Here is a 115343-nt window from a genome sequence, read left to right as displayed (position 1 = left end):
CTGAAAGCTTCATCATGTTGTTATCATTCCTGTTGATTTGTTTGAGTTTTATACTCAGTAAACCATTTTGATCAACAACCGCATCGAGCTCAGTCCCACCTAATAATGCCTCTAGAACATCTAGCTGAGTGTAAAATCCATAAACTGAATTTGCGTCATACTGCTTTGCCAACTCATAAGAAAACACCACGGTTTGCTCTGTTTGTCTAGCATATTCAATTAAGGCTTTGTCTGCTCGCTGCGCTTTTATATCAAATTGCACCATTTGCCCAGTGGTTTGAGTTGCTGCTTGTACACTTAAACTAAAAATAGCCGGTGCAAGCACACTAAATCCACTCAATAAATGCGTTTGGTTACTGCGCAACTTATATAAACAGCTGACAAACAAAAATCCTCTATGGTTTTGTTTCTTTTTTTTAATGTTTTTTTTACGTTCAATCTCTATTGATGCAACTTTACCTAACATTAGTTTGATTTGCATAACGTCTACTTATGATTCTGTATGGTGTTTTAGCGTTACTACATGCTCACCTAAACGCTCATGATCAATCGAAAAGTTAGTTTGTAAACTTTCTAGTAAACCTTCAACGTCACCGGCTTTGAATACTCCAGCCACTTTAATACTGGCAAGCTCAGCTGATGAAAGCTCAAAACGTGTGGCTGTATAGCGGCTTACTTCATTTAAAGCATCGCTTAGCTCTTCTCCATTAAAAATAAGCATCCCGTTTTGCCATGCCAAATCGCGTTGTACGTCGTTCATTGAAAGCTGCGTAATTGGCTTTGTAACACTTTGCTCAATAACTGCTTTTTCGCCTGAGGTAACAATATTGGCATTAATTTGACGAATTTTTTTCGTGCTATTATCTGCAAGTTGATAATCTTTAAAGTCATTTGCATCAACCGCTACACTTGGATCGGTGATCATCACTTTGCCTTCAGTAACCACCAGTTCTAAATCTGATGATGTATTGCGTTGTACATTAAATACCGTGCCTAACGCGGTAAAACTTTTATCACCAGCCATAACACTAAACGGACGCGTGGCATCTTTTGCTACATTAAAGCGCCCTTCCCCACGACTAAGTAATAACTGTCTGCGACCTTTGCTATAAGCAACTTCTAGTAAGCTATTAGTATTAAGCTGCATTATGGTGCCGTCTGGCAGCACATACGTTGCTTGCTCGCCTACTTTTGTTTTGTAAATTTTAGTGTAATTAACTTTTGCAAGCTCTTGGTTGTAGCCATTTTCTAAGTTAATTAATAAGTAGCTGCATACCATTAACGCTGCAAACAAACTCGCTGCAATTGAGTAAGAAAACATCCACTTGTTTTTTGATGTTTTAGTATTGTTGCGCTGAGGAAATAAATGACTTAATTCGTTTAATACTGAAAGCTCATCCCAAAGCTGAGCAAGCTCGTATATAGAGTCTTGATGTGCAGTGCTTTGCATCATCCATAATTTAAATTGCTCTTTTTCATCATCAGTTAAACCACGATCAATCGCGCTTATCCAATCACATGACTTTTCTAAGATTAAATCTTTTGAATTAAATTGATGAACATTACTCATTCTGCGACCCTCTTAACTGATATAGGATGTGCCTGAGCTTTAGGGTTCGTTTGAGGGCTTTGCTCATGTTCACGCATGTATAACATGGTTTGTAACAATCCTTTGGCAATGTGTTTTTCAACAGTGCTTTGGCTTAACTGCATTTGGTCTGCTATCTCTTTTTGGCTCATACCGTAAACTTTTTTTAATATAAAGCATTTACGAATCGATGAGCTTAGTTGCTCAGTAGCTCTACAAAAGAGCAAAAAACGCTCTTTAGATGTGTATTCGTCTTCGAGCTTCATTGATTTGAGTAATACGGGCAATTCGTTATCGTTTTCTAACGAATCATTAAATTTATTGTCCCACTTAGCTATATGGTTGAGTGCTAGATGTTTTGCTGTTTTTAGCATATAACTGCGGGTAAACTGGATGTCTTGTTTTAAATCAGCTTCATAGCTTTTTACAAAAGTTTCTTGCACAATATCTTCTACATCGTCGGGTTGAACAATGCGCGATACAAAACGTTTGAGCTGTTTAGAAATATCAACAAATGTTGACGTGAACTTTACTTTTTTCGTCATCCTTAACATCCACCTGTTGTTATTTTTATTATTAGGGCGTGTTGGCCTTTCGTGGTTGAATTTACAGCAGTACGTTTGGTATTTAGGCAAGGCAGAGCCTGTGTAGTGTGGTTATTCCCCATAAATAGGTACATAACGCAGCATAAATGCCAAACATGCGCTGCCCTTTGAGCTCGATCTAGGGACGATTAACTCTTTGTTGCTCGGTTTTGACTTAGCCCGCTAGGTTACAAACCTCGCGCCGCGATTAAATCGTACCTAGATTGAACAAATTTCAATCCACAAAGGTTAACACGCCCCAATAGATTACGAGTTTTTGACATAAAAACAAGCTCAAATGTTAATTCTGGGTTATTTAAATGCATAGGAAGATAAATGAGTAAACTTTTAGATTATATACGACTTAGTTTCTTTGCATTCGGTTTACTACTTGGAGTGCAAATACCTGCATTTGTAAGCGATTTTGGCCAAGCACTATCAGCCCAGTTAATTGAAGCTAATAATGCCGTTGCGCCTTTTAAAAGCGATGCAGCTAAGTATTTCAATAATGATTTAAATAAGCTAATAAAACACTATCAAAATATTGGTGATGAAATTGTGAACAAAGGGGCAAGTAATATCAGTACTCTTTACGAGCGACAGCAAGATTTACAGATAGCCGTAAATAGGTTTGAGAAATCTCCGTATATATTTACTATGATCAGTGGCATGAGCGATATAAAGCAACAAGTATGGCAACGCTTTGAAGGTCAAATCATTTTGAAAAAAGACTCTATTATAGCCGCCATTGTTGCAGCCATAATTGTTGCCTTGCTTGCAGAGCTTACTGGTTATTTGTTTTTAACTGGAGTAAAACGCTCATTTAAACGCTTATTCGCAGCTCAAAAATAATGATTTCATAAAATCATAAAATACATCGGTTTTGCGGGTTGTTAAACTATTTTGCGGACGTAAAAACCAAACCGGTGCATCATCTTGTGCCATTACCCCTGGCATAACTTCAACCAAAATACCGTTTTTAAGATCTTCATTAATCGCTATTTTTGACTTAATAGCGATACCATGACCTGCAATAGCAGCTTGTGTCATATTATCGGAGTTTGAAATAGTAAAACGAGTTTTAGCATTAAAGGTATGTATTTTTTTGTGTTCGTCAAAAAGCTTTAACTGGCGTTGCCACGGCAGGCAAACCCAATAATGCTCACTCAATTGCGTTAAATTTTCAGGCATGCCGTACTTTTCTATGTAGCTAGGGGCTGCACACAGTATGCGACTATTGTTTACGATTTTACGAGAAAGTAATCCTGAGTCATTTAATTTTCCCACCCTAATTGCAACATCTTGGGCGTCATCAACCACATTTACAAAATGATCCGTTATTAAAAAATCAAGCTTTAGTTCAGGGTAAGCTTGCTCAAACTCATTGAGTTTAGGCATTACGTATTTTGAAAAAACCCAAGGCGGCATGGTCACGCGTAGTAAACCACTCACCGATGAGCTACGCGCGCCAATACTATGTTCAGCATCGTGTAGAGCTTCTATTATAGCCCCCACACGCGTATAAAATATTTCACCTGCGGGAGATAACCGTACTCGCCTGCTATCTCTAAAAACAAGTACTGTAGCAAGCTCACGCTCTAGTTTACTTAAGCGATGGCTCACCGTTGCAGGCGATAAATGCTGCTCGCGGGCAGCAGCAAGCACGCCCTTATTTTCAACTACAGCTATAAATGTTTCTAGGTCGCTTAAATTATACATAAAGATGCCATTGTGCACTTTTCAATGTTTAATATTTTCGAATGAAGCTTTCAGTATTGCAATGTTTATTTAAATATCTAAAACACTATAATTGCAAATAGTCTAATTATTGAGGTTCAATCATGAGTTTAAAAGCACAAATAGATGCCTATAATGTACAAAAAGATGCCAAATTACCGGCTGACGTTTTGGCACTAATGAACACTACAAATGAAGAGCTAATTGCACAGCATATTAGAGACAATGCATTGCAAATTGGTAAAAAAGTAGAAAACTTTAGCTTAGCCAACCATAACGGCGAAAACATTGAGCTTGCAGATTTATTAAAAAAAGGCCCGGTAATCATTAGCTTTTACCGTGGTGGCTGGTGCCCATATTGTAATTTAGAACTAAAAGCACTTAACGACTACTTACCACAATTTAAAACTCAAAGTGCTCAGTTAATCGCAATATCACCACAACTACCTGATGAAACTCTCTCAACTGCACAAAAAAACGACCTTGAATTTGACGTGCTTTCAGATGTGAGCAATAAAGTAGCTGAGCAATTTGGTTTGTTGTTTACACTTGATGAGCGTATTCAAGCGTTATATACACAATTTGGTATTGATTTTGAACACTACTACGGCGATAAAAGCTTTAAATTACCGCTACCGGCCACCTATGTGATAAACCAAGAAGGTGTTATTACATACGCATTTTTAAGCGAAGATTACACCCTACGCGCAGAACCTATTGATGTTATGACAGCACTTGAATCGGAGAATAATTAATGTCTATTTTAAAATCGTTAAAAACACTTACTCTTTCACTACTTGTGGGCACAAGCCTTGTATCTGGTTATGCAGTCGCTGATGAACCAAAAGAACAAGCAAAACCTAAAGTGCTTATTTTTGATGTAAACGAAACCCTACTTGATTTAACGTCAATGCGTACCTCTATTGGTAAAGCTCTAGGCGGACGTGAAGATTTATTACCACTGTGGTTTTCAACTATGCTGCATCATTCATTAGTAGATACTGTAAGCGGTAGTTATCACGACTTTGGGCAAATCGGTGTGGCGTCACTTCTTATGGTTGCTCAAAATAACAACATTGATATTACAAGTGAACAAGCTAAAACAGCTATTGTTACGCCTCTTTTAACGCTTCCTCCCCACAGCGATGTTAAAGAAGGACTGGCAAAACTCAAAGCACAGGGCTATAAGTTAGTAAGCCTTACAAATTCTTCAAACAAAGGTGTAAAGGCACAGTTTGAAAGCGCTGGTTTAATGTCTTACTTTGATGCGCGTTACAGCATTGAAGATATTAAAATTTACAAACCAGACTTACGTGTGTATGAGTGGGTACTTAAAAAGCTAAACGTAGCACCAAATGAAGCAATGATGGTTGCAGCCCATGGCTGGGATGTTGCTGGTGCAAAAGAAGCTGGCTTACAAACCACTTTTATAGCACGCCCAGGTAAAGCACTTTACCCATTAGCTAAAAAACCAGATCACGTTGTGAAAGATTTACATGAATTAGCCGCTCTACTTAAATAAGTACACGCTGATGAATCAATACCCAAGCGGCCAATGTTAGGATGACATTGGCCGCTTTTTTGTAACTCCCCCTAAATATGTCTTAGTGTATTTATTTTCATAATCTGTATGTTAAAAATTGAATGTAAACAAAGCATTTAGCCCGCTACGCGTTATTTTATCTGCTAGCAATTTAGTACTCACAACGCTACTATTAAATAAATACGTGGTGGAGAACATAATGAATAGTGAAAGATTAGGTGAGTTTGAGCAGTACTTTCAAATTAATGAAAGTATAAGAGTAAATTTATTCCCCGTATCAAACGGACAAGTTCCTAAATCGCAGCTTGAGCTTGAAGACGACATTCCCCCACTATTTAGATTAGCAAATGAAGTAAGTGAGCTTGAGCAAAGCTCGTTACGCCCACTGCGTAACTTAGGCGATATGGCACAAGAGCTAGCTACTTTTTTACAAGCGCAGTCACGTAAAATAGATTTAATAATGAGCCATATTTTGGCCTCAGAACAAGCCCAAGATAACGCAATACAATGTGATAGCTACGGCGGTGGCGGTATTCGTTTTACATCACCTGAAGTACACTCAATTGGCCAAGCATTTAGAACCAAACTGTTTTTGCACCACGAGGCCTCTGCGGTTTATTGTTACACCGAAGTTGTGGCAGTAGAAAAACAAGATAGCGAACACTACCAATACACTATGCTCTTTACCGCAATTAGAACCACTGACCAAGAACTTATTGTTAGAGCGAGTTTACATGCTCAAACCCGCCAACTTAAAAAACGTCAAGAACTTGATCAAAACCAAGGCGACCTAAACAGTGATAATTAGCTGACATCTTTATGTAAAATGCTAAACTAGCGCCATCTTAATTAGTATATAAAATTCATGAACTTTAGACTTTTACCAGAATGGGCCGAGCAAGACGCTGTCATGCTTACATGGCCTCACAAAGACACCGATTGGGCCGACAACTTAGCGCGTGTAGAACCTGTATATATTGAACTTGCTAAACACATAACAACGCAGCAACAGCTTGTTATTGTGGCGCATAACAGTGCCTTAAAAGTGCATATTACAGCATTACTAAATAGTGCTAACGTCTCTCTTAATCGTGTCCATTTTGTAGTAACGCCTACTAACGATACCTGGGCGCGCGATCATGGTCCGCTTACTTGCGCCGCAATTGACTCACCAGAGCAACTAAAAGTATATGATTTTACTTTTAATGGTTGGGGCAATAAGTTTGAAAGCGCATTAGACAATCAAATTAATCGTACTTTGGTAAAAGAGCTAAGTAGCACAAACAACCAATATCAAGCGCTTGATATGGTACTTGAAGGTGGCGGTATTGAAATAAACGAGCACGGTGTGTTGCTAACAACCAGCGAATGTTTGCTTAATAAAAACCGTAACCCTGATTTAAACCTAAATGATATTGAAGCTCTTTTAAAAGAGTACTTAGGCGCGACGAGTTTTTTATGGGTTGAACATGGCTATTTAGCGGGCGATGACACCGACAGCCACATTGATACTTTAGTGCGCTTTGCACCAAATAATACCCTTGTATATGTGCAGTGTGACGATAAAACTGATGAGCACTTTAGCGCACTTGATGCGATGGAAAAACAACTAAAAACCTTTAAAACTGCCGATAACACCCCATATAACTTAATTGAGTTACCGTGGCCAAAAGCCGCTTATGACGATGAGCAAACACGCTTACCGGCTACCTACGCTAACTACTTAATTATTAATAATGCTGTGCTTGTGCCAACGTATAATGATGCCAATGATGAGCGTGCTCTTGCGCAAGTTCAAAAAGCATACCCACAACACACTATTATTGGCGTTAATTGCCAACCAATAATTGAACAATTTGGCAGCCTGCACTGTATTACAATGCAATTACCTCGTGGATTTTTAGCTGGAGCAGCACAATGACAAGCCCTGCAAAATTAACCGTTGCGTTAGTGCAACAAAGCAATACCGATAACGCTCAGGACAATATGGCAAAATCAATGAGTGCCATTCGTGAAGCAGCTCAAAAAGGTGCAAAACTGGTTGTACTTCAAGAGCTACACCGAAGCCTCTATTTTTGCCAAACCGAAAATGTTGACGTATTTGATTTAGCCGAAACCATTCCAGGCCCTAGCAGTAATGCCTTAGGTGAGCTTGCTAAAGAGCTAAGCATTGTTATTGTGGCCTCTTTATTTGAAAAACGCGCTACGGGCCTTTATCACAATACTGCGGTTGTATTAGAGCAAGACGGCAGCATTGCGGGTAAATACCGTAAAATGCATATTCCTGATGACCCAGGTTTTTACGAAAAATTTTACTTTACCCCAGGTGATATCGGTTTTGAGCCTATTCAAACCTCGGTGGGTAAATTAGGCGTGCTAGTATGTTGGGATCAATGGTTTCCTGAAGCTGCACGTTTAATGGCAATGGCTGGCGCTGAGGTATTAATTTACCCAACCGCTATCGGTTGGGATCCTAACGACGACATTGCTGAGCAAACTCGTCAAAAAGATGCGTGGGTTATTAGCCAGCGTGCCCATGCTGTTGCCAATGGCGTGCCGGTAATTAGCTGTAACCGCGTTGGCCATGAAAGTGACCCAAGCGGACAAAGTGATGGTATTTCATTTTGGGGAAATTCGTTCATTGCAGGCCCACAAGGTGAGTTACTAGCCGAGGCTAATAATACTGATGAGCAAATTTTAGTGGTAGAAATTGATCAAAAACGCTCAGAAAACGTAAGACGTATTTGGCCGTTCTTACGTGACCGTAGAATTGATCACTATAAAGACCTAACAAAAATATACCGAGACTAAGTAAACTTAACTCAAGATGGCTCTTACTTGCTAAGAGCCAACTATAAATGGAGTAATAAATGGCGTTTGAGCAATGGGCAGCCTTGCCTTGGGTAAAATCTCAAAAAGATAAAATTCAATGGGGCCAGCTAAGCGGAAGTGGTTTAAGTATTGCCATTGCAGAAGGCGTTAAACAACAAGACAACTTAGTCTTGATTGTTACGCCTGATACACCAAGCGCACTACGCCTTGAAACAGAATTAGAATATTTATTACCCGATAACCCAGTCATGGTATTTCCTGATTGGGAAACTCTGCCATACGATCACTTTTCTCCCCATCAAGATATTATTTCAGCCCGTTTAGCCACTTTAAATACCTTAAAAAAAGAACAACAAAGTGTGTTAATTGTGCCTGTATCTACTCTAATGTTGCGCACAGCCCCAGCCTCGTTTATTTACGGTTCAACAATAAACTTTAAAGTGGGCGACAAGCTAGACACACATAACTTTCGTGACAATTTAGAGCAAGCTGGTTATTTAAATGTTCAACAAGTAATGGAGCACGGCGAATACGCTATACGCGGCTCTATCGTTGACTTATACCCAATGGGTAGCCCGCATCCATTTAGACTCGACTTTTTTGATGACGAACTCGACACAATTCGCTTATTTGATGTAGAAACACAGCGCTCTGATGAAAAAGTAGATAAAATTGAGCTACTTCCAGCGCATGAATTTCCTACTAACGACGCTGATATTGAACGTTTTAGAATAAGCTATCGCGAAAAATTTGGTGCAAGCTCGCAGCAAGACTCTGTATACATGCAAGTAAGCAAAGGTAACTGGCCTGCAGGTATTGAATACTACATGCCGTTGTTTTTTGAAAAGCTAGCGACTATTTTTGACTACTTGCCAGATACAACAACTGTTATGCAGCTAGGTGATTTAGAGCTCGCGGCAGATAACTTTTGGCACGATATAAATGTACGCTATGAAAACCGCAGAGTTGACCCACTTCGTCCATTACTTGAACCTAATGTACTTTATCAGCCTATTGAAGAGCTGTTTTCTAATTTAGGCAATTTTGCACGTATTAGATTATCCCTTGCAAAGCTTGGCACTAAAGCAGGTAATAAAAACTTAAGCGTTAGCGAGCTGCCAGCCATTCGAATTGATCATAAACAGCATGAACCTTATGGCGAGTTTATAAATTATGTAGCAGAGCAAAAAAAGAAAAAAGGCCGCATATTACTCAGTGTTGAATCGGACGGTCGTCGCGAATCATTGCTGAGCATTTTAAAACCAAGCGGTTTAAAATTTAAAGAATTTGAAACACTCGAACAATTTATAAAAAGTGCAAGTGATGTAGGCTTAGTAGTAAGCCCGCTCGAGCAAAGTGTAGTACTTGGCACTAAACCAAGCCTTTCTATTATTACCGAGCAAGAACTACTTGGCATAAAAGTATCTCAGCGCAGACGCCGCAAGCACAAGTACGAAGCCAGCCAAGATGCGCTAATTCGTAATTTAGCCGAGCTTAAAGAAGGTCAACCTGTTGTGCATCTTGATCATGGTGTTGGCCGTTACCAAGGTTTGCAAACAATTGATGCTGCAGGTGTAGTTACTGAGTTTGTTACGATTACTTACGCAAGTGAAGCTAAATTGTACGTGCCAGTATCTGCACTGCATATGCTTAGTCGTTACTCTGGTGGTGAAGAAGCCAGCGCCCCACTGCATAAGCTTGGCTCAGATGCATGGGAAAAAGCAAAAAAACGTGCTGCTGAAAAAGTTCGCGATGTCGCCGCTGAATTACTCGACATTTATGCTCAGCGCCAAGCAAAGCCTGGTAATAAATTTACTCTAGATGCCCCCGCATATCGTCAATTTAGCGATAGCTTTCCGTTTGAAGAAACTGACGATCAGCGCAACGCCATAGAAGCGGTATTAGGTGATATGCAATCAAAGCAAGCCATGGACCGCTTAGTATGTGGTGACGTAGGCTTTGGTAAAACAGAAGTGGCCATGCGCGCTGCTTTTGTAGCGGTTAACGATGATAAACAAGTGGCAATTTTAGTGCCTACCACCTTGCTGGCTCAGCAGCACTATGAAAACTTTAAAGACCGTTTTGCTGATTTTCCTATTGAAGTAGGTGTACTTTCGCGCTTTAACTCCACTAAAGAGCAAAAAGATACGCTTGAAAAAATGGCAAACGGTAAGCTCGATATAGTTATTGGTACACATAAACTTATTCAGCAAGATATTAAGTTTAACGATTTAGGCTTACTCATTGTCGATGAAGAACATCGCTTTGGTGTTCGCCAAAAAGAGAAAATTAAAGCTCTGCGTGCCGATGTAGACATACTCACACTAACTGCAACGCCAATACCGCGTACACTTAACATGGCCATGAGCGGCATGCGCGATTTATCAATTATTGCAACGCCACCGGCTAAACGTTTAGCGGTTAAAACCTTTGTACGGCAACGCGATGTAGAACTAATACGCGAAGCCGTACTGCGAGAAATTAAACGCGGTGGCCAAGTTTACTTTTTGCATAACAATGTAGAAACTATTGAGCGTGTTGCACAAGAAATTAGTGAATGGGTGCCTGAAGCAAGCGTAACCTCAGCCCATGGTCAAATGCGCGAGCAAGAGCTTGAGCAAATAATGACTGACTTTTATCATCAAAAATACAACGTACTGGTGTGTACCACGATCATAGAAACGGGTATCGATGTGCCTACCGCAAATACCATTATTATGGACAGAGCTGATAAACTTGGCCTTGCGCAATTACACCAATTACGTGGACGAGTTGGCCGAAGCCATCACCAAGCGTATGCCTATTTACTCACAGGTGACCCCAAAGCACTTTCTAAAGACGCGAGTAAACGCTTACAAGCAATCGAATCGTTGGAAGATTTAGGCGCGGGTTTTGCCCTCGCTACACACGATTTAGAAATTCGTGGCGCCGGTGAGTTACTTGGCGACGATCAATCAGGTCAAATGCAAACTATAGGCTTTAGTTTGTATATGGAAATGCTCGAGCAGGCCGTAAATGCACTACGTGAAGGTAAAGAGCCAACGCTTGAAAACCTACTTCAAAAACAAACCGAAGTAGATTTAAAACTAGCTGCCCTATTACCTGATGACTACATACACGATGTAAATGCACGTTTAGGCATGTACAAGCGCGTTGCAAGTTGTGCTAACCTTGACGACATGGACGAATTACAGGTAGAACTTATAGACCGTTTTGGTTTACTGCCAGATGCAGCCAAAAACTTGTTCAGCTTGCAGCAGCTTAAAATGCAGGCCAGTAATTTGGGTATAACAAAAATTGAGGCAAACCCAAAAGGTGGTTATTTTGAATTTAGCCAAGATACCAAGGTTAACCCTAGCTTCATCATTGGTTTGATACAAAGTGCGCCTAAGGTGTACAAAATGGATGGCGCAAATAAATTGCGCTTTGCAATTAGTGAAGCTAACGCTCGCGAACGCTTAAAAATGGTCACTGCAATGATTGCAGATTTCGAAAAAAAGGTTAGCCATTAATGTTGCTAAAAAAATCGCTGGTTATTTTATGCTGCTTGTTTAGCAGCACTGCATTTGCAGAACGCTGGTTTGAGGTTGAGGTGCTTGTATTTAAACAGCGCCCGGCTCCGTATTTGCAAGAAGATTTTACACTTAAGCACAAAGCTATTGAGGATAAAAACTCTCTAGATTTAATGACCCCTCTTTATACAGAGCAAGCAATGCAAGCCTGTATAGATGGTGATGAGCGTTTTCAAAAACGCTCTTTTACAGATTCATTAGTTAATTCAAACCCGCAATCGGGTGTATGTGGTGACAGTACAAACTACCTACAAAGCTATGATGAGCTACCTGTTACGCCTCTAGCGCCCGCTAAAGATGATATGCAGCAAACTTATTTATTAGCGCCAGAACAGCTGCAATTTAAAGCGCAGTACAGGCAGCTAGATCGCAAAGGATTAACACCTATTCTACATACAGGCTGGCGCTTTGAAGGCGCAAGTAAGTCGCGTGCACCAAGCATGCATTTAATCGCAGGTAAACACCTTAAAAGTGACTCTAACGTAACCCCTAGCTATTCAAACCCTGATTTTGTAAGTTTATTAAATTCACAACCTGAACTATTTAACGACCCGGATCAATCAAAAGCAGAATGGGAACTAGACGGTTTATTTAAAATACACTTACGACATTATTTATACATTACAGCTAATTTTGATATTAGCCAAAAGCTAGAAAATGGCGATATAGAGTCAGCCCGCTTTTCTCAGTTTAGACGTGTAATAAGTGGTGAAGTACATTACTTTGACCACCCACGAATGGGCATGATTGTCCAAATCAGAAAATTCAAACATTAATACTAAGTAGGATATAACAATGAAAAAACTCCTTATCATCGCAGCTACATTAAGCCTTGCGGCTTGTTCTAAGGTAAGTCTTGAGAGTTACGAAAAAATCAAAGTAGGTATGGATAAGACTGAAGTTGAAACCATTTTAGGCACTGCGGACAACTGTGTTGAAAAAACACTGCATACTAATTGTGTGTGGGGCGACGAAGCAAAAAATATCGAGATCACGCTAGTATCAAACAAAGTAACTTTATATAGTAAACATGGTTTAGCTAATAAATAAATTAAAAAAAGGGACTGATTTTATCAGTCCCTTTTTTAATTACTAAAATTCATTTTTTGGAGTAGATAAGTTCAATATTAACGATTTTACTTCGATTTAACGTTATTTTATAGCGTTGATAAAGTGTTCTATCTTCCTCGGTTAGCACAAGCACCATGTTAAGTTGGTAGCGCCGTTCAACCGCCTGCTTAGAAATTTTATTACTGTCTAAATGATATAACTTCCCTTCACCACGTTTTAAATAACGCGCAAATGGCGCAAGACTAAATTGTAGCGTTTGTTGCAAGGTATCGTAACCAGGTAAAAATTCTTTCGCGCTTACCCGTGTCTCACTTGCAAAGTGTAACCACTGCGCAGCTTGTTTATTTTGTTGACGACGTTTTGAAAATATAGATTTTACTTCTTTAGGGATTTTTTTAAAGCGTGTGTATTCAAGCCAAATTAGCTGACTCGCTATTTTGTCTTTAGTAATACTATTTTTAAAACTAAATCTCCACTTAGGTCGCCCTTGTACAATAGCTCGCCAAATCATACGCGTAATATCTTCTTTAAATATTTCACGTAGCCCGTAAATAACCCCTAAAATTAAAATAAGCGTCGCGGTGACTTCAGTAAACGTTGAGCGGGCATTAAGTATAACAACCATCACGAATGCCATGATAACTGCCGTTACAGTGCCTTTAACTAATCGTTTAAGATAGCTGTTAAGAAACCGTGTTTGGCGCTGTAATATAACGCCATGCTCAATTAAGCGTTGTAGCAAGCGCATTTTATTTGTTATTCGATTAGCGTCTTGCATTGTGGTTTCAGAATTATAGTTTTTGTCAGCCCGGTACGCATTTTCGTTTTTACAAAACTGCATTAAATCGTTACGCTCTTTTGCATAATCGCTACTACGTGGGCCTTCATCTAAAAGCTTTAAAAATGATTGCTCAACATGCCAACTTAAATAGTTATCAGCATTGGTAAAAAATGGCAGTAGTTTTTCATCATCTGGCGTATAGCGACGCAGCTTTTTTAGAAGTCCTTCACTTTGTTCATATACTTCGTTAGCGCGTTTATAAAAGTCTTCTGCTTCATCAATTTTTAACGCATCTTTAATGTCGGCATCAAGGGCTAAACGTACTTGGTAACAAAATAAATTAAGGTTTTGACGATAATCTTGCTGCTCACCTTTGTTTTTACTAACAAAGCGGCTTCGTACTAAAGGCAAGTGTATGTTGTTAGCGTTGTAGGCTAAATGTGATTTAAAGTGGTTATTAAAGTAAGATTCTTCGGTGAGCGTTTGCGGATTAATCCCCATTTCATTAGGGATAGAAAAATACAGATCTATGCGCTGTTCAGAACGAGGAGTAAGCTCTGGTTCAATGACAAAAGATAAGTTTTCATCTTGTTTTAACAATCAGTTCTCCTTCTAAAATATCGTTTTAGTGTACTTGTCTCCTTTGTTTTGTTCAATAAAAAAGGCTCAGTAAATACTGAGCCTTAATACGATTAATGTGCTAGTTAAAATTTAACGTTTACACCAGCAAATACACGACGGCCAAGTACATCATATGTGTACGGGTCAGTATTAGAATCGTTGTTACCTGAGTAGTATGGTGGTTGCTTATCAAATAAGTTATTTACACCAGCAGTTAACGAAACCATTTCACTGATAAAGTAAGAACCGCTCACATCATGGTAAACAACAGATGGTGTTGTTGGTGCATAACATGTAGATTCTTTACCTAAACAGCTGTAGCTATCCATTCCTGCAATGTAACGTGCTTTGTAGTTAGCAGACCAAGCATCACCTTTAACATCTAGCTCAAAGTTTGCTTTTACGTCAGCATAACCACCGATACCAGAAGTAATTAAACCAGCGTAATCAATACTTGATTCAATAACATCAACAGTGTACTCGTCAAGGTAAGTAACATCTAATGACGTATTCCAAGCAAGACCAGCTAAATCAAATTTGTAATTTAAGTTTAAGTCATAACCTTTTGTTTGCTCATAACCTACGTTTTGTAGTTGGTTATTAAACGCGATACGACCTGTGCTTTGGTTAAAATCGATATTTGCTGAACTACAAAGTGCTGTTGATTGATTCGCTAAAGAACCATCTGATGCAAGACATGAATCAACAATGTATTGGTTGTTTACTGTAGCAATAGCGTTTTCGATTTCAATGTCGTAGTAATCTAACGTCATTGAGAAACCTTCAAACCATTCTGGTTCGTAAACTACACCAACGGTAACTGTATCAGCTAATTCAGGTGTTAATTCATCATTACCACCAACGGTTACTTCAGCCTGATCTTGTGCGCCTGTAAAGCTAACTTGCTCATAAGATGGAGAATCACCTGAGTATAACTCAGCAACTGTAGGAGCACGGAAAGCTGTAGAGCGAACACCACGGAACATTAGTTCGTCGTTTACACGCCAAGTTAAACCTAGTTTCCACGTTTCATCAGAACCAAATGTGCTGTAATCAAAAGCACGAATCGCAGCGCTTAATTCTACATTTTGTGCTAAGTAAGCATCTGCTACTAAAGGAATAGCAAGCTCAAGGTATGCTTCGTTTACATCAAAACGACCGCTTGTTGCATCAACACGTGGGTCATTTGCAAGACCTTGTGAAGTGATCGAATCTGGTGTGTACCACGCTTTTTCTTCACGGCGTTCAAGACCTGCAGCAAAACCTACAAAGCCCGCAGGTACTTCCATTAACTCACCAGAAAGCGCAGCTGTAATCATAAATAATTGACTGCCGCCTGAGTTTTGCTCAGTGTAAACATAGTCACTAAAGCTACTGCTTGACCATGAAGCTTGTGAAAGTGGGTTAAAGTTACCAGCTTCAATTTCGCTTTGAATTGAACCCATATTGTGAAGGTTGCTTAAGCGATCTACTGAGTCATTACGACCAAAAATAACTGATGTATCCCACTCTAAGCCATTATCTAAATAACCTGCAGCACCGATAACAGAACGAACTGTATCAACTACTTGAGATGAGTCACGTGTACCAGTGTCAACCATACGGCGACCGTAAGAAACTTCATCACCGTAGTTAATATTTTGGTCAATTAAAGAATCGCCCATCCAGTCTGCGTAGTCAAAGTCGAACCATACTGGTTGTGGCGCTAATTGCTGCTCTGACCAACGTTTTGAGTATGTAAACTCAGAGTATAAACGCGTGTCATCAGTTAAATCAAAGCTACCAATACCAGTAAGGTTTAAACGACGCATTGGCGTGTATAAGTAGCTAGATTGAGAATAGTTGTAGGCATCACTAGTACCAAAGTCGTGCCAACCATTATCAGCCTGACCTTGCAAAGATTCATCACCTGACCAAACATGGCCATTAGGAGTGTAAGAAGAACCAGAACAGTATGGAGCACTGCCATCGCCATCTTCAGTTAATGGACAATCAGAAAAGCTACGATCAGCCTGAGAAGCATCGCCACGGTCTGTGTACTGTAAACCTATTACAACGTTACCACGACCGAAGTTTCCACCCATTGTAATATCAAAAGACGTTTCATCTGCATCACCTTCAGTAGTGATTGCTGATTTAACATTAAGGTCTAAACCTTCAAAGTTATCTTTTAAGATAATATTTACAACACCCGCAACAGCATCAGTACCATAAACAGCAGATGCACCATCTTTAAGTACTTCAATATGCTTGATCATAGATACCGGTATAGTATTCAAATCAACTGTAGAAGCAGCGCCTGTACCTGAGTTAATCATACGGCGGCCGTTTACAAGTACTAAAGTACGTTGTGAACCTAAACCACGCAAATCAATAGATGCATTACCACCAGAACCATTATTGATACCTGGGTTTGTCATTGCGCCGCCTGTAGCGGTCATTTTTTGTAGTACAGAATCTACTGATACAGCGCCTGAAGCAGCGATATCGTCGGCACCGATTATAGTAACTGGGCTAGCGGTTTCCATATCTGCGCGCTTAATGCGAGAACCCGTTACTTGAATTTTTTCGATTGCTTGTGCTGAGTCTTCAGCAGCTAGAACTTGCACACTTGAGAACATTGGAAATGCTGCAATTACAGCTAAACCAAGAGTTGATTTTTTCATGAAAGAACCCTACTTGTTGGAAATTTACCTTTATTGGTAATGCTCACTTTTTATTAAAATAGTGAGTCAGGTGGGCAACTTAGGCGTCTTTAACTGAACGAAAACTTAACGACAGCTCAATTTATATCAAGAAATAAAATAGAATAACTATAGTAGGTACATAGGTTACATTATGTTTCATTGTTAATTAATAAATACACTTTAAAAACAATACCTTGAAAAAACAATGAAACATTAGAAACACACCTGAAACCAAAGTGATTCACTTTGTAATCAAAGGTAATTAACTGAGCTATGTACCAAAAACAGACAAATTAACAACTTAATCACAGCACATTATTAAAACCGCAAAACTAAATGTTAATTAATAACCATATTTATGCATGCTTGGTGCTTAAATAGTCTTATTTAGCCTCTTTGGAAGGTTTTTTGATTAGATTTTTTATTCAGTCGTAATTAAAGTTGAACTTTTTGAGAGCACTTATTCACTATTGAAGTTTTGTCAGTATTAAAACCTAAAAAGGCAATTTTATTGATCTTGTCACTCAAATAATCGTATGTATAAGAAAACGAACTCACATCAAAAATGTAAGCTGTATACAAGAGTTTGTAGTCGCAACTTTAATAAGTTACGTAAAAAGAATAATTGAGAGTTTGTACTACAGAAGTGGCATTATCTTTAACGGTTAGCTCTAAATTCCAGAGCATATTTTGCTCAGAACAAATGCCAACCATGGTATTGCTCTGCCACAGACCATTATGTTTATTAAATTGCTGAGGAATGTAACCCATATACATAGTAATGCCTTTGAGCTTGGCATCTTCAATTGTAATATTTGTTGGTAAATCACTAAAAATAGTAAATGGGGTTTCGGGAGAAATAGTTTTCTCGCTTAACCATACTTTAACATCATTTGAAAAAGTACAAGGCAAATTGGCTGTGCATGTGGCATTTTTTAGAAATTTTTCATCTGTATTTTTGGAAAAATCACACGCTGTTAATAAAAGAAATACCGCGGTGAATAAACTTAACCTATATATAAGCATAACAATTTCGCACTAAAGAAAAGCAAATACTAATAATCGCGACTGCAAATAACAAGTGCGGGTGTTACTATTAAGCCAAATTAGGCACAAACTGTATCAAAAAATAAACAACAAGCTCACAAACATTGATTGATGTCATAATTTTATGTAATTGACCTATCTTTTTTAGGCCAAAAAATTTATCATTTCACCCGCAAAAAATAAGGGTTTCTCAAGTTTTTTTTCTGAAGCTTTCATGTATTGAAAGTTTTAGATAACACGCTTGAGAAAATAGTAGGCCCCACTTTTAAAGGTGGGTAATTCATTTCTAAACGCATTTATTGCAGCGGAAGCCAGAAAATGAGCCAAACAGTAGCATCACAAACTGAGTATAACTATAAGGTTGTACGCCAATTCGCTATTATGACAGTGATTTGGGGCATCGTTGGCATGAGTATTGGGGTTCTGATTGCTGCCCAATTAGCTTGGCCAGCACTTAACTTTGATACACCATGGTTAACTTACTCTCGACTACGTCCGTTACACACGAACGCAGTAATTTTCGCATTTGGTACCAGTGCACTTTTTGCGACGTCTTATTACGTCGTACAACGTACTTGTCAAACGCGTCTTTTCTCAGACAAACTCGCCGCCTTTTCTTTTTGGGGCTGGCAGCTCGTTATTGTATTAGCAGTAATTACATTACCACTTGGTATTACTAGCTCAAAAGAATATGCAGAACTTGAATGGCCAATCGATATTTTAATCGCTGTGGTTTGGATTGTTTACGCTATTGTATTCTTTGGTACTTTAATTAAGCGTAAAGTGTCGCATATTTATGTTGCTAACTGGTTCTACGCTGGCTTTATTATCACTGTTGCAGTGCTTCATATTGTAAACAGCATGGCAGTGCCTGTGTCGTTAACTAAATCATACTCAATCTACGCAGGTGCGGTAGATGCTATGGTTCAGTGGTGGTACGGTCACAACGCTGTAGGTTTCCTATTAACTGCTGGTTTCTTGGGTATGATGTATTACTTTGTACCAAAACAAGCAGGTCGCCCAGTTTACTCATACCGTTTATCGGTAGTTCACTTTTGGGCTCTAATTTCATTATATATCTGGGCTGGTCCTCATCACCTTCACTACACTGCGCTTCCTGATTGGACGCAAAGTTTAGGTATGGTTATGTCTATTATCCTATTCGTACCGTCTTGGGGTGGTATGATCAACGGTATTATGACGCTATCTGGCGCGTGGCATAAACTACGTACCGATCCAGTACTTCGTTTCTTAGTTGTTTCATTATCTTTCTACGGTATGTCTACGTTTGAAGGTCCTATGATGGCAATTAAATCTGTAAATGCGTTATCTCACTATACAGATTGGACAATCGGCCACGTACACTCAGGTGCACTAGGTTGGGTTGCTATGATTTCAATTGGTGCTATCTACCACTTAATTCCTGCGTTATTCGCGCAAGGTCGTATGTACAGCGTTAAATTGGTTAATACCCACTTCTGGTTACACACTGTAGGTGTTGTTTTATACATTGTTGCAATGTGGATCTCTGGTGTAATGCAAGGTCTAATGTGGCGTGCAGTGAATGCTGACGGTACATTAATGTACAGCTTTGTGCAGTCTTTAGAAGCGTCGCATCCTTTCTATATCATGCGCTTTGTAGGCGGTGTATTCATCGTAACAGGTATGTTAGTTATGGCTTATAACGTTTACCGCACTATTTCAGCTGAGAAAGAATCTCTGAAATTAGACGCGCAAGCACAATTAGCATAACGGAGTGAGATGATGAGCAAGAAAAATTCGCAAAACAAACATGAAATAGTAGAAAAGAACGTTGGCCTTATGGCTATTCTGACTGTTTTTGCTATTAGCTTTGGCGCACTAGTTGAGATCACTCCGCTAATGTTCCAAGACGATACAACTAAACCAGTAGAAGGCCTACGCCCTCTTAATGCTTTAGAAATGGAAGGCCGTGATCTTTACGTGCGTGAAGGTTGTTCTAACTGTCACTCACAAATGATTCGTCCTTTTCGTGATGAAGTTGAGCGTTATGGTCATTACTCTGTAGCCGGTGAATCTGTTTGGGATCACCCGTTCTTATGGGGTTCTAAACGTACTGGTCCTGATTTGGCTCGTGTTGGTAAGCGCTACTCGGACGACTGGCACTATGCTCACTTAGTTGACCCACGCGCTGTGGTTCCTGAGTCAAACATGCCAGGCTTTCCTTGGTTAGCAGAGAATACGGTTGATACCAGCCTTACTCTGAAAAAACTACAAATTTTCCGTGATACTTTTGCTATTAACCCAGAAAACCCAAAACATCCGGGTTTAGGTTATGGCAGCGACGAAGAGCTTCAAGCTGATGTTGATAAAGTTAATGCTATGAATGACGGCAAAGGCGCAACAGAAATACAAGCTCTAATCGCGTATTTACAGCAACTTGGCACCCACTTGAAGTAAAAATTATGGATTACGGAACATACAGAGGCATTTTGACTCTGGTAATTTTAGTATTGTTTATTGTGATTGTTGCATGGGCATATAGTAAGCGAAGCAAAACCCGTTTTGATAGCGCAGCTAATGCCATTTTCGAAGATGAAAAAAAACATGACAACACACTCTCTAACGAGGAAAAGGAGTCTGAAAAATGACTAGCTTTTGGAGTATTTGGGTTATTGTATTAACCCTTGCATGCTTATGCATCATCTTTGGCCTATTAGTTTGGAACTTAAAAAACTATGCTGGCGTAAAAGAAGGTGAAAGCTGTGGACATGAATTTGACGGCATTGAAGAGCTAAATAATCCACTACCAAAATGGTGGACTTACATGTTTTTCGCAACTTTTATTTGGTCAGTATATTACCTTGCAGCTTACCCAGGTTTAGGCAACTGGGAAGGTTTAGGTAAATGGACTAGTTCTAACCAAGGTATTACGTCTTTAGCTGAATCTAAAAAAGCAGTTGCAGAGGCCAAAGCAGAAGGTCGCTTTGTTAAACTTGATAAAGAGTATGAAGCTGCAGAAGAACGCTTCGGTCCTATTTTTAATAAGTTGGCACAGGTACCGGTTTTAGATTTAGTTAATTCTAAGTTTGAAGGTGATGCAGCGCAGCAAGTTGCTCTAGAAAATGGCGACAAACACGAGCAAACAGATGGTCAATTAGCCATCGAAATTGGTCAGCGTTTGTTCTCACAAAACTGTGCGCAATGTCATGGCTCTGATGCGCGTGGTGGTACCGGCTTTCCTAACCTAACTGATAAAGATTGGTTATATGGCGGAACACCAGACAAAATTAGAGAAACACTCCTTAATGGTCGTATAGCTGCAATGCCAGCTTGGGGCGATGCTCTTGGTGAGCAAGGCGTTAAAGAAATGACAGCACATGTGCTGAGTCTTTCTGGTCGTACTGTTAACCAAAAAGATGCAGCAGCAGGTGCAGCTAAGTTTGCAATGTGTGCCGCATGTCACGGTGCTGACGGTAAAGGGTCGGTTGCACACAACCTACCATTTGGCGCGCCTAACCTGACAGATAACATTTGGTTATACAATGGCTCCAAACGTGCAGTTGAAGAAACACTTAACCATGGTCGTGCTGGTGTAATGCCTGCATGGAAAGACATTTTAGGTGAAGAAAAAATTCACTTATTAACAGCCTATGTTTACAGTTTATCGCAAGATAAATAAGCATGCGGTTAATAAAATGTTTATAAATTAATTTATTTAATTCAATAGATTAATCCAGATCAAAAAAGCCTCCACTGTGAGGCTTTTTTTTAGTCTTTTACGTATAAATCCTATAAAATAAACCTCCCTAAACTAATTTAGAGCAACTATGCAACCTACTCCGTGGTATAAGAATTTTTGGCCTTGGTTTTTAATCTTTTTTCCGTTAGTAGCCATTATTGGCTGTATTAGCCTATTTATTACGGCAATAGGTAACGGTCCAGATATGGTTGTTGACGACTACTACAAAAAAGGTAAAGCAATCAACTTAGAACTTACTAAGTTTGAAAAAGCAAAAGCGCTTTATCTGCATGGCGGATTAAATGTAACCAATGAGCGCGTAAGCTTTAAATTTACAAAAGGCGACAGCAGCAATGTGCATGTATTAAAACTCTCTTTTTACCACCGCACAATTAAAGCACATGACTTTACCGCTACTCTAACCCCTAATGCCAATCAAGAGTTTACAGCACTACTTGATATGTACACACCAGGTGCCTACTCAGTATTTATTGAGCCTATAGATGGCAGTTGGAAAATGAAAGAAAATATAACGTTACCAACTGTACAAACTGTTTTAGTTACTCCTAATTATAAGTAGTATAACTATGTCTAACTCTTGTTTTCATTGCCTTGAAAATGTGCCAAACGGATTTAGTGCAAGCGTTATAATTGACGATAAAGCCCAGCCAATGTGTTGCATTGGCTGCCAAGCTGTTGCACAAAACATCGTTGACCAAGGTATGACCGATTACTACAAATATCGGACCGTACGTGCAGGTAAAGTGGAACAATTGGTACCCGAGCAACTCGCATTTATAAAAAGTTATGACAACGAAGACATTCAAGACGAATTTATAGCCACTAACGATAATATCTCAGAAGTATTACTGAGTGTCGAAGGTATAACCTGCGCCGCTTGTGCGTGGCTTATCGAAAAACAACTATTAAATTTAACCTCAGTAAAACGTGTTGATGTAAACACATCCACTAACCGCGCTATGATCCAATGGGATAAAACCAGCACCCCATTAAGCGAAGTAATTACTGCGCTTGCTAAGATTGGTTATAAAGCCTACCCGTTTCAAGCCGATACTGAATCCCAACAAAAGCAACAAACAGCAAAAGCCTATATTCGCCGTTTAGGTGTTGCCGGTTTAATGACCATGCAAGTAATGATGTTTGCATTTGCCATGTACTTTGGCATGTTTTCAGGCATGGACAGTAATTTTGAGCAGTATTTTAGATGGATCAGCTTAGTACTGGCCTCACCAGTTATTTTATATAGTGCTCTGCCCTTTTTAACCAACGCTATAAATGGCTTAAAAGCAAAACAGCTCAATATGGATTTACCTGTATCACTGGCCATTTTTGGCGCATTTGGTGCAAGTTGTTACGCCACATTTATGCAAGTCGGCGAAGTGTATTTTGAATCTGTGTGCATGTTTACCTTTTTACTGTTGTTAGGTAAATATCTTGAATTTAGAGCGCGTTTAAAAGCGAGTGAGTTTACTGCCAACTTACAAAAACTATTGCCATTAACAGCCCGCACCATTAACGAAAGTGGCGAAGAGCTTATAATTGCAGCCAAAAAACTAAAACTTAATGACGTAGTACTTATTAAAGCGGGTGAAACGATTCCTGCCGATGGCGAACTAATTAAAGGTAAAACCACCGTTGATGAGTCAATGATGACGGGGGAGCATCAACCTGTAACTAAATTTATTGGTCACAATGTTTATGCCGGTTGCGTTAACCACGACGGCGTTATTGAAATAAAAATTAATAAAATTGGCCAAAATACACTTTTAAATCAAATAATACGCCTGCAACATAACGCATTAACCAAGCGCCCTAAACTAGTTGAAATTACTGATAAAGTCGCACAGTGGTTCATAGCTTGTTTGCTTGTATTTGCTTCACTTACAGCGATCGGCTGGTACCAAATTGATCCTGAGCACGCATTTTGGATCACCATTTCGGTTTTAGTTGCTACCTGCCCGTGTGCGCTGAGTTTAGCTATACCCACCGCGCTTACATGTGCAGTGGCAACACTTACTCGAAAAGGCGTATTAATAAAACAAGCACATGTGCTCGAAACACTCTCACAAATCACTTTATTTGCATTTGATAAAACAGGCACACTTACGCAAGGTAAATTTAGCCTTGATGAAGTAGATATAATCGATAAACAATATACAAAAACGCAAGTGCTAGATATGGCAGCCATGCTAGAGCGTTATTCTGAGCATCCTATTGCCAGCGCATTTGATGAAATCACGCCCGTACATAACACTCTTGATAACGTTGAAGTACATCCAGGGCTAGGAATTAGCGCACAAGATGCAACTCATCATTACGCAATTGGTAAAAGTGGCTGGTTTGATAGCAAAAAATCGAATGCACAAGCAAGCTTATATATAAATAAACAAGTTGTTGCACGTTTTTACTTTGTTGATAAAGTAAAAAACGATGCGAAAAAGCTTATAGAGTCTCTTCAATCGCAAAACTTAACGTGTCATATGTTAACCGGTGACGCGTCAGATGCAGGGCAAAAAGTAGCTAAACAGCTTAAACTTGAAAGCGTACAATCAGGATGTTCCCCACAGGATAAACAAACCGCAGTTGAGCAATGGTCTTCACAAAACGAAGTGGTTGCTATGGTCGGTGATGGCATAAACGACAGCCCAGTATTTGCCAGCGCGCATTTATCAATTGCTATGGAAACCGGTGCTGACATATCAAAAAATAGTGCTGATGTAGTGCTTCTTAATAGCGATTTAGCCTCCATTGGTCATTTACTTAATGTTGCCAAACAAACCAGACGTATTATTAAACAAAATCTTGCGCTGTCTTTATTGTATAATGCTTCCATATTACCATTGGCAGCGCTGGGCTTAGTAGCCCCATGGATGGCTGTTATTGGCATGTCTGCCAGCTCAATTATTGTGATTAGTAATTCACTAAGGCTATTAAAGTTATGAGCATAATTTACATTTTGATCCCTATTGCCATTTTATTTGTCATTATTGCTATTGGCGTATTTTTTTGGGCAGTAAAAAGTGAGCAGTTTTCAGATTTAAACAAGCAAGGTCATAGTATTTTGTTTGAAGACGACAAAGAGCAACATAATAAAAGTAATGATTGACCCTCTTTATACCAGCGCATTTTTAATGGGCCTAATCGGTAGCGGTCATTGCATTGCTATGTGTGGCGGTATTGCAAGCTCATTACAACTGGCTAGTGACAAACGCAAAACATTTACCTATTCATTTGCCTATAATGTTGGACGTGCCCTGAGCTACATAGCAGCAGGCGCACTTGTTGCAGGAATTAGTAGCCAATTTGCAAGGCAAAATACGTCCTTTTCTTTAGCCCTTTCATTCATTGCTGCTATTTTTATGCTCCTCGTTGGCGTGTATATAATGCGCTTGGGCCCTACTTTGCAGTGGTTAGAAAGAATTGGCAAAACTTTAGTGTGGCAACACATTGTTAAACTAAATAAATATTTAATGCCTATCAACTCTCCTTTTAAAGCCTTAGGTTACGGTGCTTTGTGGGGCTGGCTGCCTTGTGGTTTAGTATATTCAGCGCTTACATGGGCGATGACTAGTCCTAGTGCTTTAGATGGTGCTTTAGTTATGCTTTGCTTTGCTCTGGGTACTTTTCCCGCGATGTTCACGTTAGGCGTTGCAGCGCAAAAACTAAATACTATTATTAACCATCCATGGACCCGAATTGTATTAGGCAGTGTTATAATTTGGTATGGTATCTACTTATTGATTATTGCAACCGACAAGTTGGTACATTAATCTACACAATGTCGTGAATAAAAATTTAAACGGATTAAATTATGGATTTCTCTCAAAGCCGTACTAAAGGTAATTGTGCTATTAGCTGTAATAACTGCAGTATTAGTCAATTGTGTTTGCCATTTTCACTTAATGGCCAAGAAATGGACAAGCTAGACGAAATTATTGAGCGAAAAAAACCTCTCCATAAAGGCGACTACTTATTTGAATCAGGCGCACCTTTACAGGCTATTTATGCAGTACGTTCAGGCTCATTTAAATCGTACACATTATCAGAGCGAGGTGATGAGCAAATTACTGGCTTTCATTTAGCTGGCGATCTAGTTGGTTTTGATGCGATAAATAAAATGACTCATCCAAGTTTCTCACAAGCACTTGAAACGTCAATGGTTTGCGAAATCCCATTCGATACTCTTGACGAACTATCAGGGAAATTACCTAAACTTCGCCAACAAATAATGCGTTTAATGAGTAGCGAAATTACTTACGATCAAGAAATGCTGTTACTACTCAATAAAAAATCAGCAGAAGAGCGCCTAGCTAGTTTTATTTATAACTTATCTGAGCGCTTTGGTGAGCGCGGTTTTTCGCGTAAGGAATTTAGATTTACGATGACTCGCGGTGAAATAGGCAACTATCTAGGCCTTACTGTAGAAACTATTAGTCGTTTATTAAGTCGTTTTCAAAAAGCAGACTTAATTAAAGTAGAAGGTAAATTTATTACAATTTTAGATAATGATGCCTTGGCTAAAACAGCGGCAATTGTTAAGCCTCGTCAAATTAAATAGTTTGATTTAGAACAACAATTTATATGCTACCCCTTTAACTGTTTTATATTTACGTTACACTAAATGTACACCCGTTATGTAAATGGAGTAGCATATGAACACTATTAAACGCATTATTGCGGTTATTGACCCTACCAAAGACGATCAACACGGCTTAGCACGTTCAATAGATTTAGCTAAAAAGTCTGGCGCAAGTATTACCGCTTTTATGACGGTTTACGACTTCTCTTACGAAATGACAACCATGCTATCAGGCGATGAACGCGAAGCAATGCGTGACGCTGTACTAAAAGATCGTGAGCTATGGCTAAACGATTTAGTCTCTCCTTACAAAGATATAAATATTGAAACCCAAGTGGTTTGGCATAATCGCCCTTACGAAGCCATAATCGATACTGTAATTGATGAAAAGTACGATCTAGTAATTAAAGGCACACATCAACATGGTGCACTTAAATCCGTTATTTTTACCCCGACCGATTGGCACTTAGTACGCAAATGCCCAGCTCCGGTTTTATTTGTAAAAGAAATGGCGTGGCCTGCTCACGGTAATATTTTAGCTGCTGTAAATGCAGTTAGCGAAAATGAAGAGCATGTAGCACTTAATAAACGCGTTATTAAAGACGCACAATTTTTATGTGAACTTGCCAACGCAAAACTTAATTTAGTTAATGCTTATCCTGCAACGCCCATAAATATCGCAATCGAAATTCCTGAGTTTAACCCGGGGCTTTATAACGAATCAGTTAAAAAACATCATCATGAATCAACCAATGCACTTGCTGCAGAGTTTAATTTAAACCCAGAGCAATGTTTTATTGAAGAAGGCCTGCCAGAGGATGTAATCCCTGATGTAGCGAAGCGGTTAAATAGCGAATTAGTTGTTATTGGTACCGTTGGGCGTACCGGCTTAAGTGCTGCTCTTGTAGGTAACACAGCAGAGCATGTAATTGATAGCCTAGACTGTGATGTACTGGCACTCAAACCCGATGGTTACGTGAGCCCACTTGCAAAAAACTAGATTAACCAAAAGATTTTTAGCAAGTAACAGCTCATATACTACTTGCTAAAAATACCGTGTTTAAATTGCTTTTAATTACATCCTAAACTCGCATATTCAGGTGGTTTGGGTATAATACGCCCCTTTATTTTTAGCAAATAACTTTGCTGTATTGTTTTACTAGGGGGCGTAATTGTCACACTCAGATCAAGCTAAAGCTCAATTTAACTTAAATAAGCTGCAAAAGCGTTTACGTCGCCAAACTGGTCAAGCTGTTATGGACTTCAATATGATTGAAGAAGGCGACCGTATTATGGTGTGTTTATCAGGCGGCAAAGATAGCTACACCATGCTTGAAATGCTTCAACATTTAAAACGTGTAGCACCTATAAAGTTTGACCTAGTTGTTGTAAATCTTGATCAAAAACAACCAGGTTTCCCTGAACATGTACTACCCCAGTACCTTGATAAACTAAATGTTGAGTACAAAATTGTAGAAGAAGATACCTACAGCATTGTTACCGATATTATCCCTGAAGGTAAAACAACGTGTTCACTTTGCTCACGCTTACGTCGTGGTATTTTATACCGCACAGCAAATGAGATAGGCGCTACTAAAATAGCCCTTGGGCATCACCGTGATGACATGATTGAAACCTTATTTTTGAACATGTTTTATGGCGGTAAACTAAAAAGTATGCCGGCTAAATTAATGAGTGATAATGGCGAGCACATGGTTATTCGCCCACTTGCATACTGTAAAGAAATCGATATAAGCCAATACGCATTTGCACAAGGTTATCCAATTATTCCGTGTAACCTGTGTGGTTCGCAAGAAAACCTACAGCGTAAACATACAAAAGCAATGCTCGCTAAATGGGATGCTGAGCACCCAGGCCGTATTGAGAGTATTTTTACAGCAATGCAAAACGTCGTGCCTTCACACTTAGCTGATGCTGATTTGTTTGATTTTAAAAACTTACAAACAGGTGAAATCATTGATGGTGGCGATATAGCTCTTGATAAGCCAGATATTCCTAAAGTGCCTGTTACTAATGAGCTTGATGAACAAGAAGCGCCAAGTGTAGTTACTATAAACCTAAGCTAACAAATTTAAGGGGGTTGTATTTATGTACAACCCCCTTAAATTTACCAATTCAGCATTGCGTTCTATTTTTAACTCTCAGCTAAACCTTGTAAAAACTCTAAACTTAACTTTTCTTGTGCATTGGCCTGGTATGGCAACTGTTGCAAGCTATCGTACGAGAAATCGTTTATATCAAAATGGCTTATTTCACTATTCCCAAAGCTGTTACGCTCACCTGGGCTTGGCGACATTCTTTCTATTACAAAATCACTTAAGCGCATATCGGTAACGCCCTTAGGTAATACTGACCAATGAGCTTTTAAGTCTACGGTTTGTCTCCCTTGTGTTAAGCGTTCCTTAGATACCAAATGGGCAAGTGGTGTATCACCACTATATAAATTCGCCCTAACACGATACAAACCACTTTTTATCACCGTTAAATTAGCTGGCATAACCATGTTTTCATTTTGAGCATAAGCAATTTCAAAACCTGTTAAAGTAGCACTTGGCGGCATATATTGAATTTGCGCAACTACGGGTACTTTTTTACCGTCAACATCGCCCTGTACATACACTTGCAAACTACAAGGGTAATCATCCTCTCCTTTAAAGGTGATAGTTGCCTCACCTTCACGTGCATTGCCCGTATGGGTATTTAATACTTCCTTTGTATCTATATTGGCAAGCTCAACGACTACTTTACCAAGTCCTTGAGCACTTACTCTTATTATTATTTCTTCTGGGTATACAAAACGATACTGCTTAATACTTAACGTTAAAGCATCACCACTTTCGTCAATAGGGCTTGACACAGGGTAAAACTGGTTTGGTTTTAATCGGTCTTCATCTAGTGGGCTTAATGGTTGAGAATAAGGAGGAAATTTGAGTGCGCTTTGGTATTGCATAACCACTTGCTGCGCCGCTTTTGTTAAGTCTTCATTAAACGCGACTTGCTTTTTTGATTGTGTTTTATTTTTTTTAGGTACATCTATGGGAATCACTTTTACAGGTGATAAATCAGCTGCGTTCGCACTGTGTTTAATCTGTGGTTTTATTGGCTCAGCAGCTTTATGAGCATCATTTTTACCAGTAAACCATAGCGAAAATAAAATAGTGCTAATAATTAAAGCAACGACATAAAATTTTTTCATTAGTTAATTTAATCCTTTATAAGGCGTATAGCTTTGAGCTACACACCTTGCATGTTATGGGATCACATTATAAATAAGTGCTGATGCGCTTAAATTATTTGAATCCTTAATATAACGATATTGTTTTTTCCAAAACCAACTACCTGTAGTTTTATCAAACGTATTAAACCCTACCGTGTCACCTTCAACATTTACGTTATTCATGGCGATTGTTACATTACCTTTGCGCTGGGCATTATGTATTTCGTTATGGCTATAACTGTCACTCATCATCATTGGATAATGGTTTGGCATAAAGCTATTTACCGCATCACCTTGCGATTTTAAACGGCCATCAGTATCAATACTTTGACTACAACTTCCAAATGAACGAGCTGAACTTGCACCACATGAAGAGTGCGATGCAACCACCGAGTCATCATTGCCTTTTAAAAATCCACCTGTTAATCCTAAGTATGCATTACCATCTGCCACAAAGCGTAAACGAGGTGTACGTGCATCAGGAAATGGTGATATTTTACGGGCGTTATTCACTTTTAAATCGTGTAATACGCCAACGGCCTCGGTTACATCACTTCCTAGCCACCATTTGAGTGCAGCATCGACCGCAAAGTTCCATGATGCGCCAGTTAAAGCACTAACAGCGACGTCAGCAAGCTCACTTCCACCGCCCGCGCCTGCTAAATCAAACGTAGCCACGATATTAAGCGGCTGTAATCCTTCGTTTTCTAACCAGTTTTCTTGATTATCAATAATATGGCGTGCAACTAAGTCACCTGTTGAATGTGTTACAAATACACAGCCATCACTGCATAAATTAGAGCGTGAAATTTGCTTTAATTTAGGCCATACCCAATCGGTAGCAATCTTACCTTCAACGCGTTCATAAGCAGGCCAGTCAATTCGCTCATCCGCACGATTATTCCAGTACGATTGCCAATATGTTTCACCATCATTAATTACATCACTTCCCGATTTATTGGTTATTTGCGAGGTTTGTAAACCATGAATTAATATAATTTTGTAGTCTTTACTCGCTGCAGAAAAGCTCATTAACATAGCAAGTCCCGCACCGATTAGGTGGCTTGGCTTAATTAATTTGTGTGTGTATTTGTTGTTCATACAATTCCTTAATGTTGTGTACTTAATATTTTATTGTCATTTAAGGTATTCATGTTGGTCTGCGTAAGCTTGTCAGCCTAAGCGCTCACTAGTATTAGGAACAACGAACAAAAATGCAACAACTTATTATCATTTAGGAAGGGTGGGAATTTATTTCAAACTGATTAATGAGTTAACAAAGGGATAGTTGTTAAATATGAAATTATTAAATGAGTTTCAGGGGGATATTGAGGTATAAGATTAAAACGAGCACCATTAAAAGTGCCCGCTATAGAATAAGGACAAAGCTAATCTAACCGTTGGCTTTAAGCTCACTGGTAAATTGCCCAATCGCATTCACAACTTCTTGCGCGCCTTGTTGGATCTCTTGCATCACGTCACCAGATTCTTTAGATAAGGCTAAGCCTTGCTCTGCTTTTTCTTTACCTTTTTCTATTACAGCAACCGTATTTTGGGTTTGTGATTGATTGCGCTGTACCACTTCTACAATTTCTTCTGTTGCTTTTGATGTACGCGATGCAAGCAGCCTAACTTCATCAGCAACAACGGCAAAGCCTCGACCTTGCTCACCAGCTCTAGCCGCTTCAATTGCGGCATTTAATGCTAATAAATTTGTTTGTTCAGCAATGCTACTAATGCTTTGTACAATACTTGATATTTGCTGCGACTGCTGATCAAGCGCTGAAATCTCATTCGCAGCTTGCTCCATGTTAATAGCCAGCTCAGTCATTACTGCAACAGTGTCTTGTATAACGCTCGCGCCCTGTTCTGCTTTTTTATCCGTTTGGGTTGAGGTGCTATAAGCAATCTCGGCCGCTTGTGAGATTGCAATTTCTTGATTTACTTGTTCAGTAATAACTGTGGCAAACTTCATCACTTTATAAAGCTCATTTGCGTCATTTGAGATTGGGTTATATGACGCTTCTAGCCAAACAATATTGCCGTGTTTATCTACGCGTTTAAAGCGCTCAGCAATAAATTGACCATCTCTTAATTTATCCCAAAATTGCAGGTATTCTTGGGAGTTGTACTCTGAAGCCTCACAAAATGTGCGATGGTGTTTTCCTATTAATTCACTTTCTTGATAACCCATTGCAGCTAAAAACTGTTCATTTGCTTTTAAAACATGGCCCTCTAAATCAAATTCAATTACCGCCATAGAGCGATATATCGCTTTGATAGTGTCGCTTTGCTCGCGAGAAGCTGTAATTGTTTTTGTAAGTACACTCCCGAATATAGAAAAATAGAGCAACTGATCTTGCTCACCTTTTACAGGATGTACTATTAAACGTAACCATTCAGCTTTGCCATCGCTGCGCATAACCTGTAATGCACCGCCCCAATGCCCTTCTTTTTTAATAGCTTGTTGCAAGCTTTTAAATTCGACAGATTGTCGAGACGAATCTGTAATAAAATTATCAAAAGAGTTATTAGTTAGCTCATCTTCGCTATAGCCTAGGTTTTCTAAAAATTTATCGTTGGCGTGCGAAATCCTGCCATCATAAAGAATGTTCAGTACTAACATCTCTCGGTAAAGCCCTTCCCACACTTGTTGTAATGGATAGAGCTCTGCTTTTAAAGAGGCTATTTCATTTTGTTTATTTTTAGAAAAAAACATTAATGTCCTTACTAATACAATTAATATAAAATTAATTTTAGTATAGAAGGTAACTTTCATAACGCGATAAATAATAAGAGCTTTAATCACTAAAGCCGGAGACTAAGTAAGCCATCATTATATATACCGCTGCAAAACAAATATTCAAATTCTAAAATGTTAATCTTTCATATAAGCCCGACGCTCTTGATACACTTTTACTCATAGCAAGTTGCAGTACTTTTTTATCTGCCACCAGCTCAAAGGTATTTTTAGCGCGGGTTATCCCCGTATACACTAATTGCCTGTTTATACCCATGTGCGCTTGTTTTAGCGGTGGCAATACCATGGCGGTGTAGTTAAACTCTGAGCCTTGTGATTTATGAATAGTCATTACATAGACTTTATCGTGCGCAGGGAGTCGTGCTGGCGAAAATGCTCGTTGGTTACCTTGCTCATCAATAAATATGGCTTTGAGTTGATTACTTTCATCGGGCATTAAAATACCAATATCGCCGTTAAATAACTTAAGCTGGTAATCGTTTTGACTCACCATAATAGGCATACCCGTATAGTGGTGAGTATTAGGACTAACGGTAATTAAACCTTGCTGTTGCAACACGCGCTCTATTCGTTGATTTAAGCTATGCACTCCGTAATCGCCCTCTCGTACCGCAGCTAAAAGCTGATAACTAGCAAAAGCAGCATGCACTTGTGCAACACCTGTACCTTGGGCAATTAAGTTAAGGTATTTTGCATAATGACTTGCTGCACTTTTAACGAGTTTTTCAATCGGTTTTGCTACAAAGTCGTAATCTAAAATTACATCGTTAAAGCGCCCTTCAGTACTTTCTTGCTCTACGTAATTTAAAATACCGGTGTTATTAGTGTTTACCGCAAGTGCAAGTTGACCAATACCGCTTTGTGCGTCAAATCGATAACTGTGTTGTAAAAAGGCAATGCAATCTGCGAGTTTAAATTCACTCGCACTTTGCGCTGCAAGTTTAGCCTCGTTATTAAAGCATAAATTATTTAACTCATCACAACGTGCTTGCGAATAGCGTGGCGTTTGCCCAAGTGTTAAACCTTGGCATAAATCGCTCATTACGCTGCCGGTATCTACCGAGGCAAGCTGATCTTTATCACCTAAGAGTATTAACCGCGCGTGCGCGGGCAGTGCTTCTATTAATTTAGCCATCAGCGATAAATCGACCATGCTGGCTTCGTCAATAATCAGCACATCTAAATGCAGCGGATTGCTTTTGTTATGTCTAAATTTATTAGTAAACGGTTTTACGCCCAGTAAGCGATGAATCGTTTGAGCGCTTTGCGGTATCAGCGTTTTTATATCATCAGGAATCGTTGTGAGCTTATTTTTGGCGCCCAAAATAGACTCACTTAAACGTGCAGCTGCTTTACCTGTAGGGGCCACCAGCTTAATACTAAGGGGTGCTGTTTCATAAAGTGACTGCAAAATAGCCAGCAACGTAGTCACTGTGGTAGTTTTACCTGTGCCAGGACCGCCCGTGATCACACTAAAGCCTTTGGTGGCCGCAATCGCGCACGCCACTTTTTGCCAATCAGTTTCAACAGTTGAATCAGCAGGAAAATAGGTATTTAAAAGCCCTGCTAATACTTCATTATTAATATTGAGCTTTCGCTCGCTCATGCTTAATAGTCTATCAGCAAGTGTTTGCTCATAACCTGCAAGGCGCGCAAAATAAAGTCGCTCGTTAAATAATTGCAATGGCTTACTCTCGCCAACGCTTTCATGGTTTTGTAAATAACTAACCGCTGTGTGTACATCAAAGTCATCACTAAACGGGCTTAGCGTACTGGGAACATTGCCATCGAGTTTATTAAAGTCACCTTTGCGCAAGTTAAAAGGATTGCTCCAATCAACTTCATTTAAGGTTAAACAACTGTGCTGACTTTGCTGCGATAAGCACAGTAATAAAACAATATAAAATAGTTCATTATGTGTTTGCTCTATGCCATTAGTACTCAGTAATTCAGCGAGCTTAACATCAACTACACGTAATCGTTTTTCAACTAATAAATACTCAAGTAACGGGACTTCAGTAATTGAATATTTTACAGCCACCTCATTTTGTGATTTAAGAATATTTAGAGGCTCATCGCTAGGCGCTTGATCAATATCGTCAAACAAGCCAGGTTGTTCATTTAAATCGCTCATAGCATGGCTCCTTGGCTAAATAAGCCATCTAAAATAATCACTTGTTCTACAGTTAGCTTTTTAAAGTACACGCCTTGCCCTGCTGGCATTCCACGTAAAAAAGTGTAATACACGCCGCCTAAATGGGTTTCAATTGAATAATCAGCTATACGTTGTTTTAATAAACGATGCAGCGCTACCGTGTAGATTAAATACTGTAAATGATATTGATGACTGCTCATCGCTTGCTCAAGCATATCGCCTTCGTAATCAGCTGGCGTACTGCCTAAATAATTAGACTTATAATCTAAAATATAATACTTACCTTGGTAGCAAAATATTAAATCGACAAAGCCTTTTAACAAGCCTTTTACTTGCGAAAACTCAAGCTTACTTTGCGTAAAACCAAAATGTTTAACCAACATTTCGTTTAGCTTAGGTGCACTTAAGCTCTCAAGTGGTAAATTAAACTCCATTTCGACTAGGCAGTCGCTTGGTGTAAGTACACCCAATGAAAGAAGGCTCTTATCTAGAGAGCTGTTATCTAGGGGGCACGCAAGAACATCGAGCACCCACTTTTCAGCCACTTCTCGCCATTGCTCACCTATGTGGTATTTTTCAAGGCAGCGCTTAACAACTTCCGATAAGTTTTGCTCAGTATTAGTTGGGTGGACTATTGGGCTAGTAAAATCTATTTGTTCAAATATTTCGTGCAAACAGCTACCCGGCTTTGGCCCTTTAGGAAAGCTATAAGGTGATGGTAGTTCGTCCTCTTGCACTGCAAACTCGTCTTTTTCGTGATCTTCATCACTTCGCCCTGGGGCTAATTGGTCGCTGTGCTTTTTAAAGCTCAACGCGCTAAAGCTGGTTGCTCGCCAGTTACGCTCTATACTTGCCGTTACTTTATTAACACTTAATGTTTGCTGCGCAATTTTACTATTATTAAAACTAAGTGTTCCCTGCTCTAATAACGTTTGTGAGGTAAATTGCTGATAGCTCATCGCGCTATTAGCGTCGCAAAACTCACTTAAATGCGTACGCCATGTTTGGCTACTGGCAAGTTCAAGCCCTGCAAATAACACATGCCCTAGTGCACTACTTTGCATAGCTAAGCGGCTACTTTGCCCTTGCCCAATATTATAAACACCCAGCGCACAAAAATGCACGGCGCGAGTAAGTGCTACATACAGCAGGCGTAAATCTTCAGCTAGACGCTCTTGCTCTGCTTTTTGCAGGGCATCTTCGTCTTTACTTAAATCGTAAATCAGCTTGCCATTATTATGATAAAGCGCTTCTTTAGTTTCGCGATAGCCACTGGCAAATGGCATAAATACCAGTGGGTATTCTAGCCCTTTTGAGGCATGCATAGTAACAATTTTAACTAAGTTGGCGTCACTTTCTAGGCGTACTTGTACTGTTTCACCATCTTGTTGGCTTACCTTTTGTGCAAACCAGCGCAGTAAACGCAGCGTGCCTTCAAGCTCTATTTGTTTTTGTTGAAGTATTTCGCCCAAATGCCTAAAGTCAGTCAGCCAACGCTCAACGTTATACCCTAAACCTTGCCATTTAGCGCTAAGCTGATTATGGCTCATTAAACGCTCAAGCATTGCCATAGCGCCTTGCTTGTTCCAAATGTGGCTAAGTTGTGCAAAAAAGTTTAAGTAGTCTTGCCATTTATTTTCATCATCGGCGAGTGCGTGTATTTCGTTATAACTTAAACAAAATAGTGGACCAGCTAATACACCGCGCAGCAATGACTCGTCATATTGACCATGCAGCGCTGTTAAAAAGTTAAGTAGGTGATGGCTAAGCTCTTGGCTAAAAACGCTCTCGCGCGATAAATACACGCTGGCTATTTTGGCATCACCTAGTGCTTTTTTCATTATTTGCGCTTCAACACGGTCGCGCACTAATATACAAATATCGGCAGCGCTTACAGGAGTACTGCCAATACAGGCATTACCTTGTTTTGCTTTTTCAAGCAGGGTCACTATTTTATTAGCAAAATGAGTGGCTAAATGTGCTTGCCCTACACCTTTGTTAGTTGGTTTGTTTTTTTCATCTGCGGCTTCATCTACAAATACGTTAAATTCGAATGCGGTCGCGGGTTTGCCATCAATTAAAAAAGAGTCTTCCGCTTTTTTACCTTTAGCAGCCACTGCGTTAAACGGTATGGCGTCGTTATAAATAAAGCTGTTAGCGTGTTTTCCAAATAAACTATTAACGCTATTTACTATATCGGTGCTTGAGCGAAAGTTAGTACCCAGCGTAAATTGCTGATCAGTCTGTACAGCTTCTTTTGCGCCAATATACGTAAAAATATCTGCGCCCCTAAAGCCATAAATAGCCTGTTTGGGGTCGCCTATCATGGCAAGCGTGGTATTTTGTTGCCCATAAATTTTACTAAAAATACCGTACTGAATGGGATCGGTATCTTGGAATTCATCTATCATGGCAACCGGAAACAACTGCGCAATTTTTTGTGCTAGTACGTCGCCTTGCTCGTTATTAAGCGCACTGTGTAAATTGGTCAGTAAATCATCTGGGGTGATAACGCTTTGCTCTTGCTTGCGCTTAACTATGGCGGCTTTTACCCAGCGTGCTGCATGTTGTATAACTGCTATTTTGAGCCCTTGGTTTATGGTGTTATTAAGGGCGGCAAGCTCGTCAAACTGACTCAGTAATGGATGCACAAATAATGGCTGATTTTTTTTATAATTACTCACATCGCTTAAGTTTTCTGTACTCCACACTTCAAACGAATACTTGTAAGTGCCAAATTCAAAAAACAAATCGCCGCCTAAACAAAATGCTTCAAGCGCACCAAGGCTGCCTTTTCGTGCTGGCGTTTTAGAACCACTTAAACCCGAGCCTTTAATAGCACCTATAAACTCTTGCTCTAACACCGCTTTTTTAAATGCAGGTACACGGGTTATGTACTCGTCACGGGCTTTCCATACATCATCTAAATTTATTTGTGGTGTAATGTGCGCATTAGCTTTGTTTAAAATGCTCGCCACTTGAGCGAATAAAGCCTCGGGTGCGGCAAATACATCTAAAATAGCATCGGTGCGTTCTTTATTAAGTGGGTATACAAACGCACGCCAAAAATCTTTAATGGTTTCGAGCAGTATGTCGCGTTCATCTAAAATAAATTCGAGATTAAACGCCACTCCCGACTCAAACGCATGTTGTTTTAGCATCCGCTGACAAAAGCCATGAATGGTAAAAATAGCGGCTTCGTCCATTGATTTAGCAGCTGCATCGAGTAAATCAAACGCGCGGTGTTTATCATCAATTTTGGCAATTACGCCTTCAATGAGTTCGTCATCTGGGTTTTGCCCAAGTAGTGCATCGCGCGCAGCAATAATTCGGCTGCGTACGCGGTCTTTAATTTCTTGTGTGGCGGCGTCGGTAAAGGTTACTACCAAAATTTGCTCAACACTGAGCGGCGTATTTAACTCACCTTCTATTTGCATGCCTAGTAAGTAGCGTAAATACAGCCCCGTAATCGTATAAGTTTTGCCGGTACCCGCACTGGCTTCTATTAAACTTTGACCAATGAGCGGCATAGTAAGAGGATTAAGCGCTTGCATGGTCACTCTCCTTTACGTGTTCAAATAAAGGCGTGAGCAATTTATCACTCCATTTTATAAATTCGTCTTGGCAGTCGTTTAGCGATTGCACCGTTAAGCGAATATACGGGTTTTCGCCCTCGCCTCGCCCTATGTATTGCGGGCTAAATTTGCTCATTGCTTTTGTTATATCGCCGCCGCTTTTAACGTATTCATAACCACTTACCGGAAAAAACGGCACAGGCTCTGCGCGCAGCGCTTTGTATAACTCAAACCAATCGGCTAATAGTGCATCCGCATCGGCTTTGTTTATGGGCGCAAAGGTAATTTGCTTATCGAGCCCAAGTAACAATGTTTCTACTTGTTGATCCATACTTTGCGCTGCAAGGTGATAAATAAAGCCTTTAATTAAATCTTTCGCTTTAATACTCGCACTGCGGTAAAACACTTGTTTTTGCAAATAAACATGATTGAGCCAGCCTTCTATTTTGGTACCTTCAATGGTAAGCAAAACTTCTATTGGCTCACTTTTCCCGTCTTTAATGTGCTCTTTAACCTGCCCTGCAAGCGCGTCAACTCGGTGCTCCATACTCTCAAATATAAGGCTGCCTACATTAGCTTGAGGTAACTCACCCCGCTGCAGTATTTGCTCGGTACTTAGTGGTTGCTCGTTTATATTGGCTTTAAGTATTTCATCAAGATAAAAATAACGGCGCAGTGCATCTAGGCTAAATGGTTCTTCGTCTTTTGCTACTTCGTTAAATTGTGGCAGGCGTAAACCTAATGTTTGCTGATAAAAGCTCTCTTGTGCGCTACATACACTTCTAATAAACACATCAAGATCTAACTGTTCTGGTACACTCACATCAAGCGCAATAACCGGCTGTGGTTTAATAGACTCACTTGGCAGCCAAATTGGATTGTAGCTGTGGTTACTCAGCACAGTATTGGTTTGCTCATCGGCTAAATAATAATGGCTATTAAAGGGCTGTAAATGCTGCTGATTGATTAGACATTCTGGCAGCGTTTTTTCGCTTTTCTCGCTTAATACAAAACTACGCCCAATATATTCTAACAGCTCGCTTACAAGCGTTGATGGCATGCGCGGTTGGTTATCAAAACACGAGCGACCAATGTAACTCATGTATAAGTTGTCGCGGGCACTCAGTAGTGCTTCTAAAAATAAGTAACGGTCATCTAATTTACGTGATCGGTCACCTTTTTGCTTTTTAGAATAAGGCACTAAGTCAAAACCAATGGGTTGTACGTTACGCGGGTAGTCGGCATCGTTTAAACCCAGCATACATACCACTTTAAATGGCACTGCGCGCATGGGCATAAGCGTACAAAAGTTTACTTGCCCAACTAAAAACCGCTGCCCTACGCCTTTTTCTTGAATGCCTTGTTTAATTAAGCAACTAACAATACGCTGCGAAACCGCTTTACTGTAATCGCCGTTGTCGTGGTGCTTTTGTAACTCTTCGAGCACCTTTTGCAATACCAATAAATCCCAGCTGTCGTCGCTTTCACTTTCGTATATCGCGTTTAATAACTCACTTAAAATATGCGCTTTATTAGTGAGCGTATCATCAGGCGTTAGCTGCTCTTTAAAGCTTTGCAGTACATCAATAAAGTGCACGAGTTTATTGAGTGTATCGAGCGCCATGCCTTCTACTTCATCGGCACTGTAAATGCCGTTAAACGGGCATTGCTCGTCGCGCATGGCAATACCAAGCAATAAACGGTTGAGCCCATGTTGCCAGGTATTTAAATCAATAGCGGGTAAATCAAAGCTGCTTTTATGCGCTGCGTTTATACCCCATTTAACGCCAACACGTTCAAGCCAATATTGAATTTGCTCGTATTCGTGCGCTTCAAGCCCAAACTTTTCGGCTATTTGCGTCACTTGTAATAAATCGAGAATATCCGACACACCAAAGCGCGAAAACGGTAAGTTAGCTAAACTCGCAAATGAGCTAAGGACAGGCTTTTCTTGCTCTATGGCTAAATCGGCTAATGCGTACGGAATAAAGCGGCTGCCTTGTGCCCCGCCAAATACGGCTTCAATGTAGGGGCTGTAAGTGCCTACATCGGGCATCATGACGATTATGTCTTTGGGGGTAAGCGTTGGGTTTTGATTAAATAAGTTAAGTAAGTAGTCGTGCAAGCGCTCAACTTCTCTAAGCGGTGTATGGCAATCGCTGAGCGTAATACTGGTGTCGGTTGCGCTGATTGGTAATTTACCTTCGTCGTTTATAAACCACTCTTTGTTATCGGTCAGCGATTCACCTTTAAACGCAAGCTGATAAATCTCGCTTTGTACTTGCCCTAGTAAGGTGTCGTCAAACACATCAATAAAACCGTCAATCCAACGGGCATCTAACTGTACAAGTTGTTCAAAATAGTCGCGGCCTAATTTACCCCACGACGATAACAACGGATTACCAATAAAGTAGTATTCTTCATCTGGATTGGTTTGTTTTTTTTGTTGTGCTTCCACCAGCGGCATTTTAGCGTATTTAGCGCTTATTTTAGCCGCTGTTTTTTCATCTATAATATCGCCCCAGTAATGCTCACTCGGGTTAAAAAAGAATAATATAACCTCGGTTTTTTTACTCAGCGCTTCAAATACGTCTAGCTGGGAGCTGGCAATCGCAGATATACCAAATAAGCTAATGCGTTGTGGCAGTAAGCTATTATCCATAGTCTCAAGCGCTGCAAGTAACTGCCCTTGCATATTAGCGCGATGAAATTGACTTTGCCCAAGGTCTTGGCTTAATTTTACAATGCGTCGCCATAAGTCAGGTTGCCATGGTGCAATGGTTACATCCACATCATCTAGCTCATCTTTGCCGCTATCCCATGTGGCTATCCAGTGTGGTCGGTACATTAAATATTGGTCGTACACGTCGGCTATTTTTTCGCATAGCGCAAAGGTTTTTTGCCCATCTATATCGCCCTCTAAATAGGTTTTTAGCGGCAAATACAATGGCTCATCAATACAGTTTGGTAAAATTGCAAATAGTTTCCAAGCAAGGTTGGGCTTGTTAAATGCCGACTCTTTAGGGACATTTGGCAGTAATTGCTGATACAACTGCCAAATAAAGCTCGATGGCAGCGGAAAATCTACCTGCGCTGCGACCCCTAAGTTTTCGCTCAAACCTATTTTCAACCACTGCGACATACCCGGCGATTGCACTAGCACCACTTCTTTGTCGAACGGGCTTTGCAATGGGTTTACTTTTAACAGCTGGTGGAACTGCGCTTGCAGGGCTTCCATACGGTTTGATTGAATAATATTTAGCATATAACACTGACCTTGCTTGAGATAAAACCAGTGTAAGATATTTTCAATATTAGGGGTAGCGCAAACAGGTAATTGGTATTAATAAATCAGAGAGTTAGCAAGTAATTTAAACGCACAGCATCTATTTTATATACTGTGCGTAGTAGTAAGTTTATTTATAAGGGCTAATACTTGATAAACTAAAGTCACTTTGCATTATTACTTCGCCATCAATGCCTTTTAATTTAAGTGAAATAGCGGGATCTGTTTGTTGCCAGTCGACGCTTAAATCACCATAATTTACGTTATGAGTATAATTCCCTACTCGGTGTTTGTTAGGGCTTACGTCTTTCCACTTTTCAGTTAAGCCAGAGCTAGTCATCTCAATTAATGGGTAATCAAGGTTTTGCTGATACTTTGATATTTCGCCCCAGTGTGTGTCACCGCTTATAATCACTACCCCATTTACCTTGTGCTTTTTAATCAATGCAAATAAACGGTTTCTATCTTCAGGAAAGTTTGCCCATGACTCCCAACCTGTAAAATCGGGTAAAAGCTGTAAGCTTGAGGCAATCAATTTTATTGCAGCGGGCTTTTTAAGCTCTTGTTCAAGCCATTGCCACTGGGCTTCACCTAGCATTGATGCGCCCTTCACTTCACTAGGACTATACGGGCCTTGGTTATTTAACTTACGCTTAGTGTAGTATTCAAGCTCACCTACATGGTTTAGCGCATCACGGTTTCAACGTAAATCAGGCATTATTACTTGTATGGTTTGCTCATTTTCACCATACATGTACGAGGTATAAATTCCATCAGGGCGAGTGCGACGCGCTGAGTTTACAGGTTCATCCCAAAAATTAAGCATAATTTGGCGTGATTGCTCTTTATGCGGATACTCTTTACCTGCATCGTTTTGACCAAAATCGTGGTCATCCCACATAGCAATAATAGGCGTTTGCGCTTTTAACGTTTTAAAACCAGGCTTTGCCCCTAAACGTTGATACTTATTGGCAAGTACATCCATATCGTTGGTATCGCCGTAAATATTGTCACCCAGAAATATAAACAAATCCCCTTGCTCTTTATTAATTGCATTAAATATGGGAATGTTTTTATCTTGATGCCCACACGAACCAAACAGGATTTTAGATGGCGCGGCAGTAACATTCGCGCTAATAACCAAACTCAACGCCAAGGCTGATAGGGTCAATGGTTTAAATAGGTTCTTCATTTTAAAATCTCGCTAATAGCAGGTGCCATATTTGAATTTATTTCATTTGGGTTCTGCCCAAGAGCCTTTAAAACGGTCGCTGCTATTTGCGCTTGTTTAAGCTCATTTTTAGTTTTAATTAAGCCACTGCCTTTTATTGCAGGACCAATGGCAGCAAGCCAAATATGTTCAGAGCCAATAATTCCTTCTGGGTAAGTATTTGCACCTAACTCTAGCTCAGCAAGTGCACGTTTAGAGCTGTGATGTTGCCAATCATTGGCGTTATTGCCACGCCCGTGATCAGTGGTAATAATTAGTGTGGTGTTATCTTTATAACCCGCTGTAGTTTGAATGGTTGCCCATAAGTCTTTTATAAACGCGTCACTTTGCCTCGCCGATTTAAGGTATTGATCGTAATGACCATCATGCGCAAAGTCATCGGTTTCGCCTAAACTTATCACTAACAACTTAGGCTTTTTAGCCAACATATACGCTTTAGCAAAGCGATATGTAAAACTGTCTAATCGTACGTTATACCAAGGGCTGGGGATTTCATTTTGTAGTGCATTTAACAATGGCGCATCAGTGAATAAATTCTCTTCAATTGACATAAAACCTGCATTTACATACACGTTACTGCGCTTAGTATTTACAATGTATGGAAATACATCCCAACTGCCAAATAAGGCTGTGCTACCTTTAAACTCAGGTAACTTATCTAAACGCTCTAAAATAGTTTTATTTGGGTTGAGCACTTTGTTGTTACTATTTATATTTTCGTCTACTTCACCGGTGAGTATTTCGTTATAACCAGGATATGAAAAATACCACGGGTTACTTACCGACATAGTAGAGCCATTAGCTCTATCGCCAATTATAATCCCTTTTTTAGCCACTACTTGAGTTAAAAAAGGCATTAATAATTGCTGGCGCTCATTTGCTGTTTTTGCCCAAAATTGAGTCTTTAATTGCTCAGGCTTTTTAACAAAATCAGTATTATTAATTAAGCTATTATCAGCCCCATTAAATACTTCTTGCCAGCGTACTCCATCAAGCGTTATCAGCACTACATTTTGCGCCGCATTAACCGCATTGCTTAATAATACAGTTAAGCTAAATACCACTACTTTTATTACTGAGTTCATAATATGTGTGTACCTTTTAAAAAAAGCCCATCAGTGATGGGCTTTAAAATATTTACTAACATAATTGAATAATAAGTTGCGTACTTTGAGTATTAAAAAGTAGCACTTAAAGTCACTGCCGCTGTACGCGGAGCACCTATAAAGTAAGTAGTACCATTGCCTGTACCGCCAGCTAAATAGCTTTTATCTGTCACGTTATAAACTACAAATGCAATATCTAGTGCTTTAAATGGGCCTGCATTTACTTCTGCTGAGTAACCTGCATTTAAATCCAGCACAGTGTAGCCGTCAACCTCACCACGTTCGCCGGTGTATTTAGCCGACAACCCAAAACGAAAATCCCCACTGTAGTAGTCTGTCGATAGCACGAATAAGTCATCGACTGAGTCAATTACTTTGTCACCTGCTTCAAAGCCTGGCGCGTCGCCCTTGTACTCTGAGTCATTATTTGTATACGAGCTATATATATTCCACTCTGAATTAAGCATATAACTTGCAGAAAGCTCTAAACCTTTAGACTCAATACCACCTACATTTAAGTAAGAGCCATTAGTGCCTATTGTGTAATCAATACCGCCTGTATCGCTACCAGGTGCAATAAAGGTAATACGGTTATCAAACTCTATTGAATACGCTGTTGCTGTTAGTTTTAACGCATTATTTTGATAGCGCACACCAAGGTCAATATTCTCAGCGGTTTCAGGCTCGATGGCTGATAAATCCGAGCTATCACGTTCTAGTACACCGTCTTTAATAGCCGCAAAATTTTCGCTGTAACTGGTAAATAACTCTGTAGAGTCATTTAACTGATACAAAATACCGCCACTGAACAATATGTCTGAATCACTATTTATTTTTGCTGTGGTTGCATTTTGATAATGATCATACTTTTCAATATCAACAAGGTACTTTTTAACACCTAAGTTAAGTGTAAAATCACCAAGCGCCATTGAATCTTGCGCATACCATTTTAGAGTGTCAGTTTCAAAAGTGTTTTTGTATTGTGTCCAGTATGGAGTGCTATCAAAGTGATGATAAATACGCGCATCAATTACCTTGTGCCAATCACGAGATTCTTCACGGTCACTTTGTTCATACCATAAACCTGCTTCTATATCATGCATACCAAAAGTGGCTTGGTAGTTTGCCGTTAAACCGAGGCGGTCTTTTTTGTAATGCGTATGGCGATACGACATAACAGGTGTTGCTGTATCGTCGTAACACGCTGGGTTTAAACCAGGACCCGATTCCCATGGCCAGCTTAAACTTGCCGTACATTCTTCGTTTGGTGCAAGCGGATTCCCTTCACTATCAGCAAATCCGTAAGAGCCAGCATTTGTTCCGCCCTCAGTTGTTGGATTACCATTTTCATCAACAGGGGTCGTTAAATACGGTGGGATCCAATCCCCACGCCCTGAATTTTTATGATAATACGGGCTAACGGTAATAAGTGATGTTGGAGAAAGTGCATATTCCAATTTTAAATACGCTAGAGTGTTTTCGCGAAGCGTACCCCAGCCTTCTGCGAACATTTGGTCAAAATGTGGGACACCAGTCCAATTCCATGTCAGCTGATCCCAATCTGGTGTTTGCTCAAACTGCTCAATACTTACACTATTGTAGTTTGTCTCGCTTACATCATCATAAGATAAACGACCAGTAATGGTTAAATCCGTAAGCGTAGTTACAAATTTAAGCTCAGCGTGTTGGTTATCTTTCCCGCCATTACTACCTGAACCAATCCAACGGCTTGTATCGGTTTGCGAGTAACTTACATACGCTTGGGTATTATCAAAAATCGTACCTGTTTCGTGCTTAACGTAATAGCGTGTGGCATCGTGACTGCCTGAGGTATAAGCAAAAGTGGTGCTTTTATCTAAACTTGGTGCTTTACTTACAAAATTAAATGTACCGCCAAGCGCTTCAAGTGAAGCCGATTTAATGTCAGACGTCCCTTGACCAACCTCTACCGTTGCTAAATTTTCGCTCTCCAAGTAACGATTAGCTTTAGCACCGCCACCATAATTAGAGCCACCATTGGGAATACCATCAACAGTCATACCTAATTGTTGTTGGTTTGAGTCAATACTAAAACCACGCATTGTAATAGTCGTTGACCAATCATCGCCACCAAATGCATCACCTTCGTTAATACTAATACCCGGTAAGTTATCAATAACCGATAATATGCTCGATACCGAACTTTGTTGCTCAAGCATTGCAGGCTCAATAACATTGTTTGCGTAACTTGTTGGTTTTGCCGTTACTGTAATTTCTTCAATTTCGTTATCGTTTGCGTAAGCGGATGTTGATACAGCCATGGCAATAGCAATGCTCAAAAGTGATTTGTTTTTTAAAGCGTACATTGTTGTCCCGTTTGATTTTAATTATGAAATATGAAAACGGACACAGTATGAATTTTAAATATGACAACGAGGATGAACTTTATTTACATAAAGGTTAAACAAATATGGGAGATTTATGGCGGGGATATGTACAAAAAAAGACACTCAAAGGTTTTATCTTGAGTGTCTTAGTTATTTTCTAAACTTTTTACAAATAGTACTTTATTTTAGTTCGGCAAGCATTTCATCGCTGTACGGCACTAGCTCTTCACCGTTTGCAATTTTGTTAACGTAATCAGGATTCGCAATAAGTGGACGACCAATCGCGATTAAATCAAACTTAGCGTCGTTAATGGCCTCTTTTGCTGTCTCAAAACTATAGCTGCCTACACCTACTAATGTACCTTTGTAGCCTGCACGTAAAAATTCAGATGTAGTTTTACCCTCAAGTGACTCAAACGCTGTACTGTCGTCAAAAATACCGCCGTGTAAGTACGCTAAATCTCTTTTTTCTAGTTCTGGTAGTAAGTAGTCAAATACCGCTTTATCACGGTTATCTTCACTCATATTAAAGTAAGCACCCGGTGTTAATCTAAGTGCAGTACGCTCGTTGCCAACAGCTGCAATAACCGCATCTGTTACTTCTAATGCAAAGCGCGACATATTTTCAGGCGTTTGACCGTATTCGTCGCTGCGTGTATTTGCAGCATAATGTAAAAACTGGTCAATTAAATAACCGTTAGCGCCGTGAATTTCTACACCATCAAAACCTGCTTCAATTGCGTTTTCTGCCGCTTTTGCGTAATCGGCTACTAAAGATTTAATGTCATCTGTAGTGGCTGCTTTTGGAGTGATGTAGGTAAGCTCACGCATGCGCGGTACAGAACCTTCAACACCAATTGCAGATGGTGCCAGTACATCGCCATCAAAAAAGTGAGGATGTGCAACACGACCAACATGCCAAAGCTGTGCAAACATTTTGCCGCCGTTAGCGTGTACTGCATCTGTTACTTTTTTCCAACCTTGAATTTGCTCACTGGTAAATAAACCCGGAGTATTTGGGTAACCTTGCGCGTCTGGGCGAATAATAGTTGCTTCACTAATAATTAAACCGGTTTCGGCACGGCGAGCATAATATTCAACCATATCTTGTGTTGGCACTAAGTTATCGTCAGCCATGCAACGAGTTAGTGGCGCCATAAGTACACGGTTTTTAAGCTCAATTGTGTTATTTAGTTTAAACGGAGCAAGTAAATCAGTAGTCATTTTTCAATCCTTCATTAAGTATATGCTTACTACAATGTGGCCTTTTTACAAACATTCAAGCTTATTTTGAATGATCGCTCAAATTAGTGAGGAGTTATACTGCTCAATATGTGAATTAGATCTGCATTAATGAAATTAAATAATAACTTTTCAACACTCTGTCATATAACTCGATATACTTGTACGCTATATATTAAATATCGATAGCAACGAGAGTGAGCCAATCATGACGAGCGAAAATGCAACCGAACAACAAGCAGTAATTTTAGGCCTTGGGGCAAAAAAACGCTTAGCTTACATGTTCGAAACCGTGCAAGAATTTAAGCAAGTATGGATTTTAAACGACGACGATGGCTGCGTTATGCTTGCCAATGAAGACGACGATTGCGTGCCTGTTTGGCCAACTCGTGAATTTGCAGAAGCGTGGGCTACTGGCGAATGGGCTGGCTGTAGCGCTAAAGCAATACCACTTGCAGATTGGTTTAGTCGCTGGACGCCAGGTCTTGAAGAAGATGATTTACTTATTGCCGCATTTCCTACTGAGGAAGACGACGGTACGATATTGTTTTCAGATGAATTTGAAAAACAGTTAAAAGCGCCAAAGAAAAAGTACTAAGGTGTAAAGCCTAAATACTCAGAGTTCTTTAATTTATAAGCGCGGCACTTAATTTAGTAGCCGCGTTTTTATTACCCGTTTCTAAAACTCAAATACGCTTGCGTTATAGCATTTGCATCTTCTACTTGTGGATAATGGCCAAGCTCTGAGAACTCTTTAACACTCGCGTTTGGTATCAACTTTTTGTAATGCTTAATCATGTGCTTACCAGAGATGGGGTCTTCTGCACCTGCTATAAACGTAAGTGGTATATGGCTATTTACAATAGCACCAACCCAGCGTTCTCGGTTTTGCTGCCTCTGCATTATATAACTAATGAGTTTAGGCATAACGGCTAAGCCATCTTTGTAAATCAGCAGTTCCCAAAGTGTGTCTATTACCTGTGTTGTAGGCTGTGTATTTTTGCCAAAAATAGTCACTAGATTATTGGCAAATTTTTGTTTATTTATTAATTTTGGCACTATCCAACCAAGCCTTGAGAGCAAAAGCTTTTGTATAAACAATGGTTTATGCACCTCAGGAAATAACCCACCGTTTAAAAAGCACACGCTGTTAATTTGTATCTCACTTTGCGAAGCTACTTGCCTTGCTAATAACTCTTGAGCGACTGTATCGCCATAATCATGGGCTAGTATATGCACATCATTAATATTTAAACGCTTTAAAAATTGTGTGTATAAATCAGCTTGTTCTGTAATTTTATAGTCTGCATTTTTTGGTTTATCTGATAAACCAAAACCTAGCATATCGAGTGTGATCACAAAATAATGATCGCTAAGCGTTTGCCACATACCTTCCCAGTCCCAACTGGCGCTAGGAAAGCCATGTATTAAAAGCAGCGCGGGGTTTGTTACATCCCCGGCTATTTTAGTAAAAATTTGATGGCCATTAATTTTGGTGAATGAACCCTGAGAACGCCAATGCTGTAGAGAAAACATGTATTAACTTAATTGTTATTATTTATTTGTCAGTTTTATCATAGTAATCAGAAAAAAAACCAGTGCATAAAAATAGCATTGGTTTTTAAAAGTCATTTAAAATTTAATAGTGTAATCCATATATACTCGATGGTCTGCTCTGTCACCTTTAACACCGTCAACACTGCCTGTTTTATCGGTTATATAATCTAAAAACAACCAGCGTAAGCTTAAACCTTTTATTGCCTCAACCTTATAACGTGTATCTAAAGCCCAGTACTTTTCTTCGGCTTCACCGCCTATTTGACCTAAAGCTGAATTTTCGGCGCCCGTACCGCTAGTGTAATAAAACTTAGTACTGAGCCCTGGCGATACAGCTTTTAAGTTAATACCCAAGCGTGCCTGCCATGATGTTTCATTTTGGTTTGTTAAATCGGCACCAATCAGGGAGCGCGTCGGGAATGGATTTGTTCCATGATCGCCACTAAAGTTATCTTCAATCCAAGCATCACTTACTTTCGTAAATGCAGCACCTGCGCTCCAAATATCTTTTTTCCAATCAGCATCTAAGTAATAAGCAAATCCATCGTTTTCACTTTTAGTTAAGCCTGTTAATGCTCCAGGTGTATCTTCATCATCTAAATCGCCGCCCTCTGCGCCTGTTACAAATAAATCACCATCATCTTGTGAGGTAAATATACCACTTGAAAGTGTTAACCTACTTTGTTTAAGTTTAATATCATAACTGATTTTTAATCCCATTTTACTTAGATAATTGTGGGACTTTAAATATTCGGCCTCTAATGTTAGATCGTCTTTTTTGTGCGTAGCACCTACGCCCCAAATTACACTAATAGCGCCAGTTGCCGATTGATCGGTAGAAAAGTCTTCCCATCTATCATCGTGTCGTCGGCTCCATTTATCATATACATAACCATATACCTTAGTGTTGCCAATTTTATAGTCGCCAAAAACACCTCTAAAGGTATTAGGAATAGCCCGACTCCCAGAGCTTTTAAGCAACATACTTTTAGTTTTTTGCCCGCCCACTTTAACGTGACCGTTGTTACCCAATTTAAAATCTAAAAAATATTGACCAAATTTAGAAAAGCTATCGTCAACTCCACCGCTCTCATTACCTGCTGGTAAAATATTACCTGCGGCTGTACCCGTAGAATAAATATTTATCACGGTGTAGGTCGATACACCCACACTAACTAAGTCGTTTATATAACCAGAGGTGTAATTGAGTTCTATACCTTGAGCGAAGGTTGAATCGTCGCTTGCATCGTTATCGTAGTCACGATCAAAATAAATTGACCTGAGTTTTATATTAAACACATCTTGTTCTGTCAGTCCATTAACAGCGGCATACGAAGGAATAGAAAAACATATTAATACTGCGCTTGTTGCCACAAGTGATTTAGAGAACCGTTGAGCCATAGTTGTCTCCGTTACCTTGTTTTGTTTAAATTTTGACTGTGTAGTGCTTAACAGCGTGTATATTTTGCGACCTACACGGCAAACATGTAATAAGGTAATTAAATTTCACGCAATGACTTTTCTTTCATGCCACTAAATATAGAACAATATGAGTTTTTAATGATTTAATTTTCATATTATAAAATATTAAATATTTTTTTGTGTCGGATGAATACAAAAATGACAGAGAAATTGGTTATACAACTCCTACTAGTTGTATAACCAATTTACTTTCAGAATATCATGACTACGATTTCATCTGACTCAACTTACACTTACCAAATTTATATTATAAAGAACTGCTTAAGCTATTAGGTTGAAGCGTGCATACAGAAATATATGGTTTATGGTTTTATTATGGCCCTGAAGAAAGCTATATTTATTAGATACATACTTAAGTCATTTAAATATCGTAATATATCGGCAGTGTAATCTTCAAATATTATTGCACTGTAATAAAAAGCTAACCGACATTGTTATGTGGAGCGCAATTATCAGTAAAAGCTCAAAAGGTATGGAAGGTTTAACACCTTAAACCAATACTTTTTTCGGTAGGTCTAAAATAATAGAGTGTATATAAATCATTAGCTTTATATACACTCTCTATTTACTCCTAAAACTCAGAATTAAATTTCCTTTTACTCTCGAGCTCTAAACCTCTATAAAATATATATATTCTAATTATGAACAAAGTTGTATCCTGAATAATAAGTGCTATATTTATTTTGATGATAGAGGTAGATACGCACTCAGCATATTAATAATAAAGGATGAGTTAATGTTCTCTGGACGACTGGTTAGGAAAGGGTTTTTAGTCTCTATACTTGCTCATGCCATTTTTCTTATCAGCGGTATTGTCTTAACTTTCTTCGCTCACATTAAACACCAAAACGCACTTAACTATAAAATAAACGAAGCACTTAACAACCGCCTTTCTACGCTCTCAACAGGCGTAACGAATAGAATCGACTTATATAAATATGGGCTCTTCGGTTTAAAAGGGTTTATACACGGTATAGGCGTTAATAATTTAAACTACCAAACATTTTCTAATTACTCTAATAGTCGTAACTATGGCCAAGAGTTCCCCGGTGCAAACGGGATTGGTTTCATTCGAAAGGTAACATCTAAGAATCTAACCCAGTTTTTACATACTGCAAAATATGATAGACCCACACAAATATTTAACTTTAATCAACTTAATAATGGTAATAATGAACATTTTATTATTCAGTATATTTTTCCTGAACATAAAAATTTACAAGCAATAGGTTTAGATATTGGCTCAGAGAGCATGCGTAAACAAGCAGCATTAAATGCAGCTTCTCACAATAAGGCTCAACTCACGGGCCCTATAACTTTAGTACAGGCTAATGAGAAATCACTGCAAGGGTTTTTAATTTTACTGCCAATTTATAAAAGCATTACGATTGCGGATAATAAAGAGCAACGCATTAATGAGATCTTAGGCTGGGCATACGCTCCATTATTAATAAATAAAATTTTAGACTCTCTCTCGCTAGTTGATGAGAATAAGCTAGTCATTAGCGATATAGCTAACAACGCTAAAACTGACTTTTTTAGCTACGGTATTCAAAGCAATTCAGCTAATTACCAGTTAACTAAAATAATTAAAGTGATGGGAAGAACATGGGAACTCACGCTTAGTGCTTCAGACGCATTTATTGAAACATTGCATTTGCCGGGTAAATATCAAGCTATTGTCAATGGTATTTTTTATACTCTTATTTGCATGTTTATAATTTTATTACTACAGCTATTTTTTTACCGTAGGGCACAACGAACGCAGCGAAGAATTGTCAAAGCTAAACAAAATAAGCATATGCTTCAGCAAACAAATTTAAAATTAGAAAAAGAAGTAAAACTACGCACTAAGGAAATTGCCGATATTAGTATGCTTCAACGAAGTATTTTAAATAGTGCCAGTTATTCAATTATTGCAACCGACATAAACGGCTTAATTACTTTATTTAACCCCGCCTCTGAAAAGTTATTAGGTTATAAAGCGCAAGATGTTATTGGAATTGAAAATCCGGGTATTTTTCATTTAAAAGAAGAAATTATAAAAAAAGCCAAACAGCTTAGTGCAGAGTTAAATGAACCTGTTTTCCCTGGTTTTGAAGTGTTTATCTTAAAAGCAACGGCTACAGAGCCTGATATCAATCAGTGGACATACATTTCTTCTACAGGCGAGCACATACAAGTTAATATAAGTGTCACCTCTTTATTAAATAATGAAAATGAAATCGTTGGCTATTTAGGTATTGCTTATGATTTAACAGAGCAAATTAACCACGAACAAGCTCTAGGACACGCTAAAGAACTAGCTGAACAAGCATCTCAGGCTAAATCTGAGTTTTTAGCAAATATGAGCCACGAAATACGAACCCCAATGAATGGCATACTTGGCACATTACAGTTATTGCAAGAGCAGCCCCTCAATGAAAAGTCAAAAGAGTATTTAAAAAAATCACTTTATTCGACCCGCTCACTCACCACTATTATTAATGATATTCTCGATTTTTCTAAAATTGAGGCCGGCAAGCTTTCATTAGAGCATAAACCTTTTGATCTTTTTGAACTTATTCATCACCTAGAGTCTGATCTTGGTCTGCAAGCTAGCGATAAAAACATATACCTTAAATTTGTTATTAATATTAAGCATAAGCATTGGGTGGGCGACCCTGTTAGGCTCAGACAGGTGTTTTTAAACTTAATATCTAATGCGATTAAGTTTACATCGAAAGGTGGCGTTACAGTAACGTTTAGACTAACTGATGAAAACAAAATATGTTGCAGTATATCAGACACCGGAATTGGAATTTCTGAGAAGGCAATAGAGCGATTGTTTGAGCGCTTTGAACAAGCTGAGCAATCAACTACGCGTGAATACGGTGGTACAGGGCTAGGCTTACCTATCACTAAATCATTAATAGGCTTAATGAATGGTGAAATAAAAGTAACAAGTCAATTAGGTTCAGGCAGCCAGTTTTATGTTTACTTACCACTAGATCAAGCACAGATTGATGAAAACATATTAACAGCAAAAAATGTTGAGTTTCCTGATTTAACTGGCAAAACCATTTTATTAGCAGAAGACAACAAAATAAATCAACTGGTGGCTTCTGCAATGCTTGAACCAACTAAAGCCACCATTATTATTGCAAATAATGGGTTGGAAGCAGTTTCGTTATATGAGTCACACAAGCCAGACATTATTTTTATGGACATTCAAATGCCAAAAATGGATGGCCTTCAGGCATGTAAACAAATTAAGGCGCTTGATAGCGAGCAAATTATTATCGCGTTAACCGCTAATGTTTTTACGGAACAAAAAGAAATATACAGGCAGTTATTTGATGGTTACGTTTCAAAGCCAATTGAAAAACATGAGCTTATAGGCATGTTATCAACACTCTATTTAATTAATACCTAATTTAGGCATTAAAAAACCCAGTTACTAATACCTTTCAATATTAGTAACTGGGTTCTAAGAATAATGGTGGAGGGAGAGGGATTCGAACCCTCGTTAGGGATAAACCTAAACACACTTTCCAGGCGTGCGCCTTCAGCCACTCAGCCATCCCTCCACAGTGCTGCGGTTGTGTAATGCAACAGCGCGCTATAGTATGAAATAGACCCTTAAGGTGCAAGGCATTTTTAAATATGGGCCTTTAAATGCTTACTTATCAAGCAATAGTTTATCTATAGGCACAAAAAACGGCTAAATCTAAGACTTAACCGTTTTAATTTATACTTTTTAAAATTACTTAGACATGCTCGCAGTAAATTCAAGCATGCGATTAAGTGACTTAAGTGCGCCTTCGCGTAAATCCATATCAACGAATACTTCTTTACCTTTAGGGCTTATGAGGGCTTCCTCAATCGCTTTTAAGCCATTCATTGCCATCCAAGGGCAATGTGCGCAACTTTTACATGAAGCGCCCTCACCTGCCGTTGGAGCCGCAAAAAACTCTTTATCTGGACATAGTTGCTGCATTTTATAAAAGATGCCGCGATCGGTTGCTACAATAAACTTTTTATTGTCCATTGTTTGTGCAGCTTTAATTAACTGGCTCGTAGATCCAACCGAATCGGCAAGTGCAACAATTTCTGCTGGTGACTCAGGATGAACTAATACGCCTGCATCTGGGTGTAGCGCCTTCATATCTTTTAAGGCTTTAGTTTTAAATTCGTCATGTACGATACATGCACCATTCCACATAAGCATATCAGCACCGGTATTTTTTTGAATATAGCTACCAAGGTGCTTATCTGGGCCCCAAATGATTTTTTCGCCTTGCTCATCAAGGTGCTCTACTATTTCAAGTGCACATGATGAAGTTACAATCCAATCTGCACGTGCTTTAACAGCCGTAGAGGTGTTTGCATATACAACCACTTTACGATCTGGGTGCTGATCGCAAAATGCAGAGAACTCGTCTATCGGGCAACCAATATCTAGCGAACACGTCGCTTCAAGTGTTGGCATTACAACCGTTTTGTTTGGCGTTAAAATTTTGGCTGTTTCGCCCATAAATTTCACGCCCGCGACGATGATCATATCTGCATCATGACGTGCACCAAAACGTGCCATTTCTAGCGAATCGGCAACGCAACCGCCAGTTTCTTCAGCAAGTGCTTGAATTTCAGGATCGGTATAGTAATGTGCAACAAGTACTGCATTTTTATCTTTTAGTAATTGTTTTATACGCGCTTTATATTCGCCTTGCTCGTCATTTGTTAACGGTGCTGGCTTAGGGGGGAAAATATAACCTTCAGGCATAATAGTTTGAGCTAGACTCATGTTCTCGACCACTTATCTACAGTGCATTAATTAGGGCGAATTATACGAGAATATAAACACAAATAACAGCAAACTAGTAAAGCTGTTTATAAAAAATAGAATGGGAATTTAAAAAAGAATATAAAGGAAAGTATTAGAGAGTGGTGGGTCATGATGGATTTGAACCATCGACCAATTGATTAAAAGTCAACTGCTCTACCAACTGAGCTAATGACCCGCTCTAATGTAAATCTGCTTTGAAAAAAGCTACGTAAATCCGCCGATTAAAACTTTCATAGAATGGTGGGTTATGATGGATTTGAACCATCGACCAATTGATTAAAAGTCAACTGCTCTACCAACTGAGCTAATAACCCGCTCTATGCACTTATTCAATTAAGAATGCAGCTTACGTAAATCCGCCGATTGATGCCATACACTATTCACAAGGAATAAAGAATGGTGGGTCATGATGGATTTGAACCATCGACCAATTGATTAAAAGTCAACTGCTCTACCAACTGAGCTAATGACCCGCTCATGCGCTTATTCATTTTGAATAAACTTACGTAAATCCGCCGATTAAAACTACTCATAGAATGGTGGGTTATGATGGATTTGAACCATCGACCAATTGATTAAAAGTCAACTGCTCTACCAACTGAGCTAATAACCCGCTCTATGCACTTATCCAATTAAGAATGAAGCTTACGTAAATCCGCCGATTGATGCCAAACGCTATTCACGAGGAATAAAGAATGGTGGGTTATGATGGATTTGAACCATCGACCAATTGATTAAAAGTCAACTGCTCTACCAACTGAGCTAATAACCCGCTCTATTGTTGCGTTTAAATGCAACTAACTACTTTACGTAAATCCGTCGATTGGAACCAATCACTATTCAAAGGAATAAAGAATGGTGGGTTATGATGGATTTGAACCATCGACCAATTGATTAAAAGTCAACTGCTCTACCAACTGAGCTAATAACCCGTTCCAGTTGCTAACTTATTTCTAAGTTAAAGCCTGCGTAAATCCGCCGATTGATGCCAAACACTATTCACAAGGAATAAAGAATGGTGGGTCATGATGGATTTGAACCATCGACCAATTGATTAAAAGTCAACTGCTCTACCAACTGAGCTAATGACCCGCTCTGACGTTGCGTTTTATAACAACTTAGTATTCTACGTAAATCCGCCGATAAAAGACCATTCAAAGAATGGTGGGTTATGATGGATTTGAACCATCGACCAATTGATTAAAAGTCAACTGCTCTACCAACTGAGCTAATAACCCGCTCTTTTTGTCGCATTTCGAGTGGGGTAACCATTCGTTTGCTGCGGGCGCTTATAATACTTATTTATAAAATGAGTGCAACCGAAATTGTCTCTTTTTTTAAGTTTTTATGTCTAGATGCACAAAATTAAACCGTTTGTGCTCAAACTACATGCAAATCCAAGATTCTTCGAGAGTTTCCATGTAGTTTGCTCGCCTTAACTAAAAATTTAGTCGCTAGTTACCTAAACGATCAGTCGCTAGTTTTGCAGCGGTTGTACTTGGGTATTGATTGATAAGATCACTCAATATTTTTTGTGCTTGCTCCGCCGAACCTTGATCTTGTAAAAGTGTACCTAACTTTAGCATTGCATCTGGACGTTTGTTAGAATTTGGAAATTCGTTAACAACGACTTTAAAGTGCTCTACCGCTTTTACACCATCATTCTTAATTGTAAGCAACTGCCCTAACCAATAATGCGCATTAGATGCATATACAGAGTTTGGATACGTAGTTAAAAACGTTTGAAATTCAGGGATCGCTTGATCGTAGCGTTTATCTTTCATTATTAACGCAACAGCGCGCTCATACGCTTCGTTTTCAGATAAGTCACTGCTATAGGTCTGTGCGTCGTTTGGCTGTGCCTGATCGGCTACCGGAGCTGCTGGCTGTGTATAAGCCTGGCTAACGCGGTTTTCGATTTCTTGGTACAACTCACGCTGACGCTGCAGTACTTTTTCAAGCTTGTAGCTTTGCTCTTCTGTTACACCTCGAATTTGGCTTACTTCGTCTTGTAATAAGTTGAGCTGTTGTTGTAACTCTACTTGCAAAAAGTTACGCGACTGCATCATATTTTCAAGTGACGCTAATCGCTTCTCAATACTTGATTGTGAACTCGCAGCTTCTGAAACAGGAGCGGGAGCAGCCATTAACTGGGTGCTCCCGCTCAATATCATGGCTGCCAAAATAATTTTCGGCTTCATAATATCTCTTATCTTAGTAAACTAGTACCGCACGGCGGTTTTTAGCGAAAGCTGATTCAGTGCGAGACTTAACCATTGGCTTCTCTTCACCGTAGCTTACCACTGACATTTGGCTAGCTGAAACACCTAAGCTTAATAAGTATTTTTCAACTGCTTGGCCACGGTGCTCACCTAGTGCAATATTGTACTCTGGAGTACCGCGTTCATCTGCGTGGCCTTCAATTAGTACTTTAACTGATGAGTTTTGAACTAAAAACTCAGCATGTGCACGAAGTAAATCAGCGTATTTGCCTTCAACTGTCGCTTTATCAAAATCAAAGTAGATTACTTGCTCTTGGCGAAGTGCTTCGTACTTTTGACGAAGTTGCTCTTCTGCTTGTTGCTCAGGAGAGATTGTAGCTACTTCAACTGTATCAGTGTTAGTTGATTGCTCAACAACGCCTTGATTTGATTGGTTTGCAGCACCTTCATCAATATCTGAAGATGAGCTACAAGCTGCTAATGTCATTACTGGCACAGCAATTAGCAGGCCTTTAAGTATTTTGTTAAGTTGCATTGAGTAGATTCCTATTTTGAGTAAACCAGTAATATTACTGTAAGTATGGCGACCAAGCTGGTGCCTTTACTTGTCCGTCTAGCACAGGTAACCGTGCTTTAAAGCGGCCGTCCATCGATACTAGCGCAAGTACCTGTTTATTATTATGAAGCGTGCTATATATAATCATCGAACCGTTTGGCGCTATGCTCGGTGATTCATCTAGGCGTGTTCTCGTTAATACTTGGAACGCACCTGTAGCCAGCTCTTTCTTAGCAAGATGGTACTGCCCGTTGGTACGGTTAACCATCACTAATTCTTTTCCATCTGGTGTTATAGAACCAGCAAGATTCATATCACCATCAAAGGTGAGTCGTTGTGACCTACCTGTTTTTAAATTTAACTTATAAATCTGAGCATTACCACCCCTTTCAGATGTAAACACAATATCTTGACCATTAGGATGCCAAGATGGTTCAGTATCTATGCTACGGTGATTTGTTAAGCGCGTTTCTTTACGTGTAGCCAGGTCAAGCAAGTAAACTTCTGTTGCACCCGTCTTGTCTTTAGAAAGTACTAATAATAGCTTTTTGCCATCTGGCGAAAACTGCGGTGCGCCATTAATACCACGGTAGCTTGCGATTATTTCGCGCTTACCCGTGTAAATATCTTGAATATAAATTTGGCTTTGACGGTTTTCAAACGTTACATACGCTAACTTAGTACCATCTGGTGACCACGCTGGCGACATTAATGGCTCTTTTGAGCGAAGCAATACTTGCTCATTAAATCCATCATAGTCTGCAACAACTAATTGGTAAGGCTTTTCATCATTATCGCGCACTATTACATAAGCAATTTTAGTCAAAAATGCGCCTTTCTCACCAGTCAGTTTTTCATATATAACGTCACTGATTCGATGAGAGTAACGGCGAAAACCGCTTTCACCAATAACACTTTCACGCGCTTCTAAAATATGATCTTGGCTTTTGATTAACTTACCATTACTCATCATTTGTGTGTTGCCACCAGTAATTTGGCCACGAATCACGTCAACTAACTCATAACGCACTAAGTAACGCCCATCAGTTTGCTGCTCAACTTCGCCCACTAATACAGCCTCCACACCTTTATTAACCCAAGATGCGTAATCAATTTCGCTATCTTTGGTCGGCTGTTGTGGCATTTGCGCTACATCTACAGGTTTAAACTTACCACTGCGCATTAAGTCGGCAGCAATAACACTGCTTAATTTTTCAGGGATTGGACCAACACCTTGGTATTTAAAAGGCACTATAGCAATAGGCCTTGCACCATCTACACCCTCAGTTATTACAATTTCAAGCGCTGCATTAGCAACACCCACAAACCCAAACAGTAAAACTAAACAGGCTATTTTTATTTTGTTGAACATATCATTCCTTTAAAACTCTGGCTTGATTGTTAAATTAATATTCTTAAGTTGTTCGAATACGTCTTTATCTTTAGATACCGGTAATGTGTCAGCCATGCGCACTGCTCTTAATGCAGCTTCACACACTAACTTATCGCCACCTAATGATTTAACTTGCGTTACTAAACCATTAAAGCCTAAACGAATATTGACTCGGCACTGTTGGTTTTTCATTTTTTCATCAATCAATAAGTTTTGTTGAATACGCGCCATAATTAATGCACGGTACTTATCAACTTCGCTCACCACTTGTTGCTGACGTATTTTACTACGGGCAGCCTGCTCTTTTGCAAGTTGCTCTTGTAGCATTTGCTCTTGCATCGCTTGCTGGCGTTTACGTTCTGCCTCGGCTGCACGCTCTTTTGCCTCGATTTCACGTTTTTTACGTTCAGCTTCTGCTTTTTTAAGTGCGTCTTCTTCGGTTTTACGCTTATCAGCAGCAGCTTTAGCTGCACTTTCAGCTTCTTGCTTTTGTTTTTCAGCTTGCTTAGCTTTAGCGCGCTCTTTTTGCTCAATAGCACGTGCTTTTTTAGCTTGTGCTTGAGCCTCGGCTGTTTCTTTTTCTTTAGCTTTGCGTTCTTGCTCTAGCTTTTTAATATGCCTAGATTCAGATTCGCGTTGCTCACGTGCATTTGCCGCCCTGCGTTCTAAATCACGAATACGTTTGTCTTCAGCACTTTTTTTATCTTTTTCTTTCTTTTGAAGCTCAGCAATTTTTTGCTCAACTTGCTTTTGATCAACTGTAACAGCCGATACCGCATTATCTGGGGTGGGTATAGCCGAATTAAGCGTTACTTCCATTACCTTAGGCGCAGGTGGGTGAATGTTTGCAGACGCATACAAAAAACCACCTATGCCTAAATGAAGTACTATCGATTTTACTACTGAACTATTCATACAGCTACTTCCCCTCAAAGGATTCAGTCATTAATCCTACTGATGGTACGCCTGCATTTTTCAAAAAATCCATTAGTAATAATACTTCTTGATACGACACCTTACCAGAACCTTTAATCATTACTGGTACGTCAGGGTTTTTCATTAATTGTAATTTTATAACCGCAGCAACATCAAGTGCTTCCATAGGCTCTTCAGGATCAGTACCTACGCTCACATAATATTTACCCTCTGCATCAATTGAAGCAATAATGGGCGGAGTATCTTTAGTATCAACTAAATCAGACTCTTCCATTTTAGGTAAATCAACTTTTACACCGTGTGTAATAAGCGGTGCTGTAGCCATAAATATAATTAGTAGTACCAACATTACATCAATGTAAGGTACTACATTAATTTCTGCGACCGGACGGCGCTTTTTACGCTGATACATTCGCTTGTGCCTCTATTTGTGTAGCTGCTTGACGGTGTAAAATATTAGCAAACTCTTCCATAAAGTTAATATAGTGAGACTCAAGCTTTTCAACACTGTTTGAAAAGCGGTTATAAGCAATAACGGCCGGAATTGCCGCAAATAAACCCATAGCAGTCGCAATAAGTGCCTCTGCAATACCTGGAGCTACCATTTGTAATGTAGCTTGTTTCACTTCACCAAGTGCAATAAAGGCATTCATAATACCCCACACTGTACCAAACAAACCAATGTACGGACTTATAGAACCTACTGTTGCTAAAAACGATAAGCTAGATTCAATTTTTTCAATTTCACGAGAAAGTGCAACACGCATTGAACGGTGCGTACCCTCCATAACAATACTCGCACTTTGAAATGTATTCTTTTTATGGCGAGCAAACTCTTTAAAGCCTGAAGTGAATAGTGCTTCGATACCTTGAGACTGACCGCTGCGTGATGATATTTCGTTATACAATTTGCTTAAATCAATACCAGACCAAAACTTTTGCTCAAATTTCTTAGCATTTGATAGTGCATCTGATATTGCTTTTTTACGCTGAAATATAATTGTCCACGACATTACAGACATGGCAACTAGCCCTAACATTACTAATTGAACAAGCAAACTTGCTTCTAAAATTAGGTCTAAAAAATTAAGCCCTGATCCCACGTTAAACTCCTAAGTAATTTCAAAATACGGCAAATTGATTAATTTGTATAAATATGACCGCTTACAAGGTCAAAAGTTGCATCTAGTGTATCTAGTCCATTTCAAGCTGACAACGGTATTGCTATGAATAGGCAACAAAAAACGTTAAAAAAACAGCTTTAGTTGGCATTTCCCTCTGCCTCAGTATTTTATTTAACCTTTTAACTAAACTTGCTGACTACAAATATGCGTAAATATATAGGTAAAACGTCATAAAATGCGCCGTTTATTCAAAATAAGAGCATAAACACTCAAAACTTATGAGCCTGACCTTCACGTAATAGTAAAACTAATACCGAGTCACAACGGAACTCATTACTTAAGCTATAAATTTCATTAACTTATAAATTTAACGATTAATTAACGCACAAGATTCAAACAACAATAAAATTCACCGAATTAGTTTTTCTAATCTGAAAATACAAATTTTCTAGTTTGAACAAAAAAGTAAACTTACGTATTATTCTCCCATACCGAACTAGCGCACTGAATGAGACAGCTTCATTAAGCCAAGTTCTTAGTAATAGGATATTTTATCGTATTACATTGTTTTACTCTTTCTGGATAAAACCAAATTAAGTAAAACGTAGTTCCCTGGATTACTTCCTTCAACTTGTTGTTTGCCCGCATTTTTTGCGGGCTTTTTTTTGCCTGCAATTTGGAGCACTACATACTTTATTTATAAACTAATAATTGCCCTGCCTATTTTACAATAAGTAATTCGGTTACTAGTTTGAATGGTACGCAGGATAGCTTCGCGAGTCTTAACGCCCTGTGAATTAACAGTTAACTATAAAGCATATAGGTATTTTGAAATAACATTTGCAACAGTGTGTTGAGGTTTTGGGTAAAATACCTGCAGGATAAATATGTCAAAGCAAGGGATACCAAGTCAGTTACCTGCTGTGCAATAAACCACAGCAAGTAATATGTATAGGCTAGTCTTTTTTAGGAAGTAAACCGAAATGATGGTATGCGCTATCAGACACTATTCGCCCGCGTGGAGTGCGCTGAATAAATCCTTGCTGGATCAAAAATGGTTCTATCACATCTTCAATTGTTTCTCGCTCTTCACCAATAGCAGCCGCTACATTGTCGAGCCCGACAGGGCCGCCCATAAATTTTTCAATTATGGCGAGTAAATATTTGCGATCCATATAGTCAAAACCACTTTTATCTACGTCAATCATGTCAAGCGCTTGCTTAGCTACTTCGGCGTTTACTGTACCGTCAGATTTTACCTGTGTGTAATCACGTACACGGCGCAATAAGCGGTTAGCTATACGTGGTGTACCGCGCGAACGCTGTGCAATTTCGGTTGCGCCATCGTCGCACATTTCTAAACCTAGATAATGTGCAGAGCGCCCTACTATATGCGACAAATCTTCTACAGAATAAAACTCTAATCGCTGCACAATACCAAAACGGTCACGTAGGGGCGATGTAAGCGAGCCTGCTCGGGTGGTTGCTCCAATAAGTGTAAATGCAGGTAGGTCTAATTTAATAGAACGCGCAGCTGGGCCTTCACCAATCATTATATCAAGCTGGTAGTCTTCCATTGCGGGGTAGAGTATTTCTTCAACTTGCGGGCTGAGTCTGTGTATTTCATCAATAAACAGTACATCGCCTTCCTCTAAATTTGTGAGCAGCGCAGCTAAATCGCCTGCTTTTTCAAGTACAGGGCCTGATGTTGTTTTAATACTTACGTGTAATTCGTTGGCGACAATATTTGCAAGCGTGGTTTTACCAAGCCCTGGTGGGCCAAATATTAATAAATGATCGAGCGCTTCACCACGGGTACGAGCAGCTTCAATAAAAATTTCCATTTGCTGCTTAACATGAGGCTGGCCTCTGTAGTCAGCTAAAAGTTTTGGCCTTATAGCACGATCTATAGAGTCTTCATTTGTTTTTTCAGTCGCGTCAATTAAGCGATCCGCTTCAATCATGGGTTACTCACAACATAGATTTTAAAGATTCTCTAATAAGAACCTCAGTAGACATATCGGGTTTGCTTATCGATTTTACTGCTTTTTGAGCTTGTGGCAATTTATAACCTAATGCAAGCAGTGCCGATACGGCATCATCGGCTGCGTTATTAGCTATTGTCGCATCGCTCATTGGCTCTATTACTGCGCTGTCGCTAAATGGCGTAAATAAATCATTACCCCAATCTTTTAGTCTGTCTTTCATTTCGAGTACTAAACGCTCGGCTGTTTTTTTACCGACACCCGGTAATTTAACTAGCGACGTTGAGTCTTCGTTATTTACACAACTTACAAATTGCTTTGCCGACATGCCCGATAAAATAGCTAAGCCAAGTTTTGGCCCTACGCCATTTGCTTTTAATAGCTCTCTAAACAAGGCACGTTCAACTTTATTATTAAAACCAAATAACAGTTGAGCATCTTCACGCACTACAAAGTGAGTGTAAACAATCGCGTTTTCACCAATCTTTGGTAAATCGTAAAAACAGGTCATTGGCATTTGTACTTCGTAACCGACACCACTTACTTCGAGTAATATCTCTGGTGGCTGTTTTTCGACTAAAATACCATTTAAGCGGCCTATCATAGTTATTTCCTTAGACGTCCTCTAACGGTTTTGCTTGCGCTACCCGCTAGTTTAATTAAATTTTGTTCTGAGTGAGCGTGACAAATCGCAATAGCGAGTGCATCAGCTGCATCGGCTTGTGGCGTGCCAGGCAACTTTAAAATATTTTTTACCATGTGTTGCACTTGTGTTTTATCAGCGCCGCCGTTACCTACTACTGCTTGCTTAATTTGTCTAGCTGAGTATTCAAATACGGGTAAGTCGGCCATTGCTGCACCCACAATCGCAGCGCCTCTAGCTTGACCAAGCTTTAAAGCAGAATCGGGGTTATGCGCCATAAATACTTTTTCAATGGCAAAGGTTTCTGGCGAAAACTGCTCAATAAGCTGTGTAATGCCTTGATAGATCATTTTAAGCCTAACCGGAAAAGGATGATCGGCTAACTTAATACAACCACTGCCTAAGTATGTAAATTTAGAACCTTGGTGGGCAACAACACCATATCCGGTCAAACGTGAACCAGGATCGATCCCTAAAATAATGGCCAAACAGCACTCCATTGTTATTATTTTTAAATTACGCTAATAATGCCAGAGCACTGTATAAATTACCAGTACAAAGAAAAACAAAAATGCCCACGTGTTAGGTGGGCATTTGCAGGAGCATGTTAGTTTAAGCTTACCCTAGGGCACGCACTAATCCTTGGGTGTTTTGTTTTAGTGTTCGGGCAATCATTAAATAACCTAAACCCGCTACAAATACACCGCCAGCTACCGGCCCAATAATCCATATGTGCGGGTGTAGCTTACCGGCTAAATCAAACATTTGTTGTTGCACAATTAAAAGCGCTATATCACTAAAAAATGCGGCAACTAAGCCAGCTAAACCGCCAAGTAATAAAAACTCGTACAAGGTCGCGTTTTTAATTAATCGGCTTTTAGCGCCAAGTGTTCGCAGTATTACTATTTCCTGCATACGCTCACCTAAACTAGCTTGCACTTGCGATATAAGTACAAGCGCGCCACACAGCACAACAATTGCAAGTACAAAGCCAATGGCGAGTGATACTTGCGAAATAGTTGTTTGTATTTGCTTAACAAAGTTATCAATGTCAATTGCTGTAATAGTAGGGTAAGTACGCAATAACTGGCTAAAGTCACGCTTTTGATCTGGATTTATACGTACCGACGAAATATACGTTGCCGGAAAATCTGCAAGTACATCTGGGCTTAAAATAATAAAAAAGTTAGGTTTAAGCGTGGCCCAATTAACTTTGCGCACACTGGTAATTTTAGCATCGAACGACTGCGAACCAATTAAAAATGTTAGCGTATCGCCTATCTCAACATCTAAACGCTCAAGCATCGACTCCTCTACTGAGGCTTCAGCCATCGCATTTTCACCAAACCACGTGCCTTGTGTTACTTCATTTTGGTCAGGCACATCTTTAAGCCATGTAAGATTTAGCTCGCGGCCAATACCTGCACGTGCTTCTTCGTCTTTTTTCTCGTTGTCTTGCAGCGATACTGAACGTGCTACCAACTCGCCATTCACCGCATTTACGCGCCCACGAATAGTGGGATAAAACTCTGATACTTGAATATCTTTTTGAGCTAAATATTCATTAATTGGCTCAAGCTCATTTTGCGTAATATTAACTAAAAACGCATTAGGCGCATCGGCAGGAAGTTGCGACTGCCAATCAGATATCATGTCGTTTTTAAGTACCACTAAAAACAGCAGTAATTTAATCGCTAACGAAAAACTAATTAACTGTACCGCGTTCACATTTGCACGCTTTTGAATAGATGCAATTGCAAGCGACCAACTGTTACCTGGCTTAAGCCCTAATTTTCGACCGCCACCAAATATTAATTTAGATATCAAAAACAACACACCAATTAGCGCAAGCGTTGAGGCAAACAAAATAAGCGTTATTTTTATGTTGTTACTAAATAACCACATTAATAAAAACACAGTTAGCGCACTCATGCCTAAGTGCACACGACTTACTGCCAACTTGTCACCTAAGTTACGGCGCAGCACTCTAAGCGGTGGAATATCAAATAAATCAAATAACGGTTTAATAGAAAACATAACGGCACAAATTACGCCAGTGCTTATAGCCACCAGCCAAGGTTTAAAGCCACCTAAAGGTAGCTCTGTGCCCATACTTTTTGATAAGTAACTTGTTGCTATTTCTTGCAAGCCATAACCAATTAACAGCCCAACACTTACCGCCATTGCACATACAAGCAATAAATGGAGCATGTATATTTTGCGGATCATTGAACGGCGACCGCCTAGCGTTTTCATCATCGCTACTGGATCGTATTGGCGTTCACAATAACGTTTTGCTGAAACGGCTATAGCCACTGCGGCTAAAATAATACCTAATAGGCCGGCAAGTAATAAAAAGCTCTCTGCACGGTTTAAACTATTTGAAATAGGTGATTGACGGTCTTTAACGCCGTACCATTGTTGGTTTTCTTTCATTTGTGGTTTAAGCCACTCATAAAAGCTATTTATATCGGCCTCACTACCTGCATAAAGTTGGCGATAATAAACACGACTACCTGGCTGCACAACTTCGGTTTTTGCCACATCGTCAATATTAATAAGCACGCGGCGGCTGCTTGAAAATACATTAAATGGCGCATCGGGCTCTTCTACAATAACTTTTGAAACATTAAATAATGCAGCACCAAGCTCTACTTGCGCGCCTATATCAATATTTAAACTGTAAAATACTGATTCACTTAGCCACACATTACCAGGCGTTGGTCCGCTATTAGCAACCTTAGTTTCACCTGTTAAGGTATCTTTAACTTTTAACTGCCCTTTTAACGGGTACGCATTAGATGCCGCTTTTACTGAGCTAAACTGCATTTCATCATCGGCAAACAACATAGTGTCGAAGTACACCATTTGCGCCGTTTTTAAATTTTGGCTCTGTGCTTTAGTAATAAAAGCAGTGTCGAGAACATGATCGCTTGCAAGTACACGGTCTGCTGCAATAAAAGCACTGCTTTTTTGCGCAATACTTTGCCCTATTCGCTCAGTAACCATAGACAGTGTAAGCACGGTTAAAACAGCAAGGGCGATAGCTGCGCTTATAACTGTTAGCTCACCACGGCGAAATTCTCGCGAAAATAACTTAAGCGCTAACTTAACCCACATTAGCAACGTCCTCTACTTGGCTTTTTACCAGTAAGCCCGCTTCTATTTGAATAATGTGCTCACATTTTTGTGCAAGCCCTTCATCGTGAGTAACCAAAATAAGCGTAGTGCCGTGTTGCGTGTTTAAATCAAATAATAACGATTCAATCATTTTACCGTTTTTGCTGTCTAAATTAGCCGAAGGCTCATCAGCAAATAGTATTTTAGGCGTACCAATAAATGCTCGCGCAATAGCAACACGTTGTTGCTCACCACCAGAGAGTTGCGACGGGTAATGATCAATTCGATGGCTCAAGCCTACTTTTTCAAGTAATGCAATTGCTTGCTCTTTTGCATCACTTTCGCCAGCAAGTTCTGCTGGTAGCATAACGTTTTCTAGTGCAGTTAAGCTTTGTACTAACATGAACGATTGAAACACAAATCCAATTTTAGCCGCGCGCAGTGCAGCGCGCTCTTCTTCATCTAAATTGTGTAATGGCTCGCCATCTAAAAATATTTCGCCGCTGCTTGCGGTATCCAACCCTGCTAATAAACTGAGTAACGTTGATTTACCAGAGCCCGACGTGCCAACAATAGCAACAGACTCGCCATGCTTGACATTAAAGCTGATGTCGCTGAGGATGGGCAGCTCACCTTCAAAGGTAGAGACTACTTTAGACAAACCATTAACCTGAATTATATTTAATTGAGAAAGCGCTGACATATGACTCATTCAATCCTTCGTTTAGTATTCATTTTATTTTTAGTTATCAAACCGCTGAGCGCAGCAGCCGACAACACGATTTTAATACTCGGTGACAGTTTAAGCGCAGCCTACGGACTTCAACAAGAAGAAGGCTGGGTAAAATTGTTACAAGATAAATACGATGACGAACAAGCCGACATTGAACTTATCAACGCCAGTATTAGTGGCGAAACATCTGGTGGAGCCCTACGCCGTTTAGATGCATTGCTTGAGCAATACGAACCCACTCATGTACTAATAGAGCTTGGCGCTAACGACGGTTTACGTGGTTTTCCAGTTAAAAAAATGCAAGCTAACTTAACGTCTCTTATTGAAAAAAGCCAAGCAGCTAATGCGATGACCGCCTTAATGGAGATTTACATTCCCCCTAATTACGGTCCGCGTTACAGCAAAATGTTTACAGACACTTTTTCGCGCGTTAGCGAAGAAACAAATGCGCATTTAATGAACTTTTTTATGCTCGATGTTGCTGGTCAACCTGAGCTAATGCAAAACGATAGTTTACACCCTAACAAAAAAGCTCAGCCATTAATACGAGATGAGATGTATGACTCGATCAAAAAGTGGTTAAATAAAGACTAGCCAATTAATACACCGCAAGAGTGCCTTTTTAGGTCTCTTGCGTAATAAACACCCAAACAAACAATCGCTTATTGATTTTTAAAAAAATACACGTACTATTGCATACAAATCGGTATGTGGCGCAGCTTGGTAGCGCACTGTCATGGGGTGGCAGGGGTCGAGAGTTCGAATCTCTCCATACCGACCATTTAAATCAACATCTTACCTCAATTTATAAAACTCTCGTTAAAACCTAAACTGCTCCGTGTAGCCAATATGTAGCCACTCTTTTCTTTTTTATAGTCGGGAATTAAAAAATTTATCTCCTTAATCGTTCGCGCGTACTGGTTGCGAATTTCCCTTTTACGGTGTCTGAAAATACCCTAAATAAACTTAGCTAGTTTCGTATATTGCTCTAAGCTATTTCTTAGCCCCCATACGCCAGAGAAGCCGTTTCTTTGTAGATACCTGAATAAGCTTTTACTAGTCCAAGTATTACCCCAGCTTGTCTTAATGCCTTTATTATTCAGGTAATTGACTAAAACACGGTAACCAGGATTTTTGTATCGACTGGATTGGTTAATCAGCTCCACCAGCGTTTTAAAAATTAGCTTATCGTTATTAATTTTATGTGATGTATTCATATATCCCCCAGTATGAGTTCTTATTATACCCTTTCTTAGCTTAGTATCATGCGGATATGACCTACTAAAAAGTACATTAAATATCGCTTTATAATATTAAATTTAAATAGCTTGAATTTGCCTCGTTCTTTTGTAACTCTAAAATAATTACAACTACTAAGGACGGTTATGTTTCTATCAGACAACCAACAATCATCTTCTTCAAATACAAAAACAGAATGGACATTAAACGACAAAGGCCTGACGAATAATTTTACAGAAATAACTTATGATATTGACAGCCTAAGCTTTTCACTAAAAAAGGATGGGTATAAAGGGGTTGCATCAATCTTTTATAAGGATAAATTTCTTTGTAATCTATCAACTTTATTTAGTCAATCTGGGATCTATAAAAAGCACGGTATTAAAGAAAGTATAATAATAACCAATAATATTGAGGATAAGCTGACAGATGTACACAATAACGAAATCACTCTGACAAGCACATTACTCAACTTTAATTCAAAAGAATATGGTATTGCAGGCTTGCGAACGGTTAAAGGTACTTCATCATATGACGTTCTGTTTTATGGGGAACACTTAACTGATGTGTCAGAAGCAACAGCTCAAAAATTAGATAGTACAAAAGACATATACTTAAAGCGTAAGTTGTCTACTTTCCATGAAAAAATGAAAGACAAAAAAACAGTTAGCGAAATCGTAAAAGAGAGTCTCACTGCAAAAAATTATAAAATAATCCGTAGTCCAAACGAAGTAATACTGACCACTGAAACCTCATCAAATTTAAATGTGCTGAAAAGGCTGGACGTTATAACTGCTGAATGTGCGTATGGTATGAACATATTTAAAGACTTGTTCGCGAGCATAAGTGATATTTTTGGCGGTAGAAATAAAAGTATTCAAAATACGTTGAAAGACGCTCGTAAAAACGTTTTAGCTGAACTACAAAAAGAAGCATTTTCTCTAGGTGCTAACGCTGTGGTAGGCATAGACCTAGATTACAGTGAAATATCGGGCGGTGGTAAATTCGGTATGTTATTTATTGTTGCTTCTGGCACTGCGGTAATTGTTGAGGATTAAATTTAATTATTTATTTTAGCTAGCTTATAGCGGCGTTAATAAAGTATAAAAGCGCCGCTTTTAAAATTAGTTAATACTCATCTGGGGCGCTGCGCCATTAGTGAATGTGTAGTTTGAAACAATACCGTCATCAAAAAGTATATCTAACATTTTTTGAGTGCCTTCGGTTTGAACTTTCATAGTGAACACATAAGATTGGGCTTTAGATGTGCCCTGTGAGTAAAAATAAAGCCACTTTACTTGGTTGCCATTAATAACAGTTTTTGAATACGGTTCACCAAACCAATCTGCAACTTGCTCTTTAGTTGTAACTCCCTTTTCAATCTGATCAACCTTATCTGTTTTAAAGTCGCTGCCTGTTGTGTAATTTGCAGTAGCACAGGCCGTTAGTAATAAAGCACATAAAATTAAAATTCCATATTTCATAGTTATTCCCTTTTCATTTAATGAACCATAAAAATATACAAGCATGTGAATATTTACAACTATTTAATTAGTTAAGCCATACATTCACTCTTAACTACTCCTAATATATTGATTCTAAAATCATAAAAAGCTGTTAAGTTAAGTGTTAAGTAAAAAGGCCACCTTTACTATATTAGCCTTTTCTATACTCGGTAGTCCTTGTTTCCTTTACAGACCACTCTATTTTAAATCAGCTATTTAATTTATTTATAGAAAGCTACTTAACTACTTAACACAAATAAGTAAAGCCCTTATTAATAAAGGGCTTTAGCGGGGGTAGGTAAATATTAAGTGCTTAACTTTGCTTAACTAACCTAACAGTTGGTATAAAAGAAGCGGCTAGTAAATGCTTAATTTATATCGTGTTTGATTGCCTCCTGCTTTTTTAGCTTGTAGATAACCTTCGCGGCTTAACTGCCTCAAAGCCTTGCCTACAACACCGCTTGTATAAGAGTTGAGTTTTTTATCTTCATAAATTAACTCACCTGCGGAAAACCAACCATTAATACACTGTGGCCTATCAATTTCGTTTGCAAAATCTATCTTACTGGCTGGTGCTATGTAGTTATCGTAAATGTAACTATACGCAAAGCCCTTATCTTGGTAACTGTCATTAAACTTGGCTATTTGCTGCAAATCTTCGTCTTTTAGCATCCAGCCATAACCTCTTAAATAGAGGTGCCTTACTTCAAGCCAAAACTGTTTAAGTTGCGACTCGTCAACCTGTTTTAATGATCCTGTACCATCATAGTGCCACCCTAACAGCTCATTTAGTTTATCCATGTTAGCGGCTCGCTCCATTTCAATAACAGCAAAGCGGCTTGAGCCTGTTTCATCCTTTAAAAACTCGCTACCGTTAACCGTGGCAATAAAATGTGTTTGCCTTGGCTTTTTAATATCGAGCCTTGCATAAGGTGGGCGAACCGTATCAACCTTATTAGTAATAAACGCTTTTAAGCTCCCTTGTGAGTTTTTACTGGTGCGCTCAAGTTCGCCCAACTCAACAATAAATGACCGAATACACGACAACACACTGTCTTTGTCATCGGGATTTAAAGCAGCCCCTTCTAAAAAAGCGTGTGGTATTATTTCAGCAAAGCGAGAAACAAACGCGGTTTTTCTAAAAGACTGATTACCCTGCAATACAGGCACAAGCTTACTATTAAAATTACTCTCATAAAGAGAAGCCACACAGCCCACCAGCCAGTGTTTTAATATTGTGTCGGCTAACGCTTCATGTTTAGCATTTAAACAGCTAATAACCGCACTTACGCGCTCTTTACCGTCCCATTTCTCACCATCTAAGTATAGTTTTATAGGGTGGTATTTAGTTTGCTCACATAGCGCGATTAAATGTGTGTTAATTGCCTTTTCTGGTAGACCATAAATGTTTGCAGCAGAAATAAGCTTACTATTAATGCTGTCGTATGAGTCGGCTATTAAATTGCCGAACATATCGCACACCTCGTTATTAAAAGTCATCATGTTAAGCCTAAAATCTAGGCTACAAAAATTAGCTAAGTCAGCAAGGTTTTGATTAGTGTTTAATACTCTTACATTGCCTTTACTGTCCTCCTTTAAATCTGTAAAACGTGGCTTATCTAATACAGTATTTTGAGGTAACTCTATTTCGTAGCTTTTATGCGGGGCTGGTATAGCTATACTCATAATTTAGCCCCCATAAATAACGTATGAGTGCGTTGGTTTTGCTTATGAATTTTGTACTCTTTTAGGTTGTGTTTGTGCAACTCAGAAAAGTAAGTTTCAGCCACCAGCTTTAACGCTCGTTTATAATCGCCTTGATAGGAACGTATCACCATAAAATCAAACTTATCTATACATAAGCCATTAGCGCAGGGGTCATTTTCATGGTGCGAATAGTACCGCTCTTTTCCATCTGTATTACTTGTTAGTATGTAAACACCTGCCTGTTTGCTGGTGGACTCTGGTGGTAAATACGCCTTACCTTGTGCTTTGTAACCGTATTGAATAAGTAACTCATGCCATGAGTAAGCGCTGTTAACAGCATCAATAATAGATACCTGCTTACCTATTAACTGAGTTTGATAACTTAGCTTAACGGGTAGGCTAGTAGCCTTTTCTAATTCCTGGTTTTGCTCTGCTTCAAAAACTTGTGCGTCTTTGTAAAGCTGAGAGTTTTCAACATCAAGCGCCCTACCTGCTGCAATTTTAAATTGGTAACTATCGCCTTTTAAGCGGACAGGTAAATACATTATTTGCTGCGGGCGTTTGGCGCAATCATCTGCCATGAACACATAGCTTAAATAGCTTTCCATTGCCGCCCACACCTCATAAGTAATAGAAGCTGCTAGTTCTATATAAACTCTATACCGATTTGTTGTGGTCTGTTGCTGGTGGCTTGCTGTTGTATGGATTATGTATGACTCAATACACATACTTTCTAGCATGTCGGCAATAGTCGTTAACTCTAGGTTAGTATCGTCTAAATCAAGCCTAAGTAGCGTAAACTTATCATGTAAGAGAATAGACTCTTTTGTTTTATTGGGCGCATCTGTAGCCGCTATAACTGCCGATTTAGCTTTAGCTTCTTTGGGTGTTATTGCGCCTAAGTTTTGAGGGCTTTCAATTTTGAGTGTTAGCTCATGCCAATTTATATAAGTAAAATCAGCGGTAACATTGTGACTTTTGCCATGTAAAAATTTAAGCATGTTTAAGCCCTTTATTAAAAATAATACTTACAAGCAACATGTTTATGTTGGCGCTAACGCTCAACAATGTTTTAAGTTTATTGGTATAATAGAGGCCACAACATAGTTTTGTAATCAGCCCTTTGCCGAGGGCTTTTTTATGCTCAATCATAAAGCCCCCGATTTAATCAAAGTGATAGTCAAAGCCACTAATACCACTATTTGAAAAATTAAATATAATAATAGAATTAAAATATCACTAAGCTTTACACTTACCTCTGAGTTGAGTAACTTATCAACCGCAAACTTTATTTGTTTGTAACTTTTAAAAGGGCTCATTATTTTGACTCCTTTTTTGGCTGGTGGTTAGTTTGTGAACCTTCATCACCAGTATTTGAACTAGAGGCCGTTACAGTTGGCGCTGTAGTGGCTTTTTCATTTTCGGTTTGTTGATTGTAGTAATCATCGTTTGCAGCATCACTCACTAGATCGGCAAGCTCTGACTTCGCTTTGATAGATTCAAGAAAGGCTGTAGACTCCCTAATTCGACCTTGTTTAGCCAGCTTATGTGAATCTTGTTTATACTCGCTTTTTCTCTCTGCCCTTGCTTTAGCATCATCAAGCTTTGAACCCGATTTATGTCTTGGGTCTAAGCTACGCGCAAAAATAACGCCTTTATCATTCGTATGGTTAATGATGTTCCAGCAATAAGTACCCCCTCCCAAGCTTTGCAATGGGCTACGTTGTCGACCATTAAAAATTCGAGTTAACTCACACTCTAAAACTTCATTGTTTTCTAAAAGCAATAAAAGTAATTTGTAAGCTTGACTATTTGGCTTAGGGATATAACATTGATCAAAGTCATTGATGGTAAACATGATTACGCCTCCTTACTTTCAAGCCATGCGTCTAAATCTGCTTTGCGATAAATACAGCAGCGGCTAGTAATATGAATTTTTCGAGGGAAGGTTGGATCATTTTCCCCGAGGCGATAAAGTGAAACCTTGCTGATCCCAAGGTACTCAGCAGCTTGTTGTAATCGTAGGTTTGAGTTGTTTAAAGACATTTCGTTTTACCTCATGGTTGCTTGTTGAAATAATCTTATGATTAAAAAAGGTGGAGAAGAGGCCTGTTCCCCCTACTTTCTCACTCTGCTTTCTAAAATAAACTTTTTAGATCTTACCCACTCTTTTATTTGCTTGTTTGTAAATTTAGCAAGATTTTCATTATTAAGTTTTTCTTTAAATTCCTTATTGGCTTTCTCAGCAATCAACCCATAACAATCTGCTTTTGTTTTAATGGGGTGGCTTTTTCTAACCTCTGTAGAAATTTGTTGTAACCTAGGAAAAAAAAACTCGTAAGGTGAATTTCGCTTATTACTTCCAACAGCTCGCCCTGAGTCCTGTTGCGCTCTACCAGATTGCTCGTAAGCTTCAAATTTTTGTCGCTCTAAGTTTTTCAAATGAATAGCAGCCCTCATAATATTTATACAAGCACCGGAAAAATGCCCGTTCTTATGACACTCTAGGGCATGCTCTAACTCCTTCAAGCCTTCCGCCGCAGTGTATGCTTTATGATTGTTAGGAAACTCGCTCACTAAGCATGCAATCAAATCCATATAAATATTATGCTTATCACTGTGTACTAAATTAGCCCACTCATTATCCGAAACAGAGCCTTTATACTTTGCATCGTCAATATATGGTTGACGAATAATTACAGGTAAATCTGATGATAGTAAAACTGCCTCAAATTCAGCAGCTAGTTGTAACCAGTTATATTCAAATGAATCTATAGTATCTACATAGTTCCTTAACTCGAGCCTTTCGAAATGTACCTTGTGCCTCTTTATCACACCTTCATATTTATTTGGCTTTCTTTTGTGGCCAGTCATATATGATTGATACTCAACTTTTTGATCAACTGATATTAGCTTTTCCAAATTGATATTTATTTCTTTAAGTAAATCTGTGGCTGTTAAGGTATTGGTTCTATTAATCTCAATTGCTCTTTTTAACATTTCTATATTCCTCCGGAGTTGACCAATTGCTTTCAAGTAAAGTTAAAGCTTTTGTTAAGTTGCTTTCATCATGTCTCAAATAATTAGCCGCTATCATCGAACCATCTTTATGACCAACTAAGCCCGCAATTGTTAAAACTGGCACACCTCGCGCCACCAGCCCAGATATAAAGTTATGGCGGAACGAATAAAAATCTAATCCCTCTAACACTCCACCTAGTGTTTTAACTTGTTTCCAATGCCTTAAATGGGCTTTACGCTCTAAAGTTTTGTTAGTGCGTTCTGATTTGAATATTAAGCCATGTTTAGCCTGTTCTTGTTGTGCTGCCCAGCTATCGAATACATGCTTTAACTCTCCAGTAACAGGAAATTTAATCTTTCGGCTGTTCTCTGCTTTTTTAGTTTTACTAGGTGTGAAAATAAGTGTGGTTTGGTCGTTGAATTGATTAAACAGTAAGTTTTCCCATTTTAAAGCGTATATGTCAGATGGGCGCATACCCGTTAAACGTGCAATATGGCAAAAAGGAATAAACCAGTGTGGGTAAGTTAAGTTATCTAAATTAATAAGGTGGCTTTTGCCGTGGGCTATGCTTGAGCGCCTCTGACGTTTTAACTTTTCAGTGTAAAGAGCTAAACCTGTGTTTATTTGCTGTTTAACCTCTTGGCTGAATATATCGCGCTGGTGGCTTAGCTTCTCATTATGCGCCTCTAGCTCATCTTGCTCTTTAATGGTTAAAGCTGGCAAAGTAATGCTTTTAATTGGATTAACTTTAAGAATAGGCTCACTTACACCTTTTAATGGTTGAGCAGCATAATTAAGCATAGCTTTGAACGCGCCAAAATCGCGAACTAAGGTAGAGCGCTTTATGCCTTTAGCCCTGCGTTTGTTATACCACTGTAAAATATCAGCGCTATTTAGCTTATCCATTTCACGGTTAAACAAGTGATCAAAATTATGTTTAATTACTTTTAATGTACCTGCGCCATACCGGTAGTTATCTAATTTATGCGGGGTATAGATTGCCTCAAAAAACTCACCTACTTTTAAATATACATTGGCTGCTTTTAGCTGTTCTTCTTCGCGTTGTGATTGCGCTAAGCCTTCTTTGTATGAAAGCGGATCGATGCCCTCTCTTAATTTAGCCTTCCATGAAATAGCCTCCGCTGCCGCTTGGCTTGGTTTTATGTTCGCGTCTGCTATTGTGGCTGTTCTTCGCTTTCCAAGTAAGTCGGTGTAACGCAATCGCCATGCGCCACCCTGAGAAAGCTTAAGATAGAAAAACCCTGAAATTTTGTCGCATCCTAACTGTTGTCGCGGTTTTGCACTTTTTTTAAATGTCGATAGTTTAGCTTGTGTTATTGAAGTTAAATCTGCAATATTGAACCCGAGCGTGTAGCCAATGTGTAGCCAGTGTAACTTGATTTTTAGAAACTTGCTGAAATCACGAGAAGCTAAAATCAATTATAAACAAGGGTTTAAGATTGAATTTAACTTTAAATACAACAGCTAAAACCGTCATGGGGTGGCAGGGGTCGAGAGTTCAAATCTCTCCATACCGACCAATTAATTCCTTTAAAAATAACAATCTTCGTTAATCTAAACCTAACCATCAGTAAACTTTACTTCCAGCAATTCGATAATACTCTATATCTAGATCCATATTTTTTTGTTATCAACCTTAATACTAATCTGCTTGCACCTCTCCAATATGTATTCTTTTAAAGACCTCTTTGCTCTCATCAAGAACCGCTACCTATTTTAATAAAATAAAGTTAAGCGTATAATTTTCAATCAGATATTAATAATAGGTTTTTAATTAAACTGTATAATTACGTCGATGCAAAACTAAATTGAATTTAAGGCTCTGTATTAAGTAACTTAGCATAGCGATGATTTAAGTCATTCAGTAAGGGAAATAAAATGAAAATAGGGATAGATCTCGGTACAACTCATAGCGTAGTGGGAATATGGCAAGATAACGCGGTTAAGTTAATTCCAGATATGGAGGGTAATGTGCTCGTTCCTTCAATTGTTGGCTTGTCGGAAGACAATTATATTCTTGTAGGCCAAGCAGCTAGGGATCGATTAGCAACCCACCCCGCACACACAATTTGTGAATTTAAACGTTTTATGGGCACTGATAAAACCTTTTCATTGGGCGAGCAAGAGTATAGCGCAACTGAACTATCAGCCATTTTATTAAAAAGCCTTAAAGAGCAAGCCGAACATTATTTACAAGAGCCTATTACTGAAGCCGTTATTTCGGTACCTGCCTATTTTAACAATAAACAACGCCAAGCAACGCAACAAGCGGCTTTACTTGCAGGCCTTAAAGTTGAGCGATTACTTAATGAACCCACAGCCGCAGCACTCGCTTATGGGCTCGATAATAAAGACTGTGAGCAAACTTACTTAGTACTGGACCTTGGTGGCGGTACATTTGATGTGTCGGTTATTGAGGTATTTAACGACATATTTGAAATACACGCCTCATCGGGTGATAACTACTTAGGCGGTAACGACTTTACGAACGTTATTGAAGAAGATCTTTATAAGAAAAACGATTTGTACAAAGGTTTTTTCTCAGATAGTGAACTACGTAATATTTGGTCGTTGTGCGAGCGTTTAAAGTGCCAATTAACTAACGAGTCAACAGCCAGCTTTAATTTTGAATATAAAGAAAAAACGTATTCATATACCCTCACTCTGGAAGATTATCGTACATTGTGTAGCGAGTTAATTGAGCGAATTAAGTTTCCTATTAACCGTGCGATGTCTGACGCTGACTTAACACTTGAAGACGTTGATGGACTTATTCTTGTTGGCGGCGCTACGCGTATGCCTATTTTTCAACAGCAAATTAGCCGTGTGTTTTCACGCATACCGCAAACTCAATATAACCCTGACCATGCTATCGCTACTGGTGCTGCAATTCAGGCAGGTATGAGCGCACGTGCTAAAGAATTGAAAGACGTAATAATGACTGATGTTTGCCCATTCACTTTAGGCGTGGAGGTAAACAACAAACATGGTCAGTCTGAGTTTTTGCCTATTATAGAACGTAACGCGACGATTCCTGTCAGCGAAACTCGTTCTGTTTATTCAGCTCACCCTGAACAAGAAAAAGTACTCATTAAAATTTATCAGGGTGAACATTATCTCCCTAAAGATAATGTGTTTTTAGGCGATTTAGAAATAAATCTTGAGCCGTTAAATATAATACAAGAGTTATATTTAACATATACCTACGATCTTAATGGTGTACTTGAAGTTGAAGTAACTAATGTTGCAAGTGACAAAAAATACCGCACTTATCTAGGCGAAAATGAAGAAAGCTTAAGTGAAAGTGAGTTACGTGAACGTTTTTCACGACTTAACGCACTTAAGGTTTTGCCTAAAGACAAACTTGTAAATACTGCATTTAAAGCAAAGCTAGAGCGTTTATTCCAAGAAAATCTAGGCGATAAAAGGCGAGAGATTGGCGAGGCGATTGGTCAATTTATGGAAGTGTTAGAAACACACGATAACCACAAAATAGAGCGTATGATCGAAAATATAAAGCGCTATCTTAGTTATTAAAATTAGCTATTAAAGTTAGTTATTAAAGTTAACTAATAAAAAATAGTTTCAGTTAAAAAATTACATGCATTAAATAAAGAGTGAAGTAATGAACCATTGGAAAATATTAGGCATTGAAGCCACAACAGATAAACGCCTTATTAAACTCGCTTATACAGAGATTCTAAAAAAAACATCGCCAACAGAGTTTCCCGAAGAGTTTAAAGATTTACGAAAAGCATATGAGTTAGCTATTAAAGAGGCTAAACGACCTGCTAAAAATGAAGACACAGCACCCAATCAAGTATTTGAAGATGAGCACGAAAAAAAAGGCGTTGTTGACGAGTCATTTTTTGATGAAGAAGAGCCCTCTCCCGCACCTACAGAAGTTGAAATAGTTAAGCCTCAACCTATCGAGTTAAATTGTGTTCGCTCTATTTCAGAGCTGCAAGCAGCACTCAATGAATTATATTGTAATGTGTTATCTCGCAGCGATGTTGAACAATGGAAGTTATTATTTTCGTCGCCATTATTTTGGGATGTCGATCAAAGTCAGCAAGTCTCATTTACTTTAATTGATTTCTTTTCAGAGAATTACTTTTTATCTGCCACGGTATTTAAATTTTTAGATGAGAGTATGAAAATCTCTAGTGAGTTAGTAACCAATAAAAATAATCACTACCGTGAACTTGCTATTGCACTGCATCATTATATTCAGAGCCTACCACTGCGAATCGATGCCCTATCTAACATTGATCACAATATTAGCTTTGAACAACTGCAGCAGCATCTTCAGTTACGTAACTTAATAGAAGAGCAATGTATATATTCTAAGCTTACAGCTGAGCAGCTAATTACGCTTATGCAGCGAATTAATTTGGTATTTTATAATGACGAGTCACTTTATCTTTATGTTGCTAACTATTTATGGACATTGGGTGCATATACAGAAATTAGTAAGTTACTTGCCTCATTGCCAGAGCCTACAGATGCAAGCATAGATCAGCTGCGAGATTTACAAGCACACGCAGAATTTAAGCTTAAAAACTATGATATAGCACTCACTATTTATCTTGCGCAGCGAGAACTTATGAAAAGTTTTTATGCGATGAATATGACTAAAGAGATTGGTCTGTGTTATTTGCACCTTAAAAATTATGAAAAAGCATATACGTATTTAAACTCTTATTTTTATACTAGCCCTGAGGATATAGACCTTCGCTCTGCTTTGATTATCGCCCGTCGATACTACATAAAAGATCTTAAAAAAAATGAGGAAAGTAACGCTCTTAAAATAGCGACGTTACAATTTGAAAATGGTCGCTACCAAGATGCCTTAATAACGACTCAAACATACCCTCTAATTTTTCAAGCTGATTGCAATTATTTACAGGCTTTATGCCTTGCTAAGCTAGAACGCTTAGATGAAGCATTTGACGTTTTTATCGCCTTTATGAATCTACATTTACAAAAACAGATAGATCCTTGGCCACTACTGGTTGATTTATTTATATATTGCCCAGACTCAATTGATTTCAATTTGATAATGGAAACTATCGCAAAAAAAATACAACCATCTCCTAACAAGTTTTATAAAACCCCTCGCGTGCTAGGCTCTGTACAAGAGAATATATACTCACAATTAGAACTCAAAACATTAGATCTTCCAGCGACTGAGCATGATGGAAAACCCAATAAACCCATGGGTTACACCCTCTATCCTGATTTAGACTATAAACAGCAATATGCTTGGGCAATGCTACATGCGTTAATGGCTAAATTGGCAAACTTCGAAGATAAAGCGATTGTGAAGCAAATAAAACAAGCCGCTATTTATGCTATTAAGCAAGCTATGCCAAAAATCACACACCAACCAAGTTGGAGCTTAAAGTTTATTCACATAGCTTTTGATATAGATGATTTTGATACCTGTATTAAGCTCGCAAACATCACGATTAACGAGTTTTCTAATTTACCACAAACCTACTATTACAAAGGGCGATCGCTAGCTGCCTTAGATCAATATGATGCAGCAATACCCATATTAATATTAGCCGCAGATAAATACGGACATCAGAGGCTTGGGATATACTCACTTGAATTTGCAGTGGAGTGTTGTGAAAAGCTCGTTGAACATGGACAACCAATGCATCCTAATTACAATGAGATATGCCTAAAACTGCAAACAACAAAGGAGATTGTAGATGCACAATCAAAGTGAAGTACCTTGTGTAATTACGGATGATGCGGCTTTAAGTTCAGAGCAAAAATTATGGCTTATTAGCCTCTCAGGGCACCTTTCAATGCAAAATGGCTATTCATTGAATACCTTAAAGCATCACAATAAAAACTACACTGATGAGTCAGTTGTTAACGGTAATTTAAGTATTTTAGATAATGCTTATGGCGTTACAACAAAAGAAGAATTAATTGAAACTTTAAATGTTTTTTATAACACATCAAATAGCCAAGTTTTCATGAGTTGTATGGCTGAACTCACCAGAAATGATTTATTAGCAAGATACTACATTGAGAATAAATCTACTGCCTATCAAAATACGCCTATAGGTATTATGTCGGACTGGGCAGGAATACATAAATTCTCACTGGCTCGTTGTGGTATTAGAGCTTTTGATATTGGCCGCTATGCTTTTTTATGTCGTTGTGGTGTTAGCGTTAATTTTTTAACCGAACAAGAAGCATGGCATTACCTTAAGCCTATTGGAAAACTGGCACAAACCTTATTTATTAGCTGGCAAGAATATGCAACTAGTTATGTAGTTGGTCGGTGCATATGGCAAAAGATTACAACTCAAGAAACGTACAGCGAGCCAAACCCCGACTTTAATTTTAGCCATGATTTATTTGAAAAAATAAATGATACGGCTGCTACATTACAAAGTATATTAGCTGATGACGAGCACCCATGGTGCCAACTAGATTGGGAAATGTACTTTTAATTTCAATATTTTGATTTTATAAATACTTACTGAATAACGCATTTTACAGTGGCGTTATTCAGTAAAGTTAATATTAGTGCTTGCGCCCTACACCATTTCGTACCATGTCTTGCCCTGTTTGGAATACGTCTTCTGTAATCATGCGTGCTAAAAGTAGCTTTTGATTATCGTCAAACACAGCAACAAAACGGCTGCCATCTTTGTTATTAGTAGCCATGCCAACACCGGCAACACCTTTAAGTCCAAAACCACCGTTTTCGACATCTATTAAAAAGCTTTCTAATTCGGCTAAAGTATCAATTACGTCATTTTCATTATTCATTTTAAAACTCTTTTAGTAAGGCCTTGGCTAGGCTTTTAAATCATTATGGTGGCTATTTTATAGAGAAGAGCCAAAAACTTAAACCCTTGGCTCAGGTTAGTAACTAAATCGACTTTATAGCTAACTCTAAATTGCTTAGCGCACAACCAAACTCTTTTGCATTAACGCGATGATACTGTGTGTCACTCGTTGCAGTAAGGCTAATTATAAACTCATCTTGTTGGGCTACCGCACTTTGCTCTTGGCTTAGGCACATCGCTTGAGTAAGTGAGCGCAGTTTTGAATTTGTTAAAATTGAGCTAAAACGCTGCACTGGCAGTGGAGGTATTTTTATAGCGGGTAACGCTTCATCTATTGTGCGTGCGCTTAGAGTAAACGTGTTATTGGTAATTTCAATTACACTGCTTGTAGGCCAATACGAGTAGCTATAGCTCTTACTCTCAGGTTGTGCTTTACCTTGGTTAGCTAAATGCACTACACCACTTTTGCCTATTACGGTTATTAAACTACCTTCTGATGATTTAATAACAACCAAAGCCGTATTTTCATCAATACCAAAACCATGTTGAATCTCTGTTTTAGTATTTTTTACTTCGTTTTTATTTAACGCTGCTGCGAGCCTAAATGTACGGTTTTGTTCGCTAAATTGAGTATCTAGTACACCAAAATTAAAGCTGCCAAGTCCACCAGCATTAGTGTTATTTTCACCTTTACGAAGTGCCTCAAGGCTTGTCGTATTTGTAAGCATGCCCGTCACTTTACTTTGGATTGCTGCGCCCGCTCCTTCACCTACAATTACTGGGCGAGTTTGCAATGCTTGCGTCCACGGGTATGGATTATTGTTTTGATCAAATAATACCTTGTGAGTTAATGCTGCATTACCGCTATTAAACATCACACCGGTACTATTTTTAATAAGTGATACAAGTGCATTAGTGCCACTTTTGCATAAAGCGTATTCGGCCTTTGTGTACTCTGGATAAATTGCTTCCCGGTTATACACATTCATTAATGTATTTCTGAGAGCGGGTAATTCATCGCACGAGTTACTCGTAATCGCTTTAGCAAATGCTGGCGTTAGTGCTAACCATTGAGTGTTTATATTTGATTGTGCTAAAAGACTCTGCGCTACATCTGCCGACTCATAAGGGTCGCGGCTCGATGCCGTAATAGCAAGCATGGTGGGTTTTGCGTTATTAACTTTTAAACTGCCCGACACAAATTGTAAAATACTATTAGTCGCGACCTCAATATTAAAATCGGTATTTACTTGCTCTTTTAAGCGCTCACCGCTTTTATCAAGTAGCGGCACTTCTAGCATATCAAATACAAAGTTGTATTCTTGCTGAGTCAGGCTTTCTAATTGCTGGTTATTTATATCGCGCCATAGCCATAATAAATCTGTTTTAGATACGCTATTTGACGATTTACCTAGCAAGGTTTTAAGTGTTTTTAATACAGCCGTTTTTGCCTCAACGTTATTATTAGGCCAGTGCTGCGTGATGTTTTTTATTTGAGCGTTGCTAACAGCATATAAATTATGTGACTTACCATCAATAGTAGTCTCTTTTTGGCAATTGTTAAGCTTTGCGCTAGTACAGGTAGTAAGCTCTGACCCCACTAAAATTAAAGTTTGGTTTTGCTCTTGAGCCACTGCATTTATTGAATATCCAACACCAAACAATGCCACTAACATACCTAGTAACTTTGGCTGTTGATCACGTAAAAATGCACATATCATAATGTAAACTCTAATATAAATTATAAAACTAATATGTTGTAGTTTAACAGCTAGCCACTTGAGCCTAAATATATTTTTATAAATGTTAAATAATTCAAGCCCCTGAAAAGCGATAGCGTTAAGCACTTCATTTAAATAAATTGTTTAGCTTACATACTTGCCCTTGTAAATATTAACTAAACAAATTTAAACAGAGCATTTATTGATCAAATTCATTGTTTAAATTACGGTGGTGCATTGTTTTATGTAACTAGGGTGAAATATGGACTTTTCTAATGAAGAGGTAAATTTTTTAGCTGAGTTATTCAAACCAAATACAAAACAACGTTCCCCTCGCGATCATATGCTTACAATGAAAAGCTCTATACCCGCGAGTATTGCTCACCTTTTTACCCACGCTAATCTAACTTTGCTTGCTGAAGTTGCTAATTACCAACTTTGGTTTCCCTTGCAATTAAAAATTGATGAGTTAGGTGTAATTAACCCCACTTTAAGCGCACCAGAAGTAATTGATACAAAGGGCACTCAACGTAGTTGGCGCTGGAGTGAGCTAAATATTAAAAGCCAAGGTTTTAATATTGAATCGATTTCCAGTACTGGAATATTTTTAAAACCATTAAAAAGTGGAGAGAGCTTAAAAAAATTACAGCACATGAGCTTTACCTTACCCAACAAAGAAAGCATATCGATAGATGTAGAACCCGTTAGGCAAAGTAGCCTAGGGATTGCAGCAAAAATCACTCAGATTCATAGCGGACAAGAGCAATTACGCGCCTATCTGTTTGAAGAACATAAACGCCAATATGCTAAGCTGTACGAAGATGGACAACTAATTGAACAGTTAATTTAGTCCCTTTTAAACACTCACAAGCACTTCACTTGGCTTTATTTAACCCCCTCTCAATGTTAATCTGTCCCCCTATTAATAAATCATAAGGATATGACAATGCCAGGTGCTTTTGCGCACATCACAGCCGTTAATATTGCAACGCAAACCAAATCACTCGCTAAAATGGATATGCCTAAAAAGGCAAAACTTATTTTGAGCCAACGCCAAGCATACCTTGAACTAGGCTGTGTAGCCCCCGATTATCCTTACTTAGCAGTAGCGCAGCCTAGCCAAAATGCGTGGGCCGACCTAATGCACTATGAGCACACAGGCGATTTACTTAAAGCCATGATTGAATACTGCAAAACACTTGAAAGTGAAGCATTTGAAAAGTGTTTTGCTTGGTTATGCGGTTATATGGCCCATGTTGCTGCGGATATAACAGTGCATCCGGTTGTTGAATTAAAAGTAGGCCCGTATGAGCAAAATCAAACGGCGCACCGTACCTGCGAAATGAACCAAGATGCATTTATTTGGCAGCGTTTAAATTTAGGTGAGTTAGGTTATGCTGACCGCGTGCAACAAAATATTGGATCTTGTACTAACAAAGACGATAATTTTGATACCGATATTGCAAAAATTTGGCAACATGCTTTATTAACGGTTCACCCAAGCTACGCTGCACAACACGCTCCTAACTTTAATTCATGGCATAACGGTTTTCAGCTTGTAGTAAATAATGTTGAAGAAAGCTATCGATTATTTGCCTGTGCACGCCATGTTGCTGCTGATTTAGGTTTGTTTTATCCTCGCCCAAACGAAGTAGACTCCACTTTTATTGAACAACTAAAAACGCCGCACGAGCCTATGCATTACAACGATATTTTTGACTTTGCCGTTAGCAATATTCAGCACTACATAACCATTATTGCCAATGCCGTATTTTTAGATACTGATTACAGTGCAATTAAAAATTGGAACCTAGATACAGGCTACGATGAACACAACAGGATGACGGTATGGAGCAAATAAAATGAAACACTTACTTTGTATAAGCCTCATAGTATTACTTAGCGGTTGCTACACTTCAAAAAATAACAATCCAGAAGCGATGGCCGACTTAGCCTCGCAATTAAAAGATATTGCTACAGCCGTTGATGGCACATTAAAATTTAGTGAAACACCCTACTCTACAACTGATGAGTTATTAAAAGCTGCTGTTAATAACGATTTAAGCAAACTTGCACCCTTTGGGGAATACACGCTTATCGTGAACATACAAGATGATAACGCAGTGCTACTCTTATGTGATGCCAATACTGCTTTAATTGAAGATGCAGGCTGCACTGCTCAATCAGATATACAGCATTGGGGAGCTGAGGCTATTCACCAGTGCGAAATAACCATAAACGCCCAACAGCTCTGTAATTAGGTAATAAAACCCAGCTAGTTTTATAGAACATACATACCTTAGGTGTATATGTTCTATATAGTGCCCACTAAATACATTTAAAGTTGAGCCGTCATCTCTTTAGGGTTAAACACTAAGCCATGGCGACTAACATGTTCTGCAAAATTTTCGGCTGGCATTGGTTTCGCAAAGTAAAAGCCCTGAAACTCTTTACACCCCATTTGCGTCATTATTGCTACTTGCTCTTGGGTTTCTACTCCTTCGGCTACACACTTAATATCAAGCTCTTCACACATAACGTGCACCGCTTTAACTAAACTTTTTTGACGCGTAGAGCTCGTTACTTGGCTTATTAATGAGCGATCTAACTTGAGCTTGTTAATAGGGTAATCGGCAAGGCGTGCAATATTAGAATAACCCACCCCAAAATCATCGACCGAAATAGTAAAACCCCACGATTGCAGCGTTTGCATAAGCTTTAGCGAATGCGCTTGGTTTGCCTCAAGAGAAGTTTCAGTCAGTTCTAACTCTATTTGAGGTGGCTTTACGTTAAAGTCGGCAAGGTATTTAACCAGTTTTGACATAAAATCGGTTTGGCTAAAATCAATTAGAGATATATTTATTGCCACCGGCACACTAGGTAAACCCGCCTTAGTCCAATCGGCAATTTGAGCGCACACCTTTTGAATAATCAGATCGGTTAACCTACTGACCATTCTGTATTCTTCGGCAATAGGAATAAATACCACTGGCGACACATTACCCAGTATTGGACTGTTCCAACGCGCTAAGGCTTCAAGCCCTATACATTGACCCGTTGCATCTACTTTAGGTTGATAGTGCACCGACAAATCGCCCTGCAGAAGCGCTTCATCTAATAACATTGAAATTTCGTATTTTTCGATAAAAGCTTGTGATTGTTTTTCGTTATAACCACTAAGGGCCATATTACAATTTGCTAGTTTAAGTGCTTCGCATGCATTGCTAAGTTCTGTTGCGCTGTTTTTTCCATGATCAGGATACTTTGCAAAACCAAATAAAAATGATTGCTGACACTTAGTACCAAATACATTATATGTTTTATCTAATGTATTTTTTATTTGCATTAATAGCTTATCTTCTAGCTCGTTTTGCGAGTTTGCGCCAATTATAAAAGCAAGCTTTCCTACTCCTATATGAGCACACAACAGCGGCCCATCTGGCATCGCTTTTAAACGCTTGTACGCGTTAATAAGTAATGCTTGAGAGTCGGCTTTAGTGAGCTTCAAATTTAAGTATTCACTATTTGCACTTTGCGCAACAACGATATAAAAACCTTTTTGGTATTTGCTTGTTAATCTGTCGCATTGCAGCTCAAACCATTCTCTATTAGGTAGTTTTGTTTGCGAGTCTCTAAAGCGTAAACGTTTATTTTCTTGTTCCATCATCGATAAATTTTGTTTAATGAGCTGCTCTTGCGTGCAATCGTAAAAGTCATATACACGGTAGTTTGTACTCATTGTTATTTGCTGATAACTGGCTTTAAAATAACTTTTTTTGTACTTCACAATTTTATTTTGAGCATTAGAGTCGTCAAAAACTAAGGCCGGAAATAAATGAGAAAGATTAACGCTTCCTTCTTTTAATTCTTTTTTTATACCAAACATATCAATAGCATGTTGATTAAAATCAGTAATGACAAGATTTTCGTCAACAATAATTTTAGCTTTATTTGATTCGGTGAACAGGCTTCGATAAAGCTCATTTTTATCTTTAAGGTGTGTATTAGCGCTTATCATTGTTTTGTTTAAACGCTTAGCAGCCACAATTGTGCGCGCCACAGCAAGGGGAATACAAATGTTAAAAAATAAAAATATAAGCCCTGTAATGTATAAGTCAGCGTCGGGAAGTTGTTGAGCTATGCCGGTTAAACCCGAGACATCAACGTTATTGATGATCATATAAAACGGCGCAATATTTAATACGCCATAAGCAAGGGCTGTTCTATAACCAAGTAGCATAAGTGCTATTATCGGGCAGGAATACATATACATAGAGCCCACTTTAGCAAGCTCTAGGTCTGTTAAAAATAAGTTCATTGACACGCTAGCAGCTACAATGGCTATTAAAAGTGCATGAGCGCTAAAGTGATAAAAACGCTTACTTGCTATAAGTAAACCACATGCAGTAGCAAGAAAACTGCTTGTTAATACAACAATATAAATTAAGTTAAATTCAATAGCGCTTGTGTACGTGTGGCACGCCACAGCAAAACATAACACCATTACTAATGATAGAATAATGCGCAGTGCACTTATTCGCCAATTAGCAACCTGACCAGGGGCTGAATAATGGTCATTTAATAAAAAGAATCTATTGAAAAAATGCATAATAAACAACAGTTAAAGCTCATTCTTCTATTAGACATTGATAGCTTGTTAAAATCAATCTAATGAATGTAATTTCTATTTACATAGTTCTATAAAATAGACAAGTGTAAACCTACCTGTTAGCCGTTAAACAATCATTTTTCGAGTGTTTTTACAGTTATCTTCTTTAAGAGCGAAACCACTGCACCCTAAAAATTCACCGTGCTTAGATTTGCGTTTACGCATTTCGCGACCACACTTTTCACAAATTGGGTGCTGCATTTTACACTCTGTATTCACACATTGTGAGTACGTGTTTTTATCAATCGATGGGCCACTACAGCTTTTACACACTCGTAATTTAGTTTCGCAAATTTGCGTATTAGTACAACTATAATAATCACCATATTGACCCGTTTTTGGCACTATTAAACCGTCGCTGCACGTACTACACTCTCTTTGCTTTAGTTGCGACTTATTAAACAACGTTGAAGCGATTTGAATGGGATAATTGTCATTTACTAATTCTTTTACAAACGCTGAGCATGCATAAGGGTCTGCAATTAAATACGCTTTATGTTTAGCGCGAGTAATACCTACATAAAGCAAACGCCTTTCCTCTGAGTGAGTGAATTCATCTTGCTCTGGTAATAACGCCTCCACCAGCACATTATTTTGATTATCGCTAGGAAACCCTAATTTACCTTGTTCAAAACCAATAATAATACAGTAATCGGCTTCAAGCCCTTTGGCACTATGCAATGTCCAAAAATAAAGAGAGTTTGTATGCTTTTTATCTTTTAAATGCTGCTGCACGCTATTTAACATGTATCTATATCGACTAAGTATGGCAATGCTCGCTGATGCATCATTTTTTTGAATAGTGCTTATGCTCTGTTGTACTTTCATTTCTATCGATTTAGTACCTTGGTATAAATCGTCTAATAAAATAACTTGTGGTGTGGTTACTTGTGTATGTGTGCTGATCTGCTTTTTATATTGCTCAGGGTTTTGCATTACAAAACGCCCTGCTACATCACTAATACTATTGTTATATCTAAATGTTTTTTGCAACATAGTAAGTGAGTAGCTGCCCACTAATTCATTAAAGCGTGTAGTAAGCGCTAAATTACCACCCGAGAACCGATAAATTGCTTGCCAGTCATCACCAACCGCAGTAAAGCGTATTCCGTTACCATGTTTTAATATGGCATTTATGAAAGCCATACGCGCGCTTGATATATCTTGAAACTCATCAACTAAAATGTGGCTCCACACAATATTAAAATCTCCGCTTACTATCGCCTTTGTTGCTTGAATAATCATGTCGTCAAAATCAATGGCACTTTGCGCGTTTAGTTCATTTATATAAGCATCATGAATTTGCACTAACAAGTTTGCATATTGCTGGTAATTTTTAATACCACTTTGCTTGATGCGCTGCGCTATTTGCTTATTACTTAGTTGCTCCACTCGAATAGCTTGTAAACATTTTATGTACTTATCAATGCCTTGCTGTAACTGCCCTGAGTTATTTAAAGTATGAAATATTTCGTCGTTACTTAAAGGTGTTAATTCAACATTATGCTGCTTTAATTGCTTTGCGAGGGCTTGCTCTAGCTTTCCTTCTACCCAGTTGTAATGAAAGGTCTCGAGTAAGGTGGTGCCATTTTGTTTATGCAGTTTGCGCTTAAATGCAACTTGCTCGTTATAGTGTTTTCTATCTATATCGGCACGTGTATTCCCTTGCCTATCAATGCCAAAGTGCTCTAGGTAAATATCATATTGAGGTATATAAAAGTCTGGTTGGTATTGCCCACTTAGCTCTGCGCCTTGGCTAAAGTGATAATTCACCTCATAACTGTGCGGTACGCAATTCAAATGCAGCCAGTTTGAAATAAGCACTTCCTGATAACTTTTTACTTTATGACCCGCAAGGCTACGGTATTCGTTATCGCGTACGTACCGCTCGTACTGTGCATTATCTTTAAAGCTAAATATATCAATCGGCTCATGGAGTAAATCTAAAAATGCTTTTAAAAACTGTGGTTCGGTTTGTATTTTTTTACTTACCCACCCAGTTAACCAACTATTTAATTGAACTGGGTCAGTTGCAAATTTTGATAATTCGATTGGCTTTTTAGCACTTTGTAGTAATTTAAGCCCAAGCGCATGAAACGTTAAAATAGTGGGTTCTTTGGTATGCAATTTTGCATGCGTGGCGCGTTTAATAAAACGCTCTTTAAGCTCATTTGCTGCTGTTTTATTATAGGCCAGCACCAAAATTTGCTCAGGCTTGGCAATATTGCAGGCTATTAAATTTAAAGACTTTGCTACCATCACAGATGTTTTACCTGTGCCTGCTGCCGCTAATATTAAATTTTTATCGTTATCGCGTATTACTGCTAAGCGCTGCTCTGTTGTTAATGGATTTGACTCTACTTGATTAAAAAAGTCATTTTTAAGAGTTAGTTGTTTTTTTTCATATTTATGGCGCAACTGTGCAATTGCATCGTGAGTATTGGGTGTGGTGCTCAGTATATTTAAAAATTTAATACTACTTGGCGATAAGTGTTGTTGCCACACACTTGTACTTTTAGCGTACTGCTTGGTAAGCAAAAACACATCATTATTAAGTGTTTTTATGGAACTATCACGTAAAAACTCATCTAAAGCATAGCGCTTGAGCGAAATCTTTGCGTTATTTACCTTTTGCTCAAGCAGGGCTGAAAACCGCGTGTTAAGGGCTGTGTTTAAAGTGTTCGCTTGTGCTTTGTTTAAAAAACTAATTGATGTATTGCTACTGTCGCACAAATTAATTTTGGCGCTAAATAAACGGTTTTTAAGTATTGAGTAATTATAAAAGTCCTTAATTAAAAATGTCCGCGCGGGAGCACTTCTAAAATGAACAACAAGATCTTCTTGCTCAATAGTTACGTGTTTAATACGGGTAAAAAAACGGCCTAGCCAACTTGGGGTAGCAATATACTGCGCCATAATACTCAATATGAAGATATGCTTTACCTGATTGTAACATACTCTTTTATAATACATTTAGCGCTAATTCGATGCTTACTTAGCAAACAATTTAATTAGTAAGTTAGTTTTTAAAACTTAGCGTTTAATAATTTATTTACAACCGTTAACAAATTTAAACATTTACAGATAGCGTGTTGTGTAACAATGCACACATACAAACTTATACTTCATATAATTGTTAGGTATATCCCTAATTAAACAATTATTTACAGCCTAATTTAGTGGTTTAAAGGAGCTAACATGCTTAAAAAATGCATTACCACAACGGCTTTAATTTTAGCACTATGCGCTTGCACGTCAGAAACAGAGTCGGATTTAGTAAAAACAAAAGGTATTTGGGCAGGTTTTGAACTGGTTTCTGACGGTAACCGCACGCGTGTTAACGCAGAACTAAATGCAGGCGACGCTAATGGCTCTAACATTGTTTTAAGCGATAGCGACTCATTACAAGCTGTTGTTAATAGCACCGCTATTGTACTTACAAAAGATACCGACTTTTTAGACGTTGATTACCAAGCATATATAAATGCCACTGACGACAACCAACAGTTTGATATAAAATTTAAACGGGACGATGGCATAAATGCTAATTCGAGCGTTGAGTTGCCTTTAAATTTTATTATTTTAACCCCAAGTAACGATCAAAATTTTGATATTCATAGCCCCCTTACAGTCCAGTTAGATGGCACTGATCCTAATAGTACTAGCCAAGTAGAACTGAGCAGTAGCTGTACTAACAATAATAATGAAACACTTTTACAATCAACACTTTTTGCGCTTAACACTTCTTACCTTGAAATAGATTTGCAAAGTTTAGATATGTTTAGCAGCTCGCAAGTAGATCAAAGTAAAAAGTGTGATTTAACGATTAGTGTAAAACGCGATCGATTCGGTAGTATTTCGGGTGAATACGCAAACCAAAGTTATATTAAATCCCAGCAATCGCGCGCTATAAAAAATATGACATTAACGTTTTAATTTGCACGCTAATTTACTCAGCGTTAAGCTACACCTTTATTAAGTAACTCTACCAATTGTAATTGCCCTCCTTATTTATAGGGGAGTTAATAAAAATTGATATAAAGGTTTATTATGACTAACAGCACATACCCTATTGGCACACCTGGCAAAAAATGGAATAACAACGATAAAGCCCAGTGGTTAGCACGCCAAAACATTAAACGCAGTTACCAAAACGAAGTCGTAACGCTAATTAATGACCTTAAAAACACCTTAGATATAGAGCAATACGGCGAGCTTAATTACGCCGCTGGCACTTACCCATTATATATATTAAAAACGCCTAACTTTAATACTAATAAACCAACTGTTTTAATCACCGGTGGTGTGCATGGCTACGAGACCAGTGGCGTACATGGCGCACTTAGGTTTGCTAAAACATCAGCTATGCAATATTGCGAACAGTTTAATATTATAATTGCGCCCTGCATTAGCCCTTGGGGGTATGAAACAATAAACCGTTGGAACCCAGATGCTATTGATCCTAACCGCTCATTTTATGAGGGCAGCCCAGCTCAAGAGTCAGCAGCTATTATGGCGTTTGTAAAATCATTAGGTACTGACTTAATCGCTCATATTGATTTACACGAAACAACAAATAGCGATAACAGTGAATTTAGACCCGCACTCGCTGCGCGTGAAGGCACTACAAATACTAACTGGAACATACCTGACGGGTTTTATTTAGTTGCAGATACCAAAAAGCCTGAGCCGGAATTTCAAAAGACCATTATAGAAAGCGTTGCAAAGGTCACTCATATTGCACCGAGCGATGAAAATAACCAGCTAATAGGCGTACCTCAAGAGCAGTTTGGTGTAATTAACTATGCAGCTCGAGAGCTAGGTTTATGTATGGGCTTTACTGATGCACCCTATGTAACCACTACCGAAGTGTACCCAGATAGCCCAACTGCCACCGATGAAGAATGTATTTTGGCACAAGTCGCGGTTATAACTAGCGCGCTAAATTACATTACAACCTCTACAAAAGATTAACCACTATTAAAGAGCGGGTACTCATTAAATTAAGTACCCGCCCGGCAAAGAAACAATCTGATAACAAAAAACAACCCAAAAGAACTGGTTTTATTGAATTTAAAGGTATAAGGTTAGCCTTCCCTCAAATTCAAGGAGTATACATTGGGGTTTAAAAACAAATATGGACAGGTAAGCCTTTACACTGAAAATAACGTTGTTATCGCTCACTTTGCGGGATACATCACCTCAGGGCTTCTTCGTGCGTTTAAAATTGAACTATGCGAAAAAATAAAATCACTCAACAATCAGCCTTGGGCCTATATTAGTGATTCTTTTGATGTTTTAGCTGCAACGCCTGAGGCAGAAAAAGAGATGATAGATATTAGCCATTTAATGAAAGCAAATAACTGCCTGAGTAGTGCGTTTGTACTCACTTCAGCTATCGCTATAAATCAAATGAAACGCATTTTAGAGTGCGCAAAAAGAAACGTTAATTTTAGTGAGTGCCTATTTACCGATTTAGATAGCGCTAAACAGTTTATTTCTCACAACTTAAAAAGTAAGCAAGGCCAACTGATATAAAAATTGTTGATCTTGCTTTATCAATCTTAGTTTTTGTAAAACTGACTGTCTTTGGTTATCGTAATGCTGGCGTTTTCTTGCGCTGTTACAACAAATTGTAACTTACTCACTTTACGTTCAATATCGTAACCATCGGCTGTTACAGTAACGGGGACTCTTTTCATCGCACCCGGTTGTACAAGCGTAGATTTCGGACTTGAGAGCGTTGCCCCAGGCAAACCCTCTATGGCAATACTGTAATGCAGTGCTTGCTGCGTTTTATTAATAATAGTAAGTGTGTAAGGGTTTTCTACTAGACCCTCGTAGTTCACTCTATAAAGCGCATTCCTATCGCGTAGTACTGAGGCTTCTATTGGTGTACGTTGCAGCATCCATGCAAACATAGATATTATTAACAAAGCCGTTAATGCGCCATACCCTACTAGCTTTAACCTAAATGGATTAGTTTTTTTACCTTCCATTTGTTTCTCACTGGCGTATTTAATTAAGCCTTTCTCGTAACCAAATTTCTCCATGGTATCGTCGCAGGCATCAATACATAAGCCACAATTTATACATTCATATTGCAATCCATTTCGAATGTCTATTCCTGCAGGGCATACCTCTACACACAAGTTACAGTCTACACAGTCACCTAAGTTAAGCTCTTTGGGGTCAGCTTTGCGTTTACGTGGTCCTCGGCTTTCACCTCGCTCGTTATCATATGTAACAAGCAACGTATCTTTATCAAACATAACAGCTTGAAAACGAGAATAAGGGCAAGCAATTGTGCACATTTTTTCACGTAAAAACCCTGCATTGCCATAAGTACAAAAAGCGAATAAAAACACCCAAAAGCTCGTAATACCTGACCACTCAAACGTAAGCATTTCCATATACAAACTTTTTGCCGGAATAAAATATGCCATAAATGAGGTGGCAGTTAAAACTGAAATAACAATCCACGCACTGTGCTTAGTTATTTTTTTTCGCCAAGTGCTTAGCGTCCACTGTGATTTATCTAATTTAATTCGCTGATTTCGAGTGCCTTCTATGCGTTGCTCTACCCACGAAAACATGAGCATCCATATTGTTTGCGGGCATGTATAACCACACCAAACCCGACCAAGCCAGTTAGTTACAAAAAATAATGCAAAAGCCCCCACCATAAATAGCAGCGCTAAAATCATAAAATCTTGAGGAAGGAGTGTTAAACCAAAAATAGTAAAGGTTTGCGTTGCCACATCAAGCAGCACAGCTTGTTGACCGTTATATTGAATCCACGGTATTGCAATAAAAGTTAGCATTAACAGCCAACCTAAATTACGGCGTATGCGCTGAAAAAATCCTTTTTGCTCGCGGATATAAATTGGCCCTTCGGTGTTATAGGGCTTAATGATCATGTCTTCTTCTTTTATATCAAACTTCATAGTACTTGCTTCATAATGACGGGTATTAAGCAAGTATTTGCAACTTTCAGACCAAGCTGAAACTTTAATTACTTCATTGATATTAAAGAAATTATTTTAAAAAACAAAAACCGAGCTCGCGATATAAAGCGCATATCGCGATATATCACGATTTTTTAGTGATTCCCAACTTTCGCATTTTTGAGCGTAGTGTACTCTCAGGTAAGCCCAACTTAACTGCCGCCCCTTTATCGCCCGATATTTGCCAGTGCGATAACGCAAGAACAGAAGTTATATGCTGTTTTTGCGCTTCATCAAGCGTAAGTGAAGGGTTAATAACGACTTCGCCACCCGCTTGCAAAGGCTGGCTTAGCTGAAGCACAGCCTGATTAGATAAAATAGCTTCGCGTTCCAGTACATTTTGCAGCTCTCTAATGTTGCCTGGCCAATCATAGGCTTGCAGTTGTGTAATTGCTTTTTTACTTAGCCCCTTTAAATGTTTACCCAGTCGTTTATTTAGCTGCGCAATTAAATTAGCGCATAAATAAGGAATATCCTCTTTTCGATCTTTAAGGGCGGGTACTTTTATAGGAAATACATTGAGCCGATAATACAAATCAATTCTAAACGTGCCTTTTTGTACCATTTCCCACAGGTCCCGATTAGTCGCTGCAATTACTCTAATATTTACTTTTAGCGTATTGCTGCCACCTACACGTTCAAACTCTTCTTCTTGGAGGACTCTAAGTAGTTTACTTTGCGCCTCAAGTGGAAGCTCTGCTATTTCATCTAAAAACAAGGTGCCTTTATCAGCTAGTTCAAAACGCCCTTTACGGCGTTCATTGGCACCTGTAAATGCGCCTTTTTCATGGCCAAAAAGTTCCGATTCTAGCAAGCTTGAGGTAAATGCGGCGCAATTTACTTTTATAAAGGCTTGTTCGCTACGTTTGCTTAGTCGATACAAATTACGGGCTACTAATTCTTTACCCGTGCCATTTTCGCCAAGTATAAGCACTGTGCTGTCGGTTTCACTCACCAGTTTTATTTGATCTAACATGGTTTGAAATATATGGCTTTGCCCAACTAGCCCGGAGTCTTGCCAATCTTCGTTAAGTTCTGCAATTAAGTAGTTGTTTTCATCTTTTAGCTGCTCACTTAAATGATTTACTTGCTCAAGTGCCTCTTGCAGAGCATTTTGTGTTTGTTGTTGCAGTGATATATCGCGAAATACCGCTACAGCACCAATTAACTCATCATTTTTATAAACCGGTGTTGAGGTGTATTCCACTGCAAATGAGCTGCCGTCTTTACGCCAAAAAACTTCATTTTTAACTTCACGACGTTTTCCGTCAAACATGGTGCAATATATTTGGCATTCATCAGCGGGATAAGGTGTGCCATCAGCATGAGTATGGTGATGATATTGGTGTATTTTTTTACCTAATAACTCGTCTGCTCGCCAACCTGTCATGCGCTCAGCGGCAGGATTAACAAACACCGCATTACCCGACAGGTCAAAGCCGTATATGCCCTCACCTACTGCGTTTAGTAATAATTTAGGATCGTTTAAAAATTGTTTTATCATAAATGCACCTCGCGAAATATCGCGAGCATTATGACAATTTTATACACTAAGTGCACTCACTACTTAAAATGCACTCACGTACCCATTAAAACGCTATAAATAGTGCTGAAATAGCGTTTTCACATCTATTTTTGCACCTAGCCTTGCGGCTATTAAATAAAGCCCTGCAAGTTTTCGGTGAATAAATAGGGCATCAACGGGCGGTGTGTGCCATTGCTGAGATTGTGCACTAAGAGCAAGCCCTGCATTTTTAATTTTGAGCGCGAGTTCGCTGTTTTTAAAATCAAATTCCCCTTCTGCTCTTAGTGGCTCGCACGCCATTAAGAATAAATCAATGACGTTGTTTTTATACTCATCAACCAAGTCATTTTTAAAATAACCAATATGTGAAGCCGCTTTAAGTACACCTTCTCTGTTGTTTTCACTACCCGCTTTAAATAAAGCTAAATACGCTAAACTAAGCTCTGTTGATATTTCTCGGGTTGCACCAAAATCAAATAAAACAATTTTTTGTGTATCAAGCTGATAATGAAAGTTGGCAAAGTTAGGGTCGGTTTGAATTAATTTAAATTCAAACATTTCTTTAAAAAACAAATCAATAAGTTGCTCTGCAACAAAGCTTTTTTGACTATCAGGTAGCTGTGTAATGCTCTCAATGGGCTCTGCTTTTATATATTCCATAGTAAGTATTTGTTGTGTGCTGTGCTCTGGATATACGTTAGGCACTTTAAAGTGGGGATTAGTTGCTAGTGCATTTTTATAACGTATTAAGTACTGAGCCTCCCGCTTATAATCAGCCTCGGCTAATAACTGCGCTTTAGCCTCACTAATAAGTGGTTTAATATTAAGATCTTTTGGCAATAATCGAGAAATCGTTAATAAAGAAATAACGTTATCGACATCACTTACTACACTTTTTGCAATACCAGGATATTGAATTTTAACAGCCAGTTGCTCACCATTCTCCTTGTAAGCTAAATGAACTTGCCCTATAGAAGCCGCTGCAAAAGGTCTTAATTCAATATGAGAAAAACGCGCTAGCCACTCATCCCCCCATTGCTCTTTTAACACTTCAACAAGCTGCTTATGAGGCATTGAATTCGCGTCTGAGCGCAGTAAAGCAAGTAACTGAGCCAATTCAGGACTAAGTAAATCACCGGCATCCATTGAAAGCAATTGCCCCAACTTCATTGCAGCGCCACGTAAATGAGATAGCTGTATAGCTAGTTTTTCAATGTTTTTAGGTTGTAGCAGTAAGCTTTTATTATCCCAACCTTTACCTGTTAGCGCGCTCTTAGCGCCATCAACTAACATGTTGGTAGCAACACCTGTGGCAAGTGAGCCTAATTTTGCAAAGCGAGAAAGCCTAGAAGTGGGAACAGTACGAGGAGCCGCCATAATATTAAAACCTAATTAGCCTGAAAGTCAGGCTAATTAATACGTATATTATAAGTAGGTAGATCTACTTATAGACGAGGTACTAGCTTAATTGCACCTTCAACCACTTTCATATCAAGTGGAAGCTTACTAAGTAGCATCATTTTAGGGTCATCCATATTTAGAGTATAAACAGGGTTAACCGCTAAAAAAGCATTAATAACATCCATTGCTTGGCTATCAAGTGCACCTAAATTACCTTTGAAACCACCAGCATCAACACTCGAATCAAGTAATTTAATATTACGTAAAAACACCGCTTTTTTCTCACTGTCGTAAAATGGGCTACCTTCAATTTGTAGCTTTAAACGCACTGGGTATTTAAGTGCGAATGCATTAATTTCAGCGCTTGAATCTGCACCAAGAACAACAACGTCGCGGTTATCAGGCCCAATATTTACACTTAAGTCGTTTACATCAAACTGAACCGGCAAACCCATTAAGCTTACTTTTTCACTTAACTTTGGTAATTGCTTACCCAGTACAGACTCAACCTCAGAGTTAGTAAATGAATATACTGATATGCCTTGCGTGGTATTACAGGCGGTTAAAAATAACGCTGCAATAATAACTAAAATTCTCATGAGAACCCTTTTGTTTATAAATTAGTGGTACATAAAAAAGCCGCTATTAAAGCGGCTTATTAAAATAGTAACCAGCACATTTATGCTGGTTCTAGGGCGTGTTGACCTTTGTGGATTGAAATTTGTTCAATCTAGGGTCGATTTAATCGCGGCGTGAGGTTTGTAACCTAGCGGGCTAAGTAAAAACCGAGCAACAAAGAGTAAATCGTCCCTAGAAAGAACCCAAAGGGCAGCGCATGTTTGGCATTTATACTGCGTTATCGCCTATTTATGGGGAATAACCACACTACATAGACTCTGCCTTGCCTAAATACCAAACAGTCTGCTGCAAATTCAACCACGAAAGGTCAACATGCCCTAGTGTATTAAGCTGCAAGTGTCGCTTTAAGTCGCGTTAGTGTGTCAGGTTCAACTGAACCAGCACTGAGCGCTAATAACTGTTTTAAATAATAGTTTAAATCAGCATGTTCGCCACGATGTTTGTCATCTAACATGGCTACTTGTTCTGCCATTCTAAGTGACTTATCGGTTGAACTTACGTTCGCTAGTATTTCCATGCGCGTAATAAGTTGATCTGTATTTAATGCTGTTTTAAGCGGTGCTTGATACTGACTTGGTAACGCTTCATTGTTTTCAAGTGCTGTAATTAACGCATCTAGATTAGCTTGCTCTGATTTGCTTGTAAGCAATGCAAGTTTATCGTCAATAGCTGCTAGCAACTTAGTAACCTTTGGCGCTAACGATCTAAATTGCGAGTACCCTTTCACTTTTGTTTCTAGGTCGTGCAACTGTGCTCTTTGATTTACATCGCTAAGTGCTGCTTCAAGCTCAGCGAGTTCTGCAACTGCTTGTTTATCTGACTCATTTTGGTCAAGTTTTTGCTGCTCAAACTCACTACTACGTTTAGTAAATGTTTCATCGTTAAATTGACGAAATTTTTGCCATAACGCATTTTCAGCTTTTAAACCTGCAAAACCAATTGTTTGCCATTGCTGCTGCATTTGCTTCAACTCTTGGCATGCAGCGGCTAAATCATCGCTTTGTGATAATTGCTGCGCTTTTTCTACTAACTCATTTTTAAGTGCAGCATTACTTTTATGAAATGCGTTTAATAAAGCCAGTACTTGTTGTTGCTCGCTTTTATAACGTTCGTTTAGTGTACGGTATGTTTTAGGGTCAACTTTACCCACACTGCGCCACGCTTTGTTTAAACGATTGTATTGGCTTTCATATTGCTTCCAATCAAAGTGATCCTCAGCCGTAGGTTGTAAATGAAGCGCGTGCATGTCGCTAATAATACTTTCGCGTTGTGCTTTTGATGCTTCGCGTTGTACTTCTTGCTCTGCAAAGTAACTACGACAAGGTGCAAATAGCAACTCGATTTTTTCATCAAACTGTACGCCTTGTTGCTTTTCTTCGTCTGTATCTAAACGACCTAACTCATTCCAACGCTTGCGTAGCACTTTTACTTGCTCTGCGCGTTGTTGTGGGTCAGTACACTCTTCACTTACTAATGCACTTACTTCTTCTAATAAAGCTTCACGCTTTGGTGCTGCTGCGTATTTTTGCCAATCTTTAGCATCTGCAAGTTGCGCTTCAAGCTCCGCTTTTATATTTATAAGCGGCTGTTGATATTGCTCAGTGAGTGTATTAAATAACTCTTCAAACCCTTTAAACACGCCAAAGGCAACATTAAAACGGCCTTCCTCAATTAGGCGTTTAACATCACGAGCTTTGCGTTTTGCTTGGCTTTGGTTTTTTTCAAGTGGCTTAACTAGCTCATTCATTGGTGATAAAAATTGCTTTTTATGCGCATTTAACTGCGTTTTAAAGGTACTTTGCAGTGCACCATCTAAAATATTTAAATGACTACGCGCTGCTTTAAAACCATTATTAAATTCAGTTAGAGTTGCATCGTATTGTGCTAAATCTTCTGCTGGCTTAATTTCGCATAATGCTGCAAAAGCGAGTTTGTACTCTTTAATAGCAATTGTTAGCTCAGGTAACTTAGCAACTTGAGTAAATAGTTTTTCTAACTTGCTTACAGCCTGTTTAGATTGTGCATTATTAGCTAATTCTGTTTCGCTAATAGCTTGCTTAGCTTGCGCTACTTTTGCATCAAGCCAATCTTGTTGAATTTGCTCTGGTGTTTCAAGGCCTAGCTGTAAGGCGTTTTCAATTTCTTCAGTTAAAGCTTCAAGCGTTGCAAGTGCTAGCAATTGGCGCTGCTGTAGCGCTAATTTCTGCTGCTCTTTATCATGTACCGCCTTTAGCTGTTCAATGTGTGCATCTAACTTAGTTGTGATTGAAATATATTTTTCGTCAAGAAGCTTAACGCGTTCATCACTCAGCCATTTTAGTTCAAGTGCTTGCCACTGGACCATTAATTCGCCGGCTTGTGGATTTACAACACCAAAATCTGTTTTTTCGCGTAAGGCATTTAACTTAGCTAAAATAACACGTGTTGCACTTTCAACCTGCAGTGGCATTTCAATTGCTAAACGCTCATTTTCAATATGCGTTTCAAGTGCTGCTTTTGCACCACCCTTTGCATGCTTTACTAATGGCTTAATTAATTGATGGGTAATAACAAGTTCAACTAATTGAGCTTGTAGCTCTTCGCTACCTTCTTTAAATGCTTTTTCTACTAGTTTTGGATTTGCTAAACGTTTCAATAACTTAACGCGTACTTGCAGTTCTTTCTCTGCAAATGCTAACTTTTCGAGTGTTTTAACGGGTGCAAAACGCTCTATGTATTCACTTTTAATTTGCGGTGTTAGTGCACTTTCGCTATTTAAAACAGCATTAGATATTTGTAGTTCTGCAATATCTTTTAATGCTTGATCTTGTTTATACGCTTTCCACCAAAGTGGTAAATCGTTTACTTTTTGCAACGCTTTGCGGCGTATTTCAGCTGAGCTGTCTTCAAGTGCTAACGTATTTAATATGGTTGCATCACGTTCAATATCTAATTTTTCGATAGCATCAAGACGAACTTGTTGCTTAGGGTGTTTCCATTTCGGTGTAAAAAGGTGCTTAAAGATCATGTTCACTAAACCTAGCTATTTCGTTGTCTGATTTAAATTCTTTTTGTAGTTGAGCTTTTGTCTTTTGGATCATTTCACCATTAGCACCAATCGTAAATTGCTCGTTTGATTGAGCCACTTTTGCTTGATACAACATAACCAACTGCACTGTTTGTTGCTTTTGCTCGTCTGATAAAACAGTTCCGTCTGGCCATTTGCCAGTAGACGCACCGTATTGCAAGCGTTCGAATAATTCGGGAGTAATATTTTGTACAAGATTGTCGATATTCATGTCATTTTTTCTTTTTTAGAGTCACTAAAACAATACGGTTAATAAGATACCAAATACACCCTACGCCAATTGCCGCAGTATAAGCATACCACTGAAGCGTTTTTTCTTGCGGTTGTAAAAAGTACAAACAGAAAAAACCACCTAAAAATAAGATAAGCGCTAAAAAGGAGTGATTTATAAACATCTGCTTTTTTTTAATTCGCTGTTCGCGCTGAAGTTGTAAAACTTGCTCGTCGTTTAGCTCTGCAATATTGCTTTCGCAATGCGGACATTGCTTATGTTTATCTGAAATTGATTTTGCACATTTTGGGCAACGAATGATCGCCATACTTCTCTCCATACTACGCATAAAAAAAGCGCCTTTCGGCGCCTTTATTGTACTTGTTTTATTTCTCGTTGTCTTTTTTGAATTCAAACCAATAACTGATTTAGAGACGATAATCTAACAAGTTACTCATTAAGTTTAGTTACTCAGTGTCTTTTGACTGTTTCCCTAAACGTTTTTCCCAGAAAGTGGCATTTTTAATACCTAGTTTGACAGGGTCAAATGTGATTTTTCCACCTTTTTTCTTCTGATCTTCGTAATCGCTCAAACATAGTAAAGCAGGCTTAGCTACAAAGAAAATAGCTAAGATACCCAATATGTTAATCCAGGCCATTAAACCAACGCCAATATCTCCAATAGTCCAGATATAACCTGAATTATTAACCATACCGTATGCAACCATAAACATAATCACGAACTTCACGAGGACAAGTGGGATATTGCCTTTAAAATAACGATTTAAGTAAGCAATATTAGTTTCTGCAATAAAGTAATAAGCGAGTATTGTGGTAAAGGCAAAGAAGAATAATGCAATACCGACAAATGCTTGTCCAAAGCTGCCAAATACACTAAATAAAGCCATTTGAGTAAAGGCTGCTGAACCGACCTCAGTCGCTGCATCAACATTTTGTACAATGAACTGCCCTGCTGGTAACTCACCCACAACATTGTATTGCTGCGTTATTAAAATCATGAGTGCTGTTGCAGTACATACAAAAATGGTATCAACATAAACAGAGAAAGCTTGCACTAAACCCTGTTGAGCAGGGTGATCAACCTCTGCTGCTGCTGCTGCATGAGGCCCACTACCTTGCCCTGCTTCATTAGAATATATACCACGCTTAACGCCCCAACCAATAGCAGCACCAAAACCGGCCTGCGCAGTAAATGCATCACTAATAATTAAATAGAATATATCGCCTACTTTATCTAAATTTAAAAATACCACGATTAATGCCAGTACTATGTAACCAAGCGCCATAAATGGCACTACTATTTGCGTAAAGTTCGCAATACGTTTTATACCGCCAAAAATAATAAACGCTAAAACAATAAGGATTATTGCCAAAGCGACTAACTTAAAGCTACCTACATCACCAAAACTAGTCGAGACCATATTGCCATCGCCAAATACTTGGGTAAACGCATTACCTACCGCATTCGCTTGTACACCAGGCAGAAAAACACCACATGCAATAATTGCCGAAACAGCAAATAAGACAGCCAACCATTTTTGTCCTAAACAACGGTCAAAATAATAGGCTGGGCCACCACGATATTGCCCGTCTTCTTCTGTTTTATAAATTTGGCCTAAAGTAGATTCTGCGTAAGCAGTACTTGCACCTAGAAAAGCAACAACCCACATCCAAAAAATAGCACCTGGCCCACCAAAACCGATAGCTGCTGCCACACCTGCGATATTACCAACGCCTACGCGTCCAGACAACGATACTGCAAGGGCTTGAAAAGATGAAATACCTTTATCAGACGTGTTAGGACTAAATAATAACTTACACATTTCTTTAAAATGTCTAACTTGAGCAAATCTAGTTAGTACTGAATAAAACAAGCCTGCGCCTAGGCATAAATAGATGAGTGCATTACTCCAAACAACATCATTAACAGCGCTTACAAAAGCTTCCATGGATATCCTCTATAGTTATATTTATTATTTTTTAATTACGAGACTCTGTTTTAGCTACTACGCTACATAAGCTTTACGAAATAAGATTTCACCTCTTCCGCCCCGACTCATGATTTAATTAATATTAACTTAAGTACCCCAAGGTTGTTAACACTTAATTTTCAAAATATATAATTACACACTTGGCGAAAGGCACTACATCTGTAGTATTTAAATGAAAGTAGATTGATTTGTACCGATACGGTGATGATACGCAGCGAAGAAGCGTTGAAAACGTTTTAAGAATAAAGCTGCTATATGATTATTATTTTTTTATACAAAGGGTTTTATTAAAAGCAAAAAGGGTATCAAAACTATTGATACCCTTTTAGATAAGCGTTTTATCTTAAATCATCAACAACATTAACAATAGCCGCTAATGTATCTTGACCAAATTGATAAGAACGACGGTCTGACCAGCCATAGTCTGGATCAGGTAAATCGTTGTTGTCTTTAAATGGCATTTCAATTGTGTACGTTAATGCTTTGAATTCTTCAGCAGTAGCTGATGAACCTACCGTAAGGTTAGCTTGACCTGGCTCATCTTTTGGATAGCCATGGTCATCTTGAAACTCTGGAGTAATAGTTAAAAGCGCAGCTTTAAAGCTATCTTCAAGGCCTTTAAGACGAGCATCGTAACTTGGAATACCTTCACTGCCTGCCACAAAGTTATAAGGTATAGCTTCATCACCGTGTATGTCTAAGTGCATATCTAAGCCAGCTTCGCGCATTTTATTAAGCACTAAGTAAACCTCAGGGCTATTTTCCATACTTGGTGTTTGCCATTCACGGTTTAAGTTAACGCCTTTAGCATTAGTACGCAGATGTCCGCGTGCGCTGCCATCTGGATTCATATTTGGCACAACGTAAAACACTGCTTTTGATAGAAGCGCAGCTGCATGTGGATCCTCGTCATCAAGAAGTTTGTGCAGTAGACCTTCAACATACCACTCTGCCATTGTTTCACCTGGATGTTGACGTGCTGTGATCCAGATGTTTTTCTTATCTTCACTTGGCTCACCAATTTTAAGCACACTCATATCGCGGCCATCAAGTGTTTCACCAAGCGTTATTAATTGGCAAGCACCTTGGCTTTGTGCCCAAGACAATAAATCTAAATGGCGGTCGTAACTGTATGGTGCAAAGTAAGCAAAATAAACACTGCCGCACTCTGGTTCAATTTCAAAGCTTAATGTGCCATTTTCATAGCTTGATGGTACGCGAAACCATGTTTGACGGTCATATGATGCAACAGCTTGATACCCTTCCCAACCATCTGGGTAAGCTGATTTATCAAGCTCATTAATATTTAACTTATGCAATTGGTAAGGTGTTGTTTCAAGACGAAAGTGAAACCACTGATAAAATTCAGACTGGTGATCTTTATTAATTTCTAATTGAATATTTAAAGGATCGGTGGATTCAATAACTTTGATATTACCACTGTCGAAATTGCTGCTGATTTTCATGGAAAAACCTTTAGGTTGAATAAGTTTATCTGTTTATTAATTCACAGAACTGACATTATTTTGTAAATAGTAAAATGAATGTGCATTTTCTTAATTAAAGCCTATCACAAGGCATACGCTTTAAAAATAATACACGACCAAAAAAGCCAGCAACATGCTGGCTTTTAAGTCACTGCAAATAAATTAGCGAGGTAAGCTTGGGAATGACACTTCGGCCATATCGCGCATACAACGAACTACTTGGCAGCTGTAACCAAACTCATTGTCGTACCATACATATAAAACGATACGGTTATCTTCAACAATCGTTGCTTGTGAATCAACAACACCTGCGTAACGGCTACCTACTAAATCGGTAGATACAATTTCCGTTGATGCGGTGTAATCAATTTGGTCACGTAAGTCTGAATGAAGTGCAGTATCGCGTAAAAATGCGTTTAGCTCTTCAACTGATGTGCTTGTTGCTAAGTTAAGATTTAAAATAGCTAGCGACACATTAGGTGTAGGTACGCGGATTGCGTTACCTGTTAATTTGCCTTCAAGCTCTGGTAATGCTTTTGAAACCGCTTTTGCAGCCCCTGTTTCAGTAATTACCATGTTAAGTGCTGCGGCACGGCCACGGCGCTCTGCTTTGTGGTAGTTATCAATAAGGTTTTGATCGTTCGTGTACGAGTGTACAGTTTCAACATGACCATTATTAATACCAAACTTATCGTTTAGTGCTTTAAGCGTTGGTGTAATTGCATTAGTTGTACAGCTTGCTGCACAAACGATTTTATCTTCAGGTAAAATATCTTTGTTATTAACACCATATACGATGTTTTTGATATTACCTTTTGCAGGAGCTGTTAATAATACTTTTGCAGCGCCCTTACACTCTAGATGCTGGCCAAGGCCCGCTTCGTCTTTCCAAATACCGGTGTTATCAACAATTAATGCATCGTCGATACCGTATTGAGTGTAATCAATTTCGCTAGGAGAGTTAGCGTAAATAACTTGAATGTAGCTACCGTTAGCTTTAATTGCATTACGCTCTTTATCAATAGTGATTGAACCATTGAAAGGACCGTGAATTGAATCACGACGCAGTAAGCTTGCGCGCTTTTCAAGATCCCCATCTTTACCGCCACGCACAACAATAGCGCGCAAACGTAAATCTGCATATGGACCTGATTTTTCAATTAATAAACGCGCTAGTAAACGACCAATACGACCAAAACCATACAATACAACATCGCGTGGTTCTTTCGCTGGTAAGTCAGCTATTTCTGCAAGTTCATCTTTTACAAACTCTTCTACTGAGCGGCCTTTAGCTGCTTCTGTGAACAAATAGCTATATGCAAGTTTACCAATATCAATACGCGCAGAGTTTAATTCCATTTTGCTGATAGCTTCTAAAAATGGAAAGCTTTCGCGCAAACGTAATTTAGTGCCTTCAAACTGAGCAACGGTTTTATGAGATTTGATAATATCAATAGTACTGGCATTTACGAGAGGACGGCCATATACAGCGATTTCGATACCACGATTACGGTAAAGTTTACCAATGATTGGTTGCATGCTTTCTGCGTAATCTTGGCGCTCTTGCCAACTATTTGTGTATTCTAACTCGTGAGATGAGGTCATTTTATTTACCTAAGTTTATCATTTTGAACGGATAGCCTTTAAAAATGCACTATATTTTGAGAGTAATGCACTTCAGGCAGGGCTATTCTAATTTAATCTGAAGTTATTCTCTACTGTTAGGCGTTAAATGATTGCGTTAGAATAGCAAGGTGGATATTCATTTGGGGTTAAGGGATGCTTAAAAAAGCAAGTGTACTATTGGGTTTGCTAACGTTGACAGGGTGTGAAGAACCGTTGACACTCGCACAAGTGTGCAAAGAAACACCTGGCTTTTGTAGCGACTTAAACAAAGACAGCCACTGCAAGGATGAGCGTTCTAATGTGATTATCAAACGTTACATAGAATACAAAGACCCTACTGATGAAAATAAATACCAATTACTCAAGGACTTTGAATCCTATAACCAATGTATAACTGTGGCCGCTAAAATTGAACATATTAAGTTAAAAGCTAAAAAAACGTCACGTATTGACGGTCAATTAACGAGCATTAAAGAAATGACTCGCTTATATCAAGATACCCAAAATACAAACCATCCAGGTTTGCTCTACTACCAATGGTCACGAAATAATAACCAAAGTGCACTGACTAAATTATTAGCGATAGAAAATGACAAAAGTGTAACGCAAAGTGCCGAAATGCAATTTTTTTTAGCATCGTACTATATTAAATTTGATGATGAAAAAACCATCGATTTGCTTTATAAAACTTTAGAACTCAATAAAAAAGGCAACGTACCGAATCCTGAAGTGCATACATCACTTATTAGTCTTTTTTATAAACATGATAAATTTAAACATGCATATATATTTTCTAAAGTAGCGCAAATGTCGGGGATTGAAAATATTGACGTGTTTGAAATTGAGCAGCAATTAATAACGAATGGTAAAAGCTTAGACAGCCTAGATGTACTTGCAGAGCAAACATTTCAGCAAATAATGGCAGGTGATTTTGTATCTCCTCGAGAGTTTTAAAAAAGTTTTCTAACGGTACAACTAAATAACTCCGCTAGAGCGGAGTTATTTTAGACAATAAAAAAGGCAGCTTACGCTGCCTTTTTTTATTTTGCTTTGCTTGTGCCCACTTCTACGCGGGTTTTAAGCTTTTGACCTGGTCGAAAAGTCACCACGCGACGTGCCGAAATAGGAATATCTTCGCCTGTTTTCGGATTGCGGCCTGGTCTTTCTTTTTTGTCTCGAAGATCAAAGTTACCAAATCCAGAGAGCTTAACCTGCTCGCCTTTTTCTAGCGCTGAGCGGATTTCTTCAAAAAACGCTTCAACTAAATCTTTGGCATCTTTTTTATTGATCCCGAGCTTTTCAAATAGGTGTTCAGCTATGTCGGCTTTAGTAAGCGCCATATCTAGTCCCTCAACGATGCATTAAACTGTTCGGCCAATTCGGCCACCACGTTATCAACTACTAGATTGATATCTTTCTCTTCGAGTGTTCTATCAACCGCTTGCAGTGTTAGAGCAATCGCCAAACTCTTATAATTTGGCTCAATACCTTTGCCCTTATACACATCGAATAAGTTTAGGTCAACCAATTGATTTCCGCCAACTTTTTCGATCACGCTTAAAATGTCGCCAGATTTAACGCTGTCTGCCACTAAAATCGCGATGTCGCGGCGATTTGAAGGGAATTTAGACACCCCTTCTGCTTGCGGTAAATTTCTTTTTTCTATTGCTGACATTTCAATTTCAAAAACAAAAGTTGCGTTGTTGATATCTAACGACTTTTGAGCTTGAGGATGTAAAGCACCAAAAAAACCAACCTTTTTGCCATCAACATATATTACAGCTGATTGACCAGGATGAAGTCCATCTGACTGCTCGGCTTTAATTTCAAAGCGAGTAACGTCATTAGTAATTGCAAGTAAGGCTTCAACATCACCTTTTAAATCGTAAAAATCAACGTTACGTTTTTCTTCAACCCAATGTTCACCATTTACAAGACCCGTAATAGCGCCACCAATAACCGGCACTTGGTAAACACCATTTTCTGCACTTTCGTCGCTTATAAATTTAAGACCATGTTCGAATAAACGAATACGAGGCTGTTGGCGATTTTGGTTATACGCTACAGACGCTAATAAACCCGGCATTAAACTTACACGCATCGCTGACATTTCAATCGAAATAGGATGCGGTAATACCATTGCTTTACACTCTGGGTGTAAAATAGCTTGTGCTTTAGGGTCTACAAAGCTGTATGTAATTGCTTCTTGGTAACCACGAGTCACTAACGTATTGCGGAACTTGCTAAGCGCAATAGTTGCTTCGTTGTGCGTCGTCATTTTAAGTTTTGCAGTTGGTGCAACATTAGGAATGCTGTTGTAACCGTAAACACGTGCTACTTCTTCAATTAAATCTTCTTCGATGCGAATATCAAAACGGTAGCTTGGTACGTCCGCACTCCAGCTTTCATTTTCTACTTTAACATCAAGACCTAAACGCGTAAGAATATCTGTTACTTTAGCATCTTCAATATGATGACCAATAACACGGTCTAAACGAGCACGACGAAGACGTACTTCAGTCACTTTTGGTAGTTTGTCAGCCGCTACAGCTTCAACAACTGGGCCTGCTTGACCGCCTACGATTTCAAGAAGTAGCGCTGTTGCACGTTCCATTGCATCATGTTGCAGAGCAAAATCAACACCGCGTTCATAACGGTGTGAAGCATCAGTGTGTAAACCGTAGCTACGTGCTTGCCCTGCAATTGCTACAGGATTAAAAAATGCGCTTTCAAGTAATATATCAGATGTTTTATCTGTAACACCTGATTGCTCACCACCAAAAATACCTGCAATTGCTAGCGCTTTATTATGATCGGCTATCACAAGTGTAGTGTTGTTTAATTTAGCGGTGTTACCGTCTAATAAAACAAGTTCTTCATCTGCGTTTGCACTACGTACTTTAATACCACCTTCAATCGCATTTAAATCAAACGCGTGCATTGGGTGACCAAGCTCAAGTAATACATAGTTTGTAACATCAACCACTGGGTCGATTGAACGTACGCCACTGCGGCGTAGCTTTTCAACCATCCAAAGCGGTGTTTCTGCATCAAGGTTAATGCCTTTGATCACACGACCAAGGTAACGAGGACATGCATCTTCATTAACTAGCTCAATTGATACTTTGTCATCAATTGTTGGCGTAACAGCTGGAATATCTAATACATTAACGTCAATACTATTTAAAACGCCTACTTCACGAGCAAGGCCTTTAATGCCTAAACAGTCACCACGGTTTGGTGTTAAATCAACATCTATAATATTATCATCAAGACCTAGATAATCACGTAAATCAGTGCCTACTGGTGCATCGCTTGGCAATTCCATAATGCCGTCGCCTTCTTCGCTAATACCTAGCTCAACAAAAGCACATAGCATTCCGTTTGAAGGTTGACCGCGTAGTTTGGCTTTTTTAATTTTAAAGTCACCAGGAAGTAAAGCGCCCACAGTGGCAACAGCAACTTTAATACCTAAACGACAATTTGGTGCTCCACACACGATATCAAGTAGCTCATCGCCACCGACGTTAATTTTGGTAACACGCAGTTTATCTGCATCAGGGTGCTGCTCACATTCAACAACTTCACCAACAACTACGCCATTAAATTTGGCAGCAGCAGGCTCAACGTCATCAACTTCTAAACCAGCCATTGAAAGCTGTTCCGAAAGAGCTTGCGTATCAATAGCAGGATTAACCCACTCTCTTAACCACTTTTCACTAAATTTCATTTTATTGTTTCACTCTTAACGGAACTGGTTCAGGAATTTTAAGTCATTTTCGAAAAATGCACGTAAATCGTTTACGCCATAGCGCAACATGGTTAAACGCTCTACACCCATGCCAAAGGCAAAGCCGGTGTATTTTTCTGGGTCGATACCCACAGACTTAAGTACATTTGGATGTACCATGCCACAGCCTAGTACTTCTAACCACTTGCCGTCTTTACCCATAACATCTACTTCAGCTGAAGGTTCTGTAAATGGGAAGAATGAAGGACGGAAACGAATTTCCATATCTTCTTCAAAAAAGTTACGTAAAAAATCATGCAAAATACCTTTTAGCTCAGTAAAGCTAACATCGGTATCAACCATTAAACCTTCAACCTGATGGAACATAGGTGTATGTGTTTGGTCGTAGTCGTTACGGTATACACGTCCAGGTGAAATAATACGCAGTGGTGGCTGCTCAGTTTCCATAGTACGAATTTGCACGCCACTTGTCTGTGTGCGTAGTACTAATTTAGGATTGAAATAAAAGGTATCGTGATCTGCACGTGCTGGGTGGTGCTCTGGAATATTTAGCGCATCAAAGTTATGAAAATCGTCTTCGATTTCTGGACCAGATTTAACTTCAAAACCTAACTCACCGAAAAAGCTTTCTATGCGCTCAATAGTGCGCGTAACTGGGTGTAAACCGCCAGTAGGCATAACACGCCCTGGTAGAGTTACATCTATAGTTTCAGCAGCTAGTTTTTCTTCAAGTGCTTTACTTGCTAGCAATTCACGCTTTTCGTTGATAGCAGCTTGTACATCTTGTTTAGCTTGGTTTATAACTTGGCCTGCTTCTTTACGTTCTTCAGGTGCTATTTTACCTAACGTTTTAAGTAAGCTAGTGATTTCGCCTTTTTTACCAAGGTAATTAACCCTGATATCTTCTAACTGCGCTATTTCACTGGCACTGGCTACCGCCTCAAGTGCTTGCGCTAATATGTTTTCTAAGTTCATTCGATACCTGATCTTTCACAGAAGGTGATTGCTTAAGAGCGTGTTGGCCTTTCAAGATTGCTTTACAACAGTGTGATTGGTTATTAAATAAGGTTAAGCATTGGGCTGTAGTTCCCTACATAAATCATGCAATAACGCTAAATAAAGACCAAACACATGCAGTTTGAAGTGTTTATCTCGGAGGCTACTCTCTTTGTTGTTCGGGTTTCGCATATAAATACTATGCTAAAGTCCTCACGACGCGATTAAAGCACTCTTAAGTTAAACAAATTCCAATCAGGAAAGGTAAACACGCTCTGATAATAGCTTATGATAACTGAAAGAAGGGTCTAGATTCTAGACCTACTACAGCTTTAACGTTGATTTTATAAAAGGAATAGTTAATTTTCGCTGTGCTGCCATAGATGCATGATCTAATTTGTCGAGTACATCTAATAAAGCACGCATATCACGGCTTAAACGGGTTAGTAAAAAGCGTGCACACTCATCACTTAATTCAAGACCGCGCATATGAGCGCGCTTAACAAGTGCTTGTGCTTTATCGTCATCACTCATAGAACGAATTTGAAAGGTTGTCCCCCACGTTAAACGAGACTCTAAGTCAGGCAGCGAGATATTGAGCATACTAGGAAGTAAATCGGCAGTTACTACTAACATTTTTCCGGGTTCGTTAAACCGGTTAAAAAAGTTAAATAGTGCTTTTTCCCATGCATCATTCCCTGCAACTAAATGCACGTCATCAATACATAGAACATCAAGCGCTTCTAAACCGTCTAATACCATAGGTCCAAAGTCAACTACTTCGCGCATAGACAGCAGCATATTAGATAAACCACGCTCTTGTGCTTTAATGCAGGTTGCATACAAAAGGTGAGACTTACCCGAATCACCTAACCCACATAAATAAGTATACTGAAACTTTTTAGCTAACTTCGAAAAGCTATCTTTTAGGTGATTAACCTCCAATGAGTCTTCTCCCCCAAAATACGATGCAAATGTTTCGTCATCCGGTAAAGTAACCGGTAGTGCCATTTGCATCGGCTCAGACATTAGCATTATGGTGTTACCCATTGATACTCTAAGCTATTTTTATCAACAACATGATAAAATGCGCGTGGATCCTCATAATCTTTAAATGAAGAGTCTAGCCCTAACCCTTTTTTAAGATCACTCAAGTTACCAGTATGGTTTAGTTTAAATTCAACAAATTCCGGTGTTTTACGAACAATTTTGACTTGCGTAACAACACTCAGGCTCAATAATCTTCGTTTCGCTAATTCTATATCAACAAAACTTTGTGTACCCTTTAACGTGAGCGTAGCAGTTGCTTGTTCATAATAAGCATTTGGATCAATTGCATACTCGCTTGCAAGGCCTCGCGCTAAGGTGTCAATCATCTGGCTCACTATTTGCTGTTTATCACCCGTTAATCGATTTGAATCAAATTGATCATCATTAGTAAAACGCCAATCTAAAATCCAATTTTCGCTATCTGCTTCTTTATACATTCTAGCTGTAATACTTCGCTCAGCGCTGTAGCGTCTAGAGGCCTCTTCTACTGGTTCTGAAAAGTTACCCCACACCTCAGGAATACCTACTAGACGTCGATCTTGTAAATCAAGTAATGGAACAACGACAGGTAAACCACGACGCCCTGCTTTGTCATAAATTAACTGCTCTAACTGCGGGTAACTTTCTTGTGTTACCAATTCTCTGCGCCAATTGTCTTCAATACCTAACCATATTGCGACTAATGGACGTTGTACTCCCCATAAAGGTAAGTTTAACTCTTTGATTAGCGCGTTGATCTTTCGAGCTTCAAATTTAACAACGAGTTTCAATTGTCCATTTGCTCTCTCGTCATATTCAAACTTAAGCATATAATCAGAAATATCTTTAGTACGTTGCTGTGCTAATTTATTTTGATCTGCAGTTTCATCACCGCTTACTTTCACTAAAACATTAAGCAAAGCTTTACGGCTCGCAGCTAATCGAGTATCTCGTGTTTTGTCATCCACTTTTAAAATATCTTGATATAGATCAGTTACTTCAACTGCCGACACAGAAAAACAAAATAAAATGGATATGGCGCTAATTAATAATCTATACACAGGCTGTTAGTTCTTGGTTTTAAACTGATTTGATCCTAAATCAAAGACAGTAACAAAGCAAAATTAAATTTGTTATCTAAGGAAATGAGAGTAATTAGCTTTTATAGAAAGTAAAAAAGATTAAATTAACGTCCGGAGTCACTGCGCTCGCCCGACCTACGAGATGGGCATTGCTGTAGGTATATATTAATTGCGCATATTTCATTTTTCTACAGACGTAAAAAAAGCCCGACTATTTTTACTCGGGCTCTCTACAATTTGTAGCCTGCGCGCTACGCAGTAGAATGTCGTAATGCCCACAACTGTGGAGAGCCACAGTGAAATGCTACACTATCTTTGTGTCGCGATATGAGTGGGTGTTAATTGCGCGCATTTTACTTTTATGCAGACGTAAAAAAGCCCGACTATTTCTAGTCGGGCTCTCTACAATTTGAAGTCGGTGCGCTACGCAGTAGGATGTCGTAGTGCCCACAGCGGTGGAGAGCCACAGTGAAATGCTACACTATCTTTGTGTCGCGATATGAGTATATGTTAATTGCGCACATTTTACTTTTATGCAGACGTAAAAAAGCCCGACTATTTCTAGTCGGGCTCTCTACAATTTGAAGCCTGGTAATGTCCTACTTTCCACATAGCAAATGCTACACTATCGTTGGCCGGGGCTCGCCTTCGAGCTGTTTTGTTTCACTGCTGAGTGCGGTTCGGGCTCTTGGCTATTTACTAAATCCCAGATAGCAAAAAACCCGTCACATTGCTGTAACGGGTTTCTTTAATTTGAAGCCTGATAATGTCCTACTTTCACATAGCAAATGCTACACTATCATCGGCGCTGTTTCGTTTCACTACTGAGTTCGGCATGGAGTCAGGTGGGTCCAAAACGCTATTGTCACCAAGCAAATTTGGGCG

Annotated in this window: 90 protein-coding genes, 10 tRNA genes, 1 rRNA gene and 1 pseudogene (1 of these 102 running past the window's edge); 35 read left to right on the top strand and 67 right to left on the bottom strand. The window is 38.9% G+C overall.

The genetic code is table 11. The features are described 5' to 3' along the window. The 3 genes in view from I6F10_RS02205 to I6F10_RS02195 are tightly spaced (at most 9 nt apart) and all read right to left on the bottom strand, a layout consistent with a single transcriptional unit that may run on beyond the window. Positions 1 to 481, bottom strand: partial view of a TonB-dependent receptor plug domain-containing protein gene (locus tag I6F10_RS02205; protein ID WP_197098350.1) — the start only. It extends 2555 nt beyond the left edge of the window; the window shows 481 of its 3036 coding nt (coding positions 1-481); it begins with the start codon at positions 479 to 481; the stop codon falls past the left edge of the window. Positions 482 to 490: 9 nt separating this feature from the next. Then, on the bottom strand, positions 491 to 1570 hold the full coding sequence (locus I6F10_RS02200) for a FecR family protein (RefSeq protein WP_197098349.1): 1080 nt from the start codon (positions 1568 to 1570) through the stop codon (positions 491 to 493). Next, on the bottom strand, positions 1567 to 2133 hold the full coding sequence (locus I6F10_RS02195; RefSeq protein ID WP_002961494.1) for an RNA polymerase sigma factor: 567 nt from the start codon (positions 2131 to 2133) through the stop codon (positions 1567 to 1569). The genes I6F10_RS02200 and I6F10_RS02195 overlap by 4 nt, the downstream gene beginning before the upstream one ends. Positions 2134 to 2508: 375 nt before the next feature. Between I6F10_RS02195 and I6F10_RS02190 the strand changes: the two genes are divergently transcribed. Next, on the top strand, positions 2509 to 3024 hold the full coding sequence (locus I6F10_RS02190; RefSeq protein WP_197098348.1) for a DUF2937 family protein: 516 nt from the start codon (positions 2509 to 2511) through the stop codon (positions 3022 to 3024). Here I6F10_RS02190 and I6F10_RS02185 read toward each other — a convergent pair. Continuing rightward, complete coding sequence (locus I6F10_RS02185) at positions 3004 to 3891, bottom strand: LysR family transcriptional regulator (protein WP_197098347.1); 888 nt, start codon at positions 3889 to 3891, stop codon at positions 3004 to 3006. The genes I6F10_RS02190 and I6F10_RS02185 overlap by 21 nt on opposite strands. A gap of 122 nt (positions 3892 to 4013) precedes the next feature. Here I6F10_RS02185 and I6F10_RS02180 point away from each other — a divergent pair, with 122 nt between their 5' ends. The 8 genes from I6F10_RS02180 to I6F10_RS02145 all read left to right on the top strand — a co-directional run bounded on the left by I6F10_RS02180 (position 4014) and on the right by I6F10_RS02145 (position 12906). Continuing rightward, complete coding sequence (locus I6F10_RS02180) at positions 4014 to 4664, top strand: peroxiredoxin-like family protein (RefSeq protein ID WP_197098346.1); 651 nt, start codon at positions 4014 to 4016, stop codon at positions 4662 to 4664. Next, complete coding sequence (locus I6F10_RS02175; protein ID WP_197098345.1) at positions 4664 to 5431, top strand: haloacid dehalogenase type II; 768 nt, start codon at positions 4664 to 4666, stop codon at positions 5429 to 5431. Before I6F10_RS02180 ends, I6F10_RS02175 begins: the two co-directional genes overlap by 1 nt. A gap of 220 nt (positions 5432 to 5651) precedes the next feature. After that, on the top strand, positions 5652 to 6260 hold the full coding sequence (locus I6F10_RS02170; protein ID WP_197098344.1) for a PilZ domain-containing protein: 609 nt from the start codon (positions 5652 to 5654) through the stop codon (positions 6258 to 6260). 57 nt (positions 6261 to 6317) lie between these two features. Beyond that, a complete protein-coding gene (locus I6F10_RS02165; RefSeq protein ID WP_197098343.1) occupies positions 6318 to 7373 on the top strand; it encodes an agmatine deiminase family protein in 1056 nt (351 codons plus the stop codon). Further along, positions 7370 to 8263: a carbon-nitrogen hydrolase gene (locus I6F10_RS02160; RefSeq protein WP_182755759.1), complete on the top strand. Its 894-nt coding sequence runs from the start codon at positions 7370 to 7372 to the stop codon at positions 8261 to 8263. The genes I6F10_RS02165 and I6F10_RS02160 overlap by 4 nt, the downstream gene beginning before the upstream one ends. 59 nt (positions 8264 to 8322) lie before the next feature. Next, on the top strand, positions 8323 to 11796 hold the full coding sequence (gene mfd / locus I6F10_RS02155; RefSeq protein WP_197098342.1) for a transcription-repair coupling factor: 3474 nt from the start codon (positions 8323 to 8325) through the stop codon (positions 11794 to 11796). Further along, on the top strand, positions 11796 to 12632 hold the full coding sequence (locus I6F10_RS02150; protein WP_076923823.1) for a peptidoglycan binding protein CsiV: 837 nt from the start codon (positions 11796 to 11798) through the stop codon (positions 12630 to 12632). Before mfd ends, I6F10_RS02150 begins: the two co-directional genes overlap by 1 nt. Positions 12633 to 12651: 19 nt before the next feature. Beyond that, positions 12652 to 12906 carry a lipoprotein gene (locus I6F10_RS02145; RefSeq protein ID WP_024599137.1) on the top strand — a complete coding sequence of 85 codons (255 nt, stop codon included), beginning with the start codon at positions 12652 to 12654 and terminating at the stop codon, positions 12904 to 12906. 49 nt (positions 12907 to 12955) lie between these two features. On the opposite strand, the gene I6F10_RS02140 is transcribed toward I6F10_RS02145, so the two are convergent. The 3 genes from I6F10_RS02140 to I6F10_RS02130 all read right to left on the bottom strand — a co-directional run bounded on the left by I6F10_RS02140 (position 12956) and on the right by I6F10_RS02130 (position 18042). Continuing rightward, complete coding sequence (locus I6F10_RS02140) at positions 12956 to 14308, bottom strand: hypothetical protein (protein ID WP_024599138.1); 1353 nt, start codon at positions 14306 to 14308, stop codon at positions 12956 to 12958. 104 nt (positions 14309 to 14412) lie between these two features. After that, positions 14413 to 16995: a TonB-dependent receptor plug domain-containing protein gene (locus I6F10_RS02135; protein ID WP_024599139.1), complete on the bottom strand. Its 2583-nt coding sequence runs from the start codon at positions 16993 to 16995 to the stop codon at positions 14413 to 14415. A 621-nt stretch (positions 16996 to 17616) separates the two neighbouring features. Then, positions 17617 to 18042, bottom strand: coding sequence for a hypothetical protein (locus I6F10_RS02130; protein ID WP_182194319.1), 426 nt, complete (start codon positions 18040 to 18042; stop codon positions 17617 to 17619). 339 nt (positions 18043 to 18381) lie between these two features. On the opposite strand from I6F10_RS02130, the gene ccoN reads away from it, so the two are divergent. From ccoN to ttcA, 11 genes are all read left to right on the top strand, one after another. After that, a complete protein-coding gene (gene ccoN, locus I6F10_RS02125) occupies positions 18382 to 19815 on the top strand; it encodes a cytochrome-c oxidase, cbb3-type subunit I (RefSeq protein ID WP_007585649.1) in 1434 nt (477 codons plus the stop codon). Between the two features lie 12 nt (positions 19816 to 19827). Continuing rightward, positions 19828 to 20502 carry a cytochrome-c oxidase, cbb3-type subunit II gene (ccoO, locus tag I6F10_RS02120; protein WP_024599141.1) on the top strand — a complete coding sequence of 225 codons (675 nt, stop codon included), beginning with the start codon at positions 19828 to 19830 and terminating at the stop codon, positions 20500 to 20502. Positions 20503 to 20507: 5 nt separating this feature from the next. After that, on the top strand, positions 20508 to 20693 hold the full coding sequence (locus I6F10_RS02115; protein ID WP_010554061.1) for a cbb3-type cytochrome oxidase subunit 3: 186 nt from the start codon (positions 20508 to 20510) through the stop codon (positions 20691 to 20693). Continuing rightward, a complete protein-coding gene (locus I6F10_RS02110) occupies positions 20690 to 21724 on the top strand; it encodes a c-type cytochrome (RefSeq protein WP_182194317.1) in 1035 nt (344 codons plus the stop codon). Before I6F10_RS02115 ends, I6F10_RS02110 begins: the two co-directional genes overlap by 4 nt. A gap of 148 nt (positions 21725 to 21872) precedes the next feature. Then, on the top strand, positions 21873 to 22364 hold the full coding sequence (locus I6F10_RS02105; protein ID WP_076923819.1) for a FixH family protein: 492 nt from the start codon (positions 21873 to 21875) through the stop codon (positions 22362 to 22364). Between the two features lie 7 nt (positions 22365 to 22371). Then, positions 22372 to 24747 carry a heavy metal translocating P-type ATPase gene (locus I6F10_RS02100; protein WP_197098341.1) on the top strand — a complete coding sequence of 792 codons (2376 nt, stop codon included), beginning with the start codon at positions 22372 to 22374 and terminating at the stop codon, positions 24745 to 24747. After that, a complete protein-coding gene (gene ccoS / locus I6F10_RS02095) occupies positions 24744 to 24911 on the top strand; it encodes a cbb3-type cytochrome oxidase assembly protein CcoS (RefSeq protein ID WP_002963071.1) in 168 nt (55 codons plus the stop codon). The genes I6F10_RS02100 and ccoS overlap by 4 nt, the downstream gene beginning before the upstream one ends. Continuing rightward, positions 24904 to 25575: a sulfite exporter TauE/SafE family protein gene (locus I6F10_RS02090; RefSeq protein WP_197098340.1), complete on the top strand. Its 672-nt coding sequence runs from the start codon at positions 24904 to 24906 to the stop codon at positions 25573 to 25575. Before ccoS ends, I6F10_RS02090 begins: the two co-directional genes overlap by 8 nt. 41 nt (positions 25576 to 25616) lie before the next feature. Next, positions 25617 to 26363, top strand: coding sequence for an FNR family transcription factor (locus I6F10_RS02085; RefSeq protein WP_024596435.1), 747 nt, complete (start codon positions 25617 to 25619; stop codon positions 26361 to 26363). Positions 26364 to 26457: 94 nt separating this feature from the next. Further along, positions 26458 to 27384, top strand: a complete 927-nt coding sequence (gene uspE, locus I6F10_RS02080) for a universal stress protein UspE (RefSeq protein WP_024606034.1) — start codon at positions 26458 to 26460, stop codon at positions 27382 to 27384. A 172-nt stretch (positions 27385 to 27556) separates the two neighbouring features. Then, a complete protein-coding gene (gene ttcA, locus I6F10_RS02075) occupies positions 27557 to 28471 on the top strand; it encodes a tRNA 2-thiocytidine(32) synthetase TtcA (protein ID WP_197098339.1) in 915 nt (304 codons plus the stop codon). A gap of 68 nt (positions 28472 to 28539) precedes the next feature. On the opposite strand, the gene I6F10_RS02070 is transcribed toward ttcA, so the two are convergent. The 10 genes and pseudogenes from I6F10_RS02070 to I6F10_RS02025 form a co-directional block, all read right to left on the bottom strand. Beyond that, complete coding sequence (locus I6F10_RS02070) at positions 28540 to 29601, bottom strand: hypothetical protein (RefSeq protein WP_197098338.1); 1062 nt, start codon at positions 29599 to 29601, stop codon at positions 28540 to 28542. Positions 29602 to 29655: 54 nt separating this feature from the next. Then, complete coding sequence (locus I6F10_RS02065) at positions 29656 to 30723, bottom strand: hypothetical protein (RefSeq protein WP_024599149.1); 1068 nt, start codon at positions 30721 to 30723, stop codon at positions 29656 to 29658. Between the two features lie 292 nt (positions 30724 to 31015). Continuing rightward, entirely contained in the window at positions 31016 to 32341 is a 1326-nt protein-coding gene (locus I6F10_RS02060; protein ID WP_197098337.1) for a methyl-accepting chemotaxis protein, read from the bottom strand. A 151-nt stretch (positions 32342 to 32492) separates the two neighbouring features. Further along, a complete protein-coding gene (gene recD / locus I6F10_RS02055) occupies positions 32493 to 34517 on the bottom strand; it encodes an exodeoxyribonuclease V subunit alpha (RefSeq protein WP_197098336.1) in 2025 nt (674 codons plus the stop codon). Further along, the gene (gene recB / locus I6F10_RS02050) at positions 34514 to 38092 is read right to left on the bottom strand and encodes an exodeoxyribonuclease V subunit beta (protein WP_197098335.1); all 3579 of its coding nucleotides are present in this window, start codon (positions 38090 to 38092) and stop codon (positions 34514 to 34516) included. Before recB ends, recD begins: the two co-directional genes overlap by 4 nt. After that, on the bottom strand, positions 38079 to 41378 hold the full coding sequence (recC, locus tag I6F10_RS02045; RefSeq protein ID WP_197098334.1) for an exodeoxyribonuclease V subunit gamma: 3300 nt from the start codon (positions 41376 to 41378) through the stop codon (positions 38079 to 38081). The genes recB and recC overlap by 14 nt, the downstream gene beginning before the upstream one ends. A 151-nt stretch (positions 41379 to 41529) precedes the next feature. Next, positions 41530 to 42591 (bottom strand): annotated as a pseudogene (locus I6F10_RS02040) (alkaline phosphatase D family protein). Next, positions 42588 to 43715, bottom strand: a complete 1128-nt coding sequence (locus I6F10_RS02035) for an alkaline phosphatase family protein (RefSeq protein ID WP_197098333.1) — start codon at positions 43713 to 43715, stop codon at positions 42588 to 42590. Before I6F10_RS02035 ends, I6F10_RS02040 begins: the two are co-directional and overlap by 4 nt. Positions 43716 to 43807: 92 nt before the next feature. After that, the gene (locus I6F10_RS02030; RefSeq protein ID WP_076923809.1) at positions 43808 to 46081 is read right to left on the bottom strand and encodes a TonB-dependent receptor domain-containing protein; all 2274 of its coding nucleotides are present in this window, start codon (positions 46079 to 46081) and stop codon (positions 43808 to 43810) included. 201 nt (positions 46082 to 46282) lie between these two features. Next, entirely contained in the window at positions 46283 to 47326 is a 1044-nt protein-coding gene (locus tag I6F10_RS02025) for an alkene reductase (RefSeq protein WP_076923808.1), read from the bottom strand. A 226-nt stretch (positions 47327 to 47552) separates the two neighbouring features. On the opposite strand from I6F10_RS02025, the gene I6F10_RS02020 reads away from it, so the two are divergent. Continuing rightward, complete coding sequence (locus I6F10_RS02020) at positions 47553 to 47942, top strand: DUF2750 domain-containing protein (RefSeq protein ID WP_024599157.1); 390 nt, start codon at positions 47553 to 47555, stop codon at positions 47940 to 47942. Positions 47943 to 48013: 71 nt separating this feature from the next. Here the strand turns inward: I6F10_RS02020 and I6F10_RS02015 are convergent, their stop codons facing one another. Together I6F10_RS02015 and I6F10_RS02010 are read right to left on the bottom strand one after the other, a co-directional pair. After that, positions 48014 to 48880 carry an alpha/beta fold hydrolase gene (locus I6F10_RS02015; RefSeq protein ID WP_197098332.1) on the bottom strand — a complete coding sequence of 289 codons (867 nt, stop codon included), beginning with the start codon at positions 48878 to 48880 and terminating at the stop codon, positions 48014 to 48016. Between the two features lie 96 nt (positions 48881 to 48976). After that, the gene (locus tag I6F10_RS02010; protein ID WP_197098331.1) at positions 48977 to 50302 is read right to left on the bottom strand and encodes an OprD family outer membrane porin; all 1326 of its coding nucleotides are present in this window, start codon (positions 50300 to 50302) and stop codon (positions 48977 to 48979) included. 817 nt (positions 50303 to 51119) lie between these two features. Between I6F10_RS02010 and I6F10_RS02005 the strand changes: the two genes are divergently transcribed. After that, positions 51120 to 53798 (top strand): CHASE domain-containing protein, encoded by a 2679-nt coding sequence (locus I6F10_RS02005; protein WP_197098330.1) that lies wholly within the window; start codon positions 51120 to 51122, stop codon positions 53796 to 53798. A 64-nt stretch (positions 53799 to 53862) separates the two neighbouring features. Here the strand turns inward: I6F10_RS02005 and I6F10_RS02000 are convergent. The 21 genes from I6F10_RS02000 to I6F10_RS01900 form a co-directional block, all read right to left on the bottom strand. Next, a tRNA-Ser gene (locus I6F10_RS02000) sits at positions 53863 to 53952 on the bottom strand. Positions 53953 to 54128: 176 nt separating this feature from the next. After that, positions 54129 to 55169 carry a quinolinate synthase NadA gene (nadA, locus tag I6F10_RS01995; RefSeq protein ID WP_197098329.1) on the bottom strand — a complete coding sequence of 347 codons (1041 nt, stop codon included), beginning with the start codon at positions 55167 to 55169 and terminating at the stop codon, positions 54129 to 54131. Positions 55170 to 55310: 141 nt separating this feature from the next. Beyond that, positions 55311 to 55386: transfer RNA gene (locus I6F10_RS01990), tRNA-Lys, on the bottom strand. A 63-nt stretch (positions 55387 to 55449) separates the two neighbouring features. Continuing rightward, positions 55450 to 55525: transfer RNA gene (locus I6F10_RS01985), tRNA-Lys, on the bottom strand. Between the two features lie 83 nt (positions 55526 to 55608). Next, positions 55609 to 55684: transfer RNA gene (locus I6F10_RS01980), tRNA-Lys, on the bottom strand. A 64-nt stretch (positions 55685 to 55748) separates the two neighbouring features. Continuing rightward, positions 55749 to 55824, bottom strand: a tRNA-Lys gene (locus I6F10_RS01975). Positions 55825 to 55907: 83 nt separating this feature from the next. Further along, positions 55908 to 55983 (bottom strand) — tRNA-Lys (locus tag I6F10_RS01970). Positions 55984 to 56067: 84 nt separating this feature from the next. Then, positions 56068 to 56143, bottom strand: a tRNA-Lys gene (locus I6F10_RS01965). Between the two features lie 84 nt (positions 56144 to 56227). Further along, positions 56228 to 56303: transfer RNA gene (locus I6F10_RS01960), tRNA-Lys, on the bottom strand. Positions 56304 to 56373: 70 nt separating this feature from the next. Next, positions 56374 to 56449, bottom strand: a tRNA-Lys gene (locus I6F10_RS01955). 216 nt (positions 56450 to 56665) lie between these two features. Continuing rightward, a complete protein-coding gene (gene ybgF / locus I6F10_RS01950) occupies positions 56666 to 57412 on the bottom strand; it encodes a tol-pal system protein YbgF (RefSeq protein WP_076923802.1) in 747 nt (248 codons plus the stop codon). A 13-nt stretch (positions 57413 to 57425) separates the two neighbouring features. After that, positions 57426 to 57968 (bottom strand): peptidoglycan-associated lipoprotein Pal, encoded by a 543-nt coding sequence (gene pal / locus I6F10_RS01945; RefSeq protein WP_024597677.1) that lies wholly within the window; start codon positions 57966 to 57968, stop codon positions 57426 to 57428. Between the two features lie 34 nt (positions 57969 to 58002). Beyond that, positions 58003 to 59361, bottom strand: coding sequence for a Tol-Pal system beta propeller repeat protein TolB (gene tolB, locus I6F10_RS01940; protein ID WP_024598709.1), 1359 nt, complete (start codon positions 59359 to 59361; stop codon positions 58003 to 58005). A gap of 9 nt (positions 59362 to 59370) precedes the next feature. Continuing rightward, entirely contained in the window at positions 59371 to 60297 is a 927-nt protein-coding gene (tolA, locus tag I6F10_RS01935) for a cell envelope integrity protein TolA (RefSeq protein WP_076923801.1), read from the bottom strand. 4 nt (positions 60298 to 60301) lie between these two features. Further along, positions 60302 to 60730 carry a protein TolR gene (gene tolR / locus I6F10_RS01930; protein WP_007580386.1) on the bottom strand — a complete coding sequence of 143 codons (429 nt, stop codon included), beginning with the start codon at positions 60728 to 60730 and terminating at the stop codon, positions 60302 to 60304. Then, positions 60717 to 61421, bottom strand: coding sequence for a protein TolQ (tolQ, locus tag I6F10_RS01925; protein WP_007580384.1), 705 nt, complete (start codon positions 61419 to 61421; stop codon positions 60717 to 60719). The genes tolR and tolQ overlap by 14 nt, the downstream gene beginning before the upstream one ends. Positions 61422 to 62398: 977 nt before the next feature. Next, positions 62399 to 63406, bottom strand: coding sequence for a Holliday junction branch migration DNA helicase RuvB (ruvB, locus tag I6F10_RS01920; RefSeq protein WP_007580382.1), 1008 nt, complete (start codon positions 63404 to 63406; stop codon positions 62399 to 62401). A gap of 7 nt (positions 63407 to 63413) precedes the next feature. Then, a complete protein-coding gene (gene ruvA / locus I6F10_RS01915) occupies positions 63414 to 64031 on the bottom strand; it encodes a Holliday junction branch migration protein RuvA (RefSeq protein WP_002960647.1) in 618 nt (205 codons plus the stop codon). A gap of 2 nt (positions 64032 to 64033) precedes the next feature. After that, positions 64034 to 64558, bottom strand: coding sequence for a crossover junction endodeoxyribonuclease RuvC (ruvC, locus tag I6F10_RS01910; protein WP_002960649.1), 525 nt, complete (start codon positions 64556 to 64558; stop codon positions 64034 to 64036). Positions 64559 to 64688: 130 nt separating this feature from the next. After that, a complete protein-coding gene (locus I6F10_RS01905) occupies positions 64689 to 67190 on the bottom strand; it encodes an ABC transporter permease (RefSeq protein ID WP_197098328.1) in 2502 nt (833 codons plus the stop codon). Then, positions 67180 to 67893 (bottom strand): ABC transporter ATP-binding protein, encoded by a 714-nt coding sequence (locus I6F10_RS01900; protein ID WP_008137049.1) that lies wholly within the window; start codon positions 67891 to 67893, stop codon positions 67180 to 67182. The genes I6F10_RS01905 and I6F10_RS01900 overlap by 11 nt, the downstream gene beginning before the upstream one ends. Between I6F10_RS01900 and I6F10_RS01895 the strand changes: the two genes are divergently transcribed. From I6F10_RS01895 to I6F10_RS20085, 3 genes are all read left to right on the top strand, one after another. Then, complete coding sequence (locus tag I6F10_RS01895; RefSeq protein WP_197098327.1) at positions 67894 to 68517, top strand: arylesterase; 624 nt, start codon at positions 67894 to 67896, stop codon at positions 68515 to 68517. It abuts the gene before it with no gap. Positions 68518 to 68627: 110 nt separating this feature from the next. Continuing rightward, positions 68628 to 68704, top strand: a tRNA-Pro gene (locus tag I6F10_RS01890). A gap of 604 nt (positions 68705 to 69308) precedes the next feature. After that, positions 69309 to 70220 carry a YbjQ family protein gene (locus I6F10_RS20085; RefSeq protein ID WP_231619857.1) on the top strand — a complete coding sequence of 304 codons (912 nt, stop codon included), beginning with the start codon at positions 69309 to 69311 and terminating at the stop codon, positions 70218 to 70220. A gap of 66 nt (positions 70221 to 70286) precedes the next feature. On the opposite strand, the gene bamE is transcribed toward I6F10_RS20085, so the two are convergent. The 7 genes from bamE to I6F10_RS01850 all read right to left on the bottom strand — a co-directional run bounded on the left by bamE (position 70287) and on the right by I6F10_RS01850 (position 76734). Beyond that, positions 70287 to 70646, bottom strand: a complete 360-nt coding sequence (gene bamE / locus I6F10_RS01880) for an outer membrane protein assembly factor BamE domain-containing protein (RefSeq protein WP_182696223.1) — start codon at positions 70644 to 70646, stop codon at positions 70287 to 70289. A 378-nt stretch (positions 70647 to 71024) separates the two neighbouring features. Beyond that, positions 71025 to 72353: a VapE domain-containing protein gene (locus tag I6F10_RS01875; protein ID WP_197098326.1), complete on the bottom strand. Its 1329-nt coding sequence runs from the start codon at positions 72351 to 72353 to the stop codon at positions 71025 to 71027. Next, on the bottom strand, positions 72350 to 73375 hold the full coding sequence (locus tag I6F10_RS01870; RefSeq protein ID WP_197098325.1) for a hypothetical protein: 1026 nt from the start codon (positions 73373 to 73375) through the stop codon (positions 72350 to 72352). The genes I6F10_RS01875 and I6F10_RS01870 overlap by 4 nt, the downstream gene beginning before the upstream one ends. A gap of 317 nt (positions 73376 to 73692) precedes the next feature. Then, positions 73693 to 74232 carry a hypothetical protein gene (locus I6F10_RS01865; protein WP_197098324.1) on the bottom strand — a complete coding sequence of 180 codons (540 nt, stop codon included), beginning with the start codon at positions 74230 to 74232 and terminating at the stop codon, positions 73693 to 73695. A gap of 2 nt (positions 74233 to 74234) precedes the next feature. Beyond that, complete coding sequence (locus I6F10_RS01860; RefSeq protein ID WP_008132011.1) at positions 74235 to 74420, bottom strand: helix-turn-helix transcriptional regulator; 186 nt, start codon at positions 74418 to 74420, stop codon at positions 74235 to 74237. Between the two features lie 72 nt (positions 74421 to 74492). Continuing rightward, a complete protein-coding gene (locus I6F10_RS01855) occupies positions 74493 to 75374 on the bottom strand; it encodes a hypothetical protein (RefSeq protein ID WP_197098323.1) in 882 nt (293 codons plus the stop codon). After that, complete coding sequence (locus I6F10_RS01850; protein WP_331461818.1) at positions 75355 to 76734, bottom strand: tyrosine-type recombinase/integrase; 1380 nt, start codon at positions 76732 to 76734, stop codon at positions 75355 to 75357. The genes I6F10_RS01855 and I6F10_RS01850 overlap by 20 nt, the downstream gene beginning before the upstream one ends. Before the next feature lie 561 nt (positions 76735 to 77295). Between I6F10_RS01850 and I6F10_RS01845 the strand changes: the two genes are divergently transcribed. The 3 genes from I6F10_RS01845 to I6F10_RS01835 all read left to right on the top strand — a co-directional run bounded on the left by I6F10_RS01845 (position 77296) and on the right by I6F10_RS01835 (position 81893). Beyond that, on the top strand, positions 77296 to 78954 hold the full coding sequence (locus I6F10_RS01845; protein WP_197098322.1) for an Hsp70 family protein: 1659 nt from the start codon (positions 77296 to 77298) through the stop codon (positions 78952 to 78954). 88 nt (positions 78955 to 79042) lie between these two features. Further along, the gene (locus I6F10_RS01840) at positions 79043 to 81154 is read left to right on the top strand and encodes a CDC27 family protein (RefSeq protein WP_197098321.1); all 2112 of its coding nucleotides are present in this window, start codon (positions 79043 to 79045) and stop codon (positions 81152 to 81154) included. Beyond that, complete coding sequence (locus I6F10_RS01835; protein WP_197098320.1) at positions 81138 to 81893, top strand: DUF1266 domain-containing protein; 756 nt, start codon at positions 81138 to 81140, stop codon at positions 81891 to 81893. Before I6F10_RS01840 ends, I6F10_RS01835 begins: the two co-directional genes overlap by 17 nt. A gap of 73 nt (positions 81894 to 81966) precedes the next feature. Here the strand turns inward: I6F10_RS01835 and I6F10_RS01830 are convergent, their stop codons facing one another. Both I6F10_RS01830 and I6F10_RS01825 read right to left on the bottom strand, forming a co-directional pair. Beyond that, on the bottom strand, positions 81967 to 82215 hold the full coding sequence (locus tag I6F10_RS01830) for a hypothetical protein (protein ID WP_007580368.1): 249 nt from the start codon (positions 82213 to 82215) through the stop codon (positions 81967 to 81969). Positions 82216 to 82318: 103 nt separating this feature from the next. After that, positions 82319 to 83956, bottom strand: coding sequence for a cyanophycinase (locus tag I6F10_RS01825; RefSeq protein WP_197098319.1), 1638 nt, complete (start codon positions 83954 to 83956; stop codon positions 82319 to 82321). A 262-nt stretch (positions 83957 to 84218) separates the two neighbouring features. Here I6F10_RS01825 and I6F10_RS01820 point away from each other — a divergent pair, with 262 nt between their 5' ends. From I6F10_RS01820 to I6F10_RS01810, 3 genes are all read left to right on the top strand, one after another. Beyond that, positions 84219 to 84806, top strand: a complete 588-nt coding sequence (locus I6F10_RS01820) for a hypothetical protein (protein ID WP_165722340.1) — start codon at positions 84219 to 84221, stop codon at positions 84804 to 84806. A 96-nt stretch (positions 84807 to 84902) separates the two neighbouring features. After that, a complete protein-coding gene (locus I6F10_RS01815; protein WP_197098318.1) occupies positions 84903 to 85817 on the top strand; it encodes a zinc dependent phospholipase C family protein in 915 nt (304 codons plus the stop codon). Position 85818: 1 nt separating this feature from the next. Next, positions 85819 to 86217 (top strand): hypothetical protein, encoded by a 399-nt coding sequence (locus tag I6F10_RS01810; protein ID WP_197098317.1) that lies wholly within the window; start codon positions 85819 to 85821, stop codon positions 86215 to 86217. Between the two features lie 77 nt (positions 86218 to 86294). On the opposite strand, the gene I6F10_RS01805 is transcribed toward I6F10_RS01810, so the two are convergent. Then, the gene (locus I6F10_RS01805; protein WP_197098315.1) at positions 86295 to 88565 is read right to left on the bottom strand and encodes a putative bifunctional diguanylate cyclase/phosphodiesterase; all 2271 of its coding nucleotides are present in this window, start codon (positions 88563 to 88565) and stop codon (positions 86295 to 86297) included. A gap of 126 nt (positions 88566 to 88691) precedes the next feature. Continuing rightward, on the bottom strand, positions 88692 to 91541 hold the full coding sequence (locus I6F10_RS01800) for a UvrD-helicase domain-containing protein (RefSeq protein ID WP_197098313.1): 2850 nt from the start codon (positions 91539 to 91541) through the stop codon (positions 88692 to 88694). A 282-nt stretch (positions 91542 to 91823) separates the two neighbouring features. Between I6F10_RS01800 and I6F10_RS01795 the strand changes: the two genes are divergently transcribed. The 3 genes from I6F10_RS01795 (at position 91824) to I6F10_RS01785 (ending at position 94163) form a co-directional block, all read left to right on the top strand. Further along, the gene (locus I6F10_RS01795) at positions 91824 to 92561 is read left to right on the top strand and encodes a hypothetical protein (protein WP_197098311.1); all 738 of its coding nucleotides are present in this window, start codon (positions 91824 to 91826) and stop codon (positions 92559 to 92561) included. Positions 92562 to 92675: 114 nt separating this feature from the next. Then, positions 92676 to 93599 carry a M14 family metallopeptidase gene (locus tag I6F10_RS01790; RefSeq protein WP_197098309.1) on the top strand — a complete coding sequence of 308 codons (924 nt, stop codon included), beginning with the start codon at positions 92676 to 92678 and terminating at the stop codon, positions 93597 to 93599. A gap of 144 nt (positions 93600 to 93743) precedes the next feature. Continuing rightward, on the top strand, positions 93744 to 94163 hold the full coding sequence (locus tag I6F10_RS01785; protein ID WP_024600461.1) for a hypothetical protein: 420 nt from the start codon (positions 93744 to 93746) through the stop codon (positions 94161 to 94163). 26 nt (positions 94164 to 94189) lie between these two features. Here I6F10_RS01785 and ccoG read toward each other — a convergent pair whose 3' ends face one another. The 10 genes from ccoG to I6F10_RS01735 form a co-directional block, all read right to left on the bottom strand. Beyond that, positions 94190 to 95572, bottom strand: coding sequence for a cytochrome c oxidase accessory protein CcoG (ccoG, locus tag I6F10_RS01780; RefSeq protein WP_197098307.1), 1383 nt, complete (start codon positions 95570 to 95572; stop codon positions 94190 to 94192). Between the two features lie 145 nt (positions 95573 to 95717). Beyond that, positions 95718 to 97136, bottom strand: coding sequence for a sigma-54 interaction domain-containing protein (locus tag I6F10_RS01775; protein ID WP_197098305.1), 1419 nt, complete (start codon positions 97134 to 97136; stop codon positions 95718 to 95720). Between the two features lie 93 nt (positions 97137 to 97229). Further along, entirely contained in the window at positions 97230 to 98534 is a 1305-nt protein-coding gene (locus tag I6F10_RS01770) for an ABC1 kinase family protein (RefSeq protein WP_197098303.1), read from the bottom strand. A gap of 68 nt (positions 98535 to 98602) precedes the next feature. Continuing rightward, positions 98603 to 99157 (bottom strand): DUF1439 domain-containing protein, encoded by a 555-nt coding sequence (locus I6F10_RS01765; protein ID WP_002960677.1) that lies wholly within the window; start codon positions 99155 to 99157, stop codon positions 98603 to 98605. Between the two features lie 365 nt (positions 99158 to 99522). Continuing rightward, positions 99523 to 102204, bottom strand: coding sequence for a DUF349 domain-containing protein (locus I6F10_RS01760; protein WP_197098301.1), 2682 nt, complete (start codon positions 102202 to 102204; stop codon positions 99523 to 99525). Continuing rightward, positions 102194 to 102475: a YeaC family protein gene (locus I6F10_RS01755; RefSeq protein ID WP_007378333.1), complete on the bottom strand. Its 282-nt coding sequence runs from the start codon at positions 102473 to 102475 to the stop codon at positions 102194 to 102196. Before I6F10_RS01755 ends, I6F10_RS01760 begins: the two co-directional genes overlap by 11 nt. A gap of 1 nt (position 102476) precedes the next feature. Then, positions 102477 to 102803, bottom strand: coding sequence for a hypothetical protein (locus tag I6F10_RS01750; RefSeq protein WP_007580349.1), 327 nt, complete (start codon positions 102801 to 102803; stop codon positions 102477 to 102479). Positions 102804 to 102942: 139 nt separating this feature from the next. After that, positions 102943 to 104445, bottom strand: a complete 1503-nt coding sequence (locus I6F10_RS01745) for an alanine/glycine:cation symporter family protein (RefSeq protein WP_024600457.1) — start codon at positions 104443 to 104445, stop codon at positions 102943 to 102945. Between the two features lie 380 nt (positions 104446 to 104825). Further along, a complete protein-coding gene (locus I6F10_RS01740) occupies positions 104826 to 105953 on the bottom strand; it encodes a M14 family metallopeptidase (RefSeq protein WP_197098299.1) in 1128 nt (375 codons plus the stop codon). Positions 105954 to 106136: 183 nt separating this feature from the next. Beyond that, positions 106137 to 107579 carry a glyceraldehyde-3-phosphate dehydrogenase gene (locus I6F10_RS01735; protein WP_024600455.1) on the bottom strand — a complete coding sequence of 481 codons (1443 nt, stop codon included), beginning with the start codon at positions 107577 to 107579 and terminating at the stop codon, positions 106137 to 106139. A gap of 174 nt (positions 107580 to 107753) precedes the next feature. Here I6F10_RS01735 and I6F10_RS01730 point away from each other — a divergent pair, with 174 nt between their 5' ends. Beyond that, positions 107754 to 108554: a DUF2989 domain-containing protein gene (locus I6F10_RS01730; protein ID WP_197098297.1), complete on the top strand. Its 801-nt coding sequence runs from the start codon at positions 107754 to 107756 to the stop codon at positions 108552 to 108554. An 86-nt stretch (positions 108555 to 108640) separates the two neighbouring features. On the opposite strand, the gene ihfA is transcribed toward I6F10_RS01730, so the two are convergent. The 6 genes from ihfA to rrf form a co-directional block, all read right to left on the bottom strand. Then, positions 108641 to 108940 (bottom strand): integration host factor subunit alpha, encoded by a 300-nt coding sequence (gene ihfA, locus I6F10_RS01725; protein ID WP_002960690.1) that lies wholly within the window; start codon positions 108938 to 108940, stop codon positions 108641 to 108643. Between the two features lie 2 nt (positions 108941 to 108942). Further along, a complete protein-coding gene (gene pheT / locus I6F10_RS01720) occupies positions 108943 to 111330 on the bottom strand; it encodes a phenylalanine--tRNA ligase subunit beta (RefSeq protein ID WP_197098295.1) in 2388 nt (795 codons plus the stop codon). 15 nt (positions 111331 to 111345) lie between these two features. Then, positions 111346 to 112326: a phenylalanine--tRNA ligase subunit alpha gene (gene pheS, locus I6F10_RS01715; protein ID WP_002960692.1), complete on the bottom strand. Its 981-nt coding sequence runs from the start codon at positions 112324 to 112326 to the stop codon at positions 111346 to 111348. Positions 112327 to 112671: 345 nt separating this feature from the next. Then, on the bottom strand, positions 112672 to 113382 hold the full coding sequence (gene hda / locus I6F10_RS01710; protein WP_197098421.1) for a DnaA regulatory inactivator Hda: 711 nt from the start codon (positions 113380 to 113382) through the stop codon (positions 112672 to 112674). Continuing rightward, complete coding sequence (locus I6F10_RS01705; RefSeq protein ID WP_024596168.1) at positions 113382 to 114437, bottom strand: DUF2066 domain-containing protein; 1056 nt, start codon at positions 114435 to 114437, stop codon at positions 113382 to 113384. Before I6F10_RS01705 ends, hda begins: the two co-directional genes overlap by 1 nt. 779 nt (positions 114438 to 115216) lie before the next feature. Next, positions 115217 to 115331 (bottom strand): 5S ribosomal RNA (rrf, locus tag I6F10_RS01700). Between the last annotated feature and the right edge of the window lie 12 nt (positions 115332 to 115343).

It is taken from the genome of Pseudoalteromonas sp. SWYJZ98 (genome assembly GCF_015864495.1).
Lineage (GTDB): Bacteria > Pseudomonadota > Gammaproteobacteria > Enterobacterales > Alteromonadaceae > Pseudoalteromonas > Pseudoalteromonas distincta.
This window is presented reverse-complemented; position numbering and strand designations above follow the sequence as displayed.

Excerpts from the sequence above, each read along its gene's own strand:
- I6F10_RS02200 (WP_197098349.1), bottom strand. The coding sequence starts at position 1,570 with ATGAGTAATGTTCATCAATTTAATTCAAAAGATTTAATCTTAGAAAAG.
- I6F10_RS02195 (WP_002961494.1), bottom strand. The coding sequence starts at position 2,133 with ATGACGAAAAAAGTAAAGTTCACGTCAACATTTGTTGATATTTCTAAA.
- I6F10_RS02190 (WP_197098348.1), top strand. The coding sequence starts at position 2,509 with ATGAGTAAACTTTTAGATTATATACGACTTAGTTTCTTTGCATTCGGT.
- I6F10_RS02185 (WP_197098347.1), bottom strand. The coding sequence starts at position 3,891 with ATGTATAATTTAAGCGACCTAGAAACATTTATAGCTGTAGTTGAAAAT.
- I6F10_RS02180 (WP_197098346.1), top strand. The coding sequence starts at position 4,014 with ATGAGTTTAAAAGCACAAATAGATGCCTATAATGTACAAAAAGATGCC.
- I6F10_RS02175 (WP_197098345.1), top strand. The coding sequence starts at position 4,664 with ATGTCTATTTTAAAATCGTTAAAAACACTTACTCTTTCACTACTTGTG.
- I6F10_RS02170 (WP_197098344.1), top strand. The coding sequence starts at position 5,652 with ATGAATAGTGAAAGATTAGGTGAGTTTGAGCAGTACTTTCAAATTAAT.
- I6F10_RS02165 (WP_197098343.1), top strand. The coding sequence starts at position 6,318 with ATGAACTTTAGACTTTTACCAGAATGGGCCGAGCAAGACGCTGTCATG.
- I6F10_RS02160 (WP_182755759.1), top strand. The coding sequence starts at position 7,370 with ATGACAAGCCCTGCAAAATTAACCGTTGCGTTAGTGCAACAAAGCAAT.
- mfd (WP_197098342.1), top strand. The coding sequence starts at position 8,323 with ATGGCGTTTGAGCAATGGGCAGCCTTGCCTTGGGTAAAATCTCAAAAA.
- I6F10_RS02150 (WP_076923823.1), top strand. The coding sequence starts at position 11,796 with ATGTTGCTAAAAAAATCGCTGGTTATTTTATGCTGCTTGTTTAGCAGC.
- I6F10_RS02145 (WP_024599137.1), top strand. The coding sequence starts at position 12,652 with ATGAAAAAACTCCTTATCATCGCAGCTACATTAAGCCTTGCGGCTTGT.
- I6F10_RS02135 (WP_024599139.1), bottom strand. The coding sequence starts at position 16,995 with ATGAAAAAATCAACTCTTGGTTTAGCTGTAATTGCAGCATTTCCAATG.
- I6F10_RS02130 (WP_182194319.1), bottom strand. The coding sequence starts at position 18,042 with ATGCTTATATATAGGTTAAGTTTATTCACCGCGGTATTTCTTTTATTA.
- ccoN (WP_007585649.1), top strand. The coding sequence starts at position 18,382 with ATGAGCCAAACAGTAGCATCACAAACTGAGTATAACTATAAGGTTGTA.
- ccoO (WP_024599141.1), top strand. The coding sequence starts at position 19,828 with ATGAGCAAGAAAAATTCGCAAAACAAACATGAAATAGTAGAAAAGAAC.
- I6F10_RS02115 (WP_010554061.1), top strand. The coding sequence starts at position 20,508 with ATGGATTACGGAACATACAGAGGCATTTTGACTCTGGTAATTTTAGTA.
- I6F10_RS02110 (WP_182194317.1), top strand. The coding sequence starts at position 20,690 with ATGACTAGCTTTTGGAGTATTTGGGTTATTGTATTAACCCTTGCATGC.
- I6F10_RS02105 (WP_076923819.1), top strand. The coding sequence starts at position 21,873 with ATGCAACCTACTCCGTGGTATAAGAATTTTTGGCCTTGGTTTTTAATC.
- I6F10_RS02100 (WP_197098341.1), top strand. The coding sequence starts at position 22,372 with ATGTCTAACTCTTGTTTTCATTGCCTTGAAAATGTGCCAAACGGATTT.
- ccoS (WP_002963071.1), top strand. The coding sequence starts at position 24,744 with ATGAGCATAATTTACATTTTGATCCCTATTGCCATTTTATTTGTCATT.
- I6F10_RS02090 (WP_197098340.1), top strand. The coding sequence starts at position 24,904 with ATGATTGACCCTCTTTATACCAGCGCATTTTTAATGGGCCTAATCGGT.
- I6F10_RS02085 (WP_024596435.1), top strand. The coding sequence starts at position 25,617 with ATGGATTTCTCTCAAAGCCGTACTAAAGGTAATTGTGCTATTAGCTGT.
- uspE (WP_024606034.1), top strand. The coding sequence starts at position 26,458 with ATGAACACTATTAAACGCATTATTGCGGTTATTGACCCTACCAAAGAC.
- I6F10_RS02070 (WP_197098338.1), bottom strand. The coding sequence starts at position 29,601 with ATGAAAAAATTTTATGTCGTTGCTTTAATTATTAGCACTATTTTATTT.
- I6F10_RS02065 (WP_024599149.1), bottom strand. The coding sequence starts at position 30,723 with ATGAACAACAAATACACACACAAATTAATTAAGCCAAGCCACCTAATC.
- I6F10_RS02060 (WP_197098337.1), bottom strand. The coding sequence starts at position 32,341 with ATGTTTTTTTCTAAAAATAAACAAAATGAAATAGCCTCTTTAAAAGCA.
- recD (WP_197098336.1), bottom strand. The coding sequence starts at position 34,517 with ATGAGCGATTTAAATGAACAACCTGGCTTGTTTGACGATATTGATCAA.
- recB (WP_197098335.1), bottom strand. The coding sequence starts at position 38,092 with ATGCAAGCGCTTAATCCTCTTACTATGCCGCTCATTGGTCAAAGTTTA.
- recC (WP_197098334.1), bottom strand. The coding sequence starts at position 41,378 with ATGCTAAATATTATTCAATCAAACCGTATGGAAGCCCTGCAAGCGCAG.
- I6F10_RS02035 (WP_197098333.1), bottom strand. The coding sequence starts at position 43,715 with ATGAACTCAGTAATAAAAGTAGTGGTATTTAGCTTAACTGTATTATTA.
- I6F10_RS02030 (WP_076923809.1), bottom strand. The coding sequence starts at position 46,081 with ATGTACGCTTTAAAAAACAAATCACTTTTGAGCATTGCTATTGCCATG.
- I6F10_RS02025 (WP_076923808.1), bottom strand. The coding sequence starts at position 47,326 with ATGACTACTGATTTACTTGCTCCGTTTAAACTAAATAACACAATTGAG.
- I6F10_RS02020 (WP_024599157.1), top strand. The coding sequence starts at position 47,553 with ATGACGAGCGAAAATGCAACCGAACAACAAGCAGTAATTTTAGGCCTT.
- I6F10_RS02015 (WP_197098332.1), bottom strand. The coding sequence starts at position 48,880 with ATGTTTTCTCTACAGCATTGGCGTTCTCAGGGTTCATTCACCAAAATT.
- I6F10_RS02010 (WP_197098331.1), bottom strand. The coding sequence starts at position 50,302 with ATGGCTCAACGGTTCTCTAAATCACTTGTGGCAACAAGCGCAGTATTA.
- I6F10_RS02005 (WP_197098330.1), top strand. The coding sequence starts at position 51,120 with ATGTTCTCTGGACGACTGGTTAGGAAAGGGTTTTTAGTCTCTATACTT.
- nadA (WP_197098329.1), bottom strand. The coding sequence starts at position 55,169 with ATGAGTCTAGCTCAAACTATTATGCCTGAAGGTTATATTTTCCCCCCT.
- ybgF (WP_076923802.1), bottom strand. The coding sequence starts at position 57,412 with ATGAAGCCGAAAATTATTTTGGCAGCCATGATATTGAGCGGGAGCACC.
- pal (WP_024597677.1), bottom strand. The coding sequence starts at position 57,968 with ATGCAACTTAACAAAATACTTAAAGGCCTGCTAATTGCTGTGCCAGTA.
- tolB (WP_024598709.1), bottom strand. The coding sequence starts at position 59,361 with ATGTTCAACAAAATAAAAATAGCCTGTTTAGTTTTACTGTTTGGGTTT.
- tolA (WP_076923801.1), bottom strand. The coding sequence starts at position 60,297 with ATGAATAGTTCAGTAGTAAAATCGATAGTACTTCATTTAGGCATAGGT.
- tolR (WP_007580386.1), bottom strand. The coding sequence starts at position 60,730 with ATGTATCAGCGTAAAAAGCGCCGTCCGGTCGCAGAAATTAATGTAGTA.
- ruvB (WP_007580382.1), bottom strand. The coding sequence starts at position 63,406 with ATGATTGAAGCGGATCGCTTAATTGACGCGACTGAAAAAACAAATGAA.
- ruvA (WP_002960647.1), bottom strand. The coding sequence starts at position 64,031 with ATGATAGGCCGCTTAAATGGTATTTTAGTCGAAAAACAGCCACCAGAG.
- I6F10_RS01905 (WP_197098328.1), bottom strand. The coding sequence starts at position 67,190 with ATGTGGGTTAAGTTAGCGCTTAAGTTATTTTCGCGAGAATTTCGCCGT.
- I6F10_RS01900 (WP_008137049.1), bottom strand. The coding sequence starts at position 67,893 with ATGTCAGCGCTTTCTCAATTAAATATAATTCAGGTTAATGGTTTGTCT.
- I6F10_RS01895 (WP_197098327.1), top strand. The coding sequence starts at position 67,894 with ATGACTCATTCAATCCTTCGTTTAGTATTCATTTTATTTTTAGTTATC.
- I6F10_RS20085 (WP_231619857.1), top strand. The coding sequence starts at position 69,309 with ATGTTTCTATCAGACAACCAACAATCATCTTCTTCAAATACAAAAACA.
- bamE (WP_182696223.1), bottom strand. The coding sequence starts at position 70,646 with ATGAAATATGGAATTTTAATTTTATGTGCTTTATTACTAACGGCCTGT.
- I6F10_RS01875 (WP_197098326.1), bottom strand. The coding sequence starts at position 72,353 with ATGAGTATAGCTATACCAGCCCCGCATAAAAGCTACGAAATAGAGTTA.
- I6F10_RS01870 (WP_197098325.1), bottom strand. The coding sequence starts at position 73,375 with ATGCTTAAATTTTTACATGGCAAAAGTCACAATGTTACCGCTGATTTT.
- I6F10_RS01865 (WP_197098324.1), bottom strand. The coding sequence starts at position 74,232 with ATGTTTACCATCAATGACTTTGATCAATGTTATATCCCTAAGCCAAAT.
- I6F10_RS01860 (WP_008132011.1), bottom strand. The coding sequence starts at position 74,420 with ATGTCTTTAAACAACTCAAACCTACGATTACAACAAGCTGCTGAGTAC.
- I6F10_RS01855 (WP_197098323.1), bottom strand. The coding sequence starts at position 75,374 with ATGTTAAAAAGAGCAATTGAGATTAATAGAACCAATACCTTAACAGCC.
- I6F10_RS01845 (WP_197098322.1), top strand. The coding sequence starts at position 77,296 with ATGAAAATAGGGATAGATCTCGGTACAACTCATAGCGTAGTGGGAATA.
- I6F10_RS01840 (WP_197098321.1), top strand. The coding sequence starts at position 79,043 with ATGAACCATTGGAAAATATTAGGCATTGAAGCCACAACAGATAAACGC.
- I6F10_RS01835 (WP_197098320.1), top strand. The coding sequence starts at position 81,138 with ATGCACAATCAAAGTGAAGTACCTTGTGTAATTACGGATGATGCGGCT.
- I6F10_RS01830 (WP_007580368.1), bottom strand. The coding sequence starts at position 82,215 with ATGAATAATGAAAATGACGTAATTGATACTTTAGCCGAATTAGAAAGC.
- I6F10_RS01825 (WP_197098319.1), bottom strand. The coding sequence starts at position 83,956 with ATGATATGTGCATTTTTACGTGATCAACAGCCAAAGTTACTAGGTATG.
- I6F10_RS01820 (WP_165722340.1), top strand. The coding sequence starts at position 84,219 with ATGGACTTTTCTAATGAAGAGGTAAATTTTTTAGCTGAGTTATTCAAA.
- I6F10_RS01815 (WP_197098318.1), top strand. The coding sequence starts at position 84,903 with ATGCCAGGTGCTTTTGCGCACATCACAGCCGTTAATATTGCAACGCAA.
- I6F10_RS01810 (WP_197098317.1), top strand. The coding sequence starts at position 85,819 with ATGAAACACTTACTTTGTATAAGCCTCATAGTATTACTTAGCGGTTGC.
- I6F10_RS01805 (WP_197098315.1), bottom strand. The coding sequence starts at position 88,565 with ATGCATTTTTTCAATAGATTCTTTTTATTAAATGACCATTATTCAGCC.
- I6F10_RS01800 (WP_197098313.1), bottom strand. The coding sequence starts at position 91,541 with ATGGCGCAGTATATTGCTACCCCAAGTTGGCTAGGCCGTTTTTTTACC.
- I6F10_RS01795 (WP_197098311.1), top strand. The coding sequence starts at position 91,824 with ATGCTTAAAAAATGCATTACCACAACGGCTTTAATTTTAGCACTATGC.
- I6F10_RS01790 (WP_197098309.1), top strand. The coding sequence starts at position 92,676 with ATGACTAACAGCACATACCCTATTGGCACACCTGGCAAAAAATGGAAT.
- ccoG (WP_197098307.1), bottom strand. The coding sequence starts at position 95,572 with ATGAAGTTTGATATAAAAGAAGAAGACATGATCATTAAGCCCTATAAC.
- I6F10_RS01775 (WP_197098305.1), bottom strand. The coding sequence starts at position 97,136 with ATGATAAAACAATTTTTAAACGATCCTAAATTATTACTAAACGCAGTA.
- I6F10_RS01770 (WP_197098303.1), bottom strand. The coding sequence starts at position 98,534 with ATGGCGGCTCCTCGTACTGTTCCCACTTCTAGGCTTTCTCGCTTTGCA.
- I6F10_RS01765 (WP_002960677.1), bottom strand. The coding sequence starts at position 99,157 with ATGAGAATTTTAGTTATTATTGCAGCGTTATTTTTAACCGCCTGTAAT.
- I6F10_RS01760 (WP_197098301.1), bottom strand. The coding sequence starts at position 102,204 with ATGATCTTTAAGCACCTTTTTACACCGAAATGGAAACACCCTAAGCAA.
- I6F10_RS01755 (WP_007378333.1), bottom strand. The coding sequence starts at position 102,475 with ATGAATATCGACAATCTTGTACAAAATATTACTCCCGAATTATTCGAA.
- I6F10_RS01750 (WP_007580349.1), bottom strand. The coding sequence starts at position 102,803 with ATGGCGATCATTCGTTGCCCAAAATGTGCAAAATCAATTTCAGATAAA.
- I6F10_RS01745 (WP_024600457.1), bottom strand. The coding sequence starts at position 104,445 with ATGGAAGCTTTTGTAAGCGCTGTTAATGATGTTGTTTGGAGTAATGCA.
- I6F10_RS01740 (WP_197098299.1), bottom strand. The coding sequence starts at position 105,953 with ATGAAAATCAGCAGCAATTTCGACAGTGGTAATATCAAAGTTATTGAA.
- I6F10_RS01735 (WP_024600455.1), bottom strand. The coding sequence starts at position 107,579 with ATGACCTCATCTCACGAGTTAGAATACACAAATAGTTGGCAAGAGCGC.
- I6F10_RS01730 (WP_197098297.1), top strand. The coding sequence starts at position 107,754 with ATGCTTAAAAAAGCAAGTGTACTATTGGGTTTGCTAACGTTGACAGGG.
- ihfA (WP_002960690.1), bottom strand. The coding sequence starts at position 108,940 with ATGGCGCTTACTAAAGCCGACATAGCTGAACACCTATTTGAAAAGCTC.
- pheT (WP_197098295.1), bottom strand. The coding sequence starts at position 111,330 with ATGAAATTTAGTGAAAAGTGGTTAAGAGAGTGGGTTAATCCTGCTATT.
- pheS (WP_002960692.1), bottom strand. The coding sequence starts at position 112,326 with ATGAACTTAGAAAACATATTAGCGCAAGCACTTGAGGCGGTAGCCAGT.
- hda (WP_197098421.1), bottom strand. The coding sequence starts at position 113,382 with ATGCTAATGTCTGAGCCGATGCAAATGGCACTACCGGTTACTTTACCG.